We start from the raw sequence: 115343 nt of genomic DNA on the forward strand, positions 1-115343 counted from the left end.
ACAACAAAATTATATATCATCAAAAAAAATCTAAAAACTATTATCTAAACTAACCAGGTTAATCCCGACTTTAATTATTAATCAGCTCATAAATTTATGAACCTTTAATTTTATCTCCTTTTTAAAGCTAAAATTAGTAACTATTTACAAAATTTAGGTGTAAAATTTACGATATATTCATATATTGTACTTTGAAAACCACAAATTAATATTAAAACCGAATGAGTATGAAAAAAATAACAAAACTTTGCTTGACTCTTTCACTACTTATGCTTAGTGTTTCTTGTGATGTATCGTATTTTGATAAAGAGATTGAGGATATCTCTTGGAATGGTGAAGTAAAAATTCCTGCTGGATTCATCGACTATAACTTGTCTGAAATTTTTGACGATTTAGGAAGTAGCGATCTTACCCCTACTTCGTCTGAAGAGTTTAGTTTTAGTTATACAGAAACCTTTTCTGGCCAAAACAACGATTCCTTTAACGTTTCTATAGATGATATTTCTATTGATAACTCTATTGAAAGCCCCATAACCTCTATTGATTTAGATCCTTTAGGAGAATCTTTTCCTTATACAATTACAGACGAAATTGCTCCTGGCGTAGTTAATCCATTAATAGGAAACTATAAAAGAAATAATCAGAAAATTCATGATTTAGAATTATCTCAAGAACTAACAAGAGTTGAGTTTAATGATGGCTTAATGCGTATTTCTTTCGAATCTACAATTGACGCTAGTATTAATTTAACTGTTACGATACCTTCTTTCACTGCAAAAAGTAATCAATCTATTTATACAGAAACTATAAATACTAATGGAAGAAACACTGAAACTATATCAATTGATTTAGCAGACTACAATGCTGATTTAACAAATGATGGAACTGGTACTGGCAAAACAGTAAACAAAATTGTTATAAATGTTGATGCCAGTTTTACATTTGTTGCCGGAAACCAAGTAGACGCTAATGATGCCATTACTTACGAAGCCTTACTCTCTAACGCAACTTATGATGTTATCTATGGTGATTTTAAGCAAGAATCTTTTAATGTTAGCTCTAATACTATAGATTTAGGTGATTTTTTTGACAACTTTAATGATGGTGAGGTTTCATTTAATAATGTAGAAATGGCCATAAATGTAACCAATGATTATGGTTTTCCTATCAGTATGGACTTATCTTCTGTAAGAGCAGTAAACGCAAATTCTTCTATAAACTTAAATTACAATGGCACAAGCTCATTACCTAACACCATTATAATTGATGGTGTAGAAAATTATGGAGATGATGAAAAAGTTACCAATACCCTACTAAATGATGCTAACTCAAATATATCTAGTTTACTAGAATCTAAGCCAACATCATTAGAATTTGACATTTCTGGAATGGCAAACCCTATTGATGATGGTAACCCTAATGAAAATTTTTATGCAGCAATAAATAATGGTTTTAATGCTGAAGTTGCGATTACTTTCGACAAAGTTAGCTTAGATAAAGAAATTGAATTTGATGGCGCTGAAGATTTAGACAATTTCGAATATTTAAAATTACTGGTTAATGTAGAAAACAAAACCCCCTTAACAGGAGATATTGTTTTAGAGTTTAAAAATAATAACGGACAAATTGTACACACAGAATCTATTAATGCTTTTCAAGCTGCAAATGTAAATCAGTCTGGTGAATCTGATGGTATTCCGGTTTTATCAGAATTTGAAATAGAATTAGATCAAAACGAAATTAATCAAATTATTGATGCAACTCTCATTAATGTAAGACTTACACTTCAATTACCAAATGAAAGAGATTCTGTGATGATTAAAGGTAGTGACGAAATAAGTGTTGCTGTAGGTTTAGAAGCAAGAGCAAATGTAACATCAGACAATTAAAATTATGAAAAAACATATATACTCAATTAGCCTATTGTTTTTTATTTTCATAAACAATACTAATGCACAAGATTACTTATCTTTTTACAATTTAAGAGATTACGTTATACAAACACAAGATATTTCTCCCATATATTTACCAAAATATAAAGTTAACTTCGGTACGCCTTTAAATGTAGGGTTTAACCTAAACTCAGATATAAAAATTAGTGATATTTTGGTAGAAAGTGGCAACAATTTAAAAATTGATTTTAATAACCTAAATGCAGTTGCAGCAGAGGCAAATGCAGTTGCTACAGATGTTGTAGCCAATATTTTTATGTTAGGTTTTAAAACTAAAAAAGGTTCTATAACACTTTTTGCAAATGCCAAAAATAATTTAGTTTGGGAGTTCTCTAAAGAATTTACAACTATAGCAGCTAATGGTTTTGGAGAAAGTTTTTCTTTAACCGCAGAGAAAATTGGCTTTACCTCATATAGTGAAATTGGAGTTGGTATTACAAGAACCTTTTTAGAAGATAAACTTGCTATTGCTTTACGATTAAAATCTTTAAGCGGCATTGCACATTCTTCTCTAGAGGATGGTGCACAGTTTTCGTTAGACATTAATCCTGCTAACTTTTTATGGACAGTAAACACTGCAAACGCAACCGTAAATACCTCTGGAGTTTCTAATACTGATAATTTATCGTTTTTTGGAAAAAATGGTGGTTTTGGTTTAGACATTGGTTTGGGCTACGAATTCAATAATAAACTTTCTTTCGAATTCTCAATTAACGACATTGGCACTATAAATTGGAAAGAAAATGTTACCAACTATAATTTACAAGATGTTACCAATGGCATTTACAACGGTTTTGATTTTCAAAACTCTGGAAACGTTGAAACAGAAATAGAAGATGCTTTAAACGATGTTTTGGGCGCTACAGAAACACAAAAAAGTTTTAAAACAAAAATAGGGTCTAGAACATTTGTGTCTGCTAAATATAAGTTATCAGAAAAAAACATACTACAAGCTACCTATTTTAGCAACAACAACCCATACGTGAATATGAAACCAAGTTTTGGTTTAGGTTACAACAGAGCTTTAAACAAAGCAACTTATGGTATTATTGCAAGTGCAGGTGGTAATAATGGTGGTTTTAGAGTGGGCGCAAACCTTTCTGTTCAACTAGGGTTCTTACAACTTTACACGGCTTTAGAAGATGTTTCTAATATAGGTGGTAAAGTACAAGAAGCCAATACTGCTAATTTTAGATTTGGTATGAATTTTTTATTTGGCTATAAAGGAAAGTCTAAAAATCCAAAAATTGCAGAAAAAGATAAATTAGAAGCTAAAACGTATTAGCGACTAATTTTTTGAATTGATTTTAGAAGAAGAGGATGTAGATTTCCTCTTTTTCTTTTTGCGCTTTTTTCTCATTTTGACAAACATTTCTTTATACACATCAACATCTATTTTTGCTTTTCTTGCCGAAATAATTTGAGGAAAATCAAAATTTAATTTTGAGTCTTGTCGTTTTAAGTTGTCATCTTGAAAAGCGCGTTGCAAAATATCTTCAATTAAAAAATCTTCGTTTTCAGTTGCTGGATGATATTCTTGTTTTAATGATAAATCAAATACATTAGCTGTTGTGTTATACCAAAATGCATTCCAGCCACTTCTCAGCTCTTTAATGTTATCGAAAGCAGTTTTACCAGTTTGACGATGAATTAATTTAATCAAAATTCGACCTTCTGTTCTGGTCATTTTTTTAATTTGATCTGTAAATTCTCCTTCTATATATTTCTGAATTAGTCTAGTATATTTCTTTTTTTTTCTTTTAGATTGTATTCTAGATAACCTAACCTTTAATGTATCTAATCTTGTAGCAGCCAACTTTGCATAAGGATAGGCCTTGAATACTTTTCTACGAAACCATAAATAATAACGTATATCTTCTCTAGATTTAAAGTTTTGTTTCGGTATTAAAGTAATTTCATTGAGTTTTATAGTAACTGTATCTCCGGGTTTTGCAAAAATATAATCTTCAAAATTAGGTGGTATCGAATCTAACTCTTCTTTTTTTTGAGCAAAAGAAGCAAGTGAAATACATACAATAGATATGTAGAGTAATTTTTTCAAATTAAAAATGATTCAAAATGTTTAAGATTGCTACTATTTTTACAACACAAAATTAAATGAGCAAAAAGGTTGCCAAAACGTATTACCTAATTTTTTCAATAAAATCTTGTTCTGAGATGATGGGAATTCCTAAAGTTTCTGCTTTAGCTAATTTGCTTGGTCCCATATTATCTCCTGCCACAATAAAATTTGTTTTTTTAGAGATCGACGAACTTACTTTACCTCCATTATCTTCTATGGCTTTTTTGAGTTCGTTTCTACTCATTTGATGAAAAACTCCTGAAACTACAAAAACTTGTCCTTGTAATTTATCCGTTTGATTTACCAAACTTTCTTGAGAAACTTCTAATCGCACTCCATAAGATTTTAACCTATTAATCAATTGGATGTTTCCTAAATCTGATGAAAAATCAATAATACTTTGTGCAATTCTGTCGCCAATTTCATCCACAGCAATTAAAGTTTCAAAATTTGCTGCCATTAAATTGTCTATAGATTTAAAATGTTTCGCCAACTTTTTGGCCACAGTTTCACCTACAAAACGAATGCCGAGTGCAAATAATACTTTTTCGAACGGAATTTCTTTTGATTTTTCAATTCCGTTAATCATGTTTTGGGCAGATTTTTCGGCCATTCGTTCTAAAGGAATCACTTGCTCTACTTTTAAATCGTATAAATCTGCATAATTTTCTATCAAGCCTTCTTTGCGTAACAAATCTACAGTTTCGCCTCCTAAACCATCAATATCCATGGCTTTTCTGCTGATAAAGTGCTGAATTCTTCCTGTAATTTGTGGTGGGCATCCAAATTGATTGGGACAGTAGTGTTTTGCGTCACCAACTGTTCTTACCAATTCTGTATTACATTCAGGGCAATTAGTTGCGTAGATTGTGGGTTTAGAATCTTCTGAACGTTTTGTAAAATCTACCCCAATAATTTTTGGGATAATCTCCCCTCCTTTTTCTACAAACACAGTATCATTTTCCCTAATATCTAACTTTTCTATTTGATCTGCATTATGCAAAGAAGCTCTTTTTACAGTAGTTCCTGCCAATTGTACAGGTTCTAAATTCGCCACTGGTGTAATTGCTCCTGTTCTACCTACTTGATAAGTAATTTCATTTAAAATTGTGGAAACTTGTTCTGCTTTAAATTTATACGCAATTGCCCATCTTGGTGCTTTAGAAGTATAGCCTAATTCTTCTTGATGTTGTAAATTGTTTACTTTAATTACAATGCCATCGGTTTCGTAAGGTAAATCGTGTCTTTTGGCATCCCAATGATTTACAAAATCAAAAACTTCATCAATCGACTTTGCCAAGGTAATGGTTTTTGGCACTTTAAAACCTACTTTTCTGGCATTCTCTAAACTCTCAAAATGCGTTTTGTATTTTCTTTCGGATGTTACCACCTGATACAATAAACAATCTAAAGGGCGTTTTGCAACCTCTGCACTGTCTTGCAGTTTTAAACTTCCACTGGCTGTATTTCTTGGGTTTCTGTAGGCTTCTTCGTCATTTGCCAATCGTTCTTGATTCATTTTTGCAAATCCGTCTAAAGGCAAAATAATTTCACCACGCATTTCAAAATCAGTGATAAAATCACCTTTTAATAATAACGGAATGGAACGAATTGTTTTTACATTATTGGTAACCTCATCACCTTGAAAACCATCACCTCTTGTCACTGCTTTTACAAAACGCCCATTTTCATAGGTTAGGTTAATGGATGCTCCATCATATTTTAACTCACAAGTATATTCTAAGTCAGTACTACCTATTATTTTTTGAATGCGTTTTTCCCAATCCAATAAATCTTCTTTAGAGTACGAATTGTCTAAAGAATACATTCTGTTTTTATGAACTAAAGTTTCAAAATTTTTGGTGATAGTACCACCTACTCTTTGTGTTGGTGAATTGGCATCAAAATATTCTGGATTTTCTTGTTCTAATTTTTCAAGTTCTTTGAGTTTTATATCAAATTCAAAATCGGAAATAGTGGTATCATCTAGTACATAATAATTATAATTATGTTGATTTAATTCGTTGCGAAGTAGCTCTATTCTTTCTTGAACACTCATATAGACAAACTTGTTTTTGAGTTTTAAAAATTGTATATTCTTTGGATAATCAAAAATGATTTAAAAAAATGAAATACACTATAAAAATACATAAAATTTCTACAGTTGATGATCTTGAAAATGCTTGGAATACGGAAGACTATAAAGAACTTTTACGAAGATTCGACTTTACAAATGATGATGTAAACGATACCAAGGAGTTAAGAGAATTACTTTTTATGGCAATTGCTGATAGAGACCCGAGTGAAGCTGCTCGAATTGTTTTAGATTATAAATTATCTGATAAAATGAATGAACATCAAATAGATTCTGTGTCTTATGAAATGTTGGTGGATAAAATTTCTGAAGAATATCCAAGAATAGGCTTACACAAAACTCTTTTTGTGATCAATCAACTTTTATACAAGGCTTTTAATGGTAAATTCCCAAACACGAAAGCCACGATTATTGATTTTGAAATTACACCCAAAGCAAACGCAGATGAAACAATTACAAAAGAAATTGCCCTAAAATGTTTTACACAGAATTTAGATAGCCATAATGTGATTATACGATTATTTGAAAAACAGCTAAATGGCGAGGAAGAATTTGATGAAGCTGATGATATTATTTGGGAAATTAAAAAGAATGAAAACTCATACAGATTAATTACTTCTGATTATTTTATGAGTCCCCAAGAATTTTTAAATGAGGAGTTTGAAGCTAAAATTGCATTTTTTGAAGAGGAATAAAATCTTTAATTGATGAAATTATTTCTTTTTTTTGATTTATTTAAAGTTTACAAGTAAAAGTTAATGTTGCACAATTTATTTTCAAAAAAGTTATAAATCTTAGATTAGCATCATAAATAGTTTTGCTCAAAAAAAAGAGAAATCTCTCGACTTCTCTTTTAAAATTTGATGTTTTAATTCTTTACCCTTCACAACTAGCACATTCTTTCTTTTGTTTGAATTTCTGTGCAGCATTCATACTGTGTTGGTAATACATCGATTTTACACCCAATTGCCAAGCATTAACATATACTTTGTTTACGTCTTTAATTGGCATATCTGGATGTACCATAATATTTATAGATTGTCCTTGATCGATATGATTTTGACGATTTGCAGCTTGATATACAATTACGTTCTGATCAATTTCTGAATAGGTTTTAAACACGTCTTTTTCATGTTCTGTTAAAAACTCTAAATGTTGTACAGAACCATCATTATCACGAATGCTTCTCCAAACATCTGGTGTGCTTCTACCCTTTTCTTCTAAAACTGCTTCTAAAATTGGGTTCTTAATCGTGGTTTTAATTTTAGCAATATCTTTTACGTATACATTAGACCAAATTGGCTCAATACCTTGAGACACTTGACCTAAAATAAATGCTGACGATGTGGTTGGCGCAATTGCATTTAAGGTGGTATTGCGTCTTCCATAACCTTTTAAAATAGCTGGCTCACCATATTCTTTGGCCATAGCTTCTGAAGCTGCATACGATTTTTCTTTAATCAATTTAAAAATTTCGCTGTTTAAAGAATACGCTTCTGCACTATCAAAAGGCAACATTTTAGATTGTAATAAAGAGTGCCATCCTAAAGCACCTAAACCTAAAGCTCTGTTGTCTTTTGCAAAGTTATACGCTTTTTCCATAAAACGGAAAGTAAACTGATCGTCTCTATTTGAAGAGTCTCTGTACACTTCTAATTTCTGAATAAACTCTTCCATTACAGCATCTAAGAAATACGTTAAGGTTTCTACAGCATCTGTATCTTTCCATTTGTCGTAATGCAATAAGTTGATTGATGATAAACAACAAACAAAAGACCAATCTTCATTAGAAGGCAACATAATTTCTGTACATAAATTACTTGCATAAATTTCTAATTTTTTATCTTTATATACATCTACAGTACCATTATTGGCATTATCTCTAAATAAAATATACGGATAACCGATTTCGCCTCTACATTGCAATACTTTTGCCCAAAGGCTTCTTTTTTCTACATCACCATCAATCATTTCTTGCATCCATTGGTTACTTACAGTAACACCATGTGTTAATTCTTGAATTGGATTTCCTTCTGTACCAATTTCTAGGAATTCTTTAATATCTGGATGATCTATGGGTAAGTATGGAGAAAAACGACCTCTTCTTACAGAACCTTGGCTAACAACGTCTACCATTTTTTCGAACAATTGCATAATGTGTACAGAACCCGAAGACGATCCATTATTTTTAACTTCTGCACCTCTTGGACGTAATTTACCAAAGTAACCAGAAGTTCCACCTCCTAATTTAGACATCATTCCTACCTCTGATTGAGAGAATAAAATGTCTCCCATATCATCAGCAACATGCGAACCAAAACAGCTTATTGGCAGCCCTCTTCTTTTACCAAAGTTAGACCAAACAGGCGAGGCTAATGAATAAAAGCCTTCTGCCATGTAGTTTTCAAACTTGTTTGCAAAACCAGGCTTTTTAAGAATTCTTTCTGCATTTTCTGCAATTTCGCGAATTCTTCCTTCTGGTGTTGCCCCTTTTGTTAAATATCCAGACTCTAAAAATTTACGACTATTTTCTGTGAGCCATTTAATTTCTGGTGTTCCTAGATTTTCAACAATCTCTTTTCTTGAAGAGTTTCTTGCTTCAATTAATTTTTCGTGGTCGGTTTTTGGTTGAGTTCTGTTTTTCGTGTCTAAGTTCATGGTTTAAAATAAATCGTCGCTAGTTATACTTTTTGTTCTTTTACTGTAGTTTATAGATCTTTTTACAAAGAAATCTCCGTGTTTTGTTCCAATAATTTCGTCATCAAACCATTCTGTTTCAGAAAGTAGGGCTTCATCGATATCAAATATTTTTGGCACACCAATACTTTCTAACGATTTATTAAATCTGTTTTTAATAAATTCGTTGATTACATTTTTTGGTAAGAAATCCAATTCGCCTTTTTCAAAAATCCAATCAATAATTTTGCTTTCTGCATAAAATGCTTCGTTACACATTTCTTGAATCATTAAGGTATAATCTTCATCAAACCATTCTGGATTTTCAGATTTGATAATTTTAATAATATCAATACCAAAATCGCCATGAATTTGCTCTTCTTTAGAGGTTGCTTCAACCACATTAGAAATTCCTTTTAAGGCATTTTTATATTTGTTAAATGCCATAATAATTAAGAATTGCGAGAATAACGAAACATGTTCGATAAATAAAGAGAATAACAAAACTGACTCAGAAAACTCTTTATTGTCTTTACTTTTAGAGTTTTGCAATGCCAATTCTAAATAATTGACACGACGCATCATTACAGGGTTTTTCTTTAAATTTTGAAACTCGTTGTTTAATCCTAAAATTTCTAACAAATGTGAATAAGCATCATGATGACGAACCTCACTTTCTGCAAAAGTAGATCCAACTGAACCAATTTCTGGTTTTGGCATTTTCTTATAAATATCGCCCCAAAAAGATTTTACAGCTACTTCTATTTGAGAAATGGCCAACATGGTATTTTTAATAGCGTGTCTTTCTGTGTCTGAAAGGTTTGTTTTAAAATCTTGAATATCACTAGTAAAGTTAAACTCTGTATGAATCCAATACGAATGTCTTATGGCATCTACATATTCATACAAAGCAGGATATTCGTAAGGTTTTAAATTTACACGTTTTTCAAAAATATTTGTTTTTCTATTTCTTGCTTGCTCATCTCTATATAAAATATATGCTTTTGCAACATCTCGAAAAGGACTGTCCATTAACTTTACCTCTACAATATCCTGAACCTGTTCTACAGTAGGCATGTAAAGTGGCTCATTTAGTTTTCGTTCTAACAAAGCTCCGTTTACAATATTAGAAATAGCAATGGCATCTTTTCTAGTACCATTACTTACGGTATTCATTGCTTTTTCTATGGCATTTGTAATCTTTTCTAACTCAAAAGGGGCTGTTTGGTAATCTCTCTTTATGATATGCGTTATTTCCACTTTGTATGATATTAAGTTAATGTTAATTTTTAGCCTAACAAAGATTGTGATTTTTGTTTTTAAAAGAAAGTCATACTTATTCACAAATCCCTTGAAGTTTTTAACAAAAGTGTGAAATAACGAATATTTGACGCTTAAAAATATAATTTTTAAAATACTGACTTTAAACTTCTTACAATTTTAAAATCGCTACAGCCTTTATGTTTACTGACATTCTTAAAACATGTTTTTTATGAGAGAAAAAATTAAAAAAAACTCTCCTTTTTTAGATTTTTTCTAATTTAGCTTCTCTAAAACAAAACCACTAAAACGCTAATAAAAAACTTTTACAAAAACAACTTATTACTTATAAAAAACTATAATGTTTACAGCTTCTCATCTTAAATATTGTGGCAAAAAATCGCTTTAGACTTGTATTTAACAAACATGATTATTTAGATTTTTTTTACATAGCAACAAGTACAATAATTTATTTTAAGCAATTTTTTTTTGGCGTATTTTTGCGTAAATTTTACATCTGATGAAAAAAAGGTTTCCTAAAATTGTTCAGCTTGCCATCATATCGTTATATCTGATATTTTTAGCAGGTGCTATTGTTAGAATGACAGGTTCTGGAATGGGTTGCCCAGATTGGCCAAAATGCTTTGGGTACTATATTCCACCTACTTCAGAAGAACAAATAACATGGAAACCGAATACTGAATTTAAAAAAGGCTTTATTATCATTAAAGATGAAGCTTTATTTGTTGCTGAAAAAGATCTTACAACATCTGCAACTTTTAATGCAGATCATTGGGCAGAATACACCAAACACGACTATAATGTGTTTAATAAGTTTCATACTTGGACAGAATACATCAACAGATTGGTTTCTGTACTTGCTGGTTTTGTGTTTCTATTTTTAATTTATGCATCTACTAAATTTTGGAAAGAAAAGAAAGTAATTACCCTACTCTCTTTTAGTGCTTTTCTTTTAATGTTATTTGAAGCTTGGTTAGGAAAAACTGTAGTTGATAGTAACTTAACACCAACCATTATTACCATTCATATGGTGGTTGGTTTAATTATCATTGCCATTTTATTGCGTATAAAATTTATCATTTCTGCTAAAAAAACATTTACATACAATGCTTTGTTCAATAAATTATTAATAGCATCTGTAATTTTTTCATTGATTCAGATTGCTATGGGTACTCAGGTAAGACAATTTATTGATGAACAAGTAAAACTATTTGGCTTTGAAAATAAAAATTACAGTTTAATGGATCCGAATTGGAAATTTTACTTCCATAGGTCGTTTACCATCGCTATCGTTTTGGTAAACTTAGGAATGTTTTACATCAACCAAGCAAAAAATTTAGGGTATAAATTGGTGAATTGGATTGTGTTTTTAATCTTTCTAGAAACTATAACAGGTATATTAATGTATTATGCAGAAATTCCATTAGGTACTCAGGCAGTTCACTTGTTGTCTGGCGCATTTTTATTTGGCCTACAATTTTATCTTTGGATGCAGAGTAGAAAGACAGTTACGAGTTAGGAGTTTAGAGTTAGGAGTTTAGAGTTTGGAGTTAGGAGTTGAGAGTTAGATGTTTGGAATTAGCAAAATCAATAGTGTTAGAATTTCAAATAAAAGTTTTTGGTTAAATTGACATACTCTTTTGTGTATTGATGACGCTCTTTTTCAATAATTAAATGTGCTTCTTTTATCTCTTTTTGATGAAAAGAAAACTCCAACAAACTTCGTTTAATTTCTGAATTTAGGTTGCCTTGTACCCTGCAAACTCTATTTAAAAACAAATTACACGCTTTAGCTGCATTTACAAATACTATCTCTTCTTTTGCAGGAACAACCACTGAAAATATACCTTTAGGAGATAGTATTTTTACCACCCCTAAAATCAATTCTTCAAAAGACAATGCACTTGTAAAACGAGCTTTGTTTCTAGATTCATTATCGGTTTTAAAATCATCTGTATAAAAAGGTGGGTTAGAGACTATCAAATCGTAAGTTTCATTTTCAGTTGCAATTTCATCTGCAAAATCTTGAAACGTACTATGATAACAATACAGGCGATCTCCCCAATCAGAACTCTCAAAATTCTCTACTGTTTGTTCGTATGCTTTTTCATCAACTTCAACAGCATCAATTGTCATTGCATCAGATCGTTGTGCAAGCATTAAACCTATAACACCTGTACCAGAACCGATATCTAAAATAGCATCTGTATCATCATCAATATTACACCAAGCTCCTAAAAGTACAGCATCTGTACCTATTTTCATCGCAGTTTTATCTTGATGAATCGTAAATTCTTTAAATTGAAAAGGTTTATTCATTTTTCAAAAATACAACGAAAAACAACGACTTTAACATACTGTATGGTTTTTGTATTGGTCGTATAATCCTTATAGACAAGACTTATACCTACTTTTATAAAAAACAATTTCATGAAACAATTCTACGTAGTAATCTTTTATTTTGCAATAACGCTAAGTACCTTTTCACAACAAATGCCTATTGATTTTGAAAATGCTAATCATGTATTTTCTGGCTTTAGTGGCGCAAGTTTTTCTAGAGAAACTGATCCAGACAACGCTTCAAACAAAGTTGGGCAATTTAATAATAATGGTGCAATTGCAGATCAAGGTTTTTATATAGACCTAAACAGAGCTATCAACGTTACAAATGAAAAAGAAATTACACTTTCTTTCTATGCTTTTGACCCGAATGAACATACAGTTTTAGTAAAATTAGAAAATGGAACCAACCCAAATGTAGAAGTACTGCAAACTATTTCATCTGGTAATGCCACAGACTGGCAAAATCTAACGTTTGATTTTTCGAGTGCAAAAGAAACGAGTTCAGGCAACACCATTAATGCATCAGGAACCTACACAAAATTGGTAATTTTTATCGATTTAGGCGAAACAATTGCAGGAACATATTTACTTGATAATATTTCTGATGGCACAACATCAACAGACCCAAATGTATTAGATGTAGTTTATGATAAATTAGTTTGGTCTGATGAATTTGATGGTAACACACTAGATACTGACAAATGGCACCATCAAACCATAGGAATTGTAAATGGTGGTTGGGCAAATGGAGAAATACAACATTACACAAACAGTAGTGAAAATTCTTTTGTTGCAAACGATAATTTGAACATCGTTGCTAAAAGAGAAACTATTGTGCAGAATGGTGTTTCTCGAGATTTTACGTCTGCAAGATTAAACTCTAAATATGCATTTACCTATGGTAGAGTTGATGTAAGAGCAAAACTTCCAGAAGGAGAAGGTACTTTTCCTGCAATTTGGACGTTAGGAAAAAACATTAACGAAGTTGGCGCTTATTGGCAAACACAAGGCTTTGGAACAACTCCTTGGCCAGACTGTGGAGAAATTGACATTATGGAACATGGTTTACACGCTACAAATACAGTATCAAGCGCACTACACACAAGGTCGAGTTTTGGGGGCACAGTAAATACAAAAACAAAACCTTTAACAGATGTTGCCAACACGTATCATGTATTTTCTATGAATTGGTCTCCAAATCAAATTACTTTTTTGGTTGATGATGAAGTACATTACACCTATAAAAAGCCAGCTAATTTTACCGATGTTAATTCTGATGGCATTAATGATGGTTGGCCTTTTGATGACCCTCAATTTTTGCTTATAAATTTTGCTATGGGAGGTATAGCTGGGGCTGTAAATCCTAGTTTTACAGAAAGTAGCTTAGTCATAGATTATGTTAGAATATACCAACAATCTACAGCTAGTACCGATGACATTTTTAATGATAAATTTACAATATACCCAAACCCATCATCGAGCATTATCCACATTAAAACTGATGAAGATATAGACAACATTGAAATTTATTCAACTATTGGTAAACGAGTTTTTACTAAAAAAATGAATTTCGAAAAGATTGATATTTCTAGTTTAAACTCAGGATTATATTTCGTAAAAATTTACAATGGTAAAAAAGTTGCAACCCAAAAAATTATCGTGAGGAAATAAGATTTTGTAAATTTGTACAAAATGAGATTTAAAATGAATAAAGTACTATTTTTTGCGTTAATTGTATTTATAATAAGTTGCTCTTCACCTATTGAAGCGCCAACAGAAGACTTAGGAATTGTTTCTCCTGATAATATGGTGAGAATTGAAATTACAACTACGGAACCAAACGATGAGGTTAAAGTAAATTATTATGTTTACCAAACCGATGATTATAATCTAAACGTTTATCCTTTTAGTTATGATGCTCAAGGCAACGCAGAACCTATTGTAATTAGATTAGATAATTATGATTTTAGGTATATTCAGGGTGAGACTTATAGAAACAGAGCTAGTGACGCTTCTCCATTAAGTTTAAAGATATTTTTAAATGATGAAGTAATCGTAGAAGAAACCTCTGAAGTAAGTACCACAAATAGAAATGGATTAATACGATTTAATTATGACATTGTAAAAAAAGAAAGTATTTAAAATATATTTTAATCAAACAAACTTTTTAAGCCTTAAAATTAAATAGAGATAGTCTTAAAAACTTAAATATTTTTCTTTTGGTAATAGTTTGACACGCTTTTATTTCTATGACCTATAAAAACCTTTACTTATAATGGTTTTGAAACTCTTTGCAGAGAGGAAGGGATTCGAACCCTCGATACCATTTCTAGTATACTACCTTTCCAGGGTAGCCAGATAAACCACTCTTGCACCTCTCTGTTTAGTTCTGAATTAAAATTCAGTTATATATTTTTATAAATACAGTTCTATTAAGCCTTCTGGAGTTGTAACCTGAACCAACTGCTGTTCTCTATCTACTTTTTTGATAAAATCATCAATTAGAGGAATAAAGATTTCTTTTCCTTGTCTATCAATTTCAAACAAAGGCTGTGCAGCTTTGTCATTGATGTGAACAATTTTACCAACTTCACCAAAATTTTCATCAATTACGGTAAAACCGATAACTTCATGAAAATAAAATTTATTACCCGTTAGTTTTGGTAATAAATCTAGAGGTAGGTATATACCACATTTTAAAATGGAATCTGCCTCCTCTTCAGAATATACATCTTCAAATTGTACTCTTAATTGATTTCCTTTGTGTAAAGAACTTTTTTCAATAAAAAATGGAACCAAATTTGTGCCGAATTCGACATAAACTGATTCCATATTTTTATACAACTCAGGTTCGTCTGTATCTAATTTGATAACAACCTCACCCTTAAAACTATATTTTGTAACGATTTTGCCTAAATAAAAACAATCTTCTTTACGCATCTTCGTGTAAATCTATAATTTATTCTGTTGCTTTTTCTTGAGCTTCATCAATAGTTTCTGGAGCTGCTTCAGCTGCCTCTTCAGTTTCTGCTACTTCTTCTACAACTGGTTTTGCTGCTTCAATTCTAGCTTCATTTACAGCTTTTTCTGCTGCTAAAGCTTTTGCTTTTGCTTCTGATTCTGCTTTAGATAAACCTGCTGCTTTATCAGCAATTTTAGCTTCTTTAGCCTCTAACCAAGCTGCAAATTTTTCATCAGCTTGCTCTTGTGTTAAAGCACCTTTACGTACACCACCTACTAAATGATTTTTTAACATAGCACCTTTGTAAGATAAAATGTTTTTTGCAGTATCTGTTGGTTGTGCACCATTTTGTAACCACTTTACAGCACCATCAACATCTAAGTTAATTTCTGCAGGGTTAACATTAGGATTGTAAGTACCAATTTTTTCTAAGTATTTACCATCTCTTTTTGCACGGGCATCAGCAGCAACAATCCAATAGAAAGGCTTTCCTTTTTTTCCGTGTCTTTGTAATCTGATTTTTACAGACATAATTTATTAATTTTTTAAGGTTCTCGACCTTGGTTATTAAAAATCTTACCATCTCGTGATAAGTGGGCGCAAAAATAGTAAATAGTTTTGAATTGGTCGTTAAAAAAAAAGAAAAACATTATATAGATAACAAACACTAAATGAAACAATTAAAAGCATTTGTTTCATCTTTTGTTATCATTAACAACAAAAAATCTACTTATACTTCATCCCTAAATGCACCACTTTTTTAGTTTCAAAAAAGGGTTCATCAAAATAATTAGGTAAATCATAAATAGTTGCTGTAGTATATTTTTGAAGTTCTTCTGTTAAATCTCCTCCTTTTAAATATAATATTCCATTTTTTAAATTATGGTTTTGTTTTTTAACAATTTTACCTTTATTCCATCTCACAAAAGTTTCCATTTGGGCCACTGCCCTACTCACAATAAAATCATAAGTGTCTTTTATTTCCTCTACCCTACAATGTGATGTTTTTACGTTTTCTAAACCTAAACCTTCAACCACTTCATTAACCACTTTTATCTTTTTACCAATAGAATCCACCAAATGAAACTGTGTTTTTGGAAACAAAATTGCTAATGGTATACCAGGAAAACCACCTCCTGTACCTACATCCATTACTTTTGCATTGGGTTGAAACTGCATTACCTTTGCTATTCCTAACGAATGTAAAACGTGTCTTAAATACAACTCATCAATATCTTTTCTAGAAACCACATTGATTTTCAAGTTCCAATCTTTATACAAGTCTTGTAACTTTTCAAATTGTTCGATTTGCTTTTCTGATAAATTTTTAAAATATTTGTGAATAATGTCCATCAATAATCAATTAGAATGCAAAAATAGGTATTTGATGGAAACAATTCTTTACAAAAAATGACGTTTGTCATAAAAAGCAATTCAAAATAGTATATTTTTGCTGCACATTAAATTATTAAATGAAAACAATAAATTTCTCAAGAGTAGATAAAGCAAAGTTCTTTAGAACATTAAACAAAAGAGTAAACTCTTATTTTAAAGATAATAATATTAAAAGAACAGGTAATTGGAAATTATATACCAAAGCCATTTTAATGTTTTGCTTATTTTTAGTACCATTTATTTTAGTACTCACAGTTTCCATGCCACAATGGACAATGATTTTATTAATGATATTAACTGGTGTTGGCATGGCTGGTGTTGGTATGAATGTGATGCATGATGCCAATCACGATTCGTTTTCTAAAAGAAAATGGGTCAATAAATTAATGGGTAGCAGTATTTATATTTTGGCTGGTAATGTGTATAACTGGAAAGTACAACACAATGTATTGCATCATACATTTACCAATGTAAAAGATCATGATGAGGATATTGATGCCGGTAGAATTATTCGTTTTTCACTACACTCTAAGTGGTTGAAAATTCATAAAATTCAAAAGTATTATTCTATTTTTCTTTATGGATTATTGACGATAAATTGGGCAATTACCACAGATATCAAACAAATGCGTAGGTATTTAAAGCGTAAATTATCGTATGGAAAATTTCCAAATCCGACTACAGAATGGACAAAATTAGTGATCTCTAAAATTGCCTATTATGCACTTTGGATAGTTTTACCGATCTTGGTTTTAGACGTTGCTTGGTGGAAAGTTTTAATAGGATTTTTTGTAATGCATTACACAGCAGGAATGATTTTAAGTTTGGTTTTTCAATTGGCTCACATTGTACCCAATACAGAAATGCCAGTACCTGATAAAAATGGAAATTTAGAACATACTTGGGCTGTACACCAACTTTATACTACAAGTAACTTTGCACCAAGCAATTGGCTTGTTAATTTTTATACAGGTGGCTTAAATCATCAAGTTGAACATCATATTTTTCCACACATTTCTCACGTACATTACAGCAAATTAGCTAAAATTGTAAAAGAAACAGCTAAAGAGTTTAATTTGCCTTATAATGAGTATCAAACTACAAGAAAAGCAATTATTGAGCATTTTAAGCATTTGGGTGTTTTGGGTCAAAAACCTGAATTAGCATAACAAAAACTGAATAACGTAACGTAAAAATGACACATCCATTATCGGACAGAATTAACAGTTTGCCAGCGTCTGCAACATTGGCAATGGCTGCAAAAGCAAGAGAATTAAGAGCAGAAGGTAAAGATATTATTGGTTTGAGTTTGGGTGAACCAGACTTTAATACACCTGATTTTATTAAAGATGCTGCCATCGAAGCTGTAAATGAAAATTACAATTCTTATACACCTGTTGATGGGTATGGAGAATTGAAAGAGGCAATTTGCGTAAAATTTAAACGTGATAACAATTTAGATTACAAACCAAGCCAAATTGTAGTTTCTACAGGTGCAAAACAATCTATTGCTAATGTGATGCAAGTATTGTTAAATCCTGGAGATGAAGTTTTATTACCTTGCCCTTATTGGGTAAGTTATTCTGCTATTGCAACACTTTGTGAAGCTAAATCTGTAGAAATACGCTCATCCATAGAAAATAACTTTAAAATTACGCCAGAGCAACTTGAAGCCGCAATTACACCAAAAACGAAATTAATTTTATTCAACTCACCAAATAACCCAAGTGGAGTTATTTATAGTGAAGAAGAATACCGAGCTTTGGCTAAAGTTTTAGAAAAATATCCTCAGATTTATGTAATGTCTGATGAAATCTATGAACACATCAACTACGACACTAAACCTTTTAGTTTAGCGGCTATTGAGAGTTTGTACGATAGAACTATTACTGTAAATGGATTAGCAAAAGCATTTGCAATGACGGGTTGGAGAATTGGTTACATTGGCGCTCCAGAATGGATTGCAAAAGCGTGTACCAAAATGCAAGGACAAATTACTTCGGGTACTAATTGTATTGCACAAAGAGCTGCTATTACAGCTGTTTTAGCTCCAATTAGCAAAATACAATACATGGTTGATGAATTTAAAACCAGAAGAGGTATTATCATCGATTTGTTACAAGAAATTGATGGTTTTAAAGTAAATGTACCTGATGGCGCGTTTTACGTTTTCCCTGATATTTCTGCTTTCTTTGGTAAAACTATTCAAGGAATTACTATTAACAACGCTAGTGATTTTGCTTTATTTTTATTAGAAAAAGCAAATGTAGCTACTGTTACAGGTGATGCTTTTGGAGCACCTGATTGTATTAGAATTTCTTATGCAGCATCAGAATTACAAATTAGGGAAGCAATTAAAAGAATTAAAGAAGCTTTAAGTTAAGAGTTTCCAAAATTTTATAAATTATAAATCCATCTTTTTAGATGGATTTTTTTTATTCTGAGACAGACACCTCAGTATATTCTTTTTTTTGCGTGCCCTTTCAGGTCAGGCTTTTCGCACTCGCTTCCCGATTTAAGATCGGGAGAGCTCAAACAATTGCTTCAATCCTTCACGCGGGCTTACTTGCCATTTCTCAGCACAATTAAAGTACACCGCTTATTAAGATACCATAAAGATAATAGCTATCATAAAAAAAGAAACTTTTAAAATAGTTGCTGTTGCGCTTTGCACATTTTCTTGATGCGCTTCAACCATTGATTTCATTTTGAATAAGTTTGTTCTTTTAGATTCAGAGACATTCGCTCTTATTTCTCTTTTGTAAGCAGATGTTAAAATTCCTCTTTCTAAAGTGTTTGTGTAAGTTGATTTCATAATATTTAGTTTATTTGGTTACATAGTTTAGACGAGCAATAAAATAGTTTGTTACATCCTAAAGAACTACAAACCAGCATAAAAAATCAATTTTCTTAGGATTTATAGTTTACGACAACATGAAAAAAAAATAAAAAAATTATAAAAAATAAAAAATCACACCCTTTTAAGGTGTGATTTTTATCGTTTTGAGGAATATATATTAATCTACATTATCATGTAAAAAAGAATTACCAGACGAAAAATCAATACTATCATCATCTTTCTTTAAAACTGTTTTAGTTTTACTAATTGCACCATTTTTATTTAGGTTTACTCCTAATCTTTTATAGGCTGGCTGACGTTCAATATCATCGATATTTTTATTCAAATTTTCGTTGAAACTATAATTGAACTTTTTCATATTTTTTCTACGTTCTGCTGCTCTTTTTTGCATTTCGCTAATGGTTGAATCTAATGGAGAAACCTCTTCACTTAAAGTATCCATCTCATTAATTTCAACTTGATGAGTTGGTTTTTTTAGTTCTATTTTAATTTCTTCTTCAACATTATTGTCTTTTGTAATGTTAGAACTTTTACCAATAGTAGGAGTTGCATCAAAATCTTCTAAAACGTAACGCACCTCCTTTTTAGCTTTAACTTCTAGAGCACCATTTACCTCAATATTTTTTGCTTTTTCAATGGCATTGGTTTGCTTAAATTGAGCCTCTTCTTTTTCTTTATCATTTTTTTGCTTTGATAGTGGAAAATCAAAAACTAAATCTGTTTGCGGTTGTTGGGTTACTTCATTTGTATTTTCTTGTTCTTTTACAACATCAGTAATAATAAAATCATCTTCTGAAAAATTTTCAACCTCAACCTCTTCATAGGTTACTGGCATACTTGCAATAATTTCATTGGTTTTTACCAAATCCATTTTTGGCTTAGTCTCTTCAACTTCGTTCTCTAAAGTATGTACAATTTTTTGCGCTGTTTTTGGGGCAATTGGTGTTTCTAAACTAGGCTGTTTTACAATACTTTTATCTGCAAAATTGTAGGTTGCTTTTTGCTCATCTTCTAAGGTATGGATAACTTTTTTAACTTCGGTATTGGTAATGTTACTTTGCTGATCTGCAGCAAAACCGGTAGCTACTATAGTTACAGAAATGGCATCACCAATTCCTTCATCTTCTCCAATACCCATAATAATATTGGCATCATAGCCTGCTTCATCCTGTATAAAGTCATTAATTTCCCCTATCTCATCTAAAGTCACTTCATTTGTACCAGAAACAATCAATAACAATACATTTTTAGCTCCTGTAATTTTATTATCATTTAATAAAGGAGAATCTAGAGCCTTTACAATTGCCGTTTTTGCTCTGTCTGGCCCCTCTTCTTTTGCAGAACCCATAATTGCTGTACCGCTGTTAGACAACACAGTTTTAGCATCATGTAAATCGATATTTTGTTTATAATGGTGTGTGATTACTTCTGCAATACCTTTAGAAGCTGTAGACAATACTTCATCTGCTTTAGAAAAACCAGCCTTAAAACCAAGATTTCCGTAAACTTCTCTTAACTTATTGTTATTAATTACAATTAAAGAATCTACATTTTGGCGCAGTTGATCGATTCCTAATTGTGCTTGTTTTGTACGTCTTTTACCTTCAAAAGCAAAAGGCATGGTTACAATACCTACTGTTAAGATATCCATATCTTTAGCAATTTTGGCTATAATTGGTGCAGCTCCTGTTCCTGTACCACCTCCCATACCAGCAGTAATAAATACCATTTTGGTTTGCGTATTTAACATTTGCTGTACTTCTTGCATACTTTCTTTGGCTGCTTGTGCACCTATTTCTGGGTTAGCACCTGCACCTAAACCAGAGGTTAAGTTTGCACCTAATTGAATTTTGTTAGGAATTGGGCTATTTTCTAAAGCTTGTGCATCTGTATTACAGATTACAAAATCTACTCCGTTAATGTGTTGCTGAAACATATGGTTTACGGCATTGCTACCACCACCTCCTACACCAATTACTTTTATGGTGTTAGATTGTGTTTTTGGCATATCGAATGAAATGTTATCAAATTCTGCGCTCATAATAACGTTTTTCTTTTTTTGGTTTGTATTGATGTTTTGTTCTTTGTTCTATTTACTTGCTGATGTTACTCTGCATTGTCTAAAAAATCTTTTAGGCTTTCTGTGAATTTTTCGAAAAAAGATTTCTTTTTTGGTTTTGGTTTACTATCAACTTTAGGTTCTTCTACAACTTCTTCCTGACTTTCTTCATTTACAACTTCTTCTACCTCTTCTTCTATTTCTTCTACTTTGCTATCTTTCTCTAAACCCTCCATTAACAAGCCAACTGCTGTTGCGTAAGACGGACTAGATAAAGCTTCGTCTGACCCCCCTGCTAAATGTTCATTAGGATACCCAATTCTAGCATCCATTCCAGTAATGTACTCTACCAATTGGCGTAAATGTTTTAATTTTGATCCACCACCTGTTAAAACAATACCTGCTATTAATTTTCCTTTGGCAGTTTCATGACCATAGTTTTTTATTTCTAAAAATACATGTTCAATGATTTCTTGAACTCTAGCATGAATAATTTTAGATAAGTTTTTAAGCGTTATTTCTTTAGGTTCTCTACCTCTTAAACCCGGTATTGAAACAATTTCTGTATCCTTATTTTCTCCTGGCCAAGCAGAACCGAATTTAGTTTTTAACAATTCAGCTTGTTTTTCTATAATAGAGCAACCTTCTTTAATATCGTCTGTAATAACATTTCCACCAAAAGGTATTACTGCTGTATGTCTAATAATTCCGTCTTTAAAAATGGCTAAATCTGTTGTACCACCTCCTATATCTATTAAGGCAACACCTGCTTCTTTTTCTTCTTGACTTAATACAGCTTGTGCTGATGCTAGAGGTTCTAACGTAATTTCACTTAAATCTAAACCTGCACTTTTTACGCAACGCCCAATATTTCTTATAGATGAAACCTGACCAACAACTACGTGAAAATTAGCTTCTAATCGCCCACCATACATACCTATTGGCTCTTTTATATCTGCTTGAGAATCTACCTTAAATTCTTGTGGTAATACATGAATAATTTCTTCTCCAGGCAGCATCACTAATTTATGCACTTGATTTACTAGATCTTCGATATCTGTATCTTCAATAACTTCATCTGCATTATTTCTGGTGATATAATCGCTATGATGTAAACTTCTAATATGCTGACCTGCAATGCCAACAACCACCTCTTCTATTTGAACACCAGACACGCTTTCTGCCTCATCTACAGCCTGTTGAATAGATTGAATGGTTTGTGTAATGTTGCTAACCACACCACGTTTTACACCTAAACTTTTGGCTTTTCCTATGCCAATTACTTCAATTTTGCCATATTCGTTTTTACGACCAATCATGGCAACAATTTTGGTAGTACCAATATCTAAACCTACAGCTATTTTATTGTCTTCCATCTTAGTTTATTTAGTGCACACAACTTGGTTGTGATATTTTACATTTATGGTTTTATAATTTTGAATTGTTTTGTCTTCAAAAGTTTTGTTATAAAACGCTTTTAATTTTTTAAATTTTACATCAACTTCGGTTAGTTTACCAAAATTGATTTTATAGTTACCGCTTCTAACGGAAAATTCATATTCGTTATTTTTAAACCTCTCTATGCCAACAACTTCTTTTTGAAGAAAACTATCGGCTAAAATAGTATTTATTAATGGCAAAACTTCATTCAAATCTTTATCGTTATCAACACCTAAAACCAATACAACTCTTGCTGAGTAGTTGCTAGACAAGGGTATTTTTACACCTTCTTTATCCACATAATAAGAATTGTTTTTTCCAACAATTCTTGCTATTGGCGTACGCTGTTTTAAGACTGCTTTTAATACACCGTTAATGGATAGAAAAACAGATGCTTTTTCTACATAAGGGTTTTGAATTACATTATTTTCTAAACTGTTTAAATTTATCACAGATTTTGCTTTGTTTTTAATACTATCTCCTTTTTGTATTAACAATTTATTAACCATTTGATGAGTTAAAAAATTGTTGGCGCCATTTTCAAACTCAACAATAATTTCTTTTACTTTTCTATTTTCATTTTTTTTTGATGAAAAACTATATAAAACTCCTAAGCCTAGCATCAACATAATAAATAATAGATATTTTACCAACCTTTTAAACATCATTTTTTTGTTGTTTTAAAAATTGATTTGTTACTTCATCTACAAGCACCCCAATATCACCTGCACCTAACATTACAACTACCTTTGCTTGTGAATTTTGAATGTCTTTTATCAATTGATTTTTTTGTGTTAATTTTTTTTGATGATGCATTATTTTACTAAATAACCATTCAGAAGTTATGCCTGGTATTGGTTGTTCTCTTGCAGGATAAATATCTAGCAACAAAATCTCATCAAATTTTGATAACGCATATGCAAAATCATTACTAAAATCTCTTGTTCTTGAAAACAAATGCGGCTGAAAAACTACTAATACTTTTTCATTTGGATACATTTCTCTAATAGCGTTTTCTACTGCTTTGATTTCTGTTGGATGATGTGCGTAATCATCAATCAACACAAAATCATCCGTTTTAATTTTATAGGAAAACCTGCGCTTTACACCTTTAAAAGTAGCTAAACGTTCTTTGACATTGTTTAAAGAAACACCATACACATCTGCCATAGCCAAAGCTGCTAAAGCATTCATAACATTATGCTTGCCTGGTAGATGAAAATGAACATCACTAATAATTTGTGATGGGGTTTGTACATCAAAAATATAGTTGCCATTTTCTATTTTTAAATTAAAAGCTTTGTAATCTGCATCTTCATTAATGGCATATGTCAATCCTTTTAAAGGCAACCCTTTAGCTATAATTAAGGTATTTGATACTTTTTGTGCAAAAGTAAAAAAAGACTCTTCTAATGCTGCTTTTTCTCCATAAATATCTAAATGATCTGCATCCATAGAAGTTATGCACGCAATATCTGGACTCAATTTTAAGAAAGATCTGTCGAACTCATCAGCCTCTACCACCGTAATTTTACCTTCTCCTAAAATTAAGTTTGAATTGTAGTTTTCTGCAATTCCGCCCAGAAAAGAAGTTGCTTTTTCTGGTTGCATAATATGCCCTAAAATTGACGATGTTGTGGTTTTACCATGCGTACCAGCTACTGCTAAGCAAAACGTAGATTTTGTTATTTCGCCTAGAATTTCAGATCGCTTTAACACCTTAAAACCGTTATCTAAGAAGTAGTGAAGTTGCGTATGATTTTCTGGAACAGCTGGGGTAAATACTACCAATGTTTTTTCCTTGTCTAAAAAAGAAATTGGTATGTGTTGTAATGTATCTTCAAAATGAATTTGAACACCTAACTCTCTTAAATTTGAAGTAATTTGAGAAGGTGTTTTATCATAACCAGCCACATTTTTTCCATTGGTGGCAAAATAACGCGCAATTGCGCTCATTCCTATGCCTCCAATACCAATAAAATATATAAAATTCCAAGCCCATCCTAAATCCTTCCCAGAGGGAAGGACTTTTTGAAGTACCTTTTTATTTGATTTATTTTTTATTGAATTACTCATTTTAATTTCTAATACAAATTTTGTTTCCAAATTTATAGCTCCTTCCCTTTGGGAAGGTTGGAATGGGCTAATAATTTTTCTACTTCGTTTACAATATTTGTGGTTGCACTTGGTAAGGCTAGCTCGTGTATATTTTCTGATAAATGCTCTTGCTTTCCTTTGTCTTTTAGTAAGGTTTCAAAAACAATGGGGAAGGTATCTAACTCTTTTTCTGGCAATAAAATTGCCCCATGCTGTTTTACAACAGATTTTGCATTTTTTGTTTGATGATCTTCAGCTACATTAGGTGATGGAATAAATATTACAGGTTTACCCACAATGCAGAGTTCAGAAACAGAACTTGCTCCAGATCTAGAGATAATAAAATCTGTAGCAGCATACGCCAAATCCATTTTATTAATGAACTGATGTACTTGAACATCTTCTAAATCATTGTACTTTTTATATTCATCGAAATAAAACTTTCCGCATTGCCAAATTACTTGAACATCTTGTTGTTTGAAAAAGTCTAAATTGTTTGCTATCAATTGATTTATTTTTCTAGCTCCTAAGCTACCCCCTAAAACTAAAATTGTTTTTTTAGTTTTATTTAATTTAAAGAATGTTTTTCCTTCATCTACCTTATTATAAATTCTCAATAAATCTTGGCGAACTGGGTTTCCTGTTTTTACGATTTTATCAGCAGGAAAAAATCGTTCTAAATTATCATAAGCCACACAAATTTTAGTTGCGCTTTTACCCAACAATTTATTGGTAATACCTGGATAAGAATTCTGTTCTTGAATTAACGTTGGTATTTTATTTCGATTTGCCATGATTAATGCAGGTCCACTTGCAAAACCACCTGTACCTATAGCAATATCTGGTTGAAATTGTTTGATAATTGCGTTAGATTTCCATAGGCTACATATCAATTTAATTGGGAATAATAAATTATCTAATGTAAATTTTCTTTGAATTCCTGCAATCCACAGTCCTTTTATTTGATAACCCGCTTGAGGTACTTTTTCCATTTCCATTTTATCTTTTGCACCTACAAATAGAAAATTAGCATCTGGATAGCGCATTTTTATCTCGTTTGCAATTGCAATTGCCGGATAAATATGGCCTCCAGTTCCACCACCTGATATGAGTATATTATAAGGTTTCATGCAAAATATCTAAAGGGTTATCATCTAAAATATCTTCTTCTGTTTCTTGTGTAGATGCACTTACACTCAAAATCATTCCTAGTGCAAAACAAGTCATCCAAATAGAGGTACCTCCGCTACTTAGTAGTGGCAATGTTTGCCCTGTAACAGGAAACAAATTGGTAGCTACTGCCATATTTATGATTGCTTGAAATATAATTGGCAAACCTGCACCTACTACTAATAATGTACCAAAAATTGTAGTTGTTTTTTTTATGACTATAAAAAATCTAAACAACAAAAGAAAGTAAATTAAAATGACAGTTAAACCACCTAATAAACCAAATTCTTCTACAATTATGGCATAAATAAAATCTGACTCTGATGCGTACAAGAAATTTTTTTGAACACTTTTTCCTGGCCCTACACCAACAACGCCACCTGTTGCAATTGCAATTTTGGCTTTTTGAACTTGATAATTTTCTGTATTTTTTGTTTTTCCTGTGCCCTCTGTTTGACCTTCTTCAACTTCATCTGAAGGAAAAAAATTGGTAATTCTACTTTCCCAAGTTTGCACTCTATTTGGCATTGCATCTGGAAAAGCTTTCGCAATTAATATGAAAATTGATAAAGCTATAATTCCTGCACCTAAGATAAAAGCTAAATATTTTACAGGGTACCCTCCAATAAAAGAAACCGTTAAAATCATTGCAAAAATAATAGCTGTTGTAGAAAAGTTTGCTGGTAAAATCAACATTAAAATAATTGAAACTGGCAACCACAACTGCCAAATACTCTCTTTAAATTTTATTTGCTTCTCCTTATTTTTTGCTAAATATCTTGCCACATATACCATTAATACTAAACCTGCTAAAGTTGATGTTTGAAAACCTACACCTGCCACTTCAATCCATCTACTTGCATTTGCACCTTCTTTTATAGTGCCTTGCATTAAGGTAAAAATCAATAAAACAATAACTACAGGAAGCATTAGTACAGAACCTCCAGAAAAATATCGGTATGGAACTTTATGTACCCCATAAATAATACCAAATCCCATAAAGAGTAAAACAAAATGTTTCATTAAATGAGTAAACGCTGAGCTTAAACCGGTAACATATAAAATATTTGTTTTTGCACTATATACAGGCATAAATGAAGATATTGCCAAAATGGCTACAAGAGCCCAAATAGCTTTATCTCCTTTAATATGTCTAAAAATAGTTTTCATAAGCCTTACTTAATTTCTCTAAAAAAGAGCATTACTGTTGTTTTATCTATATTTTAATCGTTATTTTAATCATTAATTTTAATGAGACTTTCCAATTAACTTACTGCAAAATCATTGAGAAAAGCTTTATAGATTTCGTACTGCATTTTTAAATTGACGACCTCTATCTTCATAACTTTCAAACAAATCGAAACTTGCGCAAGCAGGTGATAATAAAACAGCATCTCCTCTTTCTGCTAATTTGTGAGCAACCTTAACAGCTTCTTCTGCCCCAGCAGTTTCCACAATCATATCAATAACATTGCTAAACGTATTTTTTATTTTTTGGTTATCTACACCTAAACACACAATAGCTTTTACCTTTTCTCTTACTAAAGGCAGTAAATCTGTGTAATCATTTCCTTTATCTACACCACCAACAATCCAAATAGTTTGTTTGTCCATACACTCTAAAGCGTAAAAAGTTGCATTTACGTTTGTGGCCTTAGAATCGTTAATATATTCTACATCTTTTACTTTAGCTACATTTTCTAATCGGTGTTCAGCACCTTCAAAAGTTGCCATACTTTCTTTGATAAACTCTTTTCTAACACCTAATAATTGCGCAGCCATTGCAGCAGCCATAACGTTTTTTGTATTGTGTTTTCCTTTTATTGATAAGGTTGATATTGGCATATGTATTTGTTCTTTATTTATGTTGATTATAATATTATTTTCTTTGATGTACGCACCGTATTTCAATTCTTTTTCGATTGAAAACGGAACTAATTTTGCTTGTATTTTATTTTTTGTTATCCAACTATTAATCACTTCGTCATCTGCATCATAAATGAAATAATCGGTTGGTTGTTGATTTTTTGTAATTCTAAATTTTGAGTTGATATAATTTTCGAACTTATAATCATATCTATCTAAATGATCTGGAGAAATGTTTGTTAAAATGGCAATATGTGGATTGAAATTCTCAATGCCATCTAACTGAAAACTACTGATTTCCAACACATAATTTTTATAATTATGTTCAGCAACTTGTTTTGCAAAACTTTCTCCAATATTTCCTGCCACCCCCACATGTAATCCTGCATTTTGCAAAATATGATGCGTTATTAATGTTGTTGTTGTTTTTCCGTTTGAACCTGTAATTCCAACAACAGTTGCATCAGTAAACTGAGCTGCAAATTCAATTTCAGAAATCACTGGAATTGATTTTTCTATTAACTTTTGAACTAAAGCAACTTTATCTGGAATACCAGGACTTTTCATTACCACATTAGCATTTAATATTTTACTTTCTGTATGTTGATTTTCCTCAAAATCTATTTCGTTATGTAAAAGAACTTCTTTATATTTTTTTGATATTTCACCCTTATCTGACACAAAAACCTTATATCCTTTTTGTTTACCCAAGATTGCTGTACCAACTCCACTTTCTCCTGCTCCAAGAATCACAAGAAAAGCCCCCTTTCCCCCAAAGGGGGTAAAAATGTTAGCTTCTTTTGTTGTTCTCTTACTCAATTTTCTTTAATTTTTATTTCTTTATCCTTTATCCTCAAACTTGCTAGTTCCTTCCCTTTGGGAAGGTTGGGATGGGCTTTTACCTCAACTTTAATGTCACAATTGTAAAAACGGCTAACAGAATTCCTACAACCCAAAAACGGACAACAATTTTACTTTCGTGATAATTTAACTTCTGATAATGGTGATGCAAAGGGGCCATTTTAAAAATCCTTCGTCCTTCTCCAAATTTCTTTTTGGTATATTTAAACCAAGAAACTTGCATGATTACAGAAAGGTTTTCTACTACAAAAATCCCTGCTAAAATGGGTAGTAATAATTCTTTACGAATCGAAATTGCAATTACTGCTATAATTCCGCCAATGGTTAAACTCCCAGTATCTCCCATAAAAACCTGTGCTGGATACGTATTGTACCATAAAAAACCAATTAACGCACCTGCAAAAGCTAAAATAAAAACTGTCATTTCACCAGAATTTGGGATGTACATCACATCTAAATAATCGGCAAAAATGATGTTACCTGAAACCCATGCAAAAGCCGCTAATGTAACTACTATAATTGCAGATGAACCCGCTGCCAAACCATCTATACCATCAGTAAGATTTGCACCATTAGAAATACCTGTTACAATAAATACTGTAATGAATATAAAAATTATCCAACCATATTTTTCGTATCCATCACCTAAAAAACTTAGCGGTTTTGCATAATCTAACTCATTATCTTTAAAAAAAGGTACTGTTGTTTTTGTTGATTTATGGGCATCTCCAAACACTTTTCGTTTACCATTTTCTTGTATTACTTGTTGCTCTTTTGGCAGTTGTTCTTTAATAGTAACCCCATCATTAAAATAAAGCATAGAACCAACAATAACACCTAAACCAACTTGCCCAAGAACTTTAAATTTACCTTTTAGGCCTTCTTTATCTTTTTTAAATACTTTTATATAATCGTCTAAAAAACCAATTAAGCCCATCCAAACTGTGGTAATGATTAAAATTACGATGTAGACATTATCTAATTTTGTTAGTAAAAAAACCGGTATTAAGGTTGCAAAAATGATAATTACACCACCCATTGTTGGTGTGCCTGATTTTTGTTTTTGTCCCTCTAAACCCAAATCTCTTACAGTTTCGCCTACTTGTTGTTTTCTTAAATAATTAATAATTCTTTTTCCGTAAATTGCAGAAATCAAAAGCGACAAAATAAATGCTGCTGCTGCTCTAAATGTGATAAATTGAAACACACTAGCACCAGGAACACTAAATTGACTTTCTAAATATTCAAATAAATAATACAGCATTTTAATTGTTTTTTAGTTGATTGAAACAATACATTACTTCCTCTAAATCATCAAAATGAGATCGAACTCCATTTATTTCTTGATAATTTTCGTGTCCTTTTCCTGCAATTAAAATGATATCTCCAGTTTTTGATAGCTTACATGCGGTTCTTATTGCCTGTTTTCTATCTAAAATCGTTAATGTTTTTTTATAATTTTCTGGCGAAACCCCAGCTTCCATGTCCTCTAAAATAGTTTGAGGATTTTCGGTTCTTGGATTGTCTGACGTAAAAATGGCTTGGTTGCTTAATTGCGATGCAATATTTGCCATTTTTGGTCTTTTTGTTTTGTCTCTATCACCTCCACAACCTACAACTGTAATTACATTTTCGTTGTTGGTTCTAATATCGTTAATGGTTTCTAATACATTTTTCAAAGCATCTGGAGTATGAGCATAATCTACAATTGCAGTAATTCCATCATCAGAAATAGTGTACTGAAAACGCCCACTAACACTCTCTAACTGACTTACAATGGTTAAAATTTCTAATTTATCTAAACCTAATAACTCTGCAGTTGCAATAATTGCAGTGAGGTTGTAGATATTAAAAACACCAATTAATTTAGTCCAAACTTCAGTTCCATCCATAGAAATTAAAGTGCCAGAAAGTTGTTTTTCTAAAATTCTAGTTTTGTAATCTGCAAGTGTTTTTAAAGCATAACTGTATTTTTTTGCTTTGGTGTTTTGCAACATAAAGTTGCCATTTTTATCGTCGATATTTGTTAATGCAAAAGCCGATTTTGGCAACCCATCAAAAAATTGTTTTTTTACATTTCTGTACTCAGCAAAAGTTGCATGATAATCTAAATGATCGTGAGATAAGTTTGTAAAAATTCCGCCAGCAAACGTTAAACCTTCTGTTCTTTTTTGATGAATTCCGTGCGAACTCACTTCCATAAAACAATACTCAACACCAGCCTCTAACATCTTGTCTAAATACTGATTAATTGTAATTGAATCTGGAGTGGTATGTGTAGCTTTAAATTCGGTTTCATCAACCAAAATTTTTACGGTTGATAATAAACCTACTTTATAACCTGCTTTGTAAAATAATTGATACAATAAAGAAGCAATTGTAGTTTTACCATTTGTACCTGTTACCCCAACAACTTGAAATTTTGTGGAAGGATTATCATAAAAATTAGAAGCCATAATTGCCAAAGCAACATTTGCATCATCAACCTGAACATAAGTGATTCCTTCTTTTTTATCCGAAGGAAAATCTTCGCAAACCACAGCTGTAGCACCTAGAGCAATTGCTTTATCAATATATAAATGACCATCTACTTGCACGCCTTTTTGAGCCACAAATACATCATTCTTTTCAATTTTTCTAGAATCGAAAACAATCTGATTTACATCAATATTGGTAATACCAAACACTTGTTTGATAGCAACCTTATATAATATGTCTTGTAAATTTTTCAGTTTATGATAATTTTAAAATAATGGTACTTCCTTTTACGAGTTTTTGGCCCTTTTTAATCGACTGGTTTTTTACTTTTCCAACACCAGAAAATTGAACTTTTAAACCTATACTTTCTAACATAGACACTGCATCCATGCCATCCATGCCTTTTACGTTCGGTACTTTGGTATATTCTTTATTGATGATTTTATTATAACTATTGTATTGATTTTCTATCGTAGCAAATTCTATTTTATCTTCTACAGACTGATTATCAATAGGCGTAGTTGTATAAATTTTCTGTGCAATTTCTTTAAAAATAGGAGCTGCTACAGTTGCTCCATAATATCCTTTCTTTTTATCAGGATCATGAACCACCACAATACAAGAATATTTAGGTTTATCTGCAGGAAAAAAGCCTACAAAAGAAGCAACATATCTTTTTGTAGAATAATAACCACCTTCCCATTCTCCTTTGCTATTTTTAGTTCTAGGAATGTATTTTTTGGCAGTTCCTGTTTTACCAGCCATTGAAAAATTGGATGAATAAATATTATCTGCAGTACCTTTTATAACCACATTTTCCATCACTTTTTTAATTTTTTTCAATGTTTCTTTGGATGCAATTTGTGGATTAACAATCTCCGTTTCAAAAACTTTTTCTGCTTTATCTTCCCTTCTTAATTCTTTTACAAAACGCGGTTTTACCATAACTCCATTATTGGCAACAGCATTATAAAACATGAGTGTTTGCATTGGCGTTACAGAAATTCCATATCCCCAAGACATCCATTCTAAAGAAATTTTACTCCAACTTTTGTCTGATGGTTTTGGTACATAAGGTTTTCCTTCTCCTTTAATTTGAAAACCTATTGGTTTTGTAAAACCATAATCTTCTATTTTTGAAATAAATTTTTCTGGTTGATGATCGTAATGCTTTTTTATCAACTTAACAATACCAACATTTGATGAAACTTCAAAAACACGCGCTGCGGAAATTTTACCATAACCACCTCTTCTAGAATCTTCTACTTTTCTATTATGGATGTAAATTTTTCCTTTTTCGGTATCAACTACTGTTGATGTATCAATTACTTTATCATCTAAAGCCGCCATTAAACTGGCTAGTTTAAATGTAGAACCAGGCTCATGACTTTCCCAAACTGCATAATTTCTTTTTTCGTAATACTTTCCTTTTGATGTTCTTCCTAGATTAGAAATTGCTTTAATTTCTCCTGTAGCAGTTTCCATAACTACTGCACAACCATGATCTGCCTCAAAATTTTCTAATTGACGTAATAACGCATGATGTGTAATATCTTGTATATTTACATCTATAGTTGTAATAATATCATGACCATCTACAGGTTCTTTTTCATTTACATCAGAAATTGGTTTCCATTGATTTTTAGCAATTTTTTGTTTCCAGCGCAAACCATCTTCTCCTTGCATAAAATCTGCAAAAGCACCTTCTATACCTGCTTCTCCTCTAAAATCATCATAACCAATTGTACGTTCTGCAATTTTACCAATTGGATGTGCACGAACTGTTTTATGCTCTGCTATAAAACCACCTCCATAAACCCCTAGTTTAAAGATTGGAAATGTTTTCATTTTTAGATAATCGCTATAACCAACATCTTTTGCAATTAATAAGTATCTATTATTACGCCTTTTTGCTGTTCTTAATTTCTTTTGATAATAATTGGCAGACTTGCCCAACATTTTAGACAGCTCTCTACATAAAGCAGCGATATCTTTTTCAAAATCTTTGTGTCTTGCAGCTGCAATAACATCCATTCTTATGGTATATTTAGACATTGATGTAGCTAATAAATTACCATCAGCACCATATACATTACCTTTATTTGCTTTAATGGTAAACTGTTTTAAGGTTAGCTCAGTTGCCAGTTTCTTATATTTTTCTCCCTGAACGTACTGAATATTAACCACACGAAAAATTATTGCAAACAAAATGAGCGTCATAAAAGAAGCCACTATGTAGAATTTAGTAAGTATGCTTTTTTTGTGAGTTGCCAATTTTATTAGTCTTTAATCGTTACTTTTATTTTTTTTGGAGGAGTTTTTGACGGCTTTAACCCTCTTGCCTTTGCTTTTTCTCTTATGCTAGATTCCATTTTTAAACGCATTAAAATGGTTCCTGTATCTACATATTCTGCTCTTAATTCTCGTTTCTTTTTATTTAATGCAGATATTTCAAAAACCTTTTTCTCTGCACTGTGCGAACTATAAATCATAATCAACATTAACAACACCACAAAAATGATAATTCGCCAATTTTTAAAAGCAGACTCATCTGTAAGGAAACTTCCTCTTAGAAAATCGTAAACTCCTTTTTTAACCTTTGCCATTTTAATTCTTTAAAGTTGCAATTCTTAATTTTGCACTTCTTGCTCTGTTATTAATTTTGATTTCTTCTGGTTTCGGAATAATTAATTTTCCTATTTTTTTTAAAGGTTCATTCGAATTTCCAAAAACATCTTTTTCTGGTTCACCCTCAAACAACCCTGTTCTTATAAACCTTTTTACCAACCGATCTTCTAGAGAGTGATAAGAAATTACACTTAACCTACCCTCACTATTTAATAGATTTGGAGTTTGCTCTAAAAACTCTTTTAAAACCTCTAATTCTTCATTTACTTCAATTCTGATGGCCTGAAAAATCTGAGCCAATATTTTATGTTCTTTTGCTTTTGGCAAAACTGTTCTTAAAGCATCTTTTAATTGAAAACTGGTTTCAATTTTTTTACTACCTCTCGCATGAACTATAAGTCTTGCTATCTTTCTAGAATTTCTTAACTCGCCATAAGCAAATAAAATACTCGCCAATTGTTCTTCAGAATAATTGTTGATAATTTCTTTGGCCGATTTTTTAGATTTTTGATTCATTCGCATATCTAAATCACCTTCAAATCGTGTTGAAAAACCTCTTTCTGCTTCATCAAATTGATGAGAAGAAACCCCTAAATCTGCTAAAATACCATCAACTTTTCTTACTCCATGGAATCTTAAAAACCTTGAGATGTATCTAAAATTTTCAGGAATTAATGTAAAACGATTATCATCAATTGCATTTGCTAACGCATCAGGATCTTGATCAAATGCATACAATTTTCCGTTTTTGCCAAGTCTACTCAAAATTTCTTTAGAATGACCTCCACCACCAAAAGTAACATCAACATAAACACCCTCTTTTTTAATAGCTAAGGCATCTACACTTTCTTTTAACAAAACAGCATTGTGATAACTACTCATCTTCCTTCATTTTTAATTCTCCATCTACCATAACTTTTTGTACTAGCTTTGCAAAATTTTCTTTTTCGCTTTCTAGTTTCTTTTGATAATCTTCACTATTCCAAATCTCGATTCTATCGATAGAAGATATCATTGTAATTTCTTTTTTAATATTTGCGTGATTGCATAAATTTTTTGCAATTAAAAATCTACCTGTACCATCTAATTCAATTAACTTTACACCTGCAGAAAACCTTCTAATGAAATCATTTGTTTCTTTATCGAATCTATTTTTTGTAGCAACCTTAGACATGGTTGCATTCCAAGTTTGCATAGGATACAACTCTAAACAACGCTCATATATAGACTCTTTTAACACAAAACCTTCCTCTAAAACTGACGCAAGTTGCTTTTTGAAAGCCGACGGAAACATCACCCTTCCTTTAGCATCTACTTTACAATTATATTCGCCAATGAGGTTTATCACTTAAAAACATTAAATTATAGTTCAAAAATATATAAAAAATACCACTTCTTACCACTTTTTACCACTTTGTTAATAAAAACAGAGCTAGAGCTCTACAACCCTAACAAACATACCTGTTAATAAGTGTAATTGACTGATAAAGAATTGAGTTTGTATGTTATAAAAAAGAACTACATTTGCGTTTAGTGAATTCAAACAAAAATCAATGACTGACAAGTTAAAAACTGAAGGAAAGTTTACATATGCAGAAGCTGGAGAAGGACCTGCAATCATTGTTTTACACGGTTTAATGGGTGCTTTAAGTAATTTTGGTCCTACTTTTGATCATTTTTCAAAAAATGGTTATAAAATATTGATTCCTGAATTACCTTTGTATACGCTTCCACTTATAAAAACAAACGTTAAGAACTTAGCAAAGTATTTAAAAGAATTCTTAGAATATAAAAAACTAGACAATGTAATTCTTTTAGGAAACTCTCTTGGAGGCCACATTGCGCTTTACTTTACCAAGCACTACCCCGAAAAAGTGGGTGGACTTGTGTTAACAGGAAGCTCTGGTTTGTATGAAAATGCAATGGGAGATAGTTTTCCGAAAAGAGGAAACTACGAATTTATAGAGCAAAAAGCGAAAGATGTTTTTTATGATCCTGCTATAGCAACTAAAGAATTAGTAGATGATGTATATGCTACTGTTAACGACAGAATAAAAGCATTAAAAACCATTTCTATTGCAAAAAGCGCTATTAGACATAATATGGCCAATGATTTGCCAAACATGCAACAACCAACCTGTTTAATTTGGGGAAAACAAGATGGAGTTACGCCTCCTGAAGTTGCTCACGATTTTCATAAATTGTTACCAAATTCAGACTTGTTTTGGATTGATAAATGTGGACATGCTGCAATGATGGAAAGACCTGAAGAATTTAATCAGATTTTGGGTGATTGGTTAAAATCGACAAAATTCTAAACATTTTACGTTGTGAAAATTAAAACTGCTGAATTTGTAATGAGTAACAGCAATGTTATTAATGCACCTAAAGAAAGGCTACCAGAATATGCTTTTATTGGGCGTTCTAACGTTGGTAAATCTTCATTAATAAATATGTTAATGGAGCGTAAAGCGCTTGCAAAAACTTCTGGAAAACCTGGTAAAACACAATTAATTAATCATTTTAAAATTAATGACGAATGGTTTTTGGTAGATTTACCTGGCTATGGTTATGCACAAGTTTCTAAGAAAAAAAGAGTTATTTTTCAGTACTTTATAGAAAACTACTTTAAAGAAAGAGAACAATTAGTTTGTACTTTTGTTTTGATTGATTCTAGACACGATCCTCAAAAAATTGATTTAGATTTTATGCGCTTTTTAGGCGAAAATCAAATTCCTTTTTGCTTGGTTTTTACAAAAGCAGATAAATTGCCAAGCTCTAAATTAAATAAGCAAATTACATCTTACAAGAAAAAATTATTACAACACTGGGAAACTGTGCCAACTTCTTTTTTAACCTCTTCTACTTCTGGTTTAGGGCGTAAAGAATTTTTAGAATTTATAGATGGTGTAAACAAAGATGTAGCCAAAGATTTTAAATAATCAATCATGCATTCTCATAAAGGCAACTTACAAGTTTTGTTTGAAGACAATCATATTATTATTGTTAACAAACGTTCTGGAGATATTACCCAAGGTGATAAAACTGGCGATAAACCTTTAAGTGATGTTGTAAAGGAATACATTAAAGAAAAATACAACAAAGCTGGTAATGTTTTTTTAGGTGTTGTGCATCGTTTAGACAGACCTACTTCTGGCGTAATTATTTTTGCAAGAACTTCTAAAGCTTTAGAGCGCTTAAACAAAATGTTGCGCGATAAAAAAATCAACAAAACTTATTGGGCAGTTGTTAAAAATCATCCGAAGAAAGAAAAAGACACGCTTATTAATTTCTTAAAAAAGAATCCTAAGAACAACAAATCTTCTGTTTTTAACAAAGAAATTGCAGGATCTAAAAGAGCGGTTTTACATTATACTATTCTTAAAAAACTAGATAACTATGCTTTGCTAGAAATTGATTTAGAAACAGGTAGACATCATCAAATTAGAGCACAATTATCTGCTATTGGTTTTCCTATTAAAGGCGATTTAAAATACGGCTTTAACAGAAGCAATAAAGATGGTAGCATACATTTACATGCCAGAAAAATAGAATTTGTTCACCCAGTTTCTAAAGAACAGATTTCGATAATTGCACCAACACCAAATGAAGTAATTTGGAATGCTTGCCATTAAACTTAATTCTTGGGTTTTAGAATCAAAATATTCTCACTTTTTTTAATTTCAGCCTCATTTAGTTTCATTTTTTCAAATTTACCATCAACATATTTTTCTGCTTGATCTTTATAATAATCGCTAAAAATATTACCAGATTGACCAGTTGGAACAATACCTAAACTATTTTCTACATCAGAAAAATCGATAACTCTTCTAGAAGATGGCCCAGCTGTAATTTTATAAACACCAGTACTATCTAACTTAAAAATCTGGTTGTTAATCACCTCATTACCACCAACTGTTTTAAAAGGACCAACATTAAAAATTTTACGTAAAAGTCCGCCAGCTTTCCCAATTGCGTGTTCGTGTTCTACAGAAATTACTCTTTCCCAAAACCAACTTTCTACATTTTCTCCCAATTGATTTTGTAGAAAAGCAATCGCATTTTTATACGATTTTGTAATAATTTCTTCTTTTGTTTCTACTTTATTTTTTGTTGATAAATCATCCCACCAAACAGAATTTTCTCTAGCAATTTGATTTGGCAAAACTTGGTCTTGAAGTTGCGAATTTATAAATAAATCAAAACCATCACCTAATTCATCTTTATAAGTATTTTGTAAAAACTCAAACAAAAATCGATTGTAAATTGTAGGTGCAATTGATGATTTCAAATAAGCTCCTTCCCACTTTTCTAAAATTGAAAATGCTTGTTTTTCAGAAGGACCTAATTTATTTTTTGCTACATATTTTAACAAATCTCTGGCAATTTTATGATCTACAGAAGAAGTAACATCATACAACATTTCTGCAACATCTTGTTTTGTAAAATCGTTTTTAGCTTCTAAAAGGGTAACAATTCTTTTGGATCTATTTTCTGGTTGATAATAACCAGGATATAATTTTCCTCTTACAGAATCTGGTTGATGATTGGCAGAATACACATAATTATTTTTCGGATTTATAGATTTTGGATTTTCATTAAAATCTAAATATTCAGTAATTTCATCATTTCCAGAAGCACCATCTAAAAAGATTTTAGAAGATAAACTGTCTCTTAATTGATACAATTTTGCAGAGGCAAACCAAGCAATATTATCATCAGCATCACCATACATAACATTTAAACCAGGTGCATGAATTTTAGCAACAGATTTTTTAAAATCAGCCAAAGAATTAGCGTGAGAAATTCCGTGAGAAACATCCAACATTTCATTTTTTAATTGCGTATAAATCCAATGCATTGCAATAGGCATTTCATCATTTAAATGCGAAATAATTCCGTTCATAATTGGTCCATGATCAGAAACTTTTACTTGAAAAGTAGTGTCTACATCACCTTTAACCTTAATTGTTTTTGTTCTTAATTCGTAATTTTTATAACCATTAACTGTTTTATAAGCAGTATTTTTTTCTGGATGATTTTCTTCGATATAAAAATTTAAATCGTCGTTAGCCAACATTGTTAAACCATATGCATAATCTTTATTATGACCCAATAATGGAAAAGGCATTAAGGCAATATTAAATCCGTACATCTCAAAATCTGGAGTTTTAATATGGTTCTGATACCAAACAGAAGGTTGCGAATAGCCAATATGTGGATCGTTTGCAAAAATCACTTTTCCGTTTTTGGTTTTATCTGCACCAATTACCCAAGAATTACTACCAATTAAAGGTGAAACTGGCATATTATCCATAATTGCACTTACACTTTTAGAAAATTTTGCGTTTATTTTTGAAACGCTATCCATTTTATTGATGAGCAAATTTTTAGAGTAAGCACCTAAAACTTCATCTAAATAAGGTTTCCCTAATTTCTCTTTTATTTCGGTTAATAGTGGATCTGTTTTATGAGCCACAGCAAAACTAAAAGACATATAACCAAACACATTATAGATGTCTTTTATGGTATATTTTTCTTTTGCTATCCCTAGTAACCTAAATTCCAAAGGAGTTTCCCCTTCCTCAATGAATTGATTAATTCCATCTAAATATGCTTGAGACAAAACATAAGATTGATCATTTTTATCTAAACTAGCCATTGTTTTATCAGCAGATTCTTCTATACCCAAACCAGAAAAAAACACATCTGTGCTTACTAAATCTTTTCCAAAAATTTCTGACAATCTTCCAGGAGCAATTCTTCTGATGAGTTCCATTTGCCACAATCTATCTTGCGCATGTACATAACCCAAAGCCAAATAAGCATCTTTTTGATTGTAAGCATTAATGTGAGGCACACCAATTTCATCAAAATATACAGTAACTTCATCAGATAAATTAGAAAGCTCTAAATTTCCTGTATATTTAGGCTGATTGAATTTTGAATATCCAAAAACCACAATCGCGATTAGAATAATGAAAACAACAACTATTTTTAGAATATTTTTTATAAATTTCATATGAAAACATTTGATCATATCAAAGATAAAGGATTTAAATTGTATTTTTGAAGTATAAATTTATGGAGGTTTTATGAAAAAAATTCAAATGGTTGATTTGCAAAGTCAATATCAACAAATTAAAGAAACTGTAGACACTTCAATTCAGGAAGTTTTAAACTCATCAGCATATATAAATGGTCCTTTAGTAAAAGAATTTCAACAAGATTTAGAAGAATATTTAGGCGTAAAACACGTAATTCCTTGCGCAAACGGAACAGATGCCTTGCAAATTGCAATGATGGGTTTAGGTTTAGAACAAGGTGATGAAGTAATTACAGCAGATTTTACTTTTGCTGCAACTGTAGAAGTCATTGCACTTTTAAAATTAACTCCTGTTTTGGTTGATGTAGAAGAAGATACTTTTAATATTGATATAGACGCATTAAAAAAAGCAATTACACCAAAAACCAAAGCCATTGTACCTGTTCATTTATTTGGACAAGTAGCCAATATGGATGCCGTTTTAGAAATAGCAAAAGCACATAATTTATTTGTAATTGAAGATAATGCACAAGCAATTGGTGCTAATTATACTTTTAAAGACGGTTCGCAAAAAAAAGCAGGAACTATTGGTAATGTGGGTACAACTTCTTTTTTTCCATCAAAAAACTTAGGTTGTTATGGAGATGGAGGTGCTATTTTTACAAATGATGATGAATTGGCACACACCATTCGTGGAATTGTAAATCACGGAATGTACGAAAGATATTATCATGATGTGGTTGGTGTAAACTCTAGATTAGATTCTGTACAAGCAGCTGTATTAAAAGCAAAATTACCAAAGCTAGATAGTTATTGTAATGCTCGTAGAAATGCAGCTCGTTTTTATAATATTGCTTTTGCCAATCATCCAAACATTATTACACCAACTGTAAAATCTAACAAAACAGCGCATTGTAATTCTATTTGCGATGTTTGCGACTGCCACGTATATCATCAATATACACTACAAATTACAAACGGAAAAAGAGATGAATTGCACAAGCATTTGCTAGCAGAGGGCGTACCTAATGCAATTTATTATCCTGTAGCTTTACATTCGCAAAAAGCGTATCAAGATGAAAGGTATAAAGAAGAAGATTTTCCTGTAACTAACAAATTAATAAAAACAGTGATCTCTTTACCTATGCACACAGAATTAGATGAAGAACAACTCACTTTTATTACAGAAACAATCATCAACTTTTTAAAATAATTAACCCTAAAACAATTAAACAAATGAAAAGAATATTAGTAACAGGAGGTCTAGGTTTTATAGGATCGCACACAGTAGTAGAATTACAAAACGAAGGTTTTGAAGTGGTAATTATAGACGATTTATCGAACACAACAATTTCTGTTTTAGATAATATTACAGCAATAACTGGTACTAAACCAGATTTTCATCAAATAGATTTACGAGTTAAAAATGATGTGAAACATTTTTTCGATACCAACAAAGTAGATGGTATTATCCATTTTGCTGCTTATAAAGCTGTTGGAGAAAGTATGGGAAAACCATTAGAATATTACGAAAATAACATTGGTAGTTTGGTATATCTTTTACAAGAAATGAGAGATCGTAATTTAGATAATTTTATCTTTTCTTCTTCTTGTACAGTTTACGGACAAGCAGATGAACTGCCAATTACAGAAAATGCACCTGTAAAAGCTGCAGAATCTGTATATGGAAATACCAAACAAATTGGCGAAGAAATTATTAGAGATGCTAGTAATGCACACAATATTAATACAATTGCATTGCGTTATTTCAATCCTGTTGGAGCACATCCTTCTGTTAAAATTGGCGAATTACCATTAGGAGTTCCTCAAAACTTAATTCCATTTATTACACAAACTGCTGCTGGAATTCGTGAGCAATTGTCTGTTTTTGGTGATGATTATCCTACTGAAGATGGAACTGCTGTTCGTGATTATATCCATGTTGTAGATTTAGCAAAGGCACACATTGCAGCTTTAACAAGATTAATCAATAAAAAGAATAAAAAAGCATTTGAGTATTTTAATATTGGTACAGGAACTGGAAGTTCTGTTTTAGAGGTAATTCAAACTTTTGAAAAAGTAAACAATTTAAAATTAAATTATAAAATTGTAGACAGACGTGAAGGTGATGTTGTTGCTGCCTATGCTGATACCACAATTGCTAATAAAGAATTAAACTGGAAAACAGAAAAAGACCTTGCAGATGCTTTAGAATCTGCTTGGAAATGGCAACTAAAACAATCTTAATTACTCAAAATCAAAACAATACACATCTTTAAGTAGGATGTATAAAACACTTATTTATGAGTTGAATAAGTATAAATTTAGATCCTACAAAACCCCGAAAACGAGTTAGAAGCTCTGCAATCGGGGTTTTTCATTTAATGTACTTTCACATAAAAAACAAGTTTTTCTACTATAAAAATCAACTAAAACCACTATCATTTATAGAAGTTACAAAATCATAAACCTCAAAAAATTATGATATGATTTTTAAAAAATGCAAAAAGTGGTAATTATCAAATTCTAAACAAATTGTTACGAATTCTCATTTGTTAATTTTTTAGATATTTAAATCCTTATTTTTGAGTTGTGCTTATAAACACCACTACTATGAAAACCAAACACATCCTTACTACTTTCGCTATTTTTGTATTGATTTTTGCTTGTAAAAAAGAAACAGTACAAACAGATAATATCTATAAATTTAAAGAATATATTAGTTATACAACTTCAGGAGTGGTTTCTATCACTGAGAGTATCAATATTAGTTTAGGAAAAGATGTGGAAGGCTGGGAGGCCAATCAAGAAATCACAGAAGATCTAATTTCCGTAAAACCTTATGTTGAAGGAAAAATAAAAGTAGTCAACAACCACGCTTTTATGTTTATTCCAGATGAAAATTTAAAAGTAGATACAGAGTACACTGTAAATGTAAAATTGGCAAATATTTATAAATCAATTCCTGATGAATTTAAAACATATACTTTCCAATTTAAAACCATCACTCCAAATTTTTCGATTCAAACAAAACCGTTACAATCGTATTCTAAAGAATATCAATATATAGAGGGGGAATTAAAATCTGCTGATGTTATTTCTTTAGAAAATGCTAAAAAAATGATGAATGCCTCTCAAAAAGGAATTCAAAAGAATATTGTTTGGAACGAATCTTATGAAGATGCAAAAGTTTTTGAATTCAAAATTGACAGCATTCAACGTTTTGAGGAGGATAGTAAATTAGTAGTAAAATGGAATGGTGATATCATAAATGCTGATAATAAAGGCGAAAATGAAATTTTAATTCCAGGTAAAAACAATTTTAAAGTGATTAGTGTTCACGTGGTAAATGCCAATGAACAATACATTTCTGTAAACTTTTCTGATGCCCTGAAAAAACAACAAAATATCAGAGGATTAGTTAATGTTCAGAACGTAAAAAATCCACGTTTTATCATCAACGGAAATCAACTAAAAGTATTTTCTGATGCTAAGTTTCAAGGGAATATTACTGTATCTGTTTTTCCAGGGATAAAAAACACCGATAATTATAGACTTAAAGAAAACGTTAAAGAGGTCATTACATTTCAGCAAAAGAAACCGCAAATTAGAGCTATTTCTAGTGGAACAATTTTACCAAATTCCAACGAATTAAAATACAATTTTGAGGCGATTAATGTAAAAGAGGTAACTGTACGAATTATCAAAATTTATGAAGAGAATGTATTGCAATTTTTACAAGAAAATAATATCAATAGTAATAATAGTTATGAGATTAAAAGGGTTGGTAGAAGAGTTGCAAAACAGCATATCACTTTAGTGGAAGATGCTGAAAATTATTATCAAAAGTGGAAAGCGTATAGCATAGATATTGCAAAAATGGTAGCTACAGAACCAGGAGCAATCTATAGAGTGGAGCTGAGTTTTAATAAAAATCAAACCCTATACAATTGTTCAGAAGAGAATTCAATATCAGAAAATTCTAACGATTTTGAAGATGAATATGACAATCTAAACGCAATAGAAGAGGAAGATGCAAGAGAAGAATTGTATTGGGATAACAAATTATATCGATATAAAAATTATAGATACAATTGGAGGCAAAGAGACAATCCTTGTAACGATGCGTATTATGATGAAGATAGAATGATCGCACAAAATTTGTTAGCTTCTAACTTGGGTATTATCGCTAAAAAAGGAACAAATAATGATTATTTCTTTGCCATTACCAACATTGTTAATACAAATACAGAAGAGGGTGCAACCGTAAAATTATATAATTTTCAGCAACAAGAAATCGCCTCAGGGAAAACAAATTCAGAAGGTATTCTAACGATTAATTCTACTAAAAATGCAGCTTTTGCAATCGCCTCAAAAGGAGAGAACAAAGGCTATATAAAATTGTTTGATGGGAATTCGCTTTCCCTAAGCAAGTTTGATGTTTCTGGTAGCAAAACTCAAAAAGGATTAAAGGGATATATCTATGGAGAACGTGGTGTTTGGAGACCTGGAGATGATATTCACTTGACGTTTTTATTGAATGATGCCGATAATAAACTACCTGAAAATCACCCTATAAAATTAGAAGTGACCAACCCAAGTGGAAAATTGATTTACAAAAAAGTAACTTCAGAAAACATTAATAATTTTTACAAATTTACGGTAACTACAAATCAAGAAGCACAAACTGGAAACTATCGTGCAAAAGTTTCTGTGGGAGGTGTAAAATTTTATAAAAATTTAAAAGTTGAAACTGTTAAGCCCAATAGACTTAAAATTAAAGTCGATTTTGACGATGAAATTCTTACTAGTGATGAAAAAATAAAAGGGACTTTAGATGTAAAATGGTTGCATGGCACACCAGCAAAAAATTTGAAGGCAGAAATTAAAGCAAAAGTTTCATCAACCAATTACAGTTTTAAAAAGTATAGAGATTACGTGTTTTCTGATCCTTCAAGAACCTTTTCAACAGAAGAAATCAACATTTTTGAAGGGAAATTAGACGAAAATGGAATTGCAAATGTAAGTAGTAATTTAAAGGTTGGGAAAAATGCTCCAGGAATGCTAAACGTACAATTCTTGGTAAGAGCTTTTGAAAATGGAGGTGATTTTTCCATAGATGCATTCACCAAAAAATACGCTCCGTTTACAAGTTTTGTAGGATTAAAATCTCCTGAAGGAAACAGATATGGCTCGTTTTTCACCAATGAAAATCAAACTTTTGATGTGGTTTCTGTGGATGAAAAAGGCAGCACAATGCCAAATAGAACGTTACAAGTTGAAGTGTATCAAATACGCTGGCGATGGTGGTGGAGTTCTTCTGATGATAATTTATCAAGATATACATCTAGCAGTTATCGCAATCGATACAAAACCCTAAAAGTAACCACAAATTCAAGCGGAAAAGGAAGCTTTAAACTCAATATTCCAGAAAGAGATAGAGGTCGTTTTTTAATAAGAGTGATTGATCAAAAAAGCGGACACGCTACTGGAAGAACCGCTTATTTTTACAGAAATTGGTGGCAAAACTCTACTTCTGGAGATAAAGAAGCTGCAAAAATGTTGGTCTTTTCTGCGGATAAAGAAAGGTATAATGTAGGCGAAACCGCTAAAATTACCTTTCCTTCTGGTGCGCAAGGACGGGCTTTAATCAGTATAGAAAATGGAACAAAAGTTTTAGAAACCAAATGGGTAGCAACACAAAAAAGAACGACTTCTGTAGAAATTCCGATTAACAAAAATATGACACCAAACGTGTTTGTAAATATTTCTTTATTACAACCACACCAAGTCACAGAAAATGATTTACCTATTCGTTTGTTTGGTGTAATTCCGATGTTGGTAGAAGATAAGAACACCAAATTAGCTCCTCAAATTTCAATGCCAGATGAATTGCAACCTGAAAAAGAATTCACGGTAAAAGTATCTGAAGAAAACGACAAACCAATGACCTATACTTTGGCAATTGTAGAAGAAGGTTTGTTAGATTTAACACGATTTAAAACACCAAATGCCTACCATACATTTTATGCAAGAGAAGCTTTGGGTGTAAAAACGTGGGATATTTTTGATGATGTAATTGGTGCTTATTCTGGAAGTGTAGATCAAGTATATGCCATTGGTGGAGATGGGAATTTAGCAAAAGGGAAAAATCAAAAAGCGAATCGTTTTAAACCTGTTGTGAAATTTTTAGGTCCATTTGAGTTAAAAGCAGGTAATACAAAATCACATAAAATCACCTTACCAAATTATATTGGTTCAGTAAGAACAATGGTTGTTGCTGGTGATGTAAATACGGAAGCTTTTGGTACTGCAGAAAAAGCAACGCCAGTTAAAAAACCGTTGATGGTTTTAGCTACGTTGCCAAGAAAATTATCACCAAAAGAAAAAGTGACCTTACCAATTTCTGTTTTTGCGATGGATAAGAAAGTGAACAATGTTACTGTTCAGGTGATCACTTCAGATGGAATTAAAGTAATTGGCAACAAAACACAAAATATCAATTTTGATAAACCAGATGAAAAAATGGTCTATTTTGAGTTGGATGTTTTAAACGGAAAAGGAATCAACACTGTTGAAATTATAGCAACTGGGTCAGGAGAAAAATCAACCTATAAAGTAGAGTTGGATGTAGTGAATCCAAACCCAATTACATCAAAAGTTATTGATGGCAATGTAGAGGCGAATCAGACTAAAGTGATCAACTTTAATACTTTTGGCGTCAAAGGTTCTAATTCAGCAATTTTAGAGTTATCTACCATTCCAAATATCAATTTTTCAGGAAGATTAGAATATTTAATTCAGTATCCACATGGCTGTGTAGAACAAACTACCTCTAGTGTTTTTCCTCAATTGTTTTTAACAGATTTATTCGATTTATCATCAACGAAGAAAACAAAAATCCAAAGAAATATAGAAAAAGGAATTGCACGTTTAGGGAATTTTCAGAAAGCCAATGGCGGTTTAAGTTATTGGTTAGGCGAAAGCTATATCAGTGATTGGGGTACAACGTATGCAGGTCATTTTATGCTTGAAGCAGAACGAAAAGGGTTCGTTTTGCCATTAACGTTTAAGAATAATTTTATAAAATATCAAAAAGAAGCTGCTAGAAATTGGCGACCATCTTACAACAGCTATTCAAGAGATTTAGCTCAGGCATACAGATTGTACACATTGGCTTTAGCTGGCAGCCCAGATTTATCTGCAATGAATCGTTTGCGAGAATTTACAAGCATTTCTAATGAAGCAAAATGGAGATTGGCAGCTACCTATGCTTTAGTGGGGCAAAAAGAAGCTGCGAATGAAATTACGAGCAAAGCCAACTTAAATTTCTCAGGATACAACTATTACAATTATGGTTCAGAAGCTAGAAATAGAGCGATGGCTTTAGAAACGATGTTATTAACCAATAGCAATGCAATAAAAGATGTTGCGAAAAGTATCGCAAAAGACTTGTCTAGTGATCAATGGATGAGCACACAATCTACAGCCTATAGTTTGTTAGCTATTGGTAAAATGGTAGTAAAAAATGGAGGAAAAGCCATCAACATAGATTTTACTCAAAAAGGGAATAATGAAGTTATTAAAACCTCAAGTTCAATGGTGCAAAGAAGTATTGATTTGAAAGAAGGAGCCAATTCCATCACTATAAAAAATAATGAAAACAATATTGTTTTTGCAAGAATTATCAATTCAGGGAAATTGCCTTTGGGTGATGAAATTTCAGAAAGTAGAGGTTTTACGGTATCAGTAAATTATAAAGATTTAAAAGGAAACAAAATTGACATCAATACCTTAAAACAAGGTCAAGATTTTGTCGCTAAAATAAATGTAAGCAATCCAAAAAATCAAGTTGTAAAAGATATTGCGTTAACCCAGATTTTTCCATCAGGTTGGGAAATTGTGAATACTCGTTTTACAGACTTTGGAACAACTGCAAAAAGTGAAGCACGTTATACAGATATTCGTGACGACCGAGTGAATTTCTATTTTGATATAAACGAAGGCAGAAGTTCAGCTGAAGTGAAAACGTTTACAGTGTTATTGAATGCAGCTTATTTGGGTAAATATTATTTGCCTGGAGTACAAGTTGAGGCAATGTATGATAATGATTATTTGGTAAGAACTCAAGGACGTTGGATTGAGGTTGTAAAGTAATTAGATAATCCTGCAAGGTCTCCAAGACCTAGTAGGTATAATTTAGAAACCCAAAAAGTGAAAAAGAATTGGTTATATAAACAAACCTACAAGGTTTTAAAAACCTTGCAGGAGAAACACAAAAAGAAAACAATTTTTGTTGTTATTCTGTTGATGTTCTATGCCTTTTGTTTGCCAAAAAAACTCTTTACAAAACCAACATCAACAGTAATTACCAGTAATAATGGCGAATTATTAGGGGCATTAATTGCAGATGATGGTCAATGGAGATTTCCACATAATGATACTGTTCCAGATAAATTTAAAACTTGTTTAATTCAGTTTGAAGACGAACATTTTTACAAACATCCGGGATTTAATCCTGTGTCAATGTTTAATGCTTTAAAACAAAACATAAAAGCTGGTAGGGTAGTAAGAGGTGGTAGTACAATTACGCAACAAGTTATCAGATTAAGTAGAAATGACAGACCAAGAACTTATTTTGAAAAACTCAAAGAACTCATTTTAGCCTCTAGATTAGAGTTTAGCGCAAGCAAAGAAGAAATATTGGCATTTTGGAGTAGTAATGCACCTTTTGGAGGAAATGTTGTGGGTTTAGATGCAGCTTCTTGGCGATTTTTCAATCGACAATCTTCAGATTTATCTTGGGCAGAAGCTGCAACATTAGCAGTTTTGCCTAACGCGCCTAAATTGATTTATCCAGGGAAAAATCAACAAAAATTATTAGCAAAAAGAAACCGTTTGTTAAAAAAGTTACTCACCAAAAAGGTTATTGATTCGCTTACCTATGAGTTATCTATTTTAGAAGATTTGCCTCAAAAACCTTATCCATTGCCGCAAATTGCTTCGCATTTGTTACAAAAAATAAATAAGGAGAAAAAAGGCGAATTCGTAAAAACTACGATTGATAAAAAACTGCAATATCAAACCAACGATATTGTACAACATCATTACAACCAATTGTCTAAAAACGGAATTCATAATATTGCAGTGTTGGTTTTAGATGTAAAAACAAGAAAAGTGATGAGTTATGTTGGGAACTCACCCACAACTATAAAGCATCAAAAAAGTGTTGATATTATTGATAAACCTAGAAGTACTGGTAGTGTTTTAAAACCGTTTTTATATGCTGCAATGTTAGATCAAGGAGAGTTGTTGGCCAATTCTTTGGTTACTGATGTACCCACAAATTATGGCAGTTATCAACCCGAAAATTTCGATAAAAAATATGCAGGTGCAGTTGCTGCGAAATTGGCATTATCCAGATCTTTAAATGTTCCTGCTGTTCGACTATTAAAGGATTTTGGTTTGGAAAAATTCCATCATTATTTGCAACAATTACATTTAAAGGATATTAAAAAAAGTCCCAGTCATTATGGGTTAACTTTGGCTTTAGGAGGTGCTGAAAGTAATTTGTGGGATTTATGCAAAAGCTATGCATCATTGGCATCCACAGTGAATCATTATACAGAAACGTCGAGTAGCTATTTTACCAATGAATTTGCAGAACCTACTTTTTATGCAAATACACCTATTGATTTTGGAGAAGAAACTCCTGAAAAAATCATTTTTGATGCAGCTTCCATTTACCTCACTTTTGAAAGTTTAAAAGAAGTAAACAGGCCTGATGTAGAACAAAATTGGGCCTTTTTTGATTCATCAAAACAAATTGCTTGGAAAACAGGTACAAGTTTTGGTTTTAGAGATGCTTGGGCAATTGGTGCTACTAAAAATTACGTGGTTGGAGTTTGGGTTGGTAATGCAGATGGAGAAGGCAGACCTGGTTTAGTTGGTGTACAAACTGCTGGGCCTATTTTGTTTGATATTTTTGATAAACTGCCAAATTCAGAGTGGTTTGAAAAGCCATTTGACGAAATGACTAAGGTTGACATTTGTACAAAAAGTGGTTACAGAGCTACTGATATTTGTGAGGAAACACATCAAGAATTTATTCAAAATGCAGGTTTACAAACAGCACCTTGCCCTTATCATATTGTGGTTAATGTTGATAAATCAGAAAATTATCAAGTAAATACTTCTTGCGAAAATATAGAAAAAATCCAACAAAAATCTTGGTTTGTATTGCCTCCATTGCAAGAATATTATTACAAGAAGCAACATCCATTTTATAAAACATTACCAAAGTTTAAAAATGATTGTTTGAGTGATGTAAAAAATGTGATGAAGTTTCTATATCCTACAGAAAAGAGTACAGTATTTTTACCTAAAGATTTTGATGGGAAACAGAATGAGCTCGTGTTAAAAGTAGCACATTCCAATCCTGATGCCATATTATACTGGTATGTAAACGAAACTTTTTTAGGAACTACAAAAGAAGTTCATAATTTTGCAATTACACCTCAAAGTGGAGCGTATACCTTTACTGTAGTCGATAATTTTGGCAATGAAATAAAGCAACAGGTTACCCTAAAAAATTGACTTTACAATCAAGTAAAGTAGCAACACTTTACCATGAAGTGTGTCTATAAAAAATTACAGGATTAGATTTTTCGTCATCTAATCCTGTTTTTAAAAATAGTTGAAAATTAGTTTGATTTAGCAAACTTCTTTTATCATTTATTTGATACACTAAGCCAATAAACAACTAATTATCAAATAAATACCTTATTAATTTCTTGTTAACCTAAAAATCTTACCTCCATGAGGCTCAATAGTAGAAGTTAATGTTTTATTAATGATTCCTAAATCTTTATGAGCCCATAAGTCTCTTACTTTAAAATCTCCTCTAAGACCTTCAGATTCTAAAGTAAAGTTTATGTTTTTCTTCTTTTCTGAAAGATTAAATAAACCTATAAAAGTATCTCCGTTTTTTGGGTCTTTGGCAATCCAAACTGCACGTCCATTGTGTTTTATTACCTGACGATTATCTGTACTATGTTGATTTACATAAAGGATTTCTTTGTTCTGTAAGAATTTAATAATATTATCAGGAGTAGAAAGCAAATCACCTCCCATCATTAATGGAGATTTTGCCATAGACCATAAACTCATTAAAGTATAATGCTCTGGTATGGTAAAATTAGACATGCGTTCTGTTCCATGAGGTCTATCATCTAAAGATAATTTACCAATAGGCAACATATCTCCATCTGGCCAATGGTTCTCTCCTATAAATGGAGACCAAGCGTTTAAAAGATCAAAATTATGTTCTAAAGATTCCCAGTTGTCCCAAAAATCTCCAGAAATACGCCACATATTAGCATTTTCAGTAAGATGTTTTGCTCTAGAAACTGGAGCTTCTCCACAAGATAAACTTAACACCATTGGTCTTCCACACTGATCGATAGCTTTACGCATCATCTCTATTTCTTCTTTATGATAAGGAGGAAACATGGTGTCATCCGCTTTTATAAAATCTACCCCCCAAGATGCATATAATTTAAAAATAGAGTTATAATACTCTTGCGCCCCTTCTTTACTAGCATCTACACCATACATGTGATTGCACCAACCACAGGTATCAAAAGGTTCTGCAATATTGTCTGCTGTGGTATTACAACCCATTATTGGAGTTTTATTAAAAGCTGCAACTCTATGAATTCCGCGCATAATATGAATTCCAAATTTCATCCCTTTGTTATGCACATAATCTGCAATAGGTTTAAAACCTGCACCATTTGCTGCTGAAGGAAATCTTTCTACAGAAGGCAATAATCTACCATATTCATCCATAGTAGTATATTCTGGGTGTAATGGGCTACCATCATCATTATATCTAATATTAGGATGCCCTTTACGTCTTGGAGTATCCCAGTTTCCTGGTTCTGGATGCCACCAAATGTAATCTATCACAGCATATTCCCATCCATATTCTAACAAATTCTCTGCCATATAATCAACAGTGGCTTTGAACTCTTTTTCGTTGATTCTACAATCATAGGCATCAAAACTGTTCCAACCCATAGGTGGTGTTTTTGCTACTATTGTTTTGGTTTCAGGTTGTTTATTTTCTGTTGACGCAACTTTTTCTTTACTTTTTTCTGCACATGCAAAAACAATAAGTAAACTAGCTAATACAATATATTTTAATGATTTCATTGATTGTTTTTTTGGTGATTAGAATTTAGTTTCAGCATTGGCATCAGTAGAAAATAATGATAGTAACTGATGTTCTGTATGTGCTTTTTTCATTTTTTCTGCTAATTCTTTTACTTTTTCAGGGTTTTGAGCAATTACATTGTTAGATTCGGATGGATCTTGAGCAATGTTATACAACTCTTCTACAACAGGTTTGTTTTGATCTCTTACGTTTAATTTTATATATTTCCAGTCTCCAACTCTAATAGCTTGCCTACCTCCTAACTCGTAAAAGGCCCAGTATAAATATTCATGTTCTTTTTGCTTTTCTTCTTCACCTATTAAGGTTGGTAAAAAAGAAACACCATCAACACCATCACTTGTATCTGCCCCCACAATATCTGCAAAAGTTGATAAGAAATCCCAAGTGGCAACTGGCCTGCTAGCTACAGAACCTGGTTTTACTTTTTTAGGCCATTTTACAATTAATGGCACTCGAATTCCTCCTTCATATAAATCTCTTTTGTCTCCTCTGTAAATTCCATTACTATCAAAGAATTTAGATTTATGACCACCTTCATTATGAGGGCCATTATCACTTACAAAAACAACAATGGTGTTGTCTGCAATACCTAATTCGTTAAGTTTCGTCTCTATTTCTGCAACACTATTATCTATAATAGAAATTGTTTTAGCAAACCCTTTTTCTGGATTTGGCCAATCTTTATCAGCAAATTCACCATAATTAGGAACTTCCATTCCATCACCTGTATAATAACCAGCCTCATTATTTGCATGAGGTATGTTTAAACAATAATATAAAAAGAAAGGATTGTCTTTATTTTTTTCTATGTAATTGAGCGCGTCTGCTTGCAATTTATCGACAGCATAGGTAACTTTTTCTTTAGCAACTCCTGTACCTTCTTTCATGTCTTTTGGATAATCATAAGACCAATCTGTAACATTACCATTTAACGTTTCTTTTACACCATTTCTATACAAAAATTCAGGATAAAAATTGTGTGCATGCCACATGTTTACATATCCATAAGCATGATCAAAACCATTTCTAGCAGGATCATTTGGTTCTGGGTGATTACCTACACCCCATTTACCAATTACTGCAGTATTGTATCCTTTTTTACCAAGCATCTCTGCAATTGTTTCTTCACTATCTTCTAACAGTTGACCTTCTGGACTGTTACCTCTTACAGAAGTATGCCCTGTATGTTTACCTGTTAACAAAGCGGCTCTTGAAGGAGCACAAACTGTAGAACCTGCATAATGCTGTGTAAATTTCATACCGTTTGCAGCTAGTTTGTCAATATTTGGAGTTTGTAACGTTTTTTGCCCATAACTACTTAAATCTCCATATCCCATATCATCTACTAAAATGAATACAATGTTTGGGTTTTTGTTGGTTTCTTTAGCAGCAGTTTTTTTAGTTTTTTCTTTACAACTTGTAAATACTAATAGGAAAATTACGATTGCTTTGTAAAAATGATTTTTCATGTTTTTATACCTAAAAATTTTGGTTCAAAAATATACACAGTTTATTCATTTGAGTTTCTTTTTTGTTCGTTATTGTTGCTCATTCATGTTAGAATCATATATATTGAATGAAAATTATTTTATTTTAATGTTTTTGGTAGTGTTTTTGTCTAAAATTAAAAAACTCTTTAGCGTTGCTTTTTTAGCTCCATTAATTACTATATTCTCAAATAATATATTTTCTATCGGATGAAATTCATCATGCCCCATAATTAAGCTTGGTATTTTTTGCTCTCCAAAGTAATGTATGTTTTTAAATGTAAAATCAGAAAGTTTACCTTTTTGTGGATTCCATTTGCCCCATCTATTAGGTCTTGTTACCAAATGAAATATACGCCATTTAGAATTATCAATAGTTATGTTTTTGATGACAAAATTACTGATATGAGCTTGCCCTCCATGAACAGCACAAAATACGGCTAAGTTTTCATTATCCCAATGATGTTCTACTCTAATAACTTCAATATTATCTACGTTGATATTACCAAAATCTTTACTGCCATTCCAACTAATCATAAAAGGAGCTCCGTTTTCTAATTGCCAAATTACGCAGTTTCTAACTTTTGTATTTGTACGATATAATTTAATAGCATCATCATTTACTTTAAAAAAACAGTTTTCTATTAAAGTATCTTCTCCAGCAGAAATTCCATCTGTACTAAACCACCACCCCATCATTTTTAGGTTATGTAAAAAGTGTTTTTTTCCACTTGTTGCAATCATATATCTTGGAGAGTGTATTATGGTTAAGCCTTCAATCTCAACATTATTAGCATCTCGAATTTGTATCATATGGTTGTGTGTGCGTGGTTCATAATCTTCGCCAGACAAAATTCCTCGTCCACTAATCTTAACGTTTTTAACATCTTTTGAAACGATTTGACCTTTTACATAAGCACCACCTTCAAGATAAATATGAGTGTTACTAGCTACTTTAAAGTTATCTCCAATTTCATGAAACCCAGCTTCAAAATAAACAACATTTTTATCTTCTTTTTTAGGGGTATTTTTCTCTAAAGGATTCGCAAAAATGAGCAAAGGATGTTCTATGAAAATTCCTTTTTCAAATTCAACCGAAAAATGACCCGGTTTTTTAATGCTAAAGCTAATTGTATTTTTATCGAGAATAGTAATAGCTATGTTAGAACTGCGAGGTAGAATTTGCGCAAAATCAATTTGTTTATATAAAACCGTTACCTTAACTGTAACTTCACCATCAAAAGAAAAATTAACCCAAGACGTAGATTTAGAGTTGTTTGTAGTATGCATTGCATTCATTCCGTACACAAAAGTTGGCTTTTTTACCGCATTTTGAGAAAGTTCAACTTTATAATATGGTGATTCAAAAATATAAGGATTATTGTCACTAATATTTGGTGCTGCTTTATAGGTTACAATTTGAGAATTGCTTACAGAAAACACAAAAAAACTGAGTATAACTAAAACGTTTTTAATCATTAAAATTAAGTTTTTGAGAGGTTCCTTTGGGGTTTATTACTGTTAATTGCTCTCCATTGATATTAACTGGATCTAAACATAAATAAGGTTCTGAATATTTTTCTGAACTATGATACGCATTAAAATAATTGCCATGAAATCCTTTAAAAATTTGATTGCTAAAAATAACTTGAGTAGGAGGCGCATATCCATTTTTTTCTGGATAGGTATTTTTTACTTTTAAATCTGCTTCAGCTTCTAAAAATGTATAAATTGGATTGTTTTTACTCCATTTCCAAGTTCCTAAAGGATGCTTTGCAGTCATATGAAAAACCTTTACTACATACCCACCATAAAACTGAGAAAATAACATATGATACACATCGTTTACTTTGGTTATCTGAGGTGCGTCTAAGTATTTATAATTTTTACCTAAAGTTTTTGGTCCTAATAGCTCTTTTGGTTTGCTTTTTAAAGTGGCAGATTCTAAATCTATTTCAGCAATAAAAATACGACCATCCATATCATAGGTTAAGAACACCTCGTTTTTGTTTACAACTGTTAAACTACCATGATTGCATTTTACAATTGGAGCTTTAGTATTTATTACTTTATATTCACCAAATAAACTGTTGCTTACAGCAATTCCAAAACCCGTTTTTTGATACGCATTTTCGGCATTATTTCTATTATTAAACGTAAAGTAGAATTTGTTGTTTATTTTTTTGATTTCTGGAGCAAACCAACCATCATAGTACCAAGCATTTTTAGGAACACTATTTATATCAATAATTTGATGTTTCTCTCTCCAATCTTTTACGTTTTTAGATTGATATAAAACAGGTCCTTCAAATTTTTTAAATGGATTTTTATACACTGTACCTACTAGAAAATAATCATTCTTTTCAGAAAAAATGAATACGTCTTTTATACCGTAAGAATTTATCTCAGATCTGATGGGGTTTGACCATTCTAATATTTTCTGAGAGCTATCCTTTTCTACAACTTTGCAACTGTAGCAGCAAAACAGGAAACCTAAAATAAATTTAGCTAGTTTTTTTATCATCTAAAAATCTTTATAACAAAGAACCAGTTTTTACATATTATACTTTTGTTCTGTAATACTTTGTATTTGCTGTTTTGGGTATTTTTAAAGATTTTGTTCCAAAATAGCCAATTTAAAAACCATAAAAACAATTTGAAGTAGTATTTCAAGTGTAATTTTGATTGTTTTAAAATTAATGATCTTGAAAACAAAAATTTTCTTTTTACTAGTTATAGGTTCTATTTTTTTTGGATTTAGTCAAAACAATTCTAAACCTAATATTTTATGGATTTATGTTGAGGATTTAAACCCAGTTTTAAGTAGTTATGGTGAAACCATTAACCCAACACCAAATATTGATAAACTAGCAAAAAATGGTGTGCTTTTTAAAAAAGCATTTACACCTGCTCCTGTTTGTTCTGCAGCACGTTCTGCAATAATTACAGCAACAATGGCAACTACTTATGGTACACATAATCATCATTCTTCAAGAACGGTAGAAGACGCTATTTTTTTGCCTAAAGGTGTAAAAACCATTCCAGAACTTTTTAAAGAAAACGGGTATCATACTTTTAATCATGGTAAAGACGATTACAATTTTATTTACAACAGAAAAGATTTGTTTAATGATGAAATTAGTTTAGATTTCTGGTACACTTTTGCTGGATCTGGAGATTGGTTAGCACCACTTTCTAAAAACAAACCTTTTTTTGGGCAAATTCAGTTAAATGGTGGCAAACATGGTTTGGTGCAAACGTATAAATCCATCAAAAATAAAATTACTCCCATTGATAGAAAATTGGTAAAATTACCTCCTTATTATCCCAATTTACCCTCAGTTCATGAAGATTTTGCAAGACATTATGATGCTGCCAGATATACAGATATAGAAGTTTCAGAGATTATAAATCAACTAAAAAACAAAGGTTTATTAAACAATACCTATGTTTTTTTCTTTACAGATCATGGTTATAAAGGTATTAGACACAAGCAATTTTTATACGATGGTGGTACACACATCCCATTAATAGTGGCTTATTTTGGTGAAAATTCTCAAATTCAAAAAAATGAAATTCGAGAAGATTTAGTGTCTGGTATTGATATTGGAACAACATCTTTAACACTGGCAAACATTAAAATTCCAGAAAATATGGAAGGTAAAAACATGTTTGATGCTAATTTTAAAAGAGATTATGTAATAACCACTAGAGATAGATGCGATTTTTCTATTGATAGAATTAGAGCTGTAAGAACAGACAAGTTTAAATATATTAAAAATTATATGCCTCATCGTTCTTACACGCAACCTGCATATAGAGATAGAAGAGCAGAATTTGTGGATATAAAAAAGGCTTTTGAAGCAGGTAACTTAACCACGGTTCAAGCTAAATATTGGTTACCAACTAAACCTGAAGAGGAATTGTATGATTTGGAAAACGATCCTCATGAAATTAACAATCTAGCTGATCATAAAAACTATAAAAAAGTATTAAAAAAGCATAGACAATTACTAGAAAACTGGTCTAAAACTTATGGTGATAAAGGAGCAGAACCTCAAAACAAATATTCTCTAAAATTTATTTACGATAGATGGGGAGAACGTTGTGTAAATGAAGAATACGATGCTATTAAAAACCTAAGAATTAAAAACACACCCAAAAGGAACTTAAAAAAATAATTGAATGAAAAAATTACTTTTTTTTATATTTCTATTTGCGCTATTTGGCAAGAGTTTTGCACAAGTAAAAACAACTATTGTTAAAGCTTTTGGTTATGAAAATTGTATTGCTTTAGAGAACAATATTGTAAAAGTAATCATAGACCCTAATGTTGGCGGACGTGTTTTAAGCTATACACTTAATGGTAAAAACATCTTATTTGAAAATCCCAAATTAAATGGAAGAACTTGGAAACAAGGAGCTCCAAGATTTGAAGTTAGTGGTGGTAGATTTGATATTGGTCCAGGATCAACAACTCCTTTTAGAGCAAGTTTTTTTAACACTTGGAAAGGTGAAATTACAGGAAAAAACGCAGCAAAATTAACAAGCCTTAAAGACACAGTTTTGGGTGTTCAATTGATAAGAGAATTTTATTTGGATGAGCATTCATCTAAATTGAGGTGTGTACAACACATCAAGAATATTAGTAATAAAAAACAATCTTATGCGCATTGGAGTAGAACATTTGCCAAAGGTGGAGGTATTTGTTTAGTGCCATTAAATCCAAATAGTAGATTGCCTAAGGGATATGCTATTTATCAATATAAAACTTCTTTGATAGATTTTAATCCACCAGAAGAAAAGGCTTTACGTGTTCGTGATGGCATTTTAGAAATGTTAGACACGCCAAAATATCCAAAATTTGTAATGGATAGTAACCAAGGTTGGACTGCCTATAACTCTAAAGATGATTTACTGTTCATCAAAAAATTTGAAGCTAATAAAAATACTATTTATGGAGATGTAATAAATAATCAAGTGTCTATATGGTATTACAAAGATGAAAAATGTGAAATAGAACCTATTGGGCCTTTAGAAACTATTTTACCTGGAGAAATGGCAAGTTTCACAGAAAACTGGTGGCTTTTAGAACACAAATATCCAGCAGATAAAAAACTTAATTTACAAAAAATAAAAACGATTTTAAAAACCTTAAAATGAAAAAAAACACAATTTTAAATTTGATTATGATCTTAAGTGTTGGTATTGTTTTTTCTCAAAAGAAAAACTCCAATACCAAACCTTATCCTTATAATAATCCAGTAATAAAACACATGTACACAGCAGATGCATCACCACATGTAATGCCAGATGGTCGTGTTTGGATGGTAACCTCTGTAGATCATGAAAATGGTGGAGGTTATAGTACAATGCACAAATACCACACGTTTTCATCAAAGGATATGGTAAACTGGGTAGATCATGGAGAAGTGCTAAATATTTATGATGTAATGGGTAAAGATAAAGAACCTAAAGGTGAAAATTGGGCACTTTGGGCGCCAGACATGGTCTATTATGAAGGCAAATATTACCTTTATTTTCCTGTGAGAATTGTATTAGGTAAAGATGGTGGTGAAGGAAAGCGTAAAGTAAAATCTTACATCGCAGTTGCTGTAAGCGATTCACCAGATAAAAAGTTTACTGTAATTAATGCTAAAATTGAAGGCACAAGAGGTATTGATCCATCTGTGTTTATAGATGATGATGGACAAAAATATTTGTATTATGGGCAACACATGGGCGCAAAATTAAAAGACAATATGAAAGAGTTAGATGGTAAACCTGTAAAACTAAAAGTTGATGACCATCGTTTTATGGAAGCTATTTGGATGAATAAAAAAGCTGGGAAATACTATTTATCTTATCATTCACATTATGACAAACCTATAGACCCTAATAATCCTGATGATTTATTTAGAAGAAAATCTAGGTTAGATTATGTGGTTGGAGATAATCCTTTAGGGCCTTTTGAATACAAAGGGATTTTAAATTACGAATTAGGGGTTAATGTAAATGAAGGTCCAAAATTACCGGGCAAAAACTATGTGCCTTGGCGTTTGTATCAATCTAATCATGGAGGTATAGTAGAGTTTCATGGGCAAGAATATTTATTTTATCATACATCTGCATTATCTTCTTGGAGACAAGATGAGTTTAAAGGTCCAGGAACTTGGACACAAAGATCTGTTTGTGTAGATAAAATTGTTTATGATGAATCTGGAACCATAAGACCTGTACAACAAACATTAAGCAGTGTTGATGCTGTAAAAGTAAATCAACCTTATGAAATCAATTTAAAAATAAAAAACAAAAAAGTAACTAATGATGTATTAAAATTCGAAAACATCAATTTAGGAACTGGATATTACTATGCAGGTTTGGAAGTAAAAGGAGTGCAAAAAACTGCAAAATGTGAGATACGTTTAGACAACCCAAAAGGAAAATTAGTTGGAACCATCATCATAAAAAAAGACGGAATTTATGAAACCTTTTTAAGAGAAGCCAAAGGAAAACGAAGCGTTTATTTGGTGTTTAAAGATGCTGAAAACATAAAAGTAAAATCAGCCAAATTCTTTGCAGGATCACCAAAATAAATATTTTTTCTGTTAATCTGTATTATTAAAAAAGCACTTTGTGTACAATAACACATCAAAAGTGATCTTTTACGCTAATCAAAAATTATTAGATACTCTAATTTTGAATAAAACAATAAAAAAATGAAAAGAGTACTACAACTTTTAATTATATTTTGTACACCTATTTTATTCGCGCAGCTGAAACACTATGATTGGCCTACAGATACAGGTCAAGCAGTTCTCTCAGACAAATATGAAGTATATGTTAAACATGGTTCTGATCCAGAAATACAATTAGAGGTTTTAATGTCTAATGCAGACCCTAATGATATTCAATATGATGGACAAACTACTGCATTAACAGGCAGAACATTTTCTTATGCTGCTGTCTCTTATAATGATATTACAGGCTCTGGATTAACTTTTAGGGTTGTTAAAACTTTTGGAGGAACTTCTACAAAAGCTAAAATAGCACCAAAAAGCTATAACATATCACCAACAGTTACATCCAATCAAGTAGTTTTTAATGTTAATGCTAACAATAAATACATTTCAATTAATTTTGATGATGATGCCAATGAAACAAATCCTCATAACTGGATAAAACACATGTTGATGATTTCTGTAGATCCACCAGAATTTGATGCGCCAAATCCTAATGATGCTGGTGTTGTTGTTTACTCTAACACGCTACTGCCTAGTACACTTAGAAATGCAACTACAATCTATTTTCCTTCAGGATACCATAATTTAAGAGATTATCAATTTGAGACTGATGTTATTGATGCAGATGGAATAATTTATTTAGCATCCAATAAAAAAATGTACCTAGAAGGCGGTGCATTTGTTGAAGGTTTAGTAAGTAGAACTGCATTTAACACCTCTAATCAAAAATTATTTGGTAGAGGCGTTTTAAACGGTCGCCAATATGAATGGCAGGATGGAAATGGAAATAAACCTTATGGAGAAATTGTACGACTTGGTGAAGGTGCACAAATAATAGGTGTCCATCTTTTAGACACACCTAAACACGGTATTGTTGGTAGAGACGATATGTTAGTAGAAAATATAAAATTTTTAGGATGGCACGCCAATAATGATGGAATTAGAATTGGTTCTGGCAGTGAAATTAGAAACAGTTTTATGCGCTGTGTAGATGATTTCTTTTACAATTATAATAATTATGTACACGATTGTGTTTTTTGGGCAGGCCATAATGGAGCTATTTTAACTTATGGTTGGGCTTCTATAGATACTGGTTCTTCATTCTTTGAAAACATAGATATTATAAATCCTGAATGGAGAGGTTTAGGAAACAACAACAGTTTGATTGCTGCTCAAGTAAACTTAGATTTTAATGTCATAGATTATGGTACAGGAGTTACAACAACGACTTTTAAAGATATAAGAATTGAAGGTTCAATACCGGGATTAACCAATTTAAAACCTCGATCTTCTAGTAATGGCATTCCATCCGCAGAACAAGTTCCTGCATCTACACTAGGTTATTTGGGAGATGTGCATTTTCAAAATATTACTGTAGAATCTCAATTTGAAAGAGGTAGAATAAGAGGACAAGCTAATGCTACCTCTGGAGGAGCAACTTACTACACTAAAAATATAAATTTTACCAATGTAAATATAGGTGGTACAAAATTAACAGAAGCCAATAAAAACATTTTCTTTGATATTGATGAAAACACAACACAAAACATTACTTTCGATGCAGATGATGGCTCAGGCGAGCAAACTACCTACACAGAAACTTTTAACAATATTTCATTAAACAACGTTTTAAACGATGCTAATAACCCCGGCTTAACTGCTACTGATTTTGATAAAATTTCTCCAGGAGATGGAGAGTGGTTTACTGTACAAGGCTTTGGTGTTACAGATTTTGGTATTCAAAGTACAGGGGGTAATCCTCAATACTATGTAAGTAGAGTTAGCTCTTCGAAATTTGCGAGAGCTTTTGCCTATGTTTATAATAATAGCGATGACTCTGTAACTGGTATATACGATTTAGGTTTTGACTACTTTTTTAATTCATCATTTTCTAACACTTCAAATGAACGTTTTGGTTATCGTATTTATGGCTTAACAGAAAACACTGTTTTAGGTAGTTTTCCACTAACAAGTGGTAGCGGTTTTTTTGGTGATAATAATGCCACAGGGTATAATAATGGTGGAGATGAAATGCAGCTTATTGGTCATACTGAACTCCCTATTTCAGACGATTGGACAAACTCAGGAAGTATTGCTGTAGATTTTGGTACGGCAGGTACTTACAAATATATAATTGTAATATTTGGTCAAGTTTTTGGAACAGATCAACAAAACCCCGAAACATTATTTGGTGTAGATAATGTAGTATTACCAACACAATCAAATCCACAAGTATTATCTCTAGAAAACAATAATTTACAATCAAAATTTTCAGTATATCCCAATCCTGTTAGCAATATTCTTAATCTTACAAATATTGAAGGAGATTTTTCTTTCAAGGTATTTGATATCACAGGTAAGATATTGCTAAATGGCACAAGAAAAGCATCTAACAAAATTGATGTAAGTTCATTAAAAAAAGGACTTTATTTTTTAGAAATCTCTTCCGAAACAATAAAAAGTATCAAGAAAATAGTTAAAAATTAAAAACATAAAGTTAAAATTTCTTATGAGAAAAAATATTTTAATAACATTAATGTTTTTTAGTAGTTCTCTATTATTTTCACAATTAACACATTATGATTGGCCTACAGATCAAGGAGAAGCTGTTTTATCAGATAAATACCAAGTTTTTGTTAAACATGGTTCAAATCCAGAAGAAGAAGTAGAAGTCTTAATGTCTGAAGCAGACCCTAACGATATTCAATATGGTTTTAAAACAGCAGAACTTACGGGAAGAACATTTTCTTACGCATCTATTGCTTACAATAAAGCAACAGGATCTGGTTTAACGTTTAGAATTGTAAAAAAATTTGGAAACATTTCTAACAGTGCTGAAATAGTTCCTAAAAGTTATAATATCTCTCCATCAATATCAAATGGAGAAGTTAGTTTTAGCCTAAATGACAACAATAAGTTTATATCTGTAAATTTTAAAGATTCTGAAAATGAAACAGCAAATGATAAATGGATAAAACACATGCTTACCATATTTGTGGATCCTCCAGAAACAGATGTTCCTAATTTAAATAGTTCTAGTGTAATTACTTATAGTAATTCGCGTCTTCCTAGCACCTTACAAAGTGCTGGTACTATTTATTTTCCTCCTGGATATTACAACTTAAAAGATTATCAGTTTAATGGTTCAATTATAAACGCAGATGGTGAGCTTACTTTACAAAATGGTCAAGATATATATATTGCAGGAGGTGCTTTTGTAGACGGATTAGTCTTAAGGCAAGGTTTTAATAATACAGGTCAAAAAATCTATGGTAGAGGCGTTTTATCTGGTAGATTGTTTCCTTGGCAAGATGGACAGGGCAATAAACCCTACAGACAAATTATTGAAATGGGGAAATTTGCAGAAATAAACGGTGTTCATGTTGTTGACTCTCCACTCCATGGAATTGTCTCTCCAAATAATATGACTATTACAAATTTGAAATTTTTAGGATGGCATTCAAATAATGATGCAGTAAGAGTTGGTCAGGATAGTGAGATTAAAAACAGCTTTATAAGAGCTGTAGATGATTTTTTCTACAACTTTGACAATTATGTACACGATTGTGTTCTTTGGGCAGGTCATAATGGAGCTATTTTAACTTATGGTTGGGGTGGTGATGGCGGAAACACCTACAATTCTGGAGCATCAACTCTTGAAAATATAGATATAATTAATCCAGAATGGACAGGATTAGGGAATAATAATGGTTTAGTGGCTTCTCAAACCGGTTTAGATTATAAACCTTTTGCTTACAATAATTCTAGTACATTAACTACTTTAAAAAATATTAGAATAGAGGGTACTATACCAGGTCTATTAAATTTAAAACCTAGATCTGATGGAGGCACACCAAATGCAGTAAAAGTACCACAAGCCAATTTAGGGTATCTAGGAGATTTACTATTAAAGGATATTACCGTAGAAAATCAATCAGGTAAATCTAGAATTAGAGGTCAGAGAAATGCTACTACTACTGGCAATAGTACTTATTTCGTTCAGAATGTTACAATGACAAATATTACCATTAATGGTAATGAGCTAAATAATATAACAGCTCCTGTTTATTTTGATATAGAGGCTGCTACCACACAAAATATTAATTTTGATATTGGTACAGGTTCATCAAATTCAGAACTAATAATCGAAGATTTTTCTGATACATCTCTTATACATTTACCAGATGTAGTAAGTGGTGCAGCTGGCGCAAATCAGAGGGGTATTACAAATGACGATATAGCAACAATAACGCCAGGAACAGGGAAATGGTTTGCTGTAGACACTTGGGGTGGTTCAGAACCATCAGAATACGACTTTGATATTCAATCCTCAGGTGGTAATCCAGATGCATTCCTTTCCAGAACCTCAACATCTCAATTTGCAAAAGGTGTTGCTTATGTATTTAATAATACAAATGGAGAAGCATTTGGTATTTTAAATATGTCTTTTGATTACAAATGGACTGCTCCTAGAAGTGCAGACAGATTGTCTTACAAAGTATATGGTATTCAAGACGATGAAAATAATGGAATAGAAGATTATATTAGATTAACAGGTGGTTCTGGTGCTTTTGGAGATAATGATGCCACAAAATATGTTGGGAGTGATGGTTCAGAATTAGCAGGGAATAATGAATTAGGAGTAGCAGATAATTGGACAACAGAAAACTTTGCTGTAGATGTAACAGGCTATGAATACATTGTTGTTGTTTTTGGTACTGCATTTGGTACAGCTATTAACACAAATGAAGAGAACATTAAAGATGTTTTTGGAATAGACAATGTTAGTGTACCAAAAAATAACACATTATCAACAATAGATTTTAAAGAAACTAATACAGTATTTATATACCCCAACCCAGTAAAAGACAAACTTACTATTAAAAATGTTCCAGATAATTTTTCTTATAAAATATTTGACATTTCTGGCAAACTTATTCAACAAAGTAAAGGTGCGAACGGACAAACTATAGAGGTAAGTAATCTGAAAAATGGTGTTTATTTCCTAGAAATCATCAACCATAAAAATAAAAGAAAAACTATTCAAAAAATAATTAAAACTTAAAAACGCAGTGCAACTAAGATATTTTTATTGATTTTATCTTGTTTAAAACAAAATAACAAATTAAAAGTTCTTACAAAACAATTACTTAACAGATACATAAATACTTTTATCATACTTAAATAAATATATAACTTTTTAATTATGAAAAAAATTACTTTACTAGCTGCTTTAATGTTAGCAGCTTTAACAAACGCTCAAACTACTTACACAGAAAACTTCGAAAATGTAAATATTGGTGGTGCTCCTAAACAAGGTGATGATTTAGGTATAACCAAAGAAAAATTTGACTTGGTAGTACCTGGTGATGGTGAATGGTTTTCTGTTATTACTAACGATCTTAAGGACATGGAGGTTATTGATGCTGCGAATGGTAGTGATGGTAAATACCTTGCAAGAGTTACAAACTCTCAATTTGCTAAAGGATTTGCATACGTTTATAACAATTCTGATAATTCTGTTACAGGTAGTTATACACTAAGTTTCGATTACTTTTTTGATGAAGCATTCGCTAATGAGGCAAACGAAAGATTTGGGTATCGTGTTTGGGGTATTGCTAATGATTTGGTTTTTGATCCTGGCAATGTTTCTGTAGATCATTTCCCAATATCAAGTGGTAATGGTAATTTTGGTGATAATAACTCAACAGACTTCCAAGATCAAAGTTTTTCTGCAGGTGCAGTAGAGTTAATTGGTCACACTCACTTGCCTACTTCAAATTCTTGGACTGGTTCTGGAGATATTGTTGTTGATTTTGGTGATGCTGGCACTTACAAGTATATTGTTGTTATTTTCGGTCAAGTGTGGGGAGGTGATGGTTCTGCAGATAACTCTAACAAGTTCGGTATTGATAATGTTGTTTTACCAACACAATCTAACCCACAAGTTTTATCTACAGAAAATATTGCAAAGCAAGCGTTTTCTGTATTTCCTAACCCTACTACTGACTTTTTAAACATTAAAAATTTAAACGGAGCATATTCATTTACAATTAGTGATGTTACTGGTAAACAAATACAATCTCAAAAAAACAAAACAACGAATCAAATTAATGTTCAATCTTTAAATAGCGGTTTATATTTATTAGAAATTATTGATGAAAACAATTCAAGGTCAGTTTCAAAATTTGTTAAAAGATAAATACCTTTACAACTGTTTTATAAAAGAGGTCGTCTAAAAAGTAATTTTTAGGCGATTTTCTTTTTTGTATATTTTTATGATCTGGTTTACTCTGACCACTAAGCCACATTTGTACTGAACTTGATTCAGTATAAAATGAATATTCTCACAAAGAGCTTGTTCTATTTTACGTGAGGTGTATAAATTACGTAAACAGGCATAAATAATTACTTTGAATAACATTCTTAGATGATAACTTGAGGTGCCTCCTCCTTTATAAATTTGCGTTAAACTACTAATATCAACTTGGTCTATAATTGTATTTACAATATGAACAGGATGATTTTTGGGGACTAAATCATCATAACTGGATGGTAAAAGACTTGATTGTGCTTGAGTATAGGTTTTAAAAACTACTTTTCTATTGATCATTAAAAATAAGAAATATCAGAAAAAAAGGCTATCTTTTCAGACAACCTCTTCTCTTCTTATCATTATTTTATTTTTCTTTTCCTGGTGGAAATCTTGCAACAATTTCTTTTACAAATAGCTTAATTCGTTCTTCCTTTTTCTCTACATTATCTAGTTTTAAAGCACCAGTTCCAATACCCTGCCAAATCAATTCCTTTTTATTTTTATCAATAAAATCTACAAATAATGTACCCTCTGTGTATTCGTTTACGTTAATATTATTGTAGTTCATTCCACCCCACATCCAAGGATTCCAACCCCAACCCCAGCCCCAGCCGAAATTATTGTTTTGGTTTATATTTACTTTTCTTCTCGATTTTGTAAAAAAGCTAACCAACATGTCTGGATTATCTGATTTGGCAAAACCTTGTGCTAATAACTCTCTCTCTAGCGCTCTTAACACTCTCTTTTTGTCTAATGAAGAAATATCTGCCTTATCAATTCCTGTTTTGTAAAATGCGAAAGTTTTATATTGATTAAAATCTACAGCCGTATCATAATCTGTAACTACTTTTACAGTATTACAAGAAAACAAGCTTACGAGTAGAAATAATGATACTATTTTTATAGTTTTCATAATATTAAGTTTAGCAGTAATTAAGCAAAAAATGTGCCAAAAAAAGCAATTTATAGCAACTTAGACTTTAAAATAATTATATATTCATAAAATAACACTTTATTTTAAAAATTCCTTAAATTGCATCACAAAATATAAACATTTATTACGAATGAAACAAATATCTCCTTATAAACCTAAACATAAAGTACGTATTGTAACTGCAGCTTCTCTTTTTGATGGCCATGATGCTGCCATAAATATTATGCGTAGAATTATACAATCTACAGGTGTTGAAGTAATTCATTTGGGCCATGATAGATCAGTAGAAGAAGTTGTGAATTGTGCTATACAAGAAGATGTAAATGCAATTGCTATGACATCTTATCAAGGAGGGCATAATGAATATTTTAAATATATGTACGATTTGTTGCAAGAAAAGGGTGCTGGACATATCAAAATTTTTGGTGGTGGAGGTGGAGTAATTCTTCCTGAAGAAATTAAGGAATTAATGGATTACGGAATAACTCGTATCTATTCTCCTGATGATGGAAGAGAGCTAGGTTTACAAGGTATGATTAATGATTTGGTGCAGAAAAGTGAACAAGCCCTTCCTAGCCTTCCCAAAGGGAAGGATCTCCAATCTGACGCAAAAAACAATGGGAAAGTTTGTAATGAAGATGGTAGTTGGTTGCTAGAATTAGAAAGTGAAAAAGTTTTAGAAAATCTAAAAAATAAAGATGTTAACACTATTGCTAGATTAATATCACTTGCAGAAAATAATCACACAGATTTTACAAATATTTTTTCCCCTTTAGGGAAATTAAAAGAAACTTCTTGTCCTGTTTTGGGAATTACTGGAACTGGTGGTGCTGGAAAATCATCTTTAGTAGATGAATTAGTACGTCGTTTTTTAATTGATTTTCCTAAAAAAACAATAGGAATTATTTCTGTTGATCCATCAAAAAGAAAAACTGGTGGGGCTCTTTTAGGAGATAGAATCAGAATGAACGCAATTAACAATTCTCGTGTTTATATGCGTTCTTTGGCTACTCGTCAATCTAATTTAGCATTATCTAAACATGTAAATGAAGCTATTGAAGTTTTAAAAGCAGCTGAATTTGATTTAATTATTTTAGAAACTTCAGGAATTGGACAGTCTGATACAGAAATCATTGAACATTCTGATACTTCGTTATATGTAATGACTCCAGAATTTGGTGCAGCAACACAATTAGAAAAAATTGACATGCTTGATTTTGCAGATTTGGTTGCTATCAATAAATTTGATAAAAGAGGTGCTTTAGATGCTGTAAGAGATGTAAAAAAGCAATATATGCGCAACAATAATTTGTGGCATATCAATCAAGAGGATTTACCAGTTTATGGTACAATTGCATCGCAATTTAATGATCCTGGAATGAATACTTTGTACAAAAGTATTATGGACAAACTAGTCGAAAAAACTGGAGCTGATTTACAATCAACTATGGAAATTACCTCAGCAATGTCTGAAAAGATCTTTGTAATTCCGCCAAAAAGAGTTCGTTATTTATCAGAAATTGCTGATGATAATAGAGATTATGACAAAAAAGTAGATGAACAAGTAATTGTTGCTCAAAAATTATATGGGATTTATCAAACGATTTTATCTTTATCTAATGTCATTTCGACAGAAATGGAGAAATCTTTTTTAATTAAAACTGGACTTGACAATGACGAGATCCTGAAACAAGTTCAAGATGACGATTTGCAATTTGTTAAATTGCTATTCTCACAATTCGAAAAAGTAAAACTAGACTTAGATCCTTACAATTGGGAAATCATTTTAAACTGGCAAGAAAAAGTTAACAAGTATAAAAACCTAGTTTATACGTTTAAAGTTCGTGATAAAGAAATAAAAATTGAAACCCACAGCGAATCGCTATCACACTCAAAAATACCAAAGGTTAGTTTGCCTAAGTACCAAGCTTGGGGAGATTTGTTACGCTGGAATTTACAAGAAAACGTGCCTGGAGAGTTCCCATACACAGCAGGTTTGTATCCGTTTAAAAGAACAGGAGAAGACCCTACAAGAATGTTTGCTGGTGAAGGTGGCCCAGAAAGAACCAACAGACGTTTTCATTATGTAAGTTTAGGCATGGATGCCAAACGTTTATCTACAGCTTTTGATTCGGTTACTTTGTATGGGAATGATCCTGATGTAAGACCCGATATTTATGGTAAAATTGGAAATGCAGGTGTATCTATTTGTTGTTTAGATGATGCCAAAAAGCTCTATTCTGGTTTCGATTTAACGCATCATATGACTTCGGTTTCTATGACTATTAATGGCCCAGCACCAATGTTGTTAGGTTTTTTTATGAATGCTGCCATCGATCAGAATTGTGAAAAATACATCAAACAACATCATCTTGAGGCTGAAGTTGAAGCAAAATTTAAAGAAATTTATGATGATAAAGGTATAGAAAGACCAAAATATCAAGGTGAATTACCAGAAGGAAATAATGGTTTAGGATTACTGCTTTTAGGTTTAACTGGTGATTTGGTGCTTCCATCAGAAGTGTATCAACAGATAAAAAAAGACACTTTAGCGCAAGTTAGAGGAACTGTACAAGCTGATATTTTAAAAGAAGATCAAGCACAAAATACCTGTATCTTTTCTACTGAATTTGCGTTGCGATTAATGGGCGATGTTCAAGAATATTTTATCGAAAAGCAAGTCCGTAATTTTTATTCAGTTTCTATTTCTGGATATCATATTGCTGAAGCTGGTGCAAATCCGATTACACAATTGGCATTAACCTTGTCTAACGGATTTACGTATGTGGAGTATTATTTAAGTCGTGGAATGGACATCAATAAATTTGGCCCGAATTTATCGTTTTTCTTTTCAAACGGAATTGATCCAGAATACGCTGTAATTGGAAGAGTTGCTCGTAAAATTTGGGCAAAAGCGATGAAAAACAAATACGGAGCCAATCCAAGAGCACAAATGCTAAAGTATCATATTCAGACTTCTGGACGTTCTTTACACGCTCAAGAAATCGATTTTAATGATATTAGAACTACACTTCAAGCCTTGTATGCCATTTATGATAATTGCAATTCTCTACATACAAATGCTTATGATGAAGCCATTACAACTCCTACTGAAGAATCTGTAAGAAGAGCCATGGCAATTCAATTAATCATCAATAAGGAATTAGGTTTGGCTAAAAACGAAAACCCAATTCAAGGCGCTTTTATTATAGAAGAATTAACAGATTTGGTAGAAGCTGCAGTTTTAGAAGAGTTTAATAGAATTACAGAAAGAGGTGGTGTTTTAGGTGCAATGGAAACCATGTATCAACGTTCTAAAATTCAGGAAGAAAGTTTGTATTATGAGACCTTAAAACACAATGGAGATTTTCCTATTATTGGTGTAAACACGTTTTTAAGTTCTAAAGGTTCGCCTACTGTTTTACCTGCAGAAGTAATTCGCGCTACTGAAACCGAAAAACAACATCAAATTAAAACAAAAGAAAATCTCCATGAGACACATCAAAATGTTGCTGAACATCAATTGAAAATTTTACAAGAAGCTGCTATTCAGAACGAAAATTTATTTGATAAATTAATGGAAGCCACAAAAGTGTGTTCTTTAGGACAAATTACTGAAGCTTTGTTTAAAGTTGGTGGGCAGTATCGTAGAAATATGTAAAATGCAATGCCTTTATAGATTTTGTAGGAATTGCTTATTACAGTAGCAATAGAAATTTTATCTAACTCAAGTTGAATAGTTTGTATATTTCTTGGTGTAATCATAATTTATAAAAAATCAGCCCTTTCCGATTTTAAAAACCTGAAAGGTCTCTACAAAACAACTGCTTTTCTAAATATGCACTTATTTTATCAATTTGTATAAGTCATAAAAGTTTGTTCTTTAAGCCAAATTACTGAAGCTTTGTTTTAAAGTAGCAATAGAAATTTTATCTAACTCAAATGGAATAGTTATATATTTCTTGGTGTAATCATAATTTATAAAAAATTAGACCTTTCAGGTTTTTGAAACCTGAAAGGTCTCTACAAAACAACTGCTTTTCTAAATAAACACTTGTTTAGTCTTTTTAAATACGTCACTAAAATGTGCTCAATAAGGTAAATTAATGAACCTTCGTTTAAAAGTAGCAGTAGAAATTTCATCTAACTCAAATTGAATAGTTTGTATATTTTTTTATATAATTATTATAAAATCAGACCTTTCTGGTTTTTAAAACCTGAAAGGTCTCTACAAAACAACTGCTATTCTAAATAAACACTTGTTTTATCAATTTGTATAAGCCACAAAAGTTTGTTCTTTAGGACAAATTACCGAAGCTTTATTTAAAAATTGAAGGTCAGAATTCTAGAAATATGTAACTTTACTCAATTCATAAATTAAAGCCATAAGCATGACAAAAAAAATTATCATTTTAATTGGTTTTTTGTTTTTAAACGTAAACATAAATGCCCAATCTGACCAAATTATAATTAAAGTTAAAGATGAAAAAAATAGAGCTGTGGCTAGAGCAACTATTTTATTAGATAACACTAAACAAAATGCATTAACTGACTTAAATGGAGTTTTTAAAACTAAATTAGATTTTATTCCTAAAACCATTAGTGCATTTCATCCTGCCATTGGTATTGCTAAAGTTAAATACGAAGGTGAAAAAAAGTTTATAATACTGATTCGCAAGGGTAAAAATATTGCATTAAACAATAACTCAAAAAATCAGATCTCTGGCGAAACCATTCAAATTAACTCAATATATGATTATGTAAGAGGAAGAGTTTCTGGTGTAAATGTAAGTTCAGATAATGTAATTACCATTAGAGGATACAACAGTTTACAAGGAAATATGACACCACTTTTTATACTTAATGGTGCTCAAATTACTCAAGACGTTTTTGGTAGAATAATTCCTCAGGAAATAAAAAGAATTACGGTTTTAAAAGGAAATGATACTGCAATTTATGGTATTCGAGGCGCAAATGGAGTTATTGTAGTAGAAACAAAATAACATGAGTTTGATTTAGTTTTATTTTACTGATAACAGCAGATTGTCATTTCAAACATTACTGAGATCATAATAAATTTGTATTGAAAGTAGCTTTTGCGAAGCAAATAGTATAGCTAAGAAAGCTAAAATCTGAATTAAGATTTCTCCACAAGGTTAAAATGACATTCGTTTTAATGCATAAAAATTATAATATACTTATAATTGGTAGTTTTTTAAATCAAACTCACGTTAAATAAAAATGAGATTTCTCCACAAGGTCGAAATAACATTTGTTACAAAGTTAAAGTAACATAAAGAGGTTAAAATGATAATGACGAATGTCATTTTCAGCAAAGTGCAACAGCCTATACACTGACTATCAATATAAATGATTTCTCCACAAGGTCGAAAATGACATGAACAGGGTATTTAGAATAGCCTCTAACTCTTAACCAACTTGCCTAAAGATTCTAGCAATTGTGGTTCTTGTGCTAGCGCAATTTTAGCCACTGCATAAAAATTGCTCATCCATTTTTCTAAATCTTTAAACGCTTTGTTTTTGGTTTTGGTTGCGTTTTGTGCATTTCCTTTAGCTTGTATGTAAGCCGCTCTTGCATTTTCTAAAGTATCTAATGCTGTTAACATTTCTGTTACATGTGTAGGTGTTACTTGTAAGGTAGCCAATTTACTTAAAACATCTGGCTGGTTGTTTAAGGTGTTGTAAAATAGACTTATGGTTTCTAACCATTTTACATAACTTCTTGGCAGACCTCCTTTTAAGCCTAATTCTTTAAAAACAGTAAGATTATCTTTAAAAACAATCTTTGCTTTTTTACGATCTAAACTATACGCACTGTCTATTGTATTTCGTTGGTTTTCAAATTTCTGATAGGCTCTGCCCTTAGCATCTTCTTGCTCTCTATTGCTTATATACAAGGTTTTTGCTGTAGTTAACAAGGCTTTACCTTGGTCTATTTTGGCAGTATTGTAGCCTAATGCCTCCATTAAAGGCTGTATTACAGAGTTGGTTTCTACATTGTGTAATGCAATTTTGCAAGATTCTAAAATTTCTGTTTGTGAACGGGTGTTTTTAAGTGCCATAGCAATTGTTTATAGTTAATTATTATATTCTTTTTCTGAATTAAGGATGCAATACCATTGATATAGCCTACAATAATATTGCGTAGTATTCCTTACTGCATAAAACTATTAACATTTGCATAAATTTCAAATACTTTGTTGATAAGTGCATTTACTTTGTTAATAAGTGTATTTACTTTGTTAATAAGTTGACTTACAATTTCGATGAGTGGTACTGCTTTGTAGTAAAACACTGTTGCAATGCCATGAAACAAGTCCGCAATAGCATAAAACTAAGTTACAATAACATTAAGCGTGTTTACAGATAAGTATATTTTTATGAAATGGATATAAAACGGCTTTGTTTTTAAGTTAAAGACTATCAGTTATTATATACGATAGTGTAACAATTTTTATACTATCAACATCAAGAAATATAAATCTCGTTTTTTGTTTAGATTTGCTATTGTAAACATATGTTTGCAATATATAGCTTACTTCATCAAATAACTTGTTGTTATAACTTAGCTATTATAGATAGCACAAATACGTCTATAAAATAATTGCCTTGTAATTAGCAATACCTCTTTATCTCTTATATTTGTGTAAACTTTAAAATCTTTATGAAAAAACTATTTCTATTATGTGTTTTGGCCATTAGTGTATCATGCTCTAGCGATGATGTAGATTATACTGCCGAAAATGAAGCTGACATTCAGGCTTATATTGCGAATAGCTCATTAACGTTTAAAAAAACCAGTACAGGTTTGTATTATGCAATAGATGCTGTAGGTAGTGGCGTTTATCCTAGTTTTAACTCTAATGTTACTGTAGGGTATAAAGGATACTTTTTAAATGAAACTATTTTTGATCAATCATCAGAAGCTACATTTAACGTTGGCGGTGTTGTACCTGGTTTTAGTGAAGCTTTGCGTATGTTAAAACCTGGTGGCAATGGTACCTTTATATTGCCTTCTAGTTTAGGCTATGGTACAAGAGGGCAAGGTAGTATACCTCCAGGATCTGTTATTATTTTTGATATCAATTTAATAAGTGTTAATTGATGTTCTTTTATCACAAAAACTCGTATAATCTTTTAATTACATTATTATGAAAATTTTAGGAATAGGCTCTAGAATAGAACACGCAACATATGGAACAGGAGTAGTTACAAACGTTACCAGCAAACATTATTGGGTAACTTTTATAAAAGACGGATTAGAAACCATAGCTATTGATAGCGATTTTGAAATAATTGAAGCTGTAGAAGATGAAGTTGATACGATTAGTTTTTATGAGGTTGAAAAATCACTTAAAAATTTATTACAAAAATGGTCTGATGTTACAGAAATTGCACCTATTGCAGACAGATGGAAAAACGGAACTTTAATTTTTAGACCTGCTGATGCTAATTTAGCGGATAAAGAAATCCCTATTGATACGTTTTTTCATAAGATTGTAATGGTTAGAGATCGAATTAGAGTAATGGAGCAAAAAATTAACGCTAGTAAAACTTTAGACGATCAAGATAAAATTGATTTGCAACAATACATCACCAGAATTTATGGAAGTTTAACCACTTTTAATGTATTGTTTAAAGTAAAATCTGATCAATTTGTAGGATCTAGATCTAAGTAAACTTTTAGTCATCATTTTTTAATTATCTTAGAAGGATAAAATTCTAACAAACTATTCTCTATTATGATTGAACTAAAAAAAGAAGATATAAGTCAAGAAGTATTTGATTTGTATGATGATTATGCACACAACAAACTTACAAGAAAACAATTTTTAGAAAAACTTTCTTTATACGCAGTTGGCGCTATTACGTTGCCGGCTTTGTTAAGTTTTGTTTCTCCAAATTATATTGATGCTATTACAGTTCAAGATGATGATCCAAGGATAGATGCTAAAATGATTACATATGATTCGCCCAAAGGCGGATTAAAAATTGATGGTTTGCTTTCTATGCCAAAAGAAACAAAAAGCAAACTTCCTGGAGTTATCGTTGTTCATGAAAACAGAGGTTTAAATCCGTATATAAAAGATGTAGGCAAAAGAACCGCTTTAGAAGGTTTTATTTCATTAGCTCCAGATGCTTTAACACCTTTAGGTGGTTATCCTGGTAATGATGATGAAGGTAGAGCAATGCAAAGAAAAAGAGATCGTTTAGAAATGTTAGAAGATTTTATTGCAGCTTATCATTATGTAAAAAATCATAAAAATTGTACGGGTAAAGTAGGTGTTGTTGGTTTTTGTTTTGGGGGATGGATTTCGAATATGATGGCTGTGCAAGTGCCTGATTTAGGTGCTGCTGTACCTTATTATGGCAGACAACCCAATGATGAAATGGCTGCACAAATAAAAGCACCTTTATTATTACAATATGGCGAATTAGACAAAAGAGTAAATGCGGGTTGGCCAGCTTTTGAGAAAGTTTTAAAAGCCAATAACATAGCACATACTGCTCATTTTTATCCGAATGCAAACCACGGATTTCACAACAATACCACACCAAGATTTGATAAAGCAGCTGCAGATTTGTCTTGGAAAAGAACAATTGAATTTTTTAATACCTATTTAAAAGCATAAAGTATTAATTGGTGTTTCCTAAATAATCCTAAAATTCATCTTATAAAGATGTAGGTCTGTTATTAATTACATTATTATTGTGCTCTAATTTTTACAATGAAAAAAAAGCAATTCATCAGCAAACAAATAGAAGACTTTTACAACAAAGCTTCTGAAGAAACTCGCCTAGAAAAAGGAATGGGTATTTTTGAGTTTGAGCGCATTAAAGAACTTATAAAACAGCACATTTCTAAACCAAATAGTACCATAATTGATGTTGGTGGTGGCACAGGAAAATACTCAGAATGGTTGGCACAACAAAATCATAAAGTACACTTTATAGAACCTGTTACAAAACACATAAAATTAGCCGAAAAAAGAGCAAAAAAACTAAAAAACCCTTTTTCTGTTACCAAGGGAATTGCACAACAATTGCCTTATAAAAATGATACTGCAGATTTGGTAATTTTACATGGTCCTTTGTATCATTTGCAAAAAAGAGAAGATAGAATAACAACTATACTTGAAGCAAAACGTGTATTAAAAAAAGGCGGAATTGTTTTAGGTTTTGCCATAAACGCAACTGCCTCTACTGTTGTGGGTTTAATGAATGGCATGATTCACGCCAATTCATTTTTTGAAATGTGTAAAGAAGAATTAACCACAGGAATTCATAATGCACCAAAAGATTTTCCTTTTTTATTGGCAGATGCATTTTATCATAAACCACAAGATTTAAAAACTGAGTTTTTAGAACAAGATTTAAAATTCATCAACTTATTTGCTGTAGAAGGCATCATTTGGTTAGACAATGCATACTTTGCAAATATGCTTGATAAAAAGAAATCGAAAACCTTAAAAGCCTTACAACATCTTACTCAAAATGATCAGTATTTATTGCCTTTTAGTCCGCATATGATGATTGCTGTTCAAAAATAATCGCAAAATTTTATTCAATTTGTTTATCAACTTTTAAAAAATTAAATTCGCTATATCTAAAATTATCCCAAATTGAGCTCAATGGTTATACAATATGAAAATACATTACGCCAAATCATTATTGATGTTTTAGGTGATGAAGATCAAAGCGATTATAATATTTCTACAGCAATATCTGACAAATGGTTTGCCAAAAGAAGCAATGCTAAAAAGAATAATGACGGCTTTTTGTTTGAAAAAAGAATTATTTTCTATGCCGATTTTGAAGATTTAGAGCTTATTATTGATAAAAACTGGGAGTTGTTTTTACCGATACTAAAAGATAAAAAACGGTTTCAGGTTTTCTTTAAAGAAGTAGGGCAATTTAAAAAAGAGCTAAATAGTGGTAACCAACTTATTCAGAGTCAAGAGCATTTATTGTCTGGAATTACCATGGATCTAAAAAACGCGATTACCATTTACAACAATCAAAAAAAATTAGTGGATGATTATTTTATCAACATTCAAAAAATCTCAGACAATTTAGGTACTTCTTGGTCAAAATCTAATGCAAATCAAAAGAAAAAGCCAGTTTTAAAAGTTGGTGATGATTACGAATTATTAGTAGAAGCTAACGACCCTAAAGACAGAAAAATTGAATATCAGTTGGCGCATTTTACGGGTAAATTAAAGATAAAACAAGATTCTAATCGTTTTCAGTTTAAAGTTGATAAAACCTTAATTGGTAAAAACACCATGCTAATTATCAAAGCCTTTACGCAAGCAACAGACTACAAAAACGAGAGCATCCGTAAAATTTATATAACAGTTTTGCCTGAGTAAAAGATTGGTGTATTTTTCTAAATACTCTTTTTTTTTGTACAATTTCTAAAAAATAAGGAGTCTAATTTTTGTTAGACTCCTTATCAAAGATATAATAATATTCCTAAATATAAGCTTGGGGGGGCTGCTTAATTCTAATATCTACTTCAAATTTAGCACTTTACATAAATTTATTTTAACAAAAATGAGTAAATATTTAACTCTAAAAAGTAATTTTAAAGTATTTTTTATTATTTTTAGGTTATCAAGCTATTTGAATACGATAATAAACTGTCCAAATAATTTATGTTAAGTATAGAAGAAAAACATAATTCTGACCATGTTAGAGAGATGGCAAATTATTTTAATGCTGAGTTAGATGAAGGTAATAGCGCATCTACTTTATCTATGAAAAATAAAATTGCTGATGGATTTATAAGTTCTTATAGATTGTTTAGCGGTTTAACAGTTTGGGTGTACAATATCACTTTTAAGTCAGATTTTACTGTAGATCTTCAATTTTCTGATGAAAGACCCTATTATTTTTCTTACAATGTAAAAGGATATTTTCTTCACAAATTTTGTGAAGAAGACCATTTTTCTAAAATTTTACAAAACCAAAATATGGTTGTAAGAGGTAGCAGCAAGTCTTCTGTGCAAATTATTTTTCCTGCAAATATAAAGCTAGAGCTCGCAATTATTATTATTGACACAAATCTTCTTGTAAAACAAAACATAAGAAACGCTCAAAGAATTTACACTAATATTCAACATATTTTTCAGAATATTCCAACAAATACACATTACAGACATTTAGGAAATATAGATACTGAAACGAATATGTATGCCTCAATAGTTACCAAAAACAAAGATACAGATTTAGTTGCTGGACTATTAACTGAGGGTGCAGTATTAAATATGTTGGCTGCCCAAATTAAAGCTTATAAAAAAGAGACCTCTAAAGAACAATCAAAAACGAAATTAACCAAAGAAGAGCTATCAAAAATAAGTACAATAGGAGAATACGTTTTAAAAAATATTGATAGAAAAATAACAATAAAAGAATTAAGCGCTATCTTTTTAATGAATTCTAAAAAGTTACAAAATGGAGTACAACACCTTTATGGGGTTACCATCAGCAACTACATTTTAAACCTAAGAATGGGCTATGCAAAAGATTTAATTATGCATTCAGATCTAAACATGACCGAAATTTGTATTCAAATAGGCATTTCAAGCAAAAGTTATTTCTCTAAAATTTTTAAAGATAGATATGGTATTTTACCAACGGCTTATAAAAATAGTTTAATTCAGTAAACTTACCTTCTTCGATTTTTAGACGTCCTTTTTACTTTCTTTTTACGTTTGTTAAAAGGTACAGCATCATCAAAAGTGTTTTTAGCAGCTTTTGCTTTTTTGTTTTTTTGCCAAGAATTGGTTTCTGGCAACAACACTTTTAGCAAATCTTGACGCCCAACTTTGTTCAACGTTTTTTTAATCCAATCTTTATTCTCTTTTTTATACCAAAAGAAAAATTTATGCTGATCTTCTTTCTCCTTTTTTGTCTTCGGAGTTTTGGTTGGTTTTAAAGTATAAGGATGATATCCTGAATAATAAATTACAGTTGCAACCGTCATTGGCGTTGGTGTAAACCCTTGCACTTGTTCTAACTGAAAGCCCATATTTTTAGTTTCAGCAGCCAAGTTTGCCATATCTTCTACTTCACTTGCTGGGTGACTAGAAATAAAATACGGAATCAATTGTAAGTTTAATTTCTTCTTGATATTTATTCTATCAAAACGCTCTTTAAACTTATGAAAATAGGTAAAAGAAGGCTTACGCATCAACTTTAAAACCGGGTCAGAAGTATGTTCTGGAGCTACTTTCAATCGTCCAGAAACGTGTTTAGTCATTACCTCTTCTGTATAGGCATCCAATTCTTTTGGGTCTGCATTTTTGTTGAATTCTGGCACTAACATATCATGACGAATTCCACTACCAATAAAAGACTTTTTTATCTTCGGATGTTGATCTACAGCTTGATATAACTCCGTTAGTGGTTTGTGAGACGTATCTAAATTAGAACAGATTACAGGCGATATACAAGAAGGTGCAACACATTTATCACAAATAGATTGCACTTTACCTTTCATTTGATACATGTTTGCAGAAGGCCCACCAATATCAGACAAATAACCTTTAAAATCGGGCATATTTGCAACCTTATCTACTTCTCTTAAAACCGATTCTTGACTTCTGCTGGCAATAAATTTTCCTTGATGTGCAGAAATCGTACAAAAACTACATCCACCAAAACATCCTCTGTGAATGTTTATGGAAAACTTAATCATTTCAAAAGCAGGTATTGGCCCACGTTTGTCATATTTTGGATGAGGCAATCGTGTATAAGGTAAATCGAAAGAGCCATCAATTTCGGCTTCTGTCATTGTAGGAAAAGGTGGATTGATCACCAAAGTACGTTTCCCTACTTCCTGAAAAATTCGTCTTGCTTTTAATTTATTCGATTCTTGTTCTATGGTTTTAAAGTTAGAAGCAAATGTTTTTTTATCTGCCAAACAAGCTTCATGAGAGTTAATGGTTACATCTTCCCAATCATTTACAACAGGAATTTTTTCTTGTGTTTTATCGATTAAAACTGCAGTTTGTTTAATGTTTTTTAAGCTCGAAAAGGGCACGCCTTTTTGCAATAATTCTACAATTTCACGCAAAGGCTGTTCTCCCATTCCATATACCAACATATCTGCTTTAGAGGTTTCTAAAATGGTTGGCAACAACTTATCAGACCAGTAATCGTAATGCGTTACACGTCTTAAAGAAGCTTCAATTCCGCCAATTAAAACAGGTACATCTGGAAACTTTTCTTTTAATATTTTAGAATAAACAGATGTTGCATAATCTGGTCTAAACCCTTTATCACCATTTGGGGTGTATGCATCTTTATCACGTCTTCGTTTACTGGCTGTATAATTCGAAACCATAGGATCCATACAACCACCAGTTGCTGCAAAAAACAATCTTGGTTTGCCTAGTTTCTCAAAATCTTGCAAATTATCATTTACATTGGGTTGTGGCACAATAGCCACTTTTAAGCCATAACTTTCTAAAATTCGTCCAATAACAGCTGGCCCAAATGATGGATGATCTACATAGGCATCTCCACTAAATAAAATAACGTCCAATTGTTCCCAACCACGGATTTTTACCTCTCTGTTTGTAGTTGGTAACCAGTCTGTTAATTGATGTCTTTTCGTTACTTGCATATTTTGCAAAAATAAGGGTTTTAAAATAGATTACGATATGCTTTCTTTGATAAATTACAAGCTGCCAAAGTTTTGTTAAATATGTAACTGAATACATGAAATCTAATATTTTTGCAAGAATCTATAAATTTTATAAATGAAAAAAATACTATTTTTTGCAATTGCAATTGCATTTTTAGGCAGTTGTGCAACTTCTAACATCAACAAAAAAGACAACACGATTCAAGTTTCTATGGATTTGAATAACGTTGTTGATGATAAAATAAAAGTGGAAGTAAACCCAAGTAAAATCAACCAAAGATCAATTGTATACCAAATTCCTGCAATTGTGCCAGGTACTTATGCCATGAGTGATTATGGCCAGTTTGTTTCTGATTTAAAAGCGTTTGATTATGATGGAAACGAACTTACTGTAAGCAAATTAGACCCAAATTCTTGGCAAATTAATGAAGCTCAAAAACTAGACAAAATTTCTTATTGGGTAGATGATACTTTCGATTCTAAGAAAAAACACGGCATTTACGTAATGGCAGGAACCAATATTGAAGCTGGTAAAAACTTCTTTTTAAACTTACCAGGTTTTGTAGGTTATTTTAAAGGCAACAAAGAAACGCCTTATCATTTAACCATAAATCATCCAGAGAATTTGTACGAAACTTCTTCTTTAATCAATAAAAACACTACTAAAGAAGACAACACAAAAGATGTATTTTTTGCTTCTAGATACGATGAAATATCAGACAATCCAATTATGTATGCGCCTTTAAACACGGTAAACTTTACTGTAAATGGTGTTGCTGTTTCTTTGGCTGTGTATTCGCCAAATAACATCCATAATGCTAAAGATATGGAAGCTGATTTAAAGAAAATGGTTGAAGCACAAACCAATTTTTTAGAAGGTTTTTCTACAACTAACGAATACAATATTTTGGTGTATTTGTTCGATCCAAAAGTATACAACTGGCAAAGTTTTGGTGCTTTAGAACACTTATCATCAACAACAGTAGTATATCCAGAAACGTACAGCAAAGAGCAATTGGCAAACGGAATGATTAACGGAACTGTTTCTCATGAGTTTTTTCATATTGTAACTCCATTGTCTGTACATTCTGAAGAAATACATTCTTTTGATTTTAACACGCCAAATATGTCTAAACATTTGTGGATGTACGAAGGAATTACTGAATATTTTGCCAACTTATTTCAGGTAAATCAAGGCTTAATTTCTGAGCAAGAATTTATTGATGAAATGAAAGGCAAAATTGCGAGCTCTATGCGTTATAATGATACTATGTCTTTTACTAAAATGAGTAAAAACATTTTAGAGGATAAATATGCCAAAAACTACGGAAACGTTTATCAAAAAGGAGCTTTAATTGGGATGTCTTTAGATATTTTATTGCGAGAAGAAAGTGAAGGTAAATACGGAGTTCGTGATTTAATGAAAGATTTATCGAATAAATTCGGACAGAACAAACCTTTTAAAGATGATGAAATTTTAGATGAAATTGTAGCCATGACCTATCCTTCTATTGGTACTTTTTTCGAGAAACATTTAACAGGAAATGTTGCTATTGATTACGATGCTTTGTTAGCCAAAGTTGGTATTGTTAAGAAAAAAGAAAACATTGATGCTGGTTACTTTTTAGACAGTAACAGACAAATTTTTATCTCAGCTAATCAAAAACAAGAAATCTTTTTTACCAATAGAAAAAATACGGCTTTAGTTGCTTTAGGTGTAAAATCTGGCGATGTTTTAAAATCGGTAAACGGTACTGATGTAAACTTGCAAAACATTAGAAATTTTATAGGGCAATCTTTACAATGGAAAGCAGGAGACAAAATTACTTTTGAAGTAATTAGAAATGGAGAAACTCTAAAACTAGAAGGTGATTTTGTAAAAGGTACTACTGAAATCGAAAATTTAGTAATTGAAGAATTACCAGAATCTGATCCGAAGAAAAAATTAAGAGATGCTTGGTTAAAAGCGTTGTAATTTTATTTCTTTATAAAAAACTTAAAGACTCTCATTTTGGGAGTCTTTTTTTATTGTGTTTACTGTAATTTCATGATCTTAGAAAAAAATTACAGTTTGACCTTAATAAAGAATATCTTTTTAAATATCAGTTGAGTTGGAGACGCTTAAAGCGTTACAAAGTGTTTGGAAATTTTGTTTAAAAAATTAATTTAAGAATTAGTTTTAGATTGAATTTAAACCTCATCATCAAAAGGATTTTCAAAAGGCAAATCATCATCAATATCATAGTCATCATAGTTTACTCCTGGAGGATTAAATAATCCCCACCTATCAATTATATAATTCCATTCATCAAATGTTTTTACCCATTCTGCAAATAAGATTCTAAATTCTTCAATTTCAATTCTAATAAGTTCTAAATAATCCAAATCATTAAAACCAAGCATCCTTAACCCTGAAGTTGTCGTTAAAATAGTTCTCGCAGCTTTTCTAATAATGGAAGCATTTTCCATTTTTAAATCATACAATATGTCATCAGAAAAAGCACCAGTAATTTTAGCAGGAATAATGAGTGCATTTTCATGCATCTGATTTTTATACTCATTCAATAAATGATTATTAAAATCATTTTCATCCTCATTATTTTCTATCAGTACAGAAACTTTATCAACTAGTTCATAGATTTCTTTGGCTTTGATAAATAATGGAAATTTCTTTAAATTTTCATCCATAATCCTAATTTTAGTATGAGATTTCTCCACAAGGTCGAAATGACATATTAAAGCACTTGCTCCACAATCTTAATAGCCTCAACAGCTTCTTTTACATCGTGCACACGTAAAATATTTGCACCATTTAATAAAGCAATGGTGTTTGCAGATGTTGTAGCATTTAACGCTTCTTGTGCAGAAATACCTAAGGTTTTGTATAACATCGATTTTCTAGAAATTCCTGCTAAAATGGGTGCATCTAAACTTTTAAAAAGTTCTAAATTACTTAAAATTTTAAAATTATGCGCTATGGTTTTGCCAAATCCAAAGCCAACATCAATAATAACATCGTTTACTTTTAGTTGATGCAATTCAAAAATCTGTTTGGCAAAAAACGAAATAATTTCTTTAGTTACATCTTCATAAACAGGATTTTGCTGCATATTTTGTGGTGTACCTAACATGTGCATTAAAATATAAGGCACTTGCAAACTAGCAACAGTTGCAAACATTTTATCGTCCATAGTTCCACCAGAAATATCATTAATTATTGCTGCTCCAGAATTTACAGTAGCTTCAGCCACTTTGCTTCTAAACGTATCTACAGAAATAATAATTTCTGGATAGTTTTTTATCAGCAAATCAATAACAGGTATTATTCTTTTCAGTTCTTCGTCTTCAGAAATATGAGCAGCTCCTGGTCTAGAAGAATATGCACCAACATCGATAAAAGTTGCACCTTCTGTCAACATTTTATCAACCTGATGTAAAATTGCTGTTTCGTCTTTGTATTTTCCTCCATCAAAAAAAGAATCTGGAGTAATGTTTAAAATCCCCATTACTTTTGGCGATGATAAATTCACTAAATTACCTTTACAATTTATGGTCATTTTATTGTACTACTTTATTGATAATATCACTAATTTTTGGCGCTTTATAAGCCTCCATTTTTTGCATTAAATCATCAACAGAATTTCCAACAATTAGCATTTTTCGATTTACTTCTTTTAAATAACCTTCTGCTACCATTTTGTCTAATTGTAGTAAAATTGCATCGAAAAACCCATTGACATTTAAGAGTCCAACTGGTTTTTGTTCAATTTGCAATTGCCCTAAAGTTAGCGCTTCGAACAACTCATCTAAAGTACCAAAACCACCAGGAAGCGTAATATAGCCATCAATTAATTTGCTCATTATTACTTTGCGTTCGCTCATTTTTTTGCAAATTATCATTTCTACAACATTCGGATGAATGACTTCTTCTTTTTCTAAAATCTTAGGAATTACACCAATAACTTCTCCATTTTTACTCAGAATTTCATCAGCAATTACGCCCATCATTCCTAATTTACCCCCACCATAAACCAAGCCTATATTATGATTTACAAAATAGTTTCCTAATTCTTTGGCTGCATCTTTATAAATAGGATTAAACCCTAAACTAGAGCCACAAAACACAACAATTCTTTTCATGATTAGCGTTTGATAATTTCATTGTAAAAATAAATGAAAAGGCTATAAGATTTACTACTTTTGAAAAAATACTTTTTTACAAAAATGCAAGACACCTCAAAACAATATGATGCAGTAATTGAAAATTGCAGAAGTTTATTTATTAAAAAAATGTCTGATTATGGTTCTGCTTGGCGAATTTTACGTTTGCCATCGTTAACCGATCAAATCTTTATTAAAGCACAAAGAATTCGTCAACTACAAGAAAATGAGGTTCGTAAAGTAGATGAAGACGAAAAATCTGAGTTTATTGGCATTATCAATTACTCGATTATGGCTTTAATTCAACTAGAAAAAGGGGTTGTAGATAATCCTGATTTAAACACTGAAGAAGCTACAATTTTATACGATAGACATGCTAAAATTACCAAAGAATTGATGCTTAACAAGAATCACGATTATGGTGAAGCTTGGAGAGATATGCGTGTTTCTAGCTTAACCGATTTAATTTTACAAAAGTTGTTACGTGTAAAACAAATTGAAGATAATAAAGGAAAAACCTTAGTTTCTGAAGGTATAGATGCCAATTACCAAGACATGATTAATTATGCCGTTTTTGCAATGATTCATTTGGGGTAAATGAATTCAAAGTTTAAAGTTTTGAATTTAAAGTTGTCTTTCACATTGAAAAAGACATGTTTTATTTTAAAAATCAGTATTGAATAAAATAAGCCCACTAAAACACTAATTTCAAAATAAATTCAAAATAACGACATGAAGTCGACTTTCGTGTTTTGCAGACTTAATTAATATAAAATTACGAATTTTATTTAAAATAAATCGCCATTAAAATTTATTGATTTTTCTACCTAAAGGATACATTTCTTGTCGAAGAAAGCTTTTAGGAAAATGTTCATCACCCTCAAAACCCAACTCAATATCTCTACCTGAATGTGGAATGTAATTGGTTTTAAAAATATAATCCCAAATACTTAGTGTAATTCCGAAATTTACACCAAACTTACGTGCTTCTGGCAATTCTCTAGAATGATGCCAAATGTGCATTTTCGGATTGTTTAAAATGTATTTGAACCAGCCATAATCCCAATTGATGTTTGCATGATTTAAATGCCCAATAGTGATGTTAAAAAAATGTACAAAAGCTACATCTTGTGCAGAAAACCCGCCAATAATTGCCAAAGGAATGTATTTTAAAGAGTTGTACACCACAGGCTCCATCCAATGATAACGCAAATGCGCAGCAAAACCCATTTGTTTTACAGAGTGATGCACTTTATGAAAATTCCATAGAAATTCTACCCTATGCAGCAACCTGTGTGTCCACCATTGTACAAAATCTACCACAATAAAAAAAATAAATATTCTAGATAAAAAAGGCAATTCATTCAATTCTAAAAGCTGAAAATTAGCTATTGATAAACCAACTGCTCCCAAAACATCATTAAACAATTCTGATGCTGAATTAGACAACGCAATTAGCACAATTAAGTTTAACAAAAAGAAATTAAAGAACATATAAAACGTATCTAGCCAAAAATCTTTTCTGAATAATGATTGATTTTTACGCCAAGGAAAAATAGCTTCTAAACCCCAAACGATTAATGAAATGATAATTAATCCGTAGAAATAGTTCTCCCAATTCAGTTCCATTAAAACCGAATTTTTAAGGTAATTCCAATAACTGGAATACGAGTTTTTTATAATTTCTAGGTATTTTTCCATTTATGTACAAATTTACAAAGAGTTTGTTACATCTAAAAAATCAAATTTTCTAATTTCTTGTTTTATCTTTTAAAAAGAAAAGTAAAAAATAAATAAGCATCAAAGCAATTTTGTAAGGTTTTAGTCTACTTTGTATCTTTGACCTTACGCATTTTCATCAAAATAAATTCTAAATTAAGGTTTCTTAAGATCTTGTATAGTGTACTATTTTAGCACAAAAAATCATACCCATGAAAATATTAATTTTAGAAGACGAAATACCTGCATATCAAAAAATAACAAAGTGTTTAGATGTTTTTTTTGACATAAAAATTTCGCAAGACTGGGCACGTTCTATAGTTGAAGGAGAGCAATTGTTGAATACAACTTCTTACGACTTTATTTTATCAGACATTCAGCTGTTAGATGGTTTGTCTTTTGATTTATTTAATAAAATGCAAATAGATGCACCTATCATTTTTTGTTCTGCTCATGATGAATATTTGTTTCAGGCATTTAATACCAATGGAATTGCTTATATCTTAAAACCTTATTCTCAAGAAGAGTTTAATAAAGCTATTGTTAAATATCAGTCGTTATTTAAAAAAGGAGATTATAATCCTTTAGATAATGCTACTATTGACGTTTTAAAATCGGCTTTACAACAAGAATACACCACCTACAAAAAACGCTTTGTTATTAAAAAAGCCACTGGAATTCAATTATTAAATGCTGAAGATATTGCTTTAATTTCGGCATCAGGTGATTTCTGTTTGATAAATGATAAAAACGGAAAACTACATACTATTTCTCAAAATTTAGGGAATATTCACCAACAATTGAATCCAAAGAAATTCTTTAAAATCAATAGAAGTGAGATTGTAAATATTGATTTTATTGAAAAAATTGAAAGTCATTTTAAAAACAGATTATTGATTTCCATCAAAAATTACAAAGAGAAAGCAATGACAAGTTCTTCTACAACTGCTGAGTTTCGGAAGTGGTTGGAACACTAGATTTTAAATTAGATCGTATTTTAAGTGACCTTTGATATTTTATTAAAAAAGTAATACCATTTAATTTATCATTAAAAACTTAAGAAAATAATTAACAATCTTTACAAAATAAACAAACCACTTTGCTTCATACAAAGTGGTTTATCTTAACACGAAATACACTAAAAACATCATGTTAATGATGTATATTTTACATAGCTGCTTTATAAATTGCTATGGTATCTTCTAAAGTAACTTCTCTAGGATTTCCACCAGTACAAACATCAGCTAAAGCATTCTTTGCCATTTCTTCAAAATCTTCTTCTTTAACACCAAACTCTTTTAATCCCGAAGGTATTCCTACAGATTCTGATAATGCTTTTATCGCTGCTATAGCAGCATTAGCACCTTGCGTATCGCTCATTTCTAAAACTCCTACCCCCATAGCTCTTGCTACTTTTTTCAATTTATGCGCACATGCAGGAATGTTAAATTTTTCTACATGAGGTAATAAAATAGCATTGGCTACTCCATGAGGCATATCATACATTCCTCCTAATTGATGCGCCATAGAATGTACAAAACCTAAACCTGCATTAGAAAAAGCCTGACCTGCAATAAATTGACCCCAAGCCATTTTACTTCTTGCTTCAAGGTTTTGACCATCTACCACTGCAATTTCCAAACTCTGTGAAATCAATTTAATAGCTTCTAATGCCAAAGCATCAGACCAACCAAAAGCTCCTTTTGTAACATAGGTTTCTATAGCATGTGTTAATGCATCCATACCTGTTGCTGCAGTTAATGACGCTGGTTTTCCTAACATTAATTCTGGGTCATTTACAGCAATAGAAACCAAGCAGTTTTTATCTACCATTACCATTTTTATATGGCGTTTTTCATCGGTAATTACATAATTAATTGTTACCTCACTTGCAGTACCTGCTGTAGTATTTATCGCTATTATGGGTAATGAAGCATGTTTAGACATGTGAATTCCTTCATACTCTCCTATATGACCTCCATTTGTAGCTAAAATACCAATTGCTTTTCCACAATCTTGAGGAGAACCACCACCTAAGGTTAAAATAAAATCACAATCATTTTCTTTTAATAAAGCCAAACCATCATCAACATTTTTTACGGTTGGGTTTGGGTGAACGTCATCAAAAATAACAGTTTCTATATTGGCAGATTTTGCAACATCCAATACTTTTTGTGCAACACCTAATTTTACCAAAACTTTATCAGTAACAAAAAGAGCCTTTTTATAAGGTAAACTTTTTAACTCTTCTCCTAAATCGTTTAAAGCTCCAGGCCCAATAAGGCTTAATGGTGGTAAATAAATTCTTCTGTTTTGTAACATTTCCCTATTTTTAAATTGATATTTTTTTGATTTACTGTTACAAAGTTCCTACAGAAAAAAGAGGTATAATATGATTTTTATCACATCTAAATTTTTTTAATAAAAACTAGATATACAAAAATCTTAAAAACAAAAAACCTTTTTGATTTCTCAAAAAGGTTTCGTCTTTATTCTTTTACCTAAATTCTCTTTTCTAAAAGAAATTAATCATTCAACTTTAAAACCGCCATAAATGCTTCTTGTGGAATTTCTACATTACCCACTTGACGCATTCTTTTCTTTCCTTTTTTCTGCTTTTCTAATAGTTTCCGCTTTCTAGAAATATCACCTCCATAACATTTTGCAGTAACATCTTTACGCAATGCTTTTGTAGTTTCACGCGCAATAATTTTTGCACCAATTGCAGCCTGAATAGGAATATCGAACTGTTGTCTAGGAATTAACGTTTTTAATTTCTCAACAATCTTTTTACCAATGGAATAGGCATTGTCTGCGTGTAAAAGTGCAGAAAGTGCATCTACAGGTTGCCCATTTAATAAAATATCAACTCTTACTAATTTCGATTCTTTCATTCCAATAGGATGATAATCGAAAGAGGCATAACCTTTAGAAACGGTTTTTAAACGATCGTAAAAATCGAATACAATTTCTGCCAAAGGCATTTCAAAAATCAGCTCTACTCTTTGGGTAGTTAAATACGTCTGATTTACAATTTGCCCACGTTTTTCGATACACAAACTCATTACTTGCCCCACAAAATCGGATTTTGTAATGATAGAAGCTTTAATAAATGGCTCTTCTACCCTATCTAATCTAGAAGGATCTGGTAAATCTGAAGGATTGTTTAGCAACACAATTTCTTCGGGTTCTTTCTTTGTATACGCATGATACGAAACGTTAGGTACAGTTGTAATTACGGTCATATTAAACTCACGCTCTAAACGCTCTTGAATAATTTCCATATGTAGCATTCCTAAGAATCCACAACGAAAACCAAAACCTAAAGCTGCAGAACTTTCTGGTTGAAATACCAAAGAAGCATCATTCAATTGTAATTTTTCCATAGAATAACGCAACTCTTCATAATCTTCTGTATCAACAGGATAAATACCTGCAAAAACCATCGGTTTTACATCTTCAAAACCATCAATAATTTCGGTTGTTGGCTTGTGTGCGTCTGTAATGGTATCCCCTACTTTTACTTCTTTTGCTGTTTTAATACCCGTAATTAAATACCCAACATCACCAGTTTTAACCGATTTTTTTACAACTTGTGATAATTTTAATGTACCTACTTCATCAGCAAAATAATTTTTACCTGTTGCCATGAATTTAATCTCTTGGCCTTTTTTGATTTCACCATTAATTACTCTAAAATAGGTTTCAATTCCTCTGTACGAATTGTAAACAGAATCAAAAATTAAAGCTTGTAATGGCGCTTCAGGATCTCCTTCTGGAGCAGGAATTCTATCAATAATGGCATCTAAAATATTATCAACTCCAAAACCTGTTTTTCCACTTGCATGGATTACCTCTTCTGGATCACAACCTAATAAATCTACAATATCGTCTGTAACTTCTTCTGGATTTGCACTAGGTAAATCAACCTTATTCAACACAGGAATAATTTCCAAATCGTTCTCTAAAGCCAAGTATAAGTTAGAAATGGTTTGTGCTTGTATACTTTGTGCAGCATCTACAATTAACAAGGCACCTTCACAAGCTGCAATAGATCTAGAAACTTCGTAAGAGAAATCTACGTGACCTGGAGTATCAATCAAATTCAGAATAAATGGTTCTCCATTGTGGATATAATCCATTTGAATGGCGTGCGATTTTATGGTAATTCCACGTTCGCGCTCCAAATCCATATTATCTAATAACTGATTCTGTTTTTCACGTTCTGTTACAGAGCCTGTATAATCTAACAATCTATCTGCTAATGTACTTTTACCATGATCTATATGTGCGATGATGCAAAAGTTTCTAATGTTCTTCATACTTCGTAATCTCTCAACTTATTTTTGCAAATATAGTTAAATATGTACTAGAAAAGTTATACATAAATTAGCTAATTCAAACAGTTTACACTCAATATTTGCAGTTTACAAGAAAAGTAATTTTATAAAGGTTGCTTTATCATTTCTTTTGTGGTATAAAATTTTAAATTTACCACTGATGAAGAAACTACATTACACTTTACTGTTTTTATTAATTCCCTTTTTTGTTTTTGCTCAGGAGGAAACAAAGTTGCCTGCACAACCATGGAAAGATCTTTTAGAAATAAAGCATACCAGCAAACAAGATTTTTTATTTGAAAAAGATTTAGTAAGATGGAGAGATAGCATTAAAGTAAAACTTAAAGGAAATTACACTTCTAAAGATTCCCTTCAAATTTTAAAAACTATAAGAAAACTAGATAGTGTAACTGAAACCATTTCAATTACTTTTTCTCAAAACGAAAACGCAAATCTTGAAATTAAATTTTTATATGATAATGATGTAACTTACAAAACACCATATTGGATAAGTAATCTCCCACATTTTAAAACAAGAGCTAGTAATCGTAAAAATAAACCTAAAAAAATTGTTTATGGAGAAATTACACATTACAAAGGAAAAGATTACAACAAAACTATTAACGAGATAGAAGTTTCACTTGCAAAAGTACTTTTTGAAGGATACTTCAAAACCCCTCATAAAAAAAGTGGATTCAATCTTTATGCAAGAAGACTCGAACCATTTAATAGAAAAAATTATCATCTCACAGATAGTGATTTAAAAATTATTGCTGAAATTTATAAAAGTGATTTTAATGAAAAATTACAACTTGCTGCATCTCAATTTAAAGAAGATGTTTTAAAAAAGATAGAAAATTATAAAATTAAAAGCAGAAATAAACAATTATGGTGGGTTAAAAATCCTTTATCTGTTGTTTTTATACCAACATTAGTATTGTTTTTATTATTTCTATTTTGCATCTTAAAGATTAAAAATTACATTGATAGAAAATTAAAAAATAACTTTTTGCAATTTTTATTTATAAGTTTAATTGCTGTCTGCTTTTTAGATATTTTAGTCATATTTTCTGTTTCGTTTTATGACCATTTAAGAACACCAAGAAGTTTTGGTTTTTCAATAATAAGATATGATACTGTTATTACAACTTTTGCGGTTTCTTTATTTTGCTTTCCATTTTTATTTTTATTTCGCTTTTTAGAGAATAAAATTGAAAAGATACATGCTAATATTGTTACAAAGACAAGTTTAATTTTCTTATCAACAGGAATGTTACCATTTGTAATAATTTTGGTGATAGTTATTTCGACTATTAAAGAAGGTCAAAATCATCAAGGAGCGTATACCACTTTATCATATGTGTTTTTAGTGGCTATGATTATCGCTTCAATAAGAGCATTAATAAGCTATTTTATCTTTAAAGAACGAGATTTAATTGTAGAAAACGAAAACAAACTATCACATTTAAGAGAATTAAAAACAAAGGCAGAATTAAAGTCTTTACAATCTCAAATCAATCCTCATTTTTTATACAATTCTTTAAATTCTATTGCGAGTTTAGCACCAATTAATGCTGAGAAAACTCAAAAAATGGCACATTCTTTATCGGATTTATTTAAATATTCCATCAACAGAAAAGGGCAAAAAATGAGCACCATTAAAGACGAGATAGAAATGGTACAAGCGTATTTAGATATAGAGAAAATACGGTTTGAAGAACGTTTAAATTTTACCATTAAAGTTGATGAAACGCTTTTGAATCATAAAATTCCATTGTTTGTCATTCAACCTTTGGTAGAAAATGCCATAAAACACGGCGTATCAAAAAATAAAGACAAAGGAGAAGTTGTATTGATCATAGAAAAAGAAACAAATAAAATAGTGATAACCGTTAGCGACAATGGACCTGATTTTCCTGAAGGTTTGGTTAGCGGTCATGGTTTACAAACCGTTTACGATTTATTACGATTGAGTTATGGAGATAAAGCTTCTTTGAATTGGACGAATACTCCACAAAAAAAGATAACCATAATTATCCCTAAAAACGCATAAAATGAACAGCACCTATAAAACCATAATCATAGATGACGAAGCACCTGCAAGAGAAGGTTTAAAAAATTTGCTTTCTCAATTTCCAGAAACGTTTACAATTATAGATATTGCTAAAAACGGAATAGAGGCCAAAGAAAAGATTGAAAATCTACAACCAGATCTTATTTTTTTAGATATTGAAATGCCAGAATGTTCTGGCTTTCAATTATTGGCACAGTTAGAGCAAATACCGATTGTGGTTTTTTGTACAGCTTATAATCAATATGCATTAGAAGCCTTTGAAACCAACAGTATCGATTATATTGTAAAGCCCGTAAAAAAAGAACGCATTGCAAAAACGGTAAAAAAATTAGCATCGTTTCAAAAAAATGTTTCTCAAGATGAGATTTTAAATGTTTTAAAAAACATCGCCAGTAAAAAGGAAGTCAAAAAAATGACTTCCATCACCGTTAAAAAGAATGAACGTTTACTATTTATAAAACTAGAGGAAGTTGCTTTTTTTGAAGCAGATAATATTTACACTAAAATTCATAGTGATTCTGGCGTGTATTTAAGTAACGAAACGATTACGAATTTAGAAACCAAATTACCCGATAATTTTTTACGCATTCACAGAGGCATCATTATCAATAAAGATTTTGTAAACGATATTCAGAAGTATTTTAACAGCAGATTTATCATCACTTTAAAAAACAGTAAACAGAGCAGTGTTACTTCTGGGAGAAGTTATAATGAAGCTATTAAAAATTGGATAGATAACAACTAATAATCTCTATTCAACTCAGCGATAGCCACTTTAAATTCTTCGTAGTTAATGGTTTCATCGCCAGATTTATCATAACCTTTAATCATTTCTCCTGCAACTAAACCTCTTAAAAAGCTATTTACACCAGCTTCTTTTAATAAATCTTTAATTTCATCTTTGTTTAAAGCGCCATCTTTGTCTTTATCAAATTTTCGAAATGCTTCTTCTGGACTTGAAAATTTACTTGTGATTAAGGTATGTATGTCTTTTAATATATTTTCTTTTGCTCCCATAAAATTACTTTTGTTTGATTTAAATATACTTTAAAATTGCAAAATTATTTAAATACTTGTCGTTTTAATTGCAGCTTGAAATTCGTGCCAACTTACCAAACCATCTTTATTTTCATCAAAGCTTTGTAACATAAATTCTGCAACCACACCTCTAATTAAAACATTAACTTTTGCTTCTTTTAAGATCTGTTTAAAATCTTGTTTTGTTAAAAATCCGTCTTTATCCGCATCAAAATAATCGAATGCTTCTCTTGGACTAGAAAATTTACTTTTCATTAAATTCTCAATGTTTCTAACGATATTTTCTTTGGTCCAAGGCATAATTCTTATTTAGCATCAATTAGATTTCTCGACTGCGCTCAAAATGACAATCGTTAGCCCTATTCACTTTTAAGAAATGAAATTAATCCTGCCATTCTGCAATAAACAAATTCGTATCTCTACCTCCTCCATTATTTCTGTTTGACGAAAAAGCCAGTTTTTTACCATCATTAGAAAACACAGGGAAAGCATCAAACGTTTCTCCATGAGTTACTCTTTCTAAATTTTTTCCGTCAATATCTATCAAATATAAATTGAATGGAAAACCTCTTTCCGCCTCAAAATTAGACGAAAATAAAATCTTTTTTCCTGAAGGATGAAAAAACGGACTCCAATTTGCGTTTCCTAAATCTGTTAATTGTTTTAAATTAGAACCATCTGCATCGCAAATAAATAATTCCATATCTGTTGGCTCAACCAAACCTTGGGCTAATAAATCTTTGTAAGCTTTTATTTCTTCTTCTGTTTTTGGTCTAGAGGCTCTAAAAATTAATTTTGTTCCATCAGGAGAGAAAAATGCACCACCATCATAACCTAATTCGTCTGTAATTTGTTTTACATCAGAACCATCAATATTCATCGTATACAATTCTAAATCGCCACTTCTAGTGGATGTAAACACAATTTTATCGCCTTTTGGAGAAACGGTTGCTTCTGCATCATAACCAACTTCATTGGTTAACTGTTTTACGATATTCCCTTCTAAATCCGACACAAAAATGTCGAAAGAATCATAAATTGGCCACACGTATTTTCCGTTTTTACGCAAAGGAACTTCAGGGCATTCTTTGTCTACTAAATGCGTAGAACCATATACAAAATGTTTATTATCAGGTAAGAAATAAGCACAAGTTGTACGTCCTTTTCCTGTAGAAATCATTGGTGGCATTTTATTTTTAAAATCTTCATCTGCATTCATTAAAAACATTTGATCACAACTTACACCCCAATCTTTAAAGTTCGATTGAAATACCAATTGTTTGTCATCAAAACTCCAATAAGCCTCAGCATTATCGCCCCCAAAAGTAACTTGTCTTATACTTTTAAAATGTGTTTCTTCTGGATAAATTAAAGAGTCTTTTACAACTTCTTTTGTCGATTTTTCTACGGCCGGTTTTTTATCGTTTTTGCAAGAAAATAGCAAAGACGCCAATACTATTAAAGAAAGAATTCTCATTTACTTATTTATTAATTAACTTTGCTAAAATAATATTATCATCATGAAAAACATCCTATTTTTTATCTTTTTGAGCATTTTAGTTTCTTGCAAACCCGAAATTAATCAGCAAAACCGAATTAAAGAAGATGTAACTTTTTTAGCTTCGGATGAATTAGAAGGAAGACAAACTGGTACAGCTGGAGAAAAAAAAGCTTCGGAATATATTGCAAAACGTTTTAAAGAATTAGGTTTATTACAAAAAGGCACCAAAGATTATTTGCAACCTTTTACCTTTAAACCAAAAACAAATCCGCATGACGAAGTAAAGTTTGATGTAAATGGTGATGGCACAATTACAGGAAATAATGTACTTGGTTTTATAGATAACAAAGCAGAAAATACGGTTATTATTGGCGCGCATTACGATCATTTAGGTTTTGGTGGCGAAGGTTCTTTATACAGAGATTCTATAAAAGCCATACATAATGGTGCAGATGATAATGCTTCTGGAGTTTCGGTTTTATTAAATTTAGCGGCTAAATTAAAAGATAAAAACACCAACAATAATTATCTTTTTATGGCTTTTTCTGGTGAAGAAATGGGACTTTTAGGTTCTAATTATTTTGTAAAAAACCCAACAATAGACACCAAAAAAGTATCGTATATGATTAATATGGATATGGTTGGACGCATGAAAAAAGATTCTTCTTTAGCAGTTTATGGTACAGGAACTTCGCCAATTTTTAAACAAATTTTAAAATCGCATAACGATAATTTTAAATTAATTCAGCAAGAATCTGGAGTTGGACCAAGTGATCACACAAGTTTTTATTTGGCAGATATTCCTGTATTGCATTTTTTTACAGGGCAACATGAAGATTATCACAAACCAGGTGATGATTCAGAAAAATTGAATTATGATGGAATGTATTTAATTTCTGATTATATTTTTAATATTATTTCTGATTTAGATGATAATGGAAAATTAGCATTTAGAAAAACCAAAAACGAAAGCGAAAGTACGCCACGTTTTAAAGTTGGTTTGGGGGTAATACCTGATTACTTATTTGATGGTAAAGGAATGCGAATTGATGGTGTTTCTGAAGATAAACCTGCACAAAAAGCCGGTCTTAAAAAAGGAGACATTGTTATTAAACTTGGTGATAGTACAGTTACAAATATGATGAGTTATATGCGAGCTTTATCTGTCTTTGAAAAAGGGAACTCAACAAAAGTAATTGTAAAAAGAGGAGATGCAGAAGTTGAGAAAATGATTCAATTTTAAATCATATATATTTCTTTTCGTTTATATACTTTGTAGTAGTTATTGGGTTATCAACCCTAAAAACCTTAATTTTGCACAAAATTTATTTTTTTGGTTAAAATAGCAGACATTGAACTTCCAGATTTTCCATTATTATTAGCACCAATGGAAGATGTTTCAGACCCACCTTTTAGAGCTTTGTGCAAAGAAAATGGTGCAGATGTGGTGTACACAGAATTTATTTCTTCTGAAGGATTAATTCGTGATGCAGCAAAAAGTGTTATCAAACTAGATATTTACGAAAAAGAAAGGCCTGTAGGTATTCAAATTTTTGGTGCCAATTTAGATTCGATGTTAAAAACCATTGAAATTGTTGAAAAATCAAATCCTGATATTATTGATATTAACTTTGGCTGTCCTGTAAAAAAAGTAGTTTCTAAAGGCGCTGGTGCTGGTATTTTAAAAGATATTGACTTAATGGTTTCTTTAACAGAAGCGATGGTTAAGCACACCAATTTACCAATTACAGTAAAAACTCGTTTGGGCTGGGATCATGATTCTATACGAATTGTAGAAGTTGCTGAACGTTTGCAAGATGTAGGTTGTAAAGCCATTTCGATTCATGGTAGAACAAGAGCGCAAATGTATAAGGGTGATGCAGATTGGAAACCAATTGCACAAGTAAAAAACAACCCTAGAATGCATATTCCTGTTTTTGGAAATGGAGATGTAACATCACCAGAAAGAGCTATGGAAATGCGCGATAAATATGGTTTAGATGGTTGTATGATTGGTAGAGCTTCTATTGGTTATCCTTGGTTTTTTAACGAAATAAAACACTTTTTTAAAACAGGAGAACATTTACCAAAACCAACAATTGGTGAGCGCACAGAAATGGCCAGACGTCATTTGCAAATGGCCATAGATTGGAAAGGTGAACGTTTAGGAGTTGTAGAAACCAGAAGACATTACACCAACTATTTTAAAGGAATTCCGCATTTTAAAGAATACAGAACCAAAATGGTTACTTCTGATGACCCAAAAGATGTTTTTACTGCTTTTGATGAAGTAGAAGCAAAATTTGGGAATGCTACTATACCTGAAATAGGATAATGAAGCCAAAAAAACTTTTTTCTTAAAAGGTTGATATTTATCATTTCTCAAGTTTTAAAAAATAATTATTTTTAAGTGTGTAATTTAAAAATAGAGAATTATGAAAATAGCTATTCAATTTGTTAACATACCCACCAGTGAAGCTTTAGAAACTTACACGCATGGAAAACTAGATAATTTAGCAAAAAAATACGAAGACATTATTAATGTTTCTGTTTTTTTTAAAAGAGAAAATACACCTAAAAATTTAGGTAGAATTTGTGAAATGGAATTGAGTTTGGCTGGACCACGAATTTTTGCTTCATCAAACGAAAAAAATTACGAATTGGCTGTTAAACATACTATCAGTGATTTAGAAAAACAGTTAAAAAAGAGAAAAGGTGTTTTAAAACCTTATCTATAATTTAGTTTTTTATAAAAAGAGCTGTAATACAAGTTATTACGGCTCTTTTTTTTGATAACAAAATGGTTGTTTTATTTTTCAATAAAGTCTTTAGAAATTCTACTACTTGCAATTTTGGCAGCAATAAAACCTAATGTAGTTATTGTAAAAAATACAATTAACAAGTTTAAGAATCTAAACTCTACAGGATAAGCTAAACTTTCTGTAATCATAAAGAAACTGAATTGTTTTTGCAGAAACACTAAAATAATTCCTAAAGCCAAGCCTATTAACATTCCAAAAAAAGTTAGTAGAAACCCTTGAAAAATAAATATTCTTTTAATTTCTTTTACTGAAGTACCTAAATTAAATAAGGTTTTTAGATTGTTTTTTTTGTCAATTATCATCATAATAATTGCGCCAATCACGTTAAATAATGCAATAATTACGATTAACGTAAATATTAAATACGAAACGAAATTTTCAGTATTTATCACTTTATAAAAAACTTCATTCAATTGCTCTTTAGTTTGTACTTTAAAAGCATCACCTAAACTTTTTTGTAAATCTGTAGCAATTTTATCTGCTTGTAAAGCGTTAGTTAATTTTAATTCTACACCTGTTATTTGATTTTTTTTAAAGCGTAATAAGTTTCTAGCCTCTTCTAAATTTACAAAAACATACTTACTTTCAAAATCTTCTGTACCAGAATACAAACCCACAATTTGTACATCAGTTTTATAAAATGCATTGTTGGGGTTTATAAAACCAGTACCACCTCTTGGCACCATAATAGATAAAGGATCTCCAAAACTTCTAATTCCTAATGATAGTTTTATAGCAATTGCTCTACCAACAACAGCTGTATTTAAATAATTTTTATCTAGCCAACTTCCTATAGTTAAAGAAGAATTGATGTCGGTAATTTGTGTATAATTGCTTTGAACACCTTTTATGTAAGCGATCTCGTTTTTATCATTATGTTCTAAAAAAACACGCTCTTCAATAATTTTTGAACTTGCTTGTATTGCTGCATTATTATCTAAAACTTGGGCAATATCATCAGTAAATAAAAAAGATTTTCCTTTTACAGAACTAATTTTAATATCAGGATCTGATGCATCTAACAAACTGTAGCTAAATGTACGTAAGCCAGAAAAGCCAGAAAGAATAATAAAAAGAGCTAATGAACCAATAATAACACCAAAAGAAGCTATAATGGTAATAATGTTTATTGCATTACTACTAGTTTTTGTAAATAAGTATCTTTTAGCTATGTAGAGAGAAAAATTCAAGTATATAAATTGAATTTATAGCTTTTTACGTCTTGGTAAAACTTCTGGGTTTTTTATGGGGTTTTCATCCTCACCATTTAAAGACTTATCTATTTCTTCTAAATAATCTAAAGTATCATCACCAAAAAACAATAATTCTGGCATTCTACGCAATTGATTTTTAGTTCTTTTTGCCATTTCATGACGAATTAAAACAGTATTAGATTGCACCCCTTTTACAATTTCGTTTCTTTTATCTGAAGGAAAAATACTTAAGTATACTTTTGCAACTCCTAAATCTGATGTTACATACACTTTAGATACAGAAATCAACACTCCTTTCATTCCATCTTGTGCTGCTTTTTGCAACACATCTACCAAATCTTTTTGCAATACAGATGCAATTTTTCTTTGCCTATTTGTTTCTTCCATAGTGCAAATTTACAATATTTTTATGGAGTGTATATCTTATTTTTAATGGCATACATTACCAAACCAACTCTATTTTTAACGTTTAATTTAATAAATAGGTTATTTCTGTAACCATCTATAGTTTTGGGGCTCAAATACATTTTCTCAGCTACTTCTTTATAAGTCAGTTCTGTACAAGCCAGTTTTAAAAATTCAATCTCTCTATCTTTAAGTTCTATGGTATTGCTTTCTTCGCCAGAAATAGATTGCATTAATAAATTAGTTACATTTTTTGTGTGGTAAAATCCGTTTTCAACAATTTCTAACAGTGCTTTTTCTAATACCGATTTTTCAGTATCCTTTAATAAATAGCCTACTGCGCCTGCTTTTAACATTTTTAAAACTGTTGTATCTTCATCTTCTACAGATAAAGCCATAACATTTACATTTGGGTGTGTTTTATTAATCCATTCAGTTGTTTCTATACCATTCATAATGGGCATATTAATATCCATTAAAACCACATTGGGTATATTAGATGCTGATGCAGAGAATTTATCAATCACTTCTTGCCCATTTTTACAAGTATATAAAACTTTAAAATTCTCAAAAGTATTTACCATAGTTTGTATGGCTTGCGATAGTAACGTATGATCGTCTACTACAATTACCGTAAATTCTTTCATAATGTATAATGTATTTCTAAAGTAGTTCCTTTATTTTTTTCTGATGTAAACTGTGCAGTTGCATTAATTAATTTGGCTCTATTTTTTATATTTATCAATCCAATACCTTCTTTTTTTACTTCGGATGAAAAACCTATTCCATTGTCTTTAGCTGTAATTAACAAATCTGTTTCTCCATAGGCTAAAGTTACGTTTAGCTCGGAAGCTCTTGCGTGTTTTATGGTATTTGAAAAAAATTCTTGTAAAATTCTAAAGATGATGATGCTCGATTTTTGTTCAATATCTCTTTCGTTACCAGAAACCTCTAGGGTAGAAGTTATAAAATTTAAACGATTAAAACGATCAATTTCTAATTGAACAGCCTCTCTTAAATCTATAGTACTCATTGCTTCAGGGTTAATAAGTTTAGACAACGCTCTTACTTCTGTTAACCCTTTTGTAATGGTATTAGACACTTCTTGTATGTTCTCTGTTGTTGCACTTTGCAATTGAATTTTTGCTAATGTTAACAATTGACCAATATTATCATGCAACTCCCAACTAATGTTTCGTAAGGTTTCTTCACGAATTTCTATTTGTGTTTCTGCAATTGTTCTTTCAAATTCTTTTCTTTCTTTTTCTTGTTCTGTAAGAATATCATTCTTTCTATTTTGAAATATTGAAAATAAAATAATTATTCCAAAGACCATTAACAATGCAATAATTGTAGTAATGATTATGACAATTTCCGAACTTTTCTCAACCATATTAAATTTACTATAAAAACTATATGCATTATAAGCAGAATAAATGCTGGAACCGTAAATAGAATTCGATTATGCAATTTACCTATAAAAGACATAGTAATAAATGGTAAGTTACCAAAATAATAAATGAGCAAGCCAACAGTAATCCAAAAAAATAGCTGTTTTTTATAATTCATAATTTTTTTGGAGTTAAGTAACTCTTGGAAATAAAAAAAGAAAAATGGTACCACACAAAAGTGTAGAAGTATTACTGTATAATTTTGGAGTTCAGTAAACACAAAACTAAAGGCATAAACTATATAAAAAAAGATTGAAGTATAAACAATTACTTTTTTAGCCAGTTTTGTGTTTGTAGCATAATAATATATTAAAGCTACTGAACCATACTCAAAAAATGTATAGATATTATATAAATAAGCATCACTTCCTTCATTAATTAGACCACCTAAAAAATCAGCTAGAACTGCGAATATTAAGTAAGAAATAAAAAAATAATACTGTTTACTCTTAAAACTATTAAAAAAGAATAGGGTTAAAAGTAGACTTGTAAATTCTAAATAGATCAATGAAGCTTGAAATAAATCCATACCATTAATAAGGAGGTGGAGTTGGATTCAATCTATTTGCAGAAGAACTTTCTAAACCATCCTGCATATTTAAGTTAAGTATTCCTGCTGTGTTTACTTTTTTTGCTCTTACTTTATTCAAGAATTGTTGTATTTCTGCAGGTTTACCCTTTTCAGAATATAATGGTTCAAATGCTACATCATTTTTGTCACCCACTTTTGTTGTTGGTGTAAAAATTAAAGTTTGTACGTTTCTTAATTCTTTATCTTTATAGTTTTTAGGATACGTAGATGGATAAATTCTAAACCCAGTAAGTGGAATATCTTTTTCTTTAGATATTCTTTCTATATAAGCAATATACTGCTTTAAATCATCTATATTATACCAATTGTATACTGTAGATACTGAACGTTTTCCACCGCTAACTTTTTTTAAATACTTGTCCAATTCTTTTTTGGGTCCATTATAAAATGTGGTCAACATATCATCCATTTCTTCATAAGTAATAATCTGAGATGGTTTTTTGCTATTTGGGTAACACGATTCATCTACCTTTTCAGTATCACTTGGTTTAATTTCTGGTTGACTTGATTCCGTTTTACAAGACAAAATAAAAATTGATAACGCGAAAAAATAAAATAATTTAGTTAGTTGAGATTTCATTTTTTTAAAAAATTATATGTTTATAAATACTAATGTACAATTTAAATATAATTATAACTTAAGTCTAAATCAAAAAGAGGGTTTTTCCCCTATTTATTTAGGGGTTTATATTGCTGTACCATCGAATAAAAAATTAGACCTTTGATACAAGAAGAAAGAAATATCTCGATAGGGAAAATTGCTCAAAAAAACATCTTTATAAGTAAAGATGTTTTTTTATTCTGTAAATTGAAATTAAGTAAAAAAAAGACTCAAAATAAATTTATTTTGAGTCTTTCTATTTATTGATGTACAATTAATTTAGTCTGCTAAAATAATTGCTTTGTTATCATTTAATTCTAAAGTTCCAGAACTAATTTGTAAAGTTAAAACTTTGTCATCGTTGGCGTGCGGAACTAGTTTACCATTTAAGTCATCTAATTCTATTTGCTGTTTATGAATGTGTATGTGTATCTCACCTTCTTTTAAAACAGATACCACAGGCGCATGATTATTCAACATTTGAAACTCACCATTTACACCAGGTACTGTTAACGAATCAACCTCTGATGAAAATAAAATAGCTTCTGGTGTAACAATTTCTAAAAACATTTTCTTTTAGTTTTTAATTTTTAGTTTTTGGTTACTTACTCATAACACAAAACTCAAAACTTTGTTTATGCTTCAGCTAACATTTTTTCACCAGCATCAATTGCATCTTGAATTGATCCTCTTAAGTTAAATGCTGCTTCTGGATATTTATCTAACTCACCGTCCATAATCATATTAAATCCTTTAATGGTGTCTTTAATATCAACTAAAACTCCAGGAATACCTGTAAATTGTTCAGCTACATGGAAAGGTTGAGATAAGAAACGTTGTACACGTCTTGCTCTATGAACTACTAATTTATCTTCTTCAGATAATTCTTCCATACCTAAAATTGCGATAATATCTTGTAATTCTTTATAACGTTGTAAGATTTCTTTTACTCTTTGTGCACAATCATAGTGCTCATCACCTAAAATTTCAGCAGTTAAAATTCTTGAAGTAGAATCTAAAGGATCTACTGCAGGATAAATACCTAACTCTGCAATTTTACGAGACAATACTGTAGTTGCATCTAAGTGCGCAAAAGTAGTTGCTGGTGCTGGATCTGTTAAATCATCTGCAGGTACATAAACAGCTTGTACAGATGTAATAGAACCTTTTTTAGTAGATGTAATACGCTCTTGCATTGCACCCATTTCTGTTGCTAATGTTGGTTGATAACCTACTGCTGATGGCATACGACCTAATAATGCAGATACCTCAGAACCTGCTTGTGTAAATCTAAAGATGTTGTCTACAAAGAAAAGTACATCTTTACCCTGTGCTTCTCCTGCTCCATCTCTAAAGTATTCTGCAATAGTTAAACCAGACAAAGCAACTCTTGCACGTGCTCCAGGTGGCTCATTCATTTGACCAAATACGAAAGTAGCCTTAGAATCTTTCATTCCAGCTTTATCAACTTTAGATAAATCCCATCCTCCTTCTTCCATAGAATGCATAAAATCATCACCATATTTGATAATTCCAGATTCTAACATCTCTCTAAGTAAATCGTTTCCTTCACGAGTTCTTTCTCCAACACCTGCAAAAACAGATAAACCACCATGTCCTTTTGCAATATTGTTAATTAACTCTTGAATAAGTACAGTTTTACCTACACCTGCACCACCAAATAATCCAATTTTACCACCTTTTGCGTAAGGTTCAATTAAGTCGATTACTTTAATACCAGTAAATAAAACTTCTGTTGATACAGATAAATCTTCAAACTTAGGCGCAGCTCTATGAATAGGCAAACCGTTTTCATTTGCCTTTTTTAAATTACCTAAACCATCTATGGCGTCTCCTGTTACGTTAAATAGGCGTCCGTATATATCGTTACCAATTGGCATTTGAATTGGGCTACCAGTAGCTATAACTTCTGCGCCTCTCTGTAAACCATCAGTAGCATCCATAGAAATTGTTCTAACAGTATCTTCACCAATGTGTTGTTGAACTTCTAAAACTAAAATAGAACCATCTGCTTTTGTAATTTCTAATGAATCGTAAATCTTAGGAAGCTCATTTTCAGTATTGAATTCAACGTCAATAACTGGCCCAATGATTTGAGAAACTTTACCTGTTGTTGTAGACATTTTTGTATCTAATTAAATTATTATTTGTTGATAGAATTTTTTATTCTTTTAAGAATGTGCAAATTTACTTTTTTTGAACGGAACTAAAAAGTTATTTTAAATAAAAAAGTCCCATCGTAATGATAGGACTTTTTTATTTAAAATATTAGAATTTAGTTATTTGCTTTAACTTCTACTCTTCTATTTTTTGCTCTACCAGCTGCAGTGCTGTTTGAAGCTATTGGCTGTGATTCTCCAAAACCTTTTGCAGTTAATCTTGAAGATTTTACTCCGTTTTTAACTAAATAGTCTTTTACAGCATTTGCTCTCTTGTCTGATAAAAGCATATTATAAGCTTTTGTTCCAGTGCTATCTGTATGACCATTGATATCAAACTCAGAGTCTACAAACTCGTTCATTACACCAATCATACCATCTAATTGTTGAGTTACACCTGCTTTGAAAGTTGCTTTACCAAAATTAAATAAAATCGGTGTTTCAAAAGTACCTTCTTTAACTTTTTTAAACTCAGCACATCCTGAGTTAGACGCTACACCTGCTTCGTTAGGGCATTTATCGTCTTTATCTAAAACGCCATCACCATCAGTATCTGGCCAAGGACATCCATTATTCGCTGCTGGGCCTGCTACAGAAGGACATTTATCGTCTTTGTCTACAACTCCATCACCATCAGCATCTGGACAACCTTTATTTGCTTTTGTACCCACTTCATTTGGACACATATCATCTTTATCTGCAACCCCATCACCATCAGCATCTGGACAACCATTCATTGCTGCTAAACCAGGTGTATTTGGACATGCATCATCTGAATCTTTAATTCCATCACCATCAGCATCTGGACAACCATTAAATTCTTCTAAACCTGCAACTTCGGGACATGCATCATTTTTATCGTACACACCATCACCATCAGTATCCGTTCCTCCAAATTGAATTAATAAACCTAAAGAAGTTTGTATATGGTTTTCTACTTCATCTGAAAAACCATATTTTGAACCATGCTGGAAACTTAATCCTAAATTATCGTTAAACCATGTATTGAACCCAAAACCGGTACCTAACATACCCGCACCTTTAGAATCAGCTGAAACATATTCTCCTCCTAAATACACAAAAGGATCAAACCAACCCGTTTCTCCGAATAATTTATTTAAATCATATTTCACATTTAAACCTATAGCATAGTATAAGAAATCAGAATCATCCTCTTCATATAAGTAGGTAATTTTATTTAAAGATCCAGCTAATTGCAATGAAAAACCTTTTTCTAAATATCTTTCTGCGGTAATACGAGATATAGAAGGTAAAAAATTCCACTCTTCACTTCCTAAGTGATCTAAAGCTTTATCCACAAAAGTATTAGAAGGATTATAAAAATCTACAACATTTACACCAAAGCCCACAGCCCAAGGATTGTTTTCATCTTGTGCACTAACATTGTTTACAGTAAACAACGCAAACAAAGCTATCACAGCTAATTTTAATCGTTTCATTATCAAATTTTTAAATTAAAAGTTCTTTATTATTACTCACAAAAGTAAGTTGTTAAAACTAATTAACAAAGACAAATCTACAAAATATTAGCAAAACAGCAAGTTTTTACAAATTTTAAATAACATTCAACTCTTTGCCAACTTTAATAAAAGCTGCTATAGATTTATCTAAATGCTCTTTTGTATGCGCTGCGGATAATTGAACTCTTATCCTTGCTTTATCTTTTGGAACTACAGGAAAAAAGAATCCTATAACGTAAATGCCTTCTTCTAGTAATTTATTTGCCATAATTTGAGATAACTTAGCATCATAGAGCATTACTGGTACAATTGCAGCATCAGCACCTGTTAAATCAAAACCGGCTTTCTGCATCTCTGCCCTAAAATAATTGGTATTCCACTCTAATTGATCTCTTAAAGATGTATTATCTGCAATTAAATCAAAAACTTTTAAAGAGGCACCCACAATTGCAGGTGCTAATGAATTTGAAAATAGGTAAGGTCTTGAACGTTGACGTAAAATTTCTATAATTTCTTTTTTACCTGTTGTATAACCGCCCATTGCTCCACCAAGTGCTTTTCCTAAAGTTCCTGTAACAATATCTACTCTATCCATTACATTTTTTAATTCTACAGTTCCTCTTCCTGTTTTTCCTATAAAACCAGTTGCGTGGCATTCATCAACCATTACTAATGCATCATATTTATCGGCTAAGTCACAAATTTCATCAAGTTTTGCTACAATTCCATCCATAGAAAAAACACCGTCTGTAACGATAATTTTAAAACGATGGTTTTGTTTATTAGCCTCAATTAACTGATTTTCTAAAGATTGCATATCATTATTAAGATATCGATAACGCGCTGCTTTGCATAAACGAACACCATCTATAATAGAAGCATGATTTAAACTATCTGAAATAATTGCATCTTCTTTTGTTAGCAATGGCTCAAAAACACCACCATTTGCATCAAAACAAGCAGCATATAAAATGGTATCTTCTGTCTGGTAAAAATCTGCAATTTTTTCTTCTAACTGTTTGTGAATATCTTGTGTACCGCAAATAAAACGAACTGAAGACATTCCAAATCCGTGTGTATCCATAGCGTCTTTAGCTGCTTGAATTACCTCTGGATGATTGGATAACCCCAAATAATTGTTGGCACAAAAATTAATAACCTCTTCTCCTGTTGAAATTTTAATCACAGCGTCTTGAGAAGATGTTATGATTCTTTCTGATTTGTATAAACCTGCTTCTTGTATTTCTTTAAGTTCTTTTTTTAGAGTATCTTTAATTTTACCGTACATTTTTTATCGATTTAAAAAAAACAAAGTTACAAAGTTTCTTTTTACTGATTAAACTTCAACAAGTTCAATTTGATCATTCATATAAATAAGCATTTTTTTATCTACCTTAAAATCCATGGATTGCAATACATGCTGGTATTTTAAGAGCTGCTGATGATGTTCTTTTGATGGATGACCTGTTTTATAATCGATAATAACAACTTTACCATCATCAAAAACCAATCGATCTGGAATGATGACTTGATTATCCACGTCTACAACCTCTCTTTCATTATAAATAATAACATCTGTAGAAAAATAATTTGCGATTTTTGGATGATTTATAACCTCCTTTATCGTTTTGGTAAAATCGGATAATTGTTTATCATTTAAAACTCCTTGTTGATGATACTGAAAAAGTACGCTATCAACATCGTTCTTTGTGTAAATTTTTGCAAAAATTTCATGTAATAGATTCCCATAATCTATAGCTTTTCCTTGTTCTGTATTCCATAATTTTGATGAACTTGCTAATAAAACCAGATTATGATCTTGCCAAGGTGTAGAAATAAAATCTTGTTGAATTTCTGTAAAAGACTCTTTATTTTCTTTACAACTGATTCTATTTTTTGCTCCAAATTCATATGCTAAAACCTCATCGCTCCAAAGATTATTTTTTTTCAAGTAGTTGATCAAAACTCCTGAATAATAATTTGTATTTTCCTCTCCTTTAGCAGATATTTTATACTCAGTTATGATATGTAATTGCTCTACAGCTCTGGTTAAGGCAACATACAATAAGTTAAAGTTATCTAACTCTAGCTCTTCTCTTTGCTGATTGTATATCTCTAAACCTCTGCTATTTACCAAACTTAAATCTTTATTATAAGAGACCAAAAGTTCTTCGAAATTGTTAAAATATCTTGGCAACTTGTCTAACCAAACTTTTGGGTTAATTTGACGATAAATATCTACATCACCTGGAAAAATAACCACAGGAAACTCTAAGCCTTTAGATTTATGAATAGTCATTATTTGTACAGCATTGGCAGTTTCAGAAGCAACAATGCTTAGTTTTCCTTTTTTGCGTTCCCAAAATTCTAAAAAATCTAAAACACTGGTTCCTTTTCTTTGTTGCTCTAAAACAACGTCTAAAAAAAACTGAACATAAGCATCGGAAGAGTTTACCAACAGAAAAGCTCTAATAATTGCTTCAATTTTTTCGTAAAATGGTAGCTGATGAAAGTTTAAAACATCAAAATTAACTCCATATTTTTGAAGTTGAACAAATAGCGAAATAGTATCAAATTTTACCAATTGATTACAAAACTGATGTTTAGATTCAACAATTTTTAAATGCTGATGTAAAAAATATAGCACTTCAAAACGGGTTTCTTCATCAGATGGATTTTGAATGATCTGTAAAACATCAATTATAAAATTGATTTTACTACTATTTTGTAACAACAAAGTTTCTGAAGAAACAATAGCTAAGCCGTTTTCTGATAAATAATTCGCAATTGCTATTCCGTCTTTTTTTGTTCTCGTCAACACGCAAATTTCATTCAAAGAAAAATCATCTTTCAATTCATTGATTTTTTCTAAAACTTTTTTAGGATATTTTATTGACTCATTTTCTTTATCTTCTTCCTTTGGTAAAAAATCTAAGGCAACATACCCCCCTTTTTTACTGTTTTTTAATTGCTGATTGCCCTCTATAAATAACTTCTTGTACGATTCATTTTGTAGAAAATTGGCTGTATGTTGAAAAAACAAATTATTAAAATTAATGACTTCGGAATAGCTCCTAAAATTGGTTTCTAAAGTTTCTATTTTCTTTTCTACAAAAAACGGATTCTCATTAGCTGTACCCAAATTAATAAACTGCTCTGCTTTTCCTCCACGCCATCTGTAAATGGCCTGTTTACCATCGCCCACCAATAACAAATTACTGTTTTCTTGTGCTAAAGCATTGTCTATTAACGGAATTAAATTTTGCCATTGTAATACAGATGTATCTTGCATTTCATCAATAAAATAATGTTGAAAACGCTGCCCAATTCGCTCATAAATAAATGGTGCTGGCTGATGTTTTATATTGTCTGAAATTAGTTGATTAAACTCTGCATTTAATCTGATATTATTCTCTTCTTTTATGCTTTCTAACTCTTGATTGATATTATTTAAAACCGCTAGAGGAATAATACTTTTTAAAGCTAGTTTATTTAACACAAACTGACCATAAATTTCTTTTGCCTGTTGATAAAATGCAATAATTTCAGGTACTATACCTTCTATGGTTTCAGCTATAGCAACTGCGGTTGACTTTGAGTAATATTGATGATTGTCAATTGCTTTTTCTATGGTTGCACTTCGCGTAACAAAACTAAAATTGAACCCTTTTTGGCTGATATCATTAAAGAACTTCGGAATGGAGCCTCGCATAAAATCTTTCGTTACTAAATTATTTTCAGCAATTAAACTGCAACAGTTTTGCCCAATTTGTTGAAATGATTTTTGCAATTCTTTTTGATGAGTAAAAAGTTCTGCTTTTAAATTGATAAAATCATTTAACTGCTTATTTGCTAGTTTTCTAAAATGTTTTACATCATCTTCTTTTAGTAAAATTTTAGCAAATTCATTTAAATCTCTAGAGATATCCCAAGATTTATCATCATCTGTTTTATCTAAAGAGTATTCAATTAAAACATTGGTTAGTTTTTTTTCTGTACCTATTTTAGAAATTAACACATCAACAGCTTCATTTAGTAAAGAATCTGCGTCCATTTCTACTTCAAAATTGAGCGATAAACCTAAATCGTACGCAAAATTCTTGATAATTTTGTGCGTAAAACTATCTATTGTTGTAATTGCAAAAGCAGCATAATTTTGCAGAATTACATCCAGAATTTTTTTACTTCTAGTTTTAATTGTAGGTTTATCAACAGTAATTTCTTGAATAATAATTTTAAAAAGATCATTTTCTACACCCTCAGAAAAATCTTCTAAGTTAGATAAAACACGTTCTTTCATTTCGCCAGCTGCTTTATTGGTAAAGGTAATTGCCAGCACTTTTTGAAAAGTGTAAATATCTTCTGATCTTAAAAGAACTTTAAGATATTCTTTAACTAACGTAAAGGTTTTTCCACTTCCTGCAGAAGCATTATAAACTTGAAATGTTGATGGTTGTTGCACAATTTCTTTTTAAACACGAGTAGCACGAATCTACATAAATAAACTTAAAATTATGACACAGATTTCACAGATTTTCACTGATAAAACTAAAATTAAGGTTGGAGTTCCTTCCCTTTGGGAAGGCTGGGATGAGATTAACCTAAACCAACATCTAAAGACATCATTACAATAAAGCCACCTATAAAACCTAATGTAGCAATATCTGTGTATTTATCTAGTTGCGTTTCAGGTATTACCTCTTCTACAACAACAAAAATCATTGCGCCTGCTGCAAATGCTAAAGCATAAGGTAAAATTGGCGTAAAAAAAGAAACAGCTAATGCTCCTAACACTGCTGCAACTGGCTCTACAATTGCAGACAATTGACCAAACCAAAAACTTTTTAATCGGCTTACACCTTGACGTCTTAAAGGCATTGCTACAGCAAAACCTTCTGGGAAATTCTGAATTCCGATACCAATTGCTAAAGAAATCGCTGCGATAATCATCTCTGTTTGCTCAACACCTACTAAAGTTGAGGCCGCTCCAAAAAGCACTCCTACTGCCAAGCCTTCAGGTATATTGTGCAATGTAATTGCTAAAACCAATAAGGTAGTTCTGTGCCAATCTGTTTTAACACCTTCTTTTTCGCTTTCTTTAAAATTAATATGCAAGTGTGGCAGCCATTTATCCATACCAAATAATGCCAAAGCGCCCATAGCAAAACCAACTGCTGAAGGCAAAACTTTTACAAAACCTTCACCTGGACTATTGTCAATTGCAGGCGCTAATAAACTCCAAAAACTTGCAGCTACCATAACTCCACCTGTAAATCCCAACATACCGTCTAAAACAGCTCTGTTCATTTTCTTAAAAAAGAATACTAGCGCTGCTCCAAGAGCCGTTAATCCCCAGGTAAATAATGATGCATATAAAGCAGCTTGAATAGGGTGCTCTTTGCCAAAAGCAACTAATTGATCAAAAGAATTCATAATTTTTTTATGTATAAATTGTTTGCTATTTTCTTTGATATTGACAGTCTTTCTTCTCTAACCTTTATGTACAAGGAGTCGTCAAAATCTTCTTTTTCTAGAACGGTTATTTTTTCACCTAATGTAATGCCTTTTTTGTCTAAAAATTGTAAAAAATCTGACGAAGAATCATCTACTCCAACACAAATGCCACTTTCTTGCTTTTTTAATGTAGATAATAAACTTTTTTCTATTGTTTTTAAGTTACCTGCTTTATCAGGAATTGGGTCTCCATGCGGATCATGAGTAGGAAACCCTAACAATGCATCTAATTGATTTATTAATTTAGGAGATTTAATATGTTCTAATTGTTCTGCAACGTCATGAACTTCATCCCAAGAAAAATTCAACTTTTCAACTAAAAAAACTTCCCACAACCTATGCTTACGAACAATATTTGCTGCTGTTTTTTTACCCAACTCTGTTAATTTTACCCCTTTATACTTTTTATAAACCACAACTTTTTTTTCAGATAACTTTTTAATCATATCTGTTACAGAAGAGGCTTTAGTTTTTAGTTGTTCTGCAATTGCATTTGTACTAATGCCTTTATCAGAATCTAACTCTAAATGATAAATTGTCTTTAAATAATTTTCTTCAGATAGGGTAAACATAAGTTGTTTTTTCTAAAAACAAATATAGTATTTTTATTTATATCAAAATATATTTTTAGTCTTATCTAAAATATATTTTATATTTGTAAAAATTTAAATTATGAGACAACTAATTTTTCTTAGTGTTTTATGGATCCCTTTTTGCATTATAGGGCAAACTGTATCTGGTAAAATAACTTCTAATACAGGTAAGGTAATCCCTTTTGCCTTTGTGTATGTAAAAGGAGATAATAACGGAACTTCATCAGATATCAACGGCTTTTATAAACTTGATAATGTATCAGGAAAAGTTATTATTGCTGTAAGTTATCAAGGATATAGAAAAATAAATAAGGAGATTACGATATCTAAAAATGAAAGTAAAACGTTAAATTTTGAATTGATTCAAGATCAATTAGGCTTAGAAGAAGTGGTTGTAACCGCTACAAGAAATCGAATTGAAAAGAGAAAAACACCTGTTGTGGTATCTACTATAAAACCACGATTATTACAGGCAACACAGTCGCAATCTATGGCAGATGGTTTAAATTTTGCTCCTGGAATTCGTGTAGAAACCAATTGTCAAAATTGTGGTTTTACCCAAGTACGTTTAAACGGTTTAAGTGGTGGATACACACAAATTTTACTAAATAGCAGGCCTGTTTTTACCTCTTTAATTGGGGTTTATGGCTTAGAACAAATTCCAACAAATATCATAGAAAAAATAGAGGTTGTTAGAAGTGGTGGCTCTGCGTTGTATGGTTCTAGTGCCATAGCAGGCACTGTAAATGTAATTACCAAAGAACCCATTTTAAATTCTTGGCAAATTGGCACCAACTTAGCTTTAATTGATGGTAAAACACCTGATAGAAACTTAACTTTTAACAATTCTTTAGTTACTGATGATTTAAGTAGTGGAATTTCATTTTTTGGAAATTACAGAAATAGAGCTGCCTTTGACGCTAATGAAGATGGCTTTACTGAATTGGTGGCCTTAAAAAACACAACTATAGGTGCAAATGCATTTCTAAAACCAACAGAAAGAAGTAAGATATCTTTAAATTTGGCATCAATTCAAGAATATAGAAGAGGGGGAAATAAATTATACCTAGCACCTCAGTTTACAGATATCACAGAAGAATTAAATCACGATACCTTTATAGGTGGTTTAGAATATGAGACGTACAGCAAAGATGATTCAAAAAAAATTAACATTTACACCTCTGTTTCTCATACAGATAGAGATAGTTATTATGGAGGGTTAGGAGGCGCAAGAACCAGACAGGATAGTATTACTGCTAACAATGCGTTTGGAACCACTAACGATTTGGCTTGGATAAATGGTTTGCAGTTCACTAAATCTTTTAAAAATAAAGATGTTTTAACTATTGGTTCTGAATACAATCACACCAATACAAAAGATGAAATTTTAGGCTACAATAGGCTCATAGACCAAACTGTAAATTCTTTTGGTTTGTATGCCCAGTATGAATGGAAACCTACAGAAAAATTTACTACCTTAATTGGAGCTAGATTTGATAATGTTACTGTTGATGGCAAGTATACAGTTGCAGGAATGCAAAGAACTGTTAATGGCAATCAAAATGCCTTTTCACCAAGATTAACTATTTCTTATCAGTTTACAGACGCATTAAAATTTAGAGGTGGTTATGCCAGAGGTTTTAGAGCCTCACAGGCTTTTAACGAAGATTTACACATTTCTAGTGTTGGAGGTGAACCTAGTTTTGTGCTACTTTCTGATAATTTAAAAACAGAATATTCTAACGCTTTTACTGGTTCATTCAACTTTTCTAAAAACATCAATCTTTTACAATTAGATTTTTTAGTAGAAGCTTTTTACACCAATTTAAAAGACCCATTTACCTTGGTAAGCACTGGAGCTGTTTTGCCTAATGACTCTATTTTAGAAGAAGTTAGAAATGGATCTGGTGCAAAAGTTTATGGATCTAACTTTGAGTTTGGGGTATCTCCTAATCAGAAATGGCAGTTTCAA

General features: G+C 31.2%; 90 protein-coding genes and 1 tRNA gene (1 of these 91 running past the window's edge). 38 read left to right on the top strand and 53 right to left on the bottom strand.

From position 1 onward, the window contains the following. Window positions 1–227: 227 nt before the first annotated feature. Window positions 228–1889 (top strand): hypothetical protein, encoded by a 1662-nt coding sequence (locus ACW9UN_RS07540; RefSeq protein ID WP_459485411.1) that lies wholly within the window; start codon window positions 228–230, stop codon window positions 1887–1889. Between the two features lie 4 nt (window positions 1890–1893). Beyond that, window positions 1894–3237, top strand: a complete 1344-nt coding sequence (locus tag ACW9UN_RS07545; RefSeq protein WP_459485413.1) for a DUF5723 family protein — start codon at window positions 1894–1896, stop codon at window positions 3235–3237. A 3-nt stretch (window positions 3238–3240) separates the two neighbouring features. Here the strand turns inward: ACW9UN_RS07545 and ACW9UN_RS07550 are convergent, their stop codons facing one another. Both ACW9UN_RS07550 and ligA read right to left on the bottom strand, forming a co-directional pair. Then, the gene (locus tag ACW9UN_RS07550) at window positions 3241–4014 is read right to left on the bottom strand and encodes a DUF4294 domain-containing protein (RefSeq protein WP_459485416.1); all 774 of its coding nucleotides are present in this window, start codon (window positions 4012–4014) and stop codon (window positions 3241–3243) included. Between the two features lie 82 nt (window positions 4015–4096). Further along, window positions 4097–6094: an NAD-dependent DNA ligase LigA gene (gene ligA, locus ACW9UN_RS07555; protein ID WP_459485418.1), complete on the bottom strand. Its 1998-nt coding sequence runs from the start codon at window positions 6092–6094 to the stop codon at window positions 4097–4099. A 68-nt stretch (window positions 6095–6162) separates the two neighbouring features. Here ligA and ACW9UN_RS07560 point away from each other — a divergent pair, with 68 nt between their 5' ends. After that, the gene (locus tag ACW9UN_RS07560) at window positions 6163–6825 is read left to right on the top strand and encodes a hypothetical protein (protein ID WP_459485420.1); all 663 of its coding nucleotides are present in this window, start codon (window positions 6163–6165) and stop codon (window positions 6823–6825) included. A gap of 181 nt (window positions 6826–7006) precedes the next feature. Here the strand turns inward: ACW9UN_RS07560 and ACW9UN_RS07565 are convergent, their stop codons facing one another. Beyond that, complete coding sequence (locus ACW9UN_RS07565; protein WP_459485423.1) at window positions 7007–8788, bottom strand: ribonucleoside-diphosphate reductase subunit alpha; 1782 nt, start codon at window positions 8786–8788, stop codon at window positions 7007–7009. Between the two features lie 3 nt (window positions 8789–8791). Further along, window positions 8792–10066, bottom strand: a complete 1275-nt coding sequence (locus ACW9UN_RS07570) for a ribonucleotide-diphosphate reductase subunit beta (RefSeq protein ID WP_459485425.1) — start codon at window positions 10064–10066, stop codon at window positions 8792–8794. A gap of 520 nt (window positions 10067–10586) precedes the next feature. On the opposite strand from ACW9UN_RS07570, the gene ACW9UN_RS07575 reads away from it, so the two are divergent. Then, window positions 10587–11606 (top strand): COX15/CtaA family protein, encoded by a 1020-nt coding sequence (locus tag ACW9UN_RS07575; protein ID WP_459485427.1) that lies wholly within the window; start codon window positions 10587–10589, stop codon window positions 11604–11606. A gap of 77 nt (window positions 11607–11683) precedes the next feature. Here ACW9UN_RS07575 and ACW9UN_RS07580 read toward each other — a convergent pair whose 3' ends face one another. Beyond that, window positions 11684–12406, bottom strand: coding sequence for a tRNA1(Val) (adenine(37)-N6)-methyltransferase (locus tag ACW9UN_RS07580; protein WP_459485430.1), 723 nt, complete (start codon window positions 12404–12406; stop codon window positions 11684–11686). 111 nt (window positions 12407–12517) lie between these two features. Here ACW9UN_RS07580 and ACW9UN_RS07585 point away from each other — a divergent pair, with 111 nt between their 5' ends. After that, a complete protein-coding gene (locus ACW9UN_RS07585) occupies window positions 12518–14101 on the top strand; it encodes a glycoside hydrolase family 16 protein (RefSeq protein WP_459485432.1) in 1584 nt (527 codons plus the stop codon). Window positions 14102–14134: 33 nt separating this feature from the next. Next, complete coding sequence (locus ACW9UN_RS07590) at window positions 14135–14572, top strand: hypothetical protein (protein ID WP_459485434.1); 438 nt, start codon at window positions 14135–14137, stop codon at window positions 14570–14572. A gap of 152 nt (window positions 14573–14724) precedes the next feature. On the opposite strand, the gene ACW9UN_RS07595 is transcribed toward ACW9UN_RS07590, so the two are convergent. From ACW9UN_RS07595 to rsmG, 4 genes are all read right to left on the bottom strand, one after another. Further along, window positions 14725–14811, bottom strand: a tRNA-Ser gene (locus ACW9UN_RS07595). 34 nt (window positions 14812–14845) lie between these two features. Next, a complete protein-coding gene (gene rimM / locus ACW9UN_RS07600) occupies window positions 14846–15370 on the bottom strand; it encodes a ribosome maturation factor RimM (RefSeq protein WP_459485436.1) in 525 nt (174 codons plus the stop codon). A gap of 19 nt (window positions 15371–15389) precedes the next feature. Further along, a complete protein-coding gene (locus tag ACW9UN_RS07605) occupies window positions 15390–15923 on the bottom strand; it encodes a 30S ribosomal protein S16 (protein WP_459485437.1) in 534 nt (177 codons plus the stop codon). A 195-nt stretch (window positions 15924–16118) separates the two neighbouring features. Continuing rightward, a complete protein-coding gene (gene rsmG / locus ACW9UN_RS07610; protein ID WP_459485439.1) occupies window positions 16119–16745 on the bottom strand; it encodes a 16S rRNA (guanine(527)-N(7))-methyltransferase RsmG in 627 nt (208 codons plus the stop codon). A gap of 119 nt (window positions 16746–16864) precedes the next feature. On the opposite strand from rsmG, the gene ACW9UN_RS07615 reads away from it, so the two are divergent. Further along, a complete protein-coding gene (locus tag ACW9UN_RS07615; protein WP_459485441.1) occupies window positions 16865–17956 on the top strand; it encodes a fatty acid desaturase family protein in 1092 nt (363 codons plus the stop codon). 26 nt (window positions 17957–17982) lie between these two features. Beyond that, entirely contained in the window at window positions 17983–19170 is a 1188-nt protein-coding gene (locus ACW9UN_RS07620) for a pyridoxal phosphate-dependent aminotransferase (protein WP_459485443.1), read from the top strand. 219 nt (window positions 19171–19389) lie between these two features. Here the strand turns inward: ACW9UN_RS07620 and ACW9UN_RS07625 are convergent, their stop codons facing one another. From ACW9UN_RS07625 to mraZ, 14 genes are all read right to left on the bottom strand, one after another. Then, window positions 19390–19602: a hypothetical protein gene (locus ACW9UN_RS07625; RefSeq protein ID WP_459485445.1), complete on the bottom strand. Its 213-nt coding sequence runs from the start codon at window positions 19600–19602 to the stop codon at window positions 19390–19392. A 202-nt stretch (window positions 19603–19804) separates the two neighbouring features. Beyond that, window positions 19805–21688 (bottom strand): cell division protein FtsZ, encoded by a 1884-nt coding sequence (ftsZ, locus tag ACW9UN_RS07630; RefSeq protein ID WP_459485446.1) that lies wholly within the window; start codon window positions 21686–21688, stop codon window positions 19805–19807. A 65-nt stretch (window positions 21689–21753) separates the two neighbouring features. Next, complete coding sequence (gene ftsA, locus ACW9UN_RS07635) at window positions 21754–23082, bottom strand: cell division protein FtsA (RefSeq protein ID WP_459485447.1); 1329 nt, start codon at window positions 23080–23082, stop codon at window positions 21754–21756. Between the two features lie 6 nt (window positions 23083–23088). Further along, window positions 23089–23814 carry a cell division protein FtsQ/DivIB gene (locus tag ACW9UN_RS07640; RefSeq protein ID WP_459485448.1) on the bottom strand — a complete coding sequence of 242 codons (726 nt, stop codon included), beginning with the start codon at window positions 23812–23814 and terminating at the stop codon, window positions 23089–23091. Then, window positions 23804–25222 carry a UDP-N-acetylmuramate--L-alanine ligase gene (murC, locus tag ACW9UN_RS07645; protein ID WP_459485450.1) on the bottom strand — a complete coding sequence of 473 codons (1419 nt, stop codon included), beginning with the start codon at window positions 25220–25222 and terminating at the stop codon, window positions 23804–23806. The genes ACW9UN_RS07640 and murC overlap by 11 nt, the downstream gene beginning before the upstream one ends. Window positions 25223–25254: 32 nt before the next feature. Continuing rightward, window positions 25255–26373: an undecaprenyldiphospho-muramoylpentapeptide beta-N-acetylglucosaminyltransferase gene (gene murG, locus ACW9UN_RS07650; RefSeq protein ID WP_459485452.1), complete on the bottom strand. Its 1119-nt coding sequence runs from the start codon at window positions 26371–26373 to the stop codon at window positions 25255–25257. Further along, window positions 26360–27583 (bottom strand): FtsW/RodA/SpoVE family cell cycle protein, encoded by a 1224-nt coding sequence (locus ACW9UN_RS07655; RefSeq protein ID WP_459485454.1) that lies wholly within the window; start codon window positions 27581–27583, stop codon window positions 26360–26362. The genes murG and ACW9UN_RS07655 overlap by 14 nt, the downstream gene beginning before the upstream one ends. A gap of 126 nt (window positions 27584–27709) precedes the next feature. Next, entirely contained in the window at window positions 27710–29068 is a 1359-nt protein-coding gene (gene murD / locus ACW9UN_RS07660; protein WP_459485718.1) for a UDP-N-acetylmuramoyl-L-alanine--D-glutamate ligase, read from the bottom strand. Window positions 29069–29177: 109 nt separating this feature from the next. Further along, window positions 29178–30404, bottom strand: coding sequence for a phospho-N-acetylmuramoyl-pentapeptide-transferase (mraY, locus tag ACW9UN_RS07665; protein WP_459485456.1), 1227 nt, complete (start codon window positions 30402–30404; stop codon window positions 29178–29180). A 1-nt stretch (window position 30405) separates the two neighbouring features. Then, window positions 30406–31872, bottom strand: coding sequence for a UDP-N-acetylmuramoyl-L-alanyl-D-glutamate--2,6-diaminopimelate ligase (locus ACW9UN_RS07670; protein WP_459485720.1), 1467 nt, complete (start codon window positions 31870–31872; stop codon window positions 30406–30408). Between the two features lies 1 nt (window position 31873). Further along, on the bottom strand, window positions 31874–33838 hold the full coding sequence (locus ACW9UN_RS07675) for a PASTA domain-containing penicillin-binding protein (RefSeq protein ID WP_459485721.1): 1965 nt from the start codon (window positions 33836–33838) through the stop codon (window positions 31874–31876). Window positions 33839–33897: 59 nt separating this feature from the next. After that, window positions 33898–34224: an FtsL-like putative cell division protein gene (locus tag ACW9UN_RS07680; RefSeq protein WP_459485458.1), complete on the bottom strand. Its 327-nt coding sequence runs from the start codon at window positions 34222–34224 to the stop codon at window positions 33898–33900. 1 nt (window position 34225) lies between these two features. Beyond that, window positions 34226–35128, bottom strand: a complete 903-nt coding sequence (gene rsmH / locus ACW9UN_RS07685) for a 16S rRNA (cytosine(1402)-N(4))-methyltransferase RsmH (RefSeq protein WP_459485460.1) — start codon at window positions 35126–35128, stop codon at window positions 34226–34228. After that, entirely contained in the window at window positions 35121–35594 is a 474-nt protein-coding gene (mraZ, locus tag ACW9UN_RS07690; RefSeq protein ID WP_459485463.1) for a division/cell wall cluster transcriptional repressor MraZ, read from the bottom strand. The genes rsmH and mraZ overlap by 8 nt, the downstream gene beginning before the upstream one ends. Window positions 35595–35799: 205 nt before the next feature. Between mraZ and ACW9UN_RS07695 the strand changes: the two genes are divergently transcribed. From ACW9UN_RS07695 to ACW9UN_RS07705, 3 genes are read left to right on the top strand one after another with little or no spacing between them, the layout of a single operon-like run. Next, entirely contained in the window at window positions 35800–36564 is a 765-nt protein-coding gene (locus tag ACW9UN_RS07695; RefSeq protein ID WP_459485465.1) for an alpha/beta fold hydrolase, read from the top strand. A gap of 12 nt (window positions 36565–36576) precedes the next feature. Further along, window positions 36577–37188: a ribosome biogenesis GTP-binding protein YihA/YsxC gene (yihA, locus tag ACW9UN_RS07700; RefSeq protein ID WP_459485467.1), complete on the top strand. Its 612-nt coding sequence runs from the start codon at window positions 36577–36579 to the stop codon at window positions 37186–37188. Between the two features lie 6 nt (window positions 37189–37194). Then, window positions 37195–37881 (top strand): RluA family pseudouridine synthase, encoded by a 687-nt coding sequence (locus ACW9UN_RS07705; RefSeq protein WP_459485469.1) that lies wholly within the window; start codon window positions 37195–37197, stop codon window positions 37879–37881. A gap of 2 nt (window positions 37882–37883) precedes the next feature. Here the strand turns inward: ACW9UN_RS07705 and ACW9UN_RS07710 are convergent, their stop codons facing one another. Further along, window positions 37884–40268, bottom strand: a complete 2385-nt coding sequence (locus tag ACW9UN_RS07710; RefSeq protein WP_459485471.1) for a penicillin acylase family protein — start codon at window positions 40266–40268, stop codon at window positions 37884–37886. Between the two features lie 73 nt (window positions 40269–40341). Here ACW9UN_RS07710 and ACW9UN_RS07715 point away from each other — a divergent pair, with 73 nt between their 5' ends. The 4 genes from ACW9UN_RS07715 (at window position 40342) to pbpC (ending at window position 50888) form a co-directional block, all read left to right on the top strand. After that, window positions 40342–41505 carry a DegT/DnrJ/EryC1/StrS family aminotransferase gene (locus tag ACW9UN_RS07715; protein WP_459485473.1) on the top strand — a complete coding sequence of 388 codons (1164 nt, stop codon included), beginning with the start codon at window positions 40342–40344 and terminating at the stop codon, window positions 41503–41505. Window positions 41506–41528: 23 nt separating this feature from the next. Next, window positions 41529–42539, top strand: coding sequence for a UDP-glucose 4-epimerase GalE (gene galE, locus ACW9UN_RS07720; RefSeq protein ID WP_459485475.1), 1011 nt, complete (start codon window positions 41529–41531; stop codon window positions 42537–42539). A 366-nt stretch (window positions 42540–42905) separates the two neighbouring features. After that, a complete protein-coding gene (locus tag ACW9UN_RS07725) occupies window positions 42906–48449 on the top strand; it encodes an alpha-2-macroglobulin family protein (protein WP_459485477.1) in 5544 nt (1847 codons plus the stop codon). 57 nt (window positions 48450–48506) lie between these two features. After that, a complete protein-coding gene (gene pbpC, locus ACW9UN_RS07730; protein ID WP_459485479.1) occupies window positions 48507–50888 on the top strand; it encodes a penicillin-binding protein 1C in 2382 nt (793 codons plus the stop codon). 189 nt (window positions 50889–51077) lie between these two features. Here the strand turns inward: pbpC and ACW9UN_RS07735 are convergent, their stop codons facing one another. The 4 genes from ACW9UN_RS07735 to ACW9UN_RS07750 form a co-directional block, all read right to left on the bottom strand. Beyond that, entirely contained in the window at window positions 51078–52508 is a 1431-nt protein-coding gene (locus tag ACW9UN_RS07735) for a glycoside hydrolase family 27 protein (RefSeq protein WP_459485481.1), read from the bottom strand. An 18-nt stretch (window positions 52509–52526) separates the two neighbouring features. Next, on the bottom strand, window positions 52527–53999 hold the full coding sequence (locus ACW9UN_RS07740; RefSeq protein WP_459485483.1) for an arylsulfatase: 1473 nt from the start codon (window positions 53997–53999) through the stop codon (window positions 52527–52529). A 114-nt stretch (window positions 54000–54113) separates the two neighbouring features. Next, a complete protein-coding gene (locus tag ACW9UN_RS07745; RefSeq protein ID WP_459485484.1) occupies window positions 54114–55496 on the bottom strand; it encodes a glycoside hydrolase family protein in 1383 nt (460 codons plus the stop codon). After that, the gene (locus ACW9UN_RS07750) at window positions 55489–56541 is read right to left on the bottom strand and encodes a family 43 glycosylhydrolase (protein WP_459485486.1); all 1053 of its coding nucleotides are present in this window, start codon (window positions 56539–56541) and stop codon (window positions 55489–55491) included. The genes ACW9UN_RS07745 and ACW9UN_RS07750 overlap by 8 nt, the downstream gene beginning before the upstream one ends. A 181-nt stretch (window positions 56542–56722) precedes the next feature. Between ACW9UN_RS07750 and ACW9UN_RS07755 the strand changes: the two genes are divergently transcribed. The 6 genes from ACW9UN_RS07755 (at window position 56723) to ACW9UN_RS07780 (ending at window position 66962) form a co-directional block, all read left to right on the top strand. Beyond that, window positions 56723–58198 carry a sulfatase family protein gene (locus ACW9UN_RS07755; RefSeq protein ID WP_459485489.1) on the top strand — a complete coding sequence of 492 codons (1476 nt, stop codon included), beginning with the start codon at window positions 56723–56725 and terminating at the stop codon, window positions 58196–58198. A gap of 4 nt (window positions 58199–58202) precedes the next feature. Continuing rightward, window positions 58203–59180, top strand: coding sequence for a hypothetical protein (locus ACW9UN_RS07760; protein ID WP_459485490.1), 978 nt, complete (start codon window positions 58203–58205; stop codon window positions 59178–59180). Continuing rightward, the gene (locus ACW9UN_RS07765) at window positions 59177–60613 is read left to right on the top strand and encodes a family 43 glycosylhydrolase (RefSeq protein ID WP_459485492.1); all 1437 of its coding nucleotides are present in this window, start codon (window positions 59177–59179) and stop codon (window positions 60611–60613) included. The genes ACW9UN_RS07760 and ACW9UN_RS07765 overlap by 4 nt, the downstream gene beginning before the upstream one ends. Window positions 60614–60736: 123 nt before the next feature. Continuing rightward, a complete protein-coding gene (locus ACW9UN_RS07770) occupies window positions 60737–63247 on the top strand; it encodes a T9SS type A sorting domain-containing protein (protein WP_459485494.1) in 2511 nt (836 codons plus the stop codon). Between the two features lie 22 nt (window positions 63248–63269). Then, window positions 63270–65825, top strand: a complete 2556-nt coding sequence (locus tag ACW9UN_RS07775) for a T9SS type A sorting domain-containing protein (RefSeq protein ID WP_459485496.1) — start codon at window positions 63270–63272, stop codon at window positions 65823–65825. A 141-nt stretch (window positions 65826–65966) separates the two neighbouring features. Further along, entirely contained in the window at window positions 65967–66962 is a 996-nt protein-coding gene (locus ACW9UN_RS07780) for a T9SS type A sorting domain-containing protein (protein ID WP_459485498.1), read from the top strand. 33 nt (window positions 66963–66995) lie between these two features. On the opposite strand, the gene ACW9UN_RS07785 is transcribed toward ACW9UN_RS07780, so the two are convergent. Beyond that, window positions 66996–67373, bottom strand: coding sequence for a transposase (locus ACW9UN_RS07785; RefSeq protein ID WP_459485500.1), 378 nt, complete (start codon window positions 67371–67373; stop codon window positions 66996–66998). A gap of 67 nt (window positions 67374–67440) precedes the next feature. Beyond that, window positions 67441–67989: a DUF4136 domain-containing protein gene (locus tag ACW9UN_RS07790; protein ID WP_459485501.1), complete on the bottom strand. Its 549-nt coding sequence runs from the start codon at window positions 67987–67989 to the stop codon at window positions 67441–67443. A 151-nt stretch (window positions 67990–68140) separates the two neighbouring features. Between ACW9UN_RS07790 and ACW9UN_RS07795 the strand changes: the two genes are divergently transcribed. Together ACW9UN_RS07795 and ACW9UN_RS07800 are read left to right on the top strand one after the other, a co-directional pair. Next, window positions 68141–71671 (top strand): methylmalonyl-CoA mutase family protein, encoded by a 3531-nt coding sequence (locus tag ACW9UN_RS07795; RefSeq protein WP_459485502.1) that lies wholly within the window; start codon window positions 68141–68143, stop codon window positions 71669–71671. A gap of 730 nt (window positions 71672–72401) precedes the next feature. Beyond that, window positions 72402–73013, top strand: coding sequence for a TonB-dependent receptor plug domain-containing protein (locus ACW9UN_RS07800; protein WP_459485503.1), 612 nt, complete (start codon window positions 72402–72404; stop codon window positions 73011–73013). Between the two features lie 420 nt (window positions 73014–73433). Here the strand turns inward: ACW9UN_RS07800 and ACW9UN_RS07805 are convergent, their stop codons facing one another. After that, window positions 73434–74093, bottom strand: coding sequence for a PQLLE family protein (locus ACW9UN_RS07805; RefSeq protein ID WP_459485505.1), 660 nt, complete (start codon window positions 74091–74093; stop codon window positions 73434–73436). A gap of 602 nt (window positions 74094–74695) precedes the next feature. Between ACW9UN_RS07805 and ACW9UN_RS07810 the strand changes: the two genes are divergently transcribed. The 6 genes from ACW9UN_RS07810 (at window position 74696) to ACW9UN_RS07835 (ending at window position 79700) form a co-directional block, all read left to right on the top strand. Then, window positions 74696–75136, top strand: a complete 441-nt coding sequence (locus tag ACW9UN_RS07810; RefSeq protein WP_459485507.1) for an FKBP-type peptidyl-prolyl cis-trans isomerase — start codon at window positions 74696–74698, stop codon at window positions 75134–75136. A gap of 46 nt (window positions 75137–75182) precedes the next feature. Further along, complete coding sequence (locus ACW9UN_RS07815; RefSeq protein ID WP_459485509.1) at window positions 75183–75710, top strand: DUF8685 domain-containing protein; 528 nt, start codon at window positions 75183–75185, stop codon at window positions 75708–75710. A gap of 63 nt (window positions 75711–75773) precedes the next feature. Continuing rightward, window positions 75774–76664 (top strand): dienelactone hydrolase family protein, encoded by an 891-nt coding sequence (locus tag ACW9UN_RS07820; RefSeq protein WP_459485511.1) that lies wholly within the window; start codon window positions 75774–75776, stop codon window positions 76662–76664. Window positions 76665–76760: 96 nt separating this feature from the next. Next, on the top strand, window positions 76761–77582 hold the full coding sequence (locus tag ACW9UN_RS07825) for a class I SAM-dependent methyltransferase (RefSeq protein WP_459485513.1): 822 nt from the start codon (window positions 76761–76763) through the stop codon (window positions 77580–77582). Window positions 77583–77663: 81 nt separating this feature from the next. Then, window positions 77664–78404 carry a hypothetical protein gene (locus tag ACW9UN_RS07830; protein WP_459485515.1) on the top strand — a complete coding sequence of 247 codons (741 nt, stop codon included), beginning with the start codon at window positions 77664–77666 and terminating at the stop codon, window positions 78402–78404. 285 nt (window positions 78405–78689) lie between these two features. Next, window positions 78690–79700 carry a helix-turn-helix domain-containing protein gene (locus ACW9UN_RS07835; protein WP_459485517.1) on the top strand — a complete coding sequence of 337 codons (1011 nt, stop codon included), beginning with the start codon at window positions 78690–78692 and terminating at the stop codon, window positions 79698–79700. Window positions 79701–79702: 2 nt separating this feature from the next. Here the strand turns inward: ACW9UN_RS07835 and ACW9UN_RS07840 are convergent, their stop codons facing one another. Then, on the bottom strand, window positions 79703–81664 hold the full coding sequence (locus ACW9UN_RS07840) for a YgiQ family radical SAM protein (RefSeq protein ID WP_459485518.1): 1962 nt from the start codon (window positions 81662–81664) through the stop codon (window positions 79703–79705). A gap of 136 nt (window positions 81665–81800) precedes the next feature. Between ACW9UN_RS07840 and ACW9UN_RS07845 the strand changes: the two genes are divergently transcribed. After that, window positions 81801–83660: a M61 family metallopeptidase gene (locus ACW9UN_RS07845; RefSeq protein ID WP_459485520.1), complete on the top strand. Its 1860-nt coding sequence runs from the start codon at window positions 81801–81803 to the stop codon at window positions 83658–83660. Window positions 83661–83875: 215 nt separating this feature from the next. Here the strand turns inward: ACW9UN_RS07845 and ACW9UN_RS07850 are convergent, their stop codons facing one another. The 3 genes from ACW9UN_RS07850 to ACW9UN_RS07860 are packed head-to-tail and all read right to left on the bottom strand — an operon-like array spanning window position 83876 to window position 85825. Further along, entirely contained in the window at window positions 83876–84403 is a 528-nt protein-coding gene (locus ACW9UN_RS07850) for a hypothetical protein (protein ID WP_459485523.1), read from the bottom strand. 17 nt (window positions 84404–84420) lie between these two features. Beyond that, on the bottom strand, window positions 84421–85242 hold the full coding sequence (gene folP, locus ACW9UN_RS07855) for a dihydropteroate synthase (protein ID WP_459485525.1): 822 nt from the start codon (window positions 85240–85242) through the stop codon (window positions 84421–84423). Window position 85243: 1 nt separating this feature from the next. Then, window positions 85244–85825 (bottom strand): LOG family protein, encoded by a 582-nt coding sequence (locus ACW9UN_RS07860; RefSeq protein ID WP_459485526.1) that lies wholly within the window; start codon window positions 85823–85825, stop codon window positions 85244–85246. Between the two features lie 84 nt (window positions 85826–85909). Between ACW9UN_RS07860 and ACW9UN_RS07865 the strand changes: the two genes are divergently transcribed. Further along, complete coding sequence (locus ACW9UN_RS07865; RefSeq protein WP_459485527.1) at window positions 85910–86443, top strand: DUF1599 domain-containing protein; 534 nt, start codon at window positions 85910–85912, stop codon at window positions 86441–86443. 207 nt (window positions 86444–86650) lie between these two features. Here ACW9UN_RS07865 and ACW9UN_RS07870 read toward each other — a convergent pair whose 3' ends face one another. Further along, entirely contained in the window at window positions 86651–87547 is an 897-nt protein-coding gene (locus ACW9UN_RS07870) for a sterol desaturase family protein (protein ID WP_459485529.1), read from the bottom strand. 230 nt (window positions 87548–87777) lie between these two features. Here ACW9UN_RS07870 and ACW9UN_RS07875 point away from each other — a divergent pair, with 230 nt between their 5' ends. Further along, entirely contained in the window at window positions 87778–88542 is a 765-nt protein-coding gene (locus tag ACW9UN_RS07875; protein WP_459485531.1) for a LytR/AlgR family response regulator transcription factor, read from the top strand. A gap of 190 nt (window positions 88543–88732) precedes the next feature. Here ACW9UN_RS07875 and ACW9UN_RS07880 read toward each other — a convergent pair whose 3' ends face one another. Both ACW9UN_RS07880 and lepA read right to left on the bottom strand, forming a co-directional pair. Then, window positions 88733–89887: an iron-containing alcohol dehydrogenase gene (locus ACW9UN_RS07880; RefSeq protein WP_459485532.1), complete on the bottom strand. Its 1155-nt coding sequence runs from the start codon at window positions 89885–89887 to the stop codon at window positions 88733–88735. Between the two features lie 203 nt (window positions 89888–90090). Further along, on the bottom strand, window positions 90091–91887 hold the full coding sequence (gene lepA, locus ACW9UN_RS07885) for a translation elongation factor 4 (RefSeq protein WP_459485533.1): 1797 nt from the start codon (window positions 91885–91887) through the stop codon (window positions 90091–90093). A gap of 178 nt (window positions 91888–92065) precedes the next feature. On the opposite strand from lepA, the gene ACW9UN_RS07890 reads away from it, so the two are divergent. Then, a complete protein-coding gene (locus tag ACW9UN_RS07890; protein WP_459485534.1) occupies window positions 92066–93958 on the top strand; it encodes a sensor histidine kinase in 1893 nt (630 codons plus the stop codon). Window position 93959: 1 nt separating this feature from the next. Further along, on the top strand, window positions 93960–94724 hold the full coding sequence (locus ACW9UN_RS07895; RefSeq protein ID WP_459485536.1) for a LytR/AlgR family response regulator transcription factor: 765 nt from the start codon (window positions 93960–93962) through the stop codon (window positions 94722–94724). Here the strand turns inward: ACW9UN_RS07895 and ACW9UN_RS07900 are convergent. From ACW9UN_RS07900 to ACW9UN_RS07910, 3 genes are all read right to left on the bottom strand, one after another. Next, complete coding sequence (locus tag ACW9UN_RS07900; RefSeq protein ID WP_459485538.1) at window positions 94721–94996, bottom strand: EF-hand domain-containing protein; 276 nt, start codon at window positions 94994–94996, stop codon at window positions 94721–94723. The genes ACW9UN_RS07895 and ACW9UN_RS07900 overlap by 4 nt on opposite strands. 48 nt (window positions 94997–95044) lie before the next feature. Next, window positions 95045–95317, bottom strand: coding sequence for an EF-hand domain-containing protein (locus ACW9UN_RS07905; RefSeq protein WP_459485539.1), 273 nt, complete (start codon window positions 95315–95317; stop codon window positions 95045–95047). A gap of 82 nt (window positions 95318–95399) precedes the next feature. Beyond that, on the bottom strand, window positions 95400–96494 hold the full coding sequence (locus tag ACW9UN_RS07910; RefSeq protein WP_459485541.1) for a TolB family protein: 1095 nt from the start codon (window positions 96492–96494) through the stop codon (window positions 95400–95402). Window positions 96495–96537: 43 nt separating this feature from the next. Here ACW9UN_RS07910 and ACW9UN_RS07915 point away from each other — a divergent pair, with 43 nt between their 5' ends. From ACW9UN_RS07915 to ACW9UN_RS07925, 3 genes are all read left to right on the top strand, one after another. Further along, on the top strand, window positions 96538–97761 hold the full coding sequence (locus ACW9UN_RS07915; protein WP_459485542.1) for a M28 family peptidase: 1224 nt from the start codon (window positions 96538–96540) through the stop codon (window positions 97759–97761). Between the two features lie 90 nt (window positions 97762–97851). Next, entirely contained in the window at window positions 97852–98853 is a 1002-nt protein-coding gene (dusB, locus tag ACW9UN_RS07920) for a tRNA dihydrouridine synthase DusB (protein WP_459485544.1), read from the top strand. A gap of 100 nt (window positions 98854–98953) precedes the next feature. Continuing rightward, entirely contained in the window at window positions 98954–99256 is a 303-nt protein-coding gene (locus tag ACW9UN_RS07925; protein WP_459485546.1) for an HPF/RaiA family ribosome-associated protein, read from the top strand. 71 nt (window positions 99257–99327) lie between these two features. Here ACW9UN_RS07925 and ACW9UN_RS07930 read toward each other — a convergent pair whose 3' ends face one another. From ACW9UN_RS07930 to ACW9UN_RS07985, 12 genes are all read right to left on the bottom strand, one after another. Continuing rightward, complete coding sequence (locus ACW9UN_RS07930) at window positions 99328–100530, bottom strand: ABC transporter permease (protein ID WP_459485548.1); 1203 nt, start codon at window positions 100528–100530, stop codon at window positions 99328–99330. A gap of 15 nt (window positions 100531–100545) precedes the next feature. Continuing rightward, complete coding sequence (gene rbfA / locus ACW9UN_RS07935; protein ID WP_459485550.1) at window positions 100546–100941, bottom strand: 30S ribosome-binding factor RbfA; 396 nt, start codon at window positions 100939–100941, stop codon at window positions 100546–100548. Between the two features lie 20 nt (window positions 100942–100961). Continuing rightward, on the bottom strand, window positions 100962–101606 hold the full coding sequence (locus ACW9UN_RS07940; protein WP_459485551.1) for a response regulator transcription factor: 645 nt from the start codon (window positions 101604–101606) through the stop codon (window positions 100962–100964). Beyond that, window positions 101603–102352, bottom strand: a complete 750-nt coding sequence (locus ACW9UN_RS07945) for a sensor histidine kinase (protein ID WP_459485552.1) — start codon at window positions 102350–102352, stop codon at window positions 101603–101605. Before ACW9UN_RS07945 ends, ACW9UN_RS07940 begins: the two co-directional genes overlap by 4 nt. Window positions 102353–102943: 591 nt before the next feature. After that, window positions 102944–103582, bottom strand: a complete 639-nt coding sequence (locus ACW9UN_RS07950) for a hypothetical protein (RefSeq protein WP_459485553.1) — start codon at window positions 103580–103582, stop codon at window positions 102944–102946. Between the two features lie 300 nt (window positions 103583–103882). Then, window positions 103883–104173 (bottom strand): FoF1 ATP synthase subunit delta/epsilon, encoded by a 291-nt coding sequence (locus ACW9UN_RS07955; protein ID WP_459485555.1) that lies wholly within the window; start codon window positions 104171–104173, stop codon window positions 103883–103885. Window positions 104174–104238: 65 nt separating this feature from the next. After that, window positions 104239–105747, bottom strand: coding sequence for a F0F1 ATP synthase subunit beta (gene atpD, locus ACW9UN_RS07960; protein ID WP_459485557.1), 1509 nt, complete (start codon window positions 105745–105747; stop codon window positions 104239–104241). A gap of 152 nt (window positions 105748–105899) precedes the next feature. Continuing rightward, a complete protein-coding gene (locus tag ACW9UN_RS07965) occupies window positions 105900–107243 on the bottom strand; it encodes an OmpA family protein (protein ID WP_459485559.1) in 1344 nt (447 codons plus the stop codon). A 115-nt stretch (window positions 107244–107358) separates the two neighbouring features. After that, window positions 107359–108552, bottom strand: coding sequence for a glycine C-acetyltransferase (gene kbl / locus ACW9UN_RS07970; RefSeq protein ID WP_459485560.1), 1194 nt, complete (start codon window positions 108550–108552; stop codon window positions 107359–107361). Between the two features lie 48 nt (window positions 108553–108600). Further along, entirely contained in the window at window positions 108601–111726 is a 3126-nt protein-coding gene (locus ACW9UN_RS07975) for a UvrD-helicase domain-containing protein (protein WP_459485563.1), read from the bottom strand. A 134-nt stretch (window positions 111727–111860) separates the two neighbouring features. Further along, window positions 111861–112697, bottom strand: a complete 837-nt coding sequence (locus ACW9UN_RS07980; RefSeq protein ID WP_459485565.1) for a ZIP family metal transporter — start codon at window positions 112695–112697, stop codon at window positions 111861–111863. Continuing rightward, window positions 112694–113350 carry a metal-dependent transcriptional regulator gene (locus ACW9UN_RS07985; protein ID WP_459485567.1) on the bottom strand — a complete coding sequence of 219 codons (657 nt, stop codon included), beginning with the start codon at window positions 113348–113350 and terminating at the stop codon, window positions 112694–112696. The genes ACW9UN_RS07980 and ACW9UN_RS07985 overlap by 4 nt, the downstream gene beginning before the upstream one ends. A 100-nt stretch (window positions 113351–113450) precedes the next feature. Here ACW9UN_RS07985 and ACW9UN_RS07990 point away from each other — a divergent pair, with 100 nt between their 5' ends. Continuing rightward, window positions 113451–115343, top strand: the 5' portion of a protein-coding gene (locus ACW9UN_RS07990) for a TonB-dependent receptor (protein ID WP_459485568.1). Its footprint extends 459 nt past the window's final position; the window shows 1893 of its 2352 coding nt (coding positions 1–1893); it begins with the start codon at window positions 113451–113453; its stop codon lies off the right edge, out of view.

The sequence above is a fragment of the Polaribacter litoreus genome, assembly GCF_054584775.1.

Bases quoted from the DNA above. Each gene is read 5' to 3' on its own strand.
- ACW9UN_RS07605 (WP_459485437.1), bottom strand. From the start codon at position 15,923: ATGTCTGTAAAAATCAGATTACAAAGACACGGAAAAAAAGGAAAGCCT.
- ACW9UN_RS07800 (WP_459485503.1), top strand. From the start codon at position 72,402: ATGACAAAAAAAATTATCATTTTAATTGGTTTTTTGTTTTTAAACGTA.
- ACW9UN_RS07735 (WP_459485481.1), bottom strand. From the start codon at position 52,508: ATGAAATCATTAAAATATATTGTATTAGCTAGTTTACTTATTGTTTTT.
- ftsA (WP_459485447.1), bottom strand. From the start codon at position 23,082: ATGGAAGACAATAAAATAGCTGTAGGTTTAGATATTGGTACTACCAAA.
- ACW9UN_RS07965 (WP_459485559.1), bottom strand. From the start codon at position 107,243: ATGAAACGATTAAAATTAGCTGTGATAGCTTTGTTTGCGTTGTTTACT.
- ACW9UN_RS07805 (WP_459485505.1), bottom strand. From the start codon at position 74,093: ATGGCACTTAAAAACACCCGTTCACAAACAGAAATTTTAGAATCTTGC.
- ACW9UN_RS07560 (WP_459485420.1), top strand. From the start codon at position 6,163: ATGAAATACACTATAAAAATACATAAAATTTCTACAGTTGATGATCTT.
- murG (WP_459485452.1), bottom strand. From the start codon at position 26,373: ATGAAACCTTATAATATACTCATATCAGGTGGTGGAACTGGAGGCCAT.
- ACW9UN_RS07900 (WP_459485538.1), bottom strand. From the start codon at position 94,996: ATGGGAGCAAAAGAAAATATATTAAAAGACATACATACCTTAATCACA.
- ACW9UN_RS07625 (WP_459485445.1), bottom strand. From the start codon at position 19,602: ATGAAATCAACTTACACAAACACTTTAGAAAGAGGAATTTTAACATCT.
- ACW9UN_RS07825 (WP_459485513.1), top strand. From the start codon at position 76,761: ATGAAAAAAAAGCAATTCATCAGCAAACAAATAGAAGACTTTTACAAC.
- ACW9UN_RS07785 (WP_459485500.1), bottom strand. From the start codon at position 67,373: ATGATCAATAGAAAAGTAGTTTTTAAAACCTATACTCAAGCACAATCA.
- ACW9UN_RS07865 (WP_459485527.1), top strand. From the start codon at position 85,910: ATGCAAGACACCTCAAAACAATATGATGCAGTAATTGAAAATTGCAGA.
- ACW9UN_RS07710 (WP_459485471.1), bottom strand. From the start codon at position 40,268: ATGAAATTTATAAAAAATATTCTAAAAATAGTTGTTGTTTTCATTATT.
- ACW9UN_RS07950 (WP_459485553.1), bottom strand. From the start codon at position 103,582: ATGAAATCTCAACTAACTAAATTATTTTATTTTTTCGCGTTATCAATT.
- ACW9UN_RS07725 (WP_459485477.1), top strand. From the start codon at position 42,906: ATGAAAACCAAACACATCCTTACTACTTTCGCTATTTTTGTATTGATT.
- ACW9UN_RS07925 (WP_459485546.1), top strand. From the start codon at position 98,954: ATGAAAATAGCTATTCAATTTGTTAACATACCCACCAGTGAAGCTTTA.
- ACW9UN_RS07980 (WP_459485565.1), bottom strand. From the start codon at position 112,697: ATGAATTCTTTTGATCAATTAGTTGCTTTTGGCAAAGAGCACCCTATT.
- ACW9UN_RS07905 (WP_459485539.1), bottom strand. From the start codon at position 95,317: ATGCCTTGGACCAAAGAAAATATCGTTAGAAACATTGAGAATTTAATG.
- ACW9UN_RS07680 (WP_459485458.1), bottom strand. From the start codon at position 34,224: ATGGCAAAGGTTAAAAAAGGAGTTTACGATTTTCTAAGAGGAAGTTTC.
- ACW9UN_RS07810 (WP_459485507.1), top strand. From the start codon at position 74,696: ATGAAAAAACTATTTCTATTATGTGTTTTGGCCATTAGTGTATCATGC.
- ACW9UN_RS07620 (WP_459485443.1), top strand. From the start codon at position 17,983: ATGACACATCCATTATCGGACAGAATTAACAGTTTGCCAGCGTCTGCA.
- rimM (WP_459485436.1), bottom strand. From the start codon at position 15,370: ATGCGTAAAGAAGATTGTTTTTATTTAGGCAAAATCGTTACAAAATAT.
- ACW9UN_RS07940 (WP_459485551.1), bottom strand. From the start codon at position 101,606: ATGAAAGAATTTACGGTAATTGTAGTAGACGATCATACGTTACTATCG.
- ACW9UN_RS07675 (WP_459485721.1), bottom strand. From the start codon at position 33,838: ATGACGCTCATTTTGTTTGCAATAATTTTTCGTGTGGTTAATATTCAG.
- kbl (WP_459485560.1), bottom strand. From the start codon at position 108,552: ATGTACGGTAAAATTAAAGATACTCTAAAAAAAGAACTTAAAGAAATA.
- ACW9UN_RS07790 (WP_459485501.1), bottom strand. From the start codon at position 67,989: ATGAAAACTATAAAAATAGTATCATTATTTCTACTCGTAAGCTTGTTT.
- ACW9UN_RS07540 (WP_459485411.1), top strand. From the start codon at position 228: ATGAAAAAAATAACAAAACTTTGCTTGACTCTTTCACTACTTATGCTT.
- ACW9UN_RS07655 (WP_459485454.1), bottom strand. From the start codon at position 27,583: ATGAAAACTATTTTTAGACATATTAAAGGAGATAAAGCTATTTGGGCT.
- ACW9UN_RS07985 (WP_459485567.1), bottom strand. From the start codon at position 113,350: ATGTTTACCCTATCTGAAGAAAATTATTTAAAGACAATTTATCATTTA.
- ligA (WP_459485418.1), bottom strand. From the start codon at position 6,094: ATGAGTGTTCAAGAAAGAATAGAGCTACTTCGCAACGAATTAAATCAA.
- ACW9UN_RS07575 (WP_459485427.1), top strand. From the start codon at position 10,587: ATGAAAAAAAGGTTTCCTAAAATTGTTCAGCTTGCCATCATATCGTTA.
- rsmG (WP_459485439.1), bottom strand. From the start codon at position 16,745: ATGGACATTATTCACAAATATTTTAAAAATTTATCAGAAAAGCAAATC.
- lepA (WP_459485533.1), bottom strand. From the start codon at position 91,887: ATGAAGAACATTAGAAACTTTTGCATCATCGCACATATAGATCATGGT.
- ACW9UN_RS07750 (WP_459485486.1), bottom strand. From the start codon at position 56,541: ATGATAAAAAAACTAGCTAAATTTATTTTAGGTTTCCTGTTTTGCTGC.
- rbfA (WP_459485550.1), bottom strand. From the start codon at position 100,941: ATGGAAGAAACAAATAGGCAAAGAAAAATTGCATCTGTATTGCAAAAA.
- ACW9UN_RS07860 (WP_459485526.1), bottom strand. From the start codon at position 85,825: ATGAAAAGAATTGTTGTGTTTTGTGGCTCTAGTTTAGGGTTTAATCCT.
- folP (WP_459485525.1), bottom strand. From the start codon at position 85,242: ATGACCATAAATTGTAAAGGTAATTTAGTGAATTTATCATCGCCAAAA.
- ACW9UN_RS07820 (WP_459485511.1), top strand. From the start codon at position 75,774: ATGATTGAACTAAAAAAAGAAGATATAAGTCAAGAAGTATTTGATTTG.
- galE (WP_459485475.1), top strand. From the start codon at position 41,529: ATGAAAAGAATATTAGTAACAGGAGGTCTAGGTTTTATAGGATCGCAC.
- ACW9UN_RS07840 (WP_459485518.1), bottom strand. From the start codon at position 81,664: ATGCAAGTAACGAAAAGACATCAATTAACAGACTGGTTACCAACTACA.
- atpD (WP_459485557.1), bottom strand. From the start codon at position 105,747: ATGTCTACAACAACAGGTAAAGTTTCTCAAATCATTGGGCCAGTTATT.
- ftsZ (WP_459485446.1), bottom strand. From the start codon at position 21,688: ATGAGCGCAGAATTTGATAACATTTCATTCGATATGCCAAAAACACAA.
- ACW9UN_RS07615 (WP_459485441.1), top strand. From the start codon at position 16,865: ATGAAAACAATAAATTTCTCAAGAGTAGATAAAGCAAAGTTCTTTAGA.
- ACW9UN_RS07740 (WP_459485483.1), bottom strand. From the start codon at position 53,999: ATGAAAAATCATTTTTACAAAGCAATCGTAATTTTCCTATTAGTATTT.
- ACW9UN_RS07835 (WP_459485517.1), top strand. From the start codon at position 78,690: ATGTTAAGTATAGAAGAAAAACATAATTCTGACCATGTTAGAGAGATG.
- ACW9UN_RS07870 (WP_459485529.1), bottom strand. From the start codon at position 87,547: ATGGAAAAATACCTAGAAATTATAAAAAACTCGTATTCCAGTTATTGG.
- ACW9UN_RS07545 (WP_459485413.1), top strand. From the start codon at position 1,894: ATGAAAAAACATATATACTCAATTAGCCTATTGTTTTTTATTTTCATA.
- ACW9UN_RS07915 (WP_459485542.1), top strand. From the start codon at position 96,538: ATGAAAAACATCCTATTTTTTATCTTTTTGAGCATTTTAGTTTCTTGC.
- ACW9UN_RS07895 (WP_459485536.1), top strand. From the start codon at position 93,960: ATGAACAGCACCTATAAAACCATAATCATAGATGACGAAGCACCTGCA.
- ACW9UN_RS07795 (WP_459485502.1), top strand. From the start codon at position 68,141: ATGAAACAAATATCTCCTTATAAACCTAAACATAAAGTACGTATTGTA.
- ACW9UN_RS07585 (WP_459485432.1), top strand. From the start codon at position 12,518: ATGAAACAATTCTACGTAGTAATCTTTTATTTTGCAATAACGCTAAGT.
- ACW9UN_RS07580 (WP_459485430.1), bottom strand. From the start codon at position 12,406: ATGAATAAACCTTTTCAATTTAAAGAATTTACGATTCATCAAGATAAA.
- ACW9UN_RS07890 (WP_459485534.1), top strand. From the start codon at position 92,066: ATGAAGAAACTACATTACACTTTACTGTTTTTATTAATTCCCTTTTTT.
- ACW9UN_RS07760 (WP_459485490.1), top strand. From the start codon at position 58,203: ATGAAAAAATTACTTTTTTTTATATTTCTATTTGCGCTATTTGGCAAG.
- murC (WP_459485450.1), bottom strand. From the start codon at position 25,222: ATGAGTAATTCAATAAAAAATAAATCAAATAAAAAGGTACTTCAAAAA.
- ACW9UN_RS07775 (WP_459485496.1), top strand. From the start codon at position 63,270: ATGAGAAAAAATATTTTAATAACATTAATGTTTTTTAGTAGTTCTCTA.
- ACW9UN_RS07945 (WP_459485552.1), bottom strand. From the start codon at position 102,352: ATGGTTGAGAAAAGTTCGGAAATTGTCATAATCATTACTACAATTATT.
- ACW9UN_RS07705 (WP_459485469.1), top strand. From the start codon at position 37,195: ATGCATTCTCATAAAGGCAACTTACAAGTTTTGTTTGAAGACAATCAT.
- ACW9UN_RS07765 (WP_459485492.1), top strand. From the start codon at position 59,177: ATGAAAAAAAACACAATTTTAAATTTGATTATGATCTTAAGTGTTGGT.
- mraY (WP_459485456.1), bottom strand. From the start codon at position 30,404: ATGCTGTATTATTTATTTGAATATTTAGAAAGTCAATTTAGTGTTCCT.
- ACW9UN_RS07875 (WP_459485531.1), top strand. From the start codon at position 87,778: ATGAAAATATTAATTTTAGAAGACGAAATACCTGCATATCAAAAAATA.
- ACW9UN_RS07955 (WP_459485555.1), bottom strand. From the start codon at position 104,173: ATGTTTTTAGAAATTGTTACACCAGAAGCTATTTTATTTTCATCAGAG.
- ACW9UN_RS07830 (WP_459485515.1), top strand. From the start codon at position 77,664: ATGGTTATACAATATGAAAATACATTACGCCAAATCATTATTGATGTT.
- ACW9UN_RS07640 (WP_459485448.1), bottom strand. From the start codon at position 23,814: ATGATGTTTAAAAGGTTGGTAAAATATCTATTATTTATTATGTTGATG.
- ACW9UN_RS07590 (WP_459485434.1), top strand. From the start codon at position 14,135: ATGAATAAAGTACTATTTTTTGCGTTAATTGTATTTATAATAAGTTGC.
- ACW9UN_RS07715 (WP_459485473.1), top strand. From the start codon at position 40,342: ATGAAAAAAATTCAAATGGTTGATTTGCAAAGTCAATATCAACAAATT.
- ACW9UN_RS07815 (WP_459485509.1), top strand. From the start codon at position 75,183: ATGAAAATTTTAGGAATAGGCTCTAGAATAGAACACGCAACATATGGA.
- rsmH (WP_459485460.1), bottom strand. From the start codon at position 35,128: ATGAGTAGTTATCACAATGCTGTTTTGTTAAAAGAAAGTGTAGATGCC.
- ACW9UN_RS07745 (WP_459485484.1), bottom strand. From the start codon at position 55,496: ATGATTAAAAACGTTTTAGTTATACTCAGTTTTTTTGTGTTTTCTGTA.
- ACW9UN_RS07695 (WP_459485465.1), top strand. From the start codon at position 35,800: ATGACTGACAAGTTAAAAACTGAAGGAAAGTTTACATATGCAGAAGCT.
- ACW9UN_RS07780 (WP_459485498.1), top strand. From the start codon at position 65,967: ATGAAAAAAATTACTTTACTAGCTGCTTTAATGTTAGCAGCTTTAACA.
- ACW9UN_RS07910 (WP_459485541.1), bottom strand. From the start codon at position 96,494: ATGAGAATTCTTTCTTTAATAGTATTGGCGTCTTTGCTATTTTCTTGC.
- ACW9UN_RS07845 (WP_459485520.1), top strand. From the start codon at position 81,801: ATGAAAAAAATACTATTTTTTGCAATTGCAATTGCATTTTTAGGCAGT.
- ACW9UN_RS07770 (WP_459485494.1), top strand. From the start codon at position 60,737: ATGAAAAGAGTACTACAACTTTTAATTATATTTTGTACACCTATTTTA.
- ACW9UN_RS07880 (WP_459485532.1), bottom strand. From the start codon at position 89,887: ATGTTACAAAACAGAAGAATTTATTTACCACCATTAAGCCTTATTGGG.
- ACW9UN_RS07565 (WP_459485423.1), bottom strand. From the start codon at position 8,788: ATGAACTTAGACACGAAAAACAGAACTCAACCAAAAACCGACCACGAA.